We start from the raw sequence: 113138 nt of genomic DNA, 5'->3' as shown, positions 1-113138 counted from the left end.
TGAGACGGCCACCAAGATCCGGATCGGCGAAGAGGGCGGCAAGGCTGCTGCCTGACGCCGGACCATGCGACGGGATTTCATGAAACAGTTTTCGGAGCGGGTAGCCCCATGAGCGCACACGCCAACACCTATGTCCCCAAGAGCCGCCTGGCGAAGTGGTTCGAATCGCGCCTGCCGCTCGTCGGCCTCGTCCACTCGTCGTTCGTCGCCTTCCCGGTGCCGCGCAACCTGAACTACTTCTGGACCTTCGGGGCGATCCTCATCGCCATGCTGATGTCGCAGATCGTCACCGGCATCTGGCTGGCGATGCACTACGATCCGTCCGCCGCCAACGCGTTCAACTCCGTCGAGCACATCATGCGCGACGTGAACTACGGCTGGCTGCTGCGCTATATGCATGCCAACGGCGCGTCGATGTTCTTCGTCGCGGTCTACATCCACATGTTCCGAGCGCTGTATTATGGCTCATACAAGGCCCCGCGCGAGATCCTCTACATCCTCGGCGTGATCATCTACCTGCTGATGATGGCCACCGCCTTCCTCGGCTACACCCTGCCGTGGGGCCAGATGAGCTTCTGGGGCGCCACCGTCATCACCAGCATCCTGGGTGCGATTCCGATCGTCGGCGAGACGATCCAGAGCCTGCTCTGGGGCGGTTACTCCGTCGGTAGCCCGACGCTCAACCGGTTCTTTTCGCTTCACTATCTCCTGCCGTTCATGATCCTCGGCGTGGTGGTGCTTCACGTCTGGGCGCTGCACGTCACCGGCCAGAACAATCCGGCCGGCATCCCGATCAAGTCGAGCAAGGACGCTGTGCCGTTCACGCCCTACGCCACCGTGAAGGACGTGTTCGCCACCGTCGTGTTCGGCATCTTCTTCGCCTACTGGATCTTCTACCAGCCGAACTACCTCGGTCACGCCGACAACTACGTCCCGGCTAACGCCGCCGTGACCCCGGCCCACATCGTGCCGGAATGGTACTTCCTGCCGTTCTACGCGATCCTGCGCGCAGTGCCGGACAAGCTCGGCGGCGTGATCCTGATGTTCAGCGCCGTGATCATCCTCGCCTTCGCGCCCTGGCTCGACACCTCGCGCGTGCGCTCGGCCAACTACCGTCCGATCTATCGGCAGTTCTTCTGGCTGTTCGTCGTCGTCACGATTCTGCTGGGATGGCTCGGCTCGAAGCCGCCGGAGGGGGGCTACGTCATCGCGGCCCGCCTGTGCACGGCCTATTACTTCCTCCACTTCCTCGTCGTGATGCCCCTGGTCGGCCTCTTCGAGACGCCCAACCGGCTGCCGGGCTCGATCCTCGAGAGCGTCACCGGTCCGGGCAAGCAGGTCTCGGGATCCGGCATGCCGGCCGGCGCCGCGGCCGCACCGCAGACCAAGGGTTGAGGGCAGGGGACTTTTGAGCACCATGAAAACCACCCGCCTTCTCGCCGCGTCCCTCGTCGCGGCCACTCTCAGCGTCACCGTGGCCTCGGCGGAGGAGCACGGCGCTCCCCAGCCGCCGCGGGAGAAGTGGAGCTTTGCCGGCATGTTCGGCCGCTTCGACCAGGCCCAGCTACAGCGCGGCTTCCAGGTCTATCGCGAGGTCTGCTCGAGCTGCCACGGCATGAGCCTCGTGCGCTTCCGCAACCTGTCCGAGCCCGGCGGTCCCGGCTTCAGCGCCAATCAGATCAAGGCGCTGGCGGCCGAGTACAAGGTCAAGGAACTGAACGACTCCGGCGAGGAGGTCGAGCGGCCGGCACGGGCCGCCGATGCATTCCCGTCGCCGTTCCCCAACGACAAGGCGGCGGCCGCCGCCAACGGCGGCAAGGCGCCGCCGGATTTCTCGGTGCTCGCCAAGGCCCGCACCTACGAGCGCGGCTTCCCGAAGTTCCTCACCGATGCCATGCCCCTCGTCGGCTACACGGAGCACGGCGTGGACTACATCCACGCAATCCTGACCGGTTACGAGGATCCGCCGGCGGGCAAGGAGGTTCCCGCGGGCACGTACTACAACAAGTACTATCCCGGACACCTCATCGCGATGCCGAAGCCCCTCAGCGACGGGCAGCTGACCTACGCGAAGAACGACAAGGGTGAGCCGGTGGTCCCCGAGACCGTCGACCAGTACGCCAAGGATGTCGGAGCGTTCATGGCCTGGACGGCCGAACCGCACATGATGGCGCGCAAGGCCCTCGGCCTGCGGGTGATCCTGTTCCTCATCGTGCTCTCGGGCCTGCTCTACTACGTCAAGAAGCGGATCTGGGCGAAGGTGGGTGGCGAGGTCCACGGCCTCCAGCCCGAACTGCACAAGACCTACTGATCGGAGCGCGCGGGGCTCGACACGGGCGCCGTCCTCATCGAAACACCACGGCGCCGGCGCACCCGAACGGGGGCGGCCGGCGCTGATCGTATGGAGCCTTGGGTATGACGCAAGCGGTTCTCGGCGTGATGGGCGGATCGGGGGTCTACGATCTGCCGGGCCTGGAGGACGTCCGCGAAGAGGCGGTGCAGTCGCCCTGGGGCGAGCCTTCGGACGCCCTGCGCATCGGCCGGATCGGCGCCACCAAGGTGGTGTTCCTCGCGCGCCATGGACGCGGTCACCGCCTGTCGCCGTCGGGCATCAACTATCGCGCCAACATCGACGTGCTGAAGCGGGCCGGCGTCACCGACCTCGTATCGCTCTCCGCCTGCGGCTCGTTCCGCAGCGAGCTCCACCCGGGCCTGTTCGTCCTCGTCGATCAGTTCGTCGATCGGACGCACGGCCGCACGGCGTCGTTCTTCGGCAACGGTTGCGTCGCCCATGTCTCCCTCGCCCATCCGGTCGGTCCCGCCCTGCAGAACCGTATCGCCCAGGCCGCCGAGGCCGAGGAGATCGCGATCCATCGCGGCGGCACCTACGTCTGCATGGACGGCCCACAATTCTCGTCCTACGCCGAATCGACCAACTACAAGGCCCAGGGCTACGACGTCGTCGGCATGACCAACATGCCGGAAGCCAAGCTCGCCCGCGAAGCCGAAATTACCTACGCCACCATCGCCATGGTCACGGATTTCGATTGCTGGCACCCGACCCATGACGCCGTCGACGTCGCCGCCGTCGTGGCCGTCGCCCGCGCCAATGCGAGCAAGGCCGCCCGCCTCGTCGCGCGCCTCGCCCGCGACTTTCCGCAGGAGCGTGAAGCGTGCCCCGTGGGCTCCGCGAACGCCCTCGACGGCGCCATCATGACGGCCGAGAGCCACCGCGATCCGGTGCTTCTCGCCAAGCTCGACGCCGTGGCCGGGCGCGTTCTGCGGGGCTGAAACCGCTCGGCTGGCGGCCGGCATTCCTGGTGAATCGCGGCGCGGCTCACTTCACAGGCAGGCTATGTTGGTCCTAGAAGGCGCTTTGGCCTTCCGAACCCAAATGTCACGCGAGCAAAAACCAGGCATGCGCGCCGCCAGCATCGACCGCCGCACGGCGGAAACCGACGTCCACGTCTCGGTGAACCTCGACGGAACCGGTCGGGCTACCATCGCGACGGGCGTCGGCTTCCTTGACCATATGCTCGAATTGCTGGCCCGCCACGCCCTGTTCGACATCGACGTCTCGGTCACGGGCGACCTGCACGTCGATCAGCACCACACCACGGAGGATGCCGGCATCGCGCTCGGCCAGGCCTTCGCCCAGGCCCTGGCCGACAAGCGCGGCATCGCGCGCTACGCCGACATCCACCTGCCCATGGACGAAGCATTGACGCGAGTCGCCGTCGATATCTCGGGCCGGCCGTTCCTCGTGTTCCGCACGGCGTTCAAGGTCGAGAAGATCGGGCAGTTCGACACCGAACTCGTGCGCGAGTGGTTCCAGGCCTTTGCCATGAACGCCGGCATCACCCTCCATGTCGAGACCCTCTACGGCGACAATGCCCATCACATCGCCGAGAGCTGCTTTAAGGGATTGGCCCGCGCCTTGCGGCAAGCCGTCACCGTCGATCCGCGCGAGGGCGGCCGCGTTCCCTCTACGAAGGGGTCGCTCTGACCGCGCCGGTCCGGACGAAAGGATACGCCATGCGCACCTATACGTTGCATCTCGATCGGGACGCCGTCGCCGGAGAGGCGCACGGCCTCGAGCGCGCGCACCTCGTGCCGGATGGCCTGTCCTGGGCGGCGTTCGCCTTCGGGCCTCTCTGGTTTCTCTATCATCGCCTCTGGCTCGCGGCGCTGGGAGTCCTCGGGCTCCTCGTCGCGACGGCATTCGCCGGGCATATGGCTGGTCTCACGCCGTTTGCCGGATTCGTCGTGACGGTGCTGGTGCTCCTGCTCGTCGGTCTCGAAGCCTCGTCCCTTCGGCGCTGGACCTATGCCAGCCGCGGCCGCCCCGTCCGCGATGCGGTGCTGGCGGGCAGTCTGGAGGAAGCCGAGATGAAGGCCGCGACGCGCTGGCTCGACGGCGCAGCCCCGGCGCGCCCGGCGCTCGCCCCCCACACCCGCGCTCCGTCCAGGCCGAATGAGCCGGCCATCGGGATGTTTCCGCTCAGCGAGGGCGGGCGGTGACGAGCGAGACCGTCGCAATCATCGATTACGGCTCGGGCAACCTGCACTCGGCGGTCAAGGCCTTCGAGCGCGCCGCCCGCGAGGCCGGCCTCGACGGGACCCGTATCCTGCTGACCTCCGAGGCCGAGGCGGTGGCGGCGGCTGACCGGGTCGTGCTGCCGGGTGTGGGCGCCTATGCCGATTGCCGGGCTGGGCTCGACGCCGTGCCGGGCATGGTCGAGGCCATGACGCATGCGGCCAGGACCCGGGCGCGTCCGTTCCTCGGCATCTGCGTCGGCATGCAGCTGCTCGCGTCCCATGGCCTCGAATACGCGACCACACCGGGCCTCGACTGGATCCCGGGTGACGTCGCCCCGATCCGCCCGTCCGATCCGGCGCTTAAGGTGCCGCATATGGGGTGGAACACCCTGACGACCGACCGCGACCATGCCCTGCTGTCGGGGATCCCGACGGGCGACGACGGCCTGCATGCCTACTTCGTCCACAGCTTCGCGCTACGTCCACTGAACGGCGCGGACACTGTGGCGCACAGCGATTACGGCGGCCCGGTCACCGCCATGGTGGCGCGTGACAACATTGCCGGCACGCAGTTTCACCCAGAGAAGAGCCAGCGCCTCGGCCTCGCGCTCCTCGCCAACTTCCTGCTGTGGCGCCCCTGAGCGGGGCTGCCTTGATGCCACGCATAGCCCGAAAGCGAACCGACGCGTGATCCTGTTCCCGGCCATCGATCTCAAGGAAGGGCGCTGCGTTCGCCTCGTGCAGGGCGACATGGCCCAGGCCATCGTCTTCAGCGACGATCCGGCCGCCCAGGCCGCCGTCTTCGAGGAACAGGGCTTCTCCTGGCTCCACGTGGTAGATCTCGACGGAGCCTTCGCCGGCGCGCCGATGAATGCCGGCGCCGTCGATGCGATTCTCGCCCGCACCAAGCTCCCCGTGCAGCTCGGCGGCGGCATCCGCGAGATGAAGACCCTGGAGGCCTGGCTCGCCAAGGGCGTCAGCCGGGTCATCATCGGCACGGCCGCCGTGCGGGATCCGGCCTTCGTGCACGAGGCGGCACGCCTCTATCCCGGCAAGATCGCCGTCGGCATCGATGCCAAGGACGGACGCGTCGCCGTCGAGGGCTGGGCCAAGACGTCGAGCATGACCGCGGAAGAGCTCGGCCGCCGCTTCGAGGATGCCGGCGTCGCGGCCATCATCTACACGGACATCGCCCGCGACGGCATCCTCAAGGGCCTCAACATCGAGATGACCCTGGGGCTCGCCCGTGCCGTGACGATTCCCGTCATCGCCTCCGGAGGCCTCGCGTCCATCGACGACGTGCATCGCCTCCTCGAACCCGACTGCGCGCTGCTGGCCGGCGCCATCACCGGACGCGCCCTTTATGACGGCCGCATCGACCCGCGCGAGGCCCTCGCGGCCATCGCCAGAGCCAAAGGCGGCAGGACGAAGGGCGGCGCGGCCGCCTGACCGCGCCGCGGGAGAACCATCGTGCTCAAGACCCGCATCATCCCCTGCCTCGACGTCAAGGACGGCCGCGTCGTCAAGGGCGTGCAGTTCCTCGAACTGCGCGACGCCGGCGATCCCGTCGAGGCGGCCAAAGCCTACGACGCGGCCGGGGCCGACGAGCTCTGCTTCCTCGACATCACCGCGAGCCACGAGGACCGGGGTACGCTCCTTGACGTGGTCAGCCGCACGGCGGAGGCCTGCTTCATGCCGCTCACCGTCGGCGGCGGCATTCGCACGGTGGCGGACATCCGCACGCTTCTACTCGCCGGGGCCGATAAGGTCTCGATCAACACCGCCGCCGTGAACGATCCCGATTTCGTGGCGCGCGGCGCAGAGAAGTTCGGCAGCCAGTGCATCGTGGTGGCCATCGATGCCAAGCGCACCTCGGTGCCGGGCGAACCGGAGGCGTGGCAGATCTTCACCCATGGCGGGCGCAAGGCCACGGGGCTCGACGCCATCGCGTTCGCCCGCACGGTGACCGCGCGGGGCGCCGGCGAACTCCTCGTCACCTCCATGGACCGCGACGGGATGCGCTCCGGCTACGACCTCGCGCTCACCCGTGCCATCGCCGATGCCGTGAGCGTGCCAGTGATCGCATCCGGCGGCGTCGGCGGCCTCGACGACCTCGTGGCCGGGGTGCGGGACGGGCATGCCAGCGCGGTGCTCGCGGCGTCAATCTTCCATTTCGGGCAGCACAGCGTAGCCGAGGCCAAGGCGCACATGGCGGCGGCCGGTCTCGCCATGCGCCGCGACGCCTGACGCGGGGACCGGGGAGCGGCTTGCCCCATCACCGGACCTTCGCCACAACCGCCGGTGCAACTTTCTTCAGGGAGTGGCACGATAAGTCCAGCACGCCGGGACCCGGGACCGCATGACCGACTTCACCCTCGCAGACCTCGACGCCCTCGTGGCGGACCGCGCCAAGGCCCCGGCCGACCAATCCTACACCGCGAAACTGCTCGCCGGTGGACCGGCGAAGCCAGCGAAGAAGCTCGGCGAAGAGGCCGTCGAGGCGGCCATCGCCGCCGTGCAGGGGGATCGGGCCGGCCTCGTGAGCGAAGCGGCGGACGTGCTCTACCATCTCGTGGTGCTGCTGCGGGCCGGCGGCGTCGCCCTCGACGAGGTCATGGCGGAACTCGAGCGGCGCACCGCCCAGAGCGGCATCGCCGAGAAGGCCGCCCGGAGGCATACATGACGGAGGCGGCCATCGGCGTGGCTCCGCACGTGGAGCGCGATCCCGCCGTGGGGCAGGATCCCGTCACCGGTCTCGGCCCCGAACGGCTCTCACCCTACCGTCTCTTCACCCGCGAGGAATGGGCGCAGCTGCGCGCCGACACGCCCCTGACGCTGGGGGCCGAGGACGTGACACGGCTGCAATCCCTCAACGACCCGATCTCGGTGGAGGAGGTGGAGGCGATCTATCTGCCGCTTTCGCGCCTGCTCTCCCTCTACGTCGCGGCGACGCAGGGGTTGTTCAAGGCGACCCAGCGCTTCCTCATGGCCGAGCACGAGACCAAGGTTCCCTACATCATCGGGGTCGCGGGCTCCGTGGCGGTGGGCAAGTCCACCACCGCGCGAGTGCTCAAGGCCCTCCTGGCGCGCTGGCCCAACACGCCGAAGGTCGACCTCATCACCACGGACGGGTTCCTGCTGCCCAATGCCGAGCTCAAGGCCATGGATGCCATGGACCGCAAGGGCTTTCCGGAGAGCTACGACACCGCCGCCCTGCTACGTTTCCTCACCGACATCAAGGCCGGCAAGAAGCGGGTCGCCGCCCCCCTCTATTCGCACCTCGTCTACGACGTCGTGCCGGGCGAGGAGCGGGTGGTGGAATCCCCCGACATCCTCATCGTCGAGGGCCTGAACGTGCTTCAGCCCGCGCGCCTGCCCCGCGACGGCACGGCGATCCCGTTCGTGTCGGATTTCTTCGATTTCTCGATCTACCTCGACGGCCACGAGGACGATCTGCATCGCTGGTACGTCAACCGCTTCCTGCGCCTGCGCCAGACGGCTTTCCGCGATCCCCTATCCTATTTCCGGCGCTACGCCGAGGTGACGGAGGCCGAGGCCCTCGAGATCGCCGACAATCTCTGGACGACCATCAACCTGCCCAACCTGCGCGACAACATCCTGCCGACGCGCCAGCGCGCGAGCCTCATCCTCGCCAAGGGCGCGAGTCATCGCATCGAAAGCGTGGCCCTGCGCCGCCTGTGACCGGGGTCCCTCGCTGACGACGCGTCAGATTACTGCGAGCGGCGCGCCTGGGGCGATTGGCCCCGTGAAGCACAACTGTTAGATCTGCCGCCGCGACCCGAGCGGTGGAGACGACGATTTCCGATCAAGCGTGGGCAACCGGCCTTGGCCTCGTTGCCGTTCTCGTCCTCGTGCTGGCCAACGGGTTCTTCGTGGCCGCCGAGTTCGCCCTCGTCTCCGTGCGGCGCAGCAGGGTGTCCGAGCTCGTCACCGAACGGCGGACGAACGCAAAGGCCCTCCAGCGCGCCACCGACCACCTCGACGCGCATCTGGCCGCGACCCAGCTCGGCATCACCATCTCGTCCCTGGCCCTCGGCTGGGTGGGCGAACCGGCGCTCGCGCACCTCATCGAACCGGCGGTGGCTTGGCTCCCGTCCACTGCGGGCGTGGTGGCCTCCCATACCATCGCGGTGGCGATCTCGTTCGTCATCATCACCGCCCTGCACATCGTGCTCGGCGAGCTCGCACCGAAGAGCCTCGCGCTCCAGCGCAGCGAGCGCACGGCCCTCACGGTGGTGCGGCCGCTCAGCCTGTTCCTGTTCGTGTTCCGTCCGGCGATCCTGTTCCTCAACGGGCTCGGGAACGGCGTCGTGCGCCTGTGCGGCCTCAAGGCCGGCCACGGCGAGGGCTCCCTGCACTCCACGGCGGAACTGAACCTCCTCATCCAGGCGAGCCAGGAAGCCGGGCTGATTCAAGAAGCGCAGCAGGAGGCGGTGGAGCGCATCTTCTCGATCGGCGAGCGCAAGGTTCGTGACATCATCACCCCGCGTCACGAGGTCGAGTGGGTCGATGCCGATGACGACCGAGCCGCGATCTTGAAGGCCGTGCGCGAGTGCGACCATGCCCAGATCGTCGTCAGCCGCTCCCAGGTCGACGAGGTTGTCGGCGTGGTGCGCAAGCAGGACCTCCTGAACCAGGTGCTCGACGGCAACGCCATCGATGTCCTGGCCGCGACGCAGCCGCCCATCGTCGTCCACGAGAGCCTATCGATCCTGGCGGTGCTGGAGATCTTCCAGGCCCAGCCCGTGCGCATGGCCATCGTGGTGGACGAGTATGGCAGCCTGGAGGGGATCGTCACCCAGACCGATCTGCTCGAGGCCATCGCGGGCGACATCCCGGAGATCGGCGACGAGCCGGCGGTGGTCGAACGCGAGGATGGGTCGCTGCTCATCGACGGGATGATGCCGGCTGGGCAGGCCTTCGAGCGCCTCGCCTTTGCGGAGCACCCCAACACAGAGGATTTCGCCACCCTCGCCGGGTTCGTCATCTTCCAGCTCGGGCGGATCCCTGCGGCCGGCGATGCCTTCGAGACCCACGGTTGGCGCTTCGAGGTGGTGGATATGGACGGCCGCCGCGTCGACAAGATTCTGGCGACGCCCCGACCCGCGTAAAGACGGAGGGCCTCAGCCGTCCAGCGGATAGGCGGACTCGACGAGGTAGGGGCCGCCGCCGGTGGAGGCACGGGCCGAGAACAGGGCGATCCGCGTCGCGGTGAAATGCTGGGGCGGGAAGAAGCCGGCTTCCGAGAGATACCGCGCCACGTCCGGGGCACGGACCTGACGGGCGAGGCGCGCCAGGGTGACGTGGGGCGTGAACCGGCGCGTGTCGGGCGCCGCTCCGGCATCCCGTGCGAGGCGCTCGTGTTCGGCCTGTAAGTCGGTCAGCGTCGGATCGGACGCGACGGTGGCGAGGAGCGAGCGTGGCTTGTCGCCTCCGAACACCCCGAGGCCGTCGAGAACGAGATTGAGGGGCGGGCGCACCCGCGCGGCGACGAGCCCCTCGTGGAGGGCCTGCGCCACGGTCTCGTCCACGTCGCCGAGGAACCGCAGGGTGACGTGATAGTCCGTCGGCTCGATCCAGCGGGCTCCGGTGAGGGCGCCGCGCGCCCGCGCCAAGGCTTCGCCCACATCGGCCGGTACCTCGATCCCGGTGAACAGGCGCGGCATCAGCGGCTCACCGCCTGGAGACGGTCGAGGAAGGTCTCGACGCTCGGCAGAATGCCCGCGACGATCGTCTCGACGCCCTTCACATTGGGATGAAGCCGGTCGTCGAGATTGTAGGCCTTGTCGCCCGCGATCCCGTCGAGGAAGAACGGGTAGAGGATGAGCCCATGCGTCCGCGCGAGGTCGGGATAGATTGCATCGAACCGCGCGACGTAATCCGGGCCGAGATTGGACGAGGCCTTCATGCCGGCGAGCATCACCGGAATGTTGCGCGCCTTGAGCCGGGCGATGATGGTGTCGAGCGCCTTGCGGGTCACGGCCGGATCGGTACCCCGCAGCATGTCGTTGGCGCCGAGTTCGAGGATCACCCCATCCGTCCCGTCGGGCACCGACCAGTCGAGGCGGTCGAGGCCGCCCGTGCTGGTGTCACCCGAGACGCCTGCGTTGGCGACGGTGACGGCCCGGCCCTTGTCCCGCAGCACGCGTTCGAGGACCGCGGGAAACGCGGCCGTGCCGGGCAACCGGTAGCCGGCAGTGAGGCTGTCGCCGAAAGCCACGAGGGATACGGGCCGTTCGCCCGACGCCGTCCATCCGGGGGAGGCGGTGAGACCCAGTGCGGCAAAGAGCGCCATCAGGCCGACCATGCAGCCGCGACCGTGGCGCCGCGCGGCCCCACGAGCCATATCGGCGAGGCGCTGCCGCGCGGCTCGAAAGGCCGTACCGGCCGGACGTGACTCTGAGCACCGACACATTCCAGCAAACCCCCGACTCTGCTCCGCTTCATTCCTATCCCCGCACAGATCGGTTTCCCATCGATGTCCGGCAAGGCCGACCCCGCCCGCAGCCCCTCCGCCATTTCCCTCGCCGGCCTCGATCTCAGCCTCGGACGCGGTGCGGCCCGCGTCCACGTCCTGCGGGGAATCACCCTCGATGTCGCGGCGGGCGAGGCGGTGGGCCTCGTCGGTCCGTCGGGCTCCGGCAAATCGACTCTCCTTATGGTGATCGCCGGCCTGGAGCGTCCGGATTCGGGCTCCATCGTGGTGGAAGGCACCGATCTCGGCGGCCTCGACGAGGATGCCCTGGCGCGGTTTCGCGGTCGGCGCATCGGCATCGTGTTCCAGGCCTTCCACCTCGTGCCGACCATGACGGCCCTGGAGAACGTGGCGCTGCCCCTCGAACTCGCCGACAAGCCCGAAGCCCAGGCACGGGCCAAGGCGGAACTCGAGGCCGTCGGCCTCGGCCACCGCCTCCACCACTATCCCGCCCAGCTCTCGGGCGGCGAGCAGCAACGCGTCGCCATCGCCCGGGCCATTGCGCCCGATCCGGCGATCCTCGTCGCCGACGAGCCCACGGGCAATCTCGACGAGGCGACGGGCCGGCAGATCGTCGACCTGCTGTTCACCCTGAAGCGCGACCGGGGGGCCACCCTCGTTCTCGTGACCCACGATCCCGGCCTCGCCCGGCTCTGCGACCGGACCGTGAGCCTGCGCTCCGGTCGCGTCGAAGCGGCCCTGGCGGCCTGATCATGCACGGAACCGTCACCGCCGCGCCCGCCCGCGTCCGCCGACCCGGCCTGCCCCTGACGTTGCGCCTCGCCTTGCGGGAGCTGCGCGGCGGCCTGTCGGGTTTTGCCGTCTTCATCGCCTGCATCGCGTTGGGCGTCGCCGCCATCGCGGGCGTCGCGTCCATCGCCCGCTCGCTGACGGATGGCCTCGGACGCGAGGGCGCGCGCATCCTCGGTGGCGACCTCACCTACAGTCTCATCAACCGCGAGGCGACGCCGGAGGAACGCGCCGTGCTCTCGGCGCAGGGGCGGGTCACCGTGGTGACGACCCTGCGCGCCATGGCGCTTGCCGGCGGCGACAAGGGCGCGGCGCTCATCGAACTCAAGGCCGTGGCGGACGGCTACCCGGCGACCGGCGATCTCGTCACCGAACCCGCCGCCCCCCTGGCGAGCCTCCTCGCCGAGGAGGAGGGGGCCTACGGCGCCGTCGTCGATCCCGTCCTCCTCACCCGCCTCGACCTCCGGGTCGGGGACCGCATCACCGTCGCGGGCACACCGATCGTGATCCGCGCCACCCTGGTCTCGGAACCCGACCGCATCGCCAACGGCATCGGCTTCGGTCCTCGGGTCATCGTGTCCCGCGCCGCCCTCGATGCCACGGGTCTCGTCCAGCCGGGCAGCCTCAACCGGTGGAGCTACCGTCTCCAGTTGCCGGATGTGAGCGATGCCGAGCTCGCACGCCGCGCCGCCGCCATCGCGGCCGCCGCTCCCGAGGCCGGTTGGGAAATGCGTGCGCGCTCCAATGCCGATCCGCGCTTCGCCAAGAGCATCGAGCGGTTCACCCAGTTCCTCACGCTCGTCGGCCTCACGGCCCTCATCGTCGGCGGCGTCGGCGTCGGCAATGCCGTCGCGGCCTTCGTCGAGCGCAAGCGCGGCTCTATCGCGACCCTGAAAAGCGTCGGCGCCCCCGGCGGGCAGGTGGTCGCCCTCTACCTCACTCAGGTGATGCTCATCGCGGGGCTCGGCACTGCCCTCGGCCTCGGCATCGGTGCGGGCCTGCCCTTCGCCCTCGATGCCCTGTTCCACGACGCCCTGCCGCTCCCCCTGAACCCGACGGTGGCGCCGGGCGAGCTCGTCCTCGCGGCCGCCTACGGTCTGTCGACGGCCCTCGCCTTCGCGATCACGCCCCTCGGCCGCGCCCACGACATTCCCGTCTCGGGGCTGTTCCGCGACGTGGTCGATCCGGGCTCGGTGAAGACCCGCTTGCGCTACCGCGTCATCCTGGGAGCCGCCCTGGCCTTCCTCGTCGCCCTCGCCCTCGTCACCGCCTTCGACAAACGCCTGGCCCTCATCTTCATCGTCGCCGCAGCCGTCGCGTTCGGCCTACTGCGACTCGTGGCGTTCGGCATCATGGCGGTGGCGCGACGGTTGCCGCATCCGCGTTCGGCCGCGCCCCGCCTGGCGCTCGCCAACCTGCACCGGCCCGGCGCGCTCACCCCGGCCATCGTCCTGTCTCTCGGGCTCGGCGTGACGCTCCTCGTCGCCCTCAGCCTCATCGATGCCAATGTCCGCAACACCCTGAGCAACTCCCTGCCGGCCCGGGCCCCGAACCTGTTCTTCCTCGACATTCCGGCCGCCGATTCCGACAGCTTCCATGCCTTCCTCGGGGCTCAGGCGCCCGGCGCCAAAATCGAGCGCGTTCCGATGATGCGGGGGCGGATCACCGCCCTCGACGGCGTACCCGCCGCCGCGATCAAGCCCCCCGAGGATGCCGCCTGGGTTCTCGACGGCGACCGGGGCATCACCTACGCGGAGGATATCCCCGAGGGCTCGCGCCTCGTCGCCGGCACGTGGTGGAACGCCGAGGAGGCCCGCACACCCCTCGTCTCCTTCGACGCCGAACTCGCCCGCAGCCTCAACCTCGCCGTGGGAAGTACCGTGACGGTGAACGTCCTCGGGCGGACCCTGACCGCCAAGGTCGCCAACCTACGCAAGGTCGAATGGCGCTCACTTGGCATCAACTTCGTGATGGTGTTCTCGCCCGGCACCTTCCGGGGGGCGCCGCACTCGGATCTCGCGACCCTCACCCTGCCGAACGGCCCCGACGCGAAGGCGGAGGCGGTGATCCTGCGCGACGTCGCCCGGGCCTACCCCTCCGTCACCAGCATCCGGGTCAAGGAGGCCCTGGAAGCCGTCAACGACGTCGTCGGCAAGCTCGTCCTGGCAATCCGGGGAGCGAGCGGCATCGCCGTGGTGGCGAGCCTGTTCGTCCTGGCCGGTGCCCTGGCGGCGGGCCACCGCGCCCGCCTCTACGACGCCGTGGTGCTGAAGGTGCTCGGCGCGACGCGGGGCCGGCTGCTGGCCGCCTACACCCTCGAATACGGGGCTCTCGGCCTCGCCACGGCCCTGTTCGGTCTCCTCGCCGGAACCCTGGCCGGGTGGATCATCGTCACCCGGGTGATGAAGCTCGACTTTACTCTCGCTCTCTCCGGTCCCCTCGTAGTCGCTGCCGTGGCGGTGGCGTTCGCCATCGTTCTGGGCCTCGCTGGAACCTGGCGCATTCTCGGTCGCAAGCCGGCTTCCTACCTGCGTCAGTTCTGACTGAAATGAGGTCGACGAGATTTAATCCCGGATTAACTCAATAAAATCTGGCCCCAGCACTTCCAGAATCACCCGCCCGAAGCTCGGCCGGCCTCTTGTGCGATGGGTGAGGACGGAACATATTTCCGGTTGAGGCATCCCAGGATGCCAGAGGTCCTGTGCGTGAGCCTCGCTTCGTAAAATCACACGCTGAGAGAGTTTCCAAAGGAATCTCCCATGGCATTCGACAACAGCCCCTTCCGGGTCGGCGCCCAGCCGACGGGGTACACAGGCACTCAGGTCGATATCGACCAGGGCCTGCGCACCTTCATGCTCGGCGTCTACAACAACATGGTCATCGGCCTCGGGATCTCGGGTCTCGTGGCTCTCGGCCTCAACATGGCCTCCATCGCCCAGACGGCGACCGGGCGCGTGGCCCTGACGCCGTTCGGCCAACTCCTCTATACCAGCCCGCTCAAGTGGGTGATCATGCTGGCGCCGCTCGCCTTCATCTTCATCTTCTCCATGCGGATGGACCGCATGTCGGCGGCCTCCGCCCGCATGACCTTCTTCGCCTTCGCGGCGGTGATGGGTGCCTCGATGTCCTCGCTGCTCCTCGTGTTCACGGGTGCCAGCGTGGTGCGGGTGTTCTTCATCACGGCGGCGACCTTCGGCGGTCTCAGCCTCTACGGCTACACCACGAAGCGTAGCCTGTCGGGCATGGGCTCGTTCCTGATCATGGGCCTCATCGGGCTCATCATCGCCTCGGTGGTGAACATCTTCATGGCCTCCTCGGCCCTGCAGTTCGCCATCTCGGTCCTCGGCGTGCTCATCTTCGCCGGCCTCACCGCCTACGACACCCAGAAGCTGAAGGAGATGTTCCTCTACAGCGGCGCGGATGCCGAGGGCGCGGCCAAGATGTCGGTCAACGGTGCCCTGACGCTCTATCTGGACTTCATCAACATGTTCCAGATGCTGCTCTCCCTCCTGGGCGATCGTCGCTAAGACGACACGCAATCGTATGAACGAAAAGGCCCCGGCGGGTGACCGCCGGGGCCTTTCATGTTCCGCGACCGATCCAATCACACGGCCCGTAGGGGTGGCTCCAGCACGGAGATCACGCGGGCGAGGTCCTGTCCGCGCTTCATCACGAGGCCGGACGCGGCCACGACCGCGTAGGCACCCTGGCGCCGCGCGAGCTTGGGATCCTTCTCCACCCGGTAGAGCGGCATCTCCGAACTGCGCCGGTAGATCGAGAACACCGCCTTTTCGCGCCGGAAGTCGAGGGCGTAGTCGCGCCATTCGCCCGCCGCCACCATTCGCCCATAGAGGTTGAACAGCACGCGCAGTTCGGCCCGGTCGAAGGCGATCTGCGGAGTGACGGGCGCCGAGGGGAAGGGGATGATCCGGGCCGCGGGCTCGGATAGCCTGGGTTCGACGCTGGTCCTCTCGCTCATCGTCACTCCTGATCCTGCCTGTCATCAAACCGTGATGATGGTCCCGCCCCCAGGCGCCCGCAAGGGTGACATCGGACGCGCAGGGTCGCGCATGAAGACGGGCGATCCCGGTTGCGCCGGTGCGAGAGCGCACCGATCCCATTTCTGCCGCCGAAATGCCGTGCCGCCGCCGTGATGACACGGCACACCTGTTGCCGAACCTCGTCGGTTCCGTCGGCCGGTCCGGTGCCCGAACCTTACGCTCCCCAGCGCTTGGGTACGGGACCGGCCTTCACGGGAGCGACACTCCAGAGGTTTCGAGACCCAAGGACTTCAAGGCCGCCTCCCCGGAGCGCGGCCTTTTTTTCGGGCCTATCCGTGCCCGAGGGGCTATGACGGGCCGCGCGCTTCTCGTGGGACGACAGGTCTTGGTCCAGTTCGATGCCGGCTTTCGTCAAATCCTCGCGGATCTGTTCGCGTGGCGCCGTGACGTGCGCCGCTTCCGCGACGATCTCGTCGACGACGCGCTCCTGCGCCGATGCCTCGACCTCGCCGCCCTCAGCCCCTCGGTGGGCAACAGCCAGCCCTGGCGCTTCGTCCGGGTGGCCGACCAAGCCCGGCGCGCGGAGGTGACGCGGAGCTTCGAGCGCTGCAACGCCGCCGCTGCCGAGGGCTACACGGCCGACCGACGCGACGCCTATGTCCGCCTCAAGCTCGCGGGGTTGCGCGAGGCACCCGTTCATCTCGCGGTGTTTTGCGACGAAGGCGCGGAGACCGGTCACGGCCTCGGACGCGCCACCATGCCGGAAATGCTCCGCTACTCCGTGGTGGGCGCCGTGCAGACCTTCTGGCTCGCGGCTCGGGCCCACGGCCTCGGCGTCGGTTGGGTGTCCATCCTCGAACCCGAAACCGTGTGCACCGTCCTCGACGTCCCCTGCACCTGGCACCTCGTGGCCTATCTCTGCGTCGGCTTCCCCGTCGAGGAGCATGCCGACCCCGAACTCGTACGCCACGGCTGGCAGGCACGGATCGCGGCGGCGGCCGCCCTCGTCGAGCGTTAATACGCGATCAAGGTTACGTTGACCCGAACACGAATCGGATTCTTCGAAGACGCGCCGCGCGAACCCTCTTTACCGTCTTCGCAAGTCCTACGTGGTTCTCCCCCGCCCACAGCGTGGCCTAATCGGAACGGCAACCTTGGCCGTGAATTGTCCTCGTCAGTACAGTCGAGCTGACGGAGACGAGGTCCATGGTTGGTGTGAAGCAGTGTGCCGTCGCGGCGTTGGCTTGCGCCCTCGCGACCATGCCGGCCGCAGCCCGCGAGGTGGTGGCATTCCAGGAGGATGTCGGGCCCGGCACCGTGGTCGTCCATACAGCCGCGCGCCAACTCTACTTCGTGAATGGCGACGGCACGGCGATCCGCTACCCCGTGGCCGTGGGCAAGCCCGGCAAGCAATGGACGGGCGCGCGCGAGATCGACGGCAAATACGTTCAGCCCGCTTGGTCGCCGCCCCGCGAGGTCAAGCGCGACAACCCGCGCCTGCCCGACGTCATCGCTGGCGGCTCGCCCCACAATCCCATGGGCTCGGCGGCCCTGACCCTGTCGGGGGGCGAATACGCCATCCATGGGACCAACCGGCCGAGCTCCATCGGTTCCTACGCCTCGTATGGCTGCATCCGGATGTACAATCAGGACGTGGTCGATCTCTACAGTCGAGTCTCCGTCGGCACACCGGTCTACGTGGTGCGCTGATCCGGCTTCAGCCGAAAGGGTGTCGTCAGAAGTCGACGGCGATGCCCTTGATCTCCCAATCGTCGTAGCGGACCGGCTCGAGGCCGCCCCGGCCTTGGCGCTCGCGTGCGGCGGCGATCTCGGCCGCCTTCGCATCGATCGCCTGTCGGCGCGCCTCGGCTTCGGCGAGAGCCCGGCTGGCGGCGGCCGAGAGGGGCGGGCGGCCGGGGTTTTGTGGATCGGCGTTTTCCGTGTCGACGTTTTCCGTATCGTCCTGCATCGGCATGGCTTGCATCTCGGCGGCGCGGGGTGAAAGGGCTGTGGAACGCAGGCCCGGTTCGGGCGGAGCTTAACGGAGAAATGGCCCTCATGGCGACACGCCGCAACGCGGAGGGGCCGACGACGGTCATCGACCGCACCGTCGCGGGCCTCGCCGCCCGCCAGGTCGCCCATGGTGCCGTGGCCGATCTCCTCGGCGGCGCCCACGCCTTCGCGTTGGAGGATGCCCTGGCCCAGGCCGGGCGCCACGCCGGGCTCGACCCCGCCGATGCCGCCCTGGCCCGGGCCATCGCCACGGCGACGTTCCGGCGCCTCGGATACCTGAAGGCCGTCCTGGCCGCGCGGCTGTCGCAGGGCCTGCCCGAGGGCCAGCCCCGCCTCGTCGCCCTGCTCGCCACGGGCGCGGCGCAGATCCTCGACCTCAACGTGCCCGACCACGCCGCCGTCGATCTCGGCGTGCGCCTCGCCAAGGGCGACCCGCAACTCCAGCACCTGTCCGGACTCGTGAACGCGGTCCTGCGCCGGATCGTCCGCGAGCGCGCCGAAATCCTCGGCGCCCTGAGCGATCCGCTGGCCGACAACACCCCGGACTGGCTCGCCGGACGCTGGCGCGCCGCCTACGGCGAGACCACGGCCCGGGCCATCGCGGCGGCCCATCTCGACGGGGCGGCCCTCGACATCACGGTGAAAAGCTCGGCAGCCGATTGGGCCGAACGCCTCGGCGGCACCGTCCTGCCGACGGGGAGCGTGCGCCTGCACGACGTCCGCTCGGCGGTGAGCGATCTGCCCGGCTACGCGGAGGGCGCCTGGTGGGTGCAGGATGCCGCCGCGGCGATCCCGGCCCGGCTGCTCGCCGTCGGACCCGGACAGCGCGTGGCGGACCTCTGCGCCGCGCCGGGGGGCAAGACGGCGCAGCTTGCGGCGGCCGGGGCGACGGTGGTCGCCGTCGACCGCTCGGCACCGCGCCTCGAGCGCCTGCGGGACAATCTCGGCCGGCTCGGGCTGGAGGCGGAGATCCGCGTCGGCAACGCCCTCGACGTCGAGGAGCCCGGCGGTTTCGATGCCGTCCTCCTCGATGCGCCCTGCTCGGCCACCGGCACCCTGCGGCGGCACCCGGACGTGGCCTGGACTAAGCAGAGCGACGACATCCTGCGTCTGGCCGCCCTGCAGCGGCGGCTGTTCGATCGGGCAGCCCTCCTGGTCAAGCCCGGCGGCCTCATCGTCTATTGCACCTGCTCCCTCGAACCGGAGGAGGGCGAGAAGCAGGTGCGCGACTTCCTCAAACGCAACGACGGGTTCGAACGGGTACCGGTGACGGCGGACGAGGTCGGTGGTCTTTCCGAGTCCATCGACGCGCAGGGCGATCTGCGCACGCTGCCCTCGCATCTCGGCGGCACCACCTCCGAAGGCTCCGGCGGCCTCGACGGCTTCTTCGCGAGCCGCCTGCGTCGGAACGCCTGAGCCCAACGCAAAAAGGCGACCGCGAAAGCGGTCGCCGCAGCAGAACAGCGTTGCAAAAATAAAAAGGGCGAGCCGTCACGGCTCGAACCCGACCACCGATTTCTTCGGTCCAAAAGAAACCTGGTGGAGCTGAGCGGGATCGAACCGCTGACCTCCGCAGTGCGATTGCGGCGCTCTCCCATCTGAGCTACAGCCCCGTTCCGGGGTGCGGGCCTTTTAGGCTCGCATACGCCGGCCTGTCAATTCCGGAAATCCTGCCGCTGTGCGTGCGCGCGACCCGCGCCCGGAGCGCTGGACCACGAGGACCTCGATTTCCCGCATGAACGCCTTTCTCTGGCTCTTCGACACCGTCGTCCAACTCTACATTTACGTGCTCATCGCCAGCGCCGTCCTGAGCTGGCTGGTGGCGTTCAACGTCGTGAACGTCCGCAACCCCATCGTGTCGCAGATCGGCGAGGTGCTCTATCGGTTGACCGAGCCGGTGCTGCGCCCGATCCGCAACATCCTGCCCAATCTCGGCGGCGTCGACCTGTCGCCCATCGTGCTGGTGCTGCTGCTGCTGTTCGCGAGCCGCCTGCTCCACGAGTTCCTTCCGGTGCAGACCACCGTCTATATGCGCTGAGCCCCACCCCTGGCAGGCCGTTCGAGGCCTGCCGCAGCCTTCGAACGGTCGCGCGGGGCGACGCGGGACTGGAATCCGCCCTCGCGACAGTCGCCAACAGGACGATCCGCTCCCATGAAGACCAATCCCGGCCGCTTCTTCGAGGATTATCGCCTCGGCGAGACCATCCGCCATGCCACCCCGCGCACGGTGACCACGGGCGACGTGGCCCTCTACACGGCGCTTTACGGACCGCGCTTCGCGGTGCAGTCGTCGGACGCGTTCGCCAAGGCGATCGGCTACCCGCAGAGCCCGCTGGACGACCTCCTCACCTTCCACGTGGTGTTCGGCAAGACCGTTCCGGACATCTCGCTCAACGCCCTGGCCAATCTCGGCTATGCGGAGGGCGGGTTTCGCCGGCCGGTCTATCCGGGCGAGACTCTGTCTACGGTCTCCGAGGTCATTGGTCTGAAGGAGAGCTCGAACCGCCAGACCGGCGTGGTCTACGTTCGGTCCACGGGTTCGGACGCCAACGGCGAGACGGTTCTGAGCTACTGCCGCTGGGTGCTCGTGAAGAAGCGCGACCCGGAGGCGAAGATCGCCCAGGAGCACGTACCGACCTTCGCCAAGTTCGTGTCGCCGGCTGACCTCGCCAGCGCCCTGCCGCCATTGGAAACCGGCGCCTACGACTACGATCTCGCCGGGAGCCCGCACCGCTTCTCCGACTACGCCGTCGGGGAGAAAATCGACCACGTCGACGGCATGACCGTCGAGGAGGCAGAGCACCAGATTGCCACGCGGCTGTTCCAGAACACCGCCAAGGTCCACTTCGACGCCTTTGCCACGAAGGATACGCGGTTCGGCCGGCGGCTGATCTACGGCGGGCACGTGATCTCGCTCGCGCGCGCCCTCAGCTTCAACGGCCTCGCCAACGCCTTTGCGATCGCCGGCATCAATGCCGGGCGCCACGTGGCGCCGCTGTTTGCCGGCGACACCGTCTATGCCTGGAGCGAGGTGCTGGACACCGCCGAACTGCCCGGCCGGTCCGATGTCGGGCTCCTGCGCCTGCGTACCGTCGCGACGAAGAACCAGCCCTGCGGTGCCCACCCCGACAAGCAGGGGGACGTCTACGATCCGTCGGTGATCCTCGATCTCGACTACTGGGCATTCATGCCCCGCTGATCACGGGCCGACGAAGAGACCGACCACGGCGTGCCTCAGGGGGTTCGCCGGGTCGGACAGCAGCCGAAGCGCCATGACGCAGGCGATGGTCACGAGGAGCGGCCGGATCAGCCGGGCGCCGAGGCGGATGGCGAGGCGGGCGCCGATCTGGGCACCCAGGATGGCGCCGAGGGCCATGACGAGGCCGACGGCCCACACCACGTGGCCGCCGAAGGCGAACAGGGCGAGACTGCCGACATTGCTCGCGGCGTTGGCGAGCTTGGTGTGGGCGGTGGCCCGCACCACGCCGAGGCCCAGCAGGGTCACGAAGCCGATCATGTAGAAGGCGCCGGCCCCCGGCCCGAACACCCCGTCGTAGAATCCCACCATGGGCGCCCAGGTGAGGGCGAACAGGGCCGGGGTCATCCGGGCCGCGGCGTCCTCGGAACTCATGCGTCGGGCCGTGGCGAAGTAGATCGCGATCCCGATGAGCAGGATCGGTACGCCGGCGTCCAGCACCGGCCGGGGCAGCAGACTCACGCACAGGGCGCCGACGATGGAGGCCAGGGCCGCCGAGACGGCGATCTTCCAGGCCGCCGGCCAGTGGATCAGACCGCGCCGCGCGAAGGCATAGGTCGACGAGACCGCACCGGCCGAACCCTGGAGCTTGTTGGTCGCGATGGCGCTCACGGGATCGAGGCCGGCGAGCAGCAGGGTCGGCAGGGTGAGGAGACCGCCGCCGCCCGCGATGGCATCGACGCAGCCCGCCGCAACCGCCACGGCGAACAAACCGGCGAGCAGGCCGGGATCGATACCGAAGATCATGTGCCCTCTGGCGATGGTTCAGGTTGGGCCGACCAGGGGAGGGCACGGGGTCTCGACCGAGGCGCGCTGGAGCCGGGCGCCTCGATCGACGAAGAGTCAGTTGCGGACGACGACCTTGGTGCCGACCTTCACCCGGTCGTAGAGATCGACCACGTCCTTGTTGGTCATGCGGATACAGCCGGACGAGACCGCAGCGCCCATGGTCTCGGGCTCGTTCGAGCCGTGGATGCGGTAGAGCGAGGAGCCGAGATACATCGCGCGGGCGCCGAGCGGATTATCCTGGCCGCCGGCCATGAAGCGCGGCAGGTCGGGGCGGCGTGCCAGCATCTGCGCCGGGGGGCGCCAATCCGGCCATTCCTTCTTCATGGTGACGGTCTTCTGGCCCGACCAGGAAAAGCCCTGGCGGCCGACGCCGACGCCGTAGCGCACGGCCTGCCCGCCACCAAGCACGTAGTAGAGACGGCGCTGGCTCGTGGAGACCACGACGGTGCCGGGCCTTTCGGCGCCCTTCCAGGCCACGGTCTCGCGCGGGATCGCCTGCTCCCGGAAGATGTTCATGAAGTCGGCGATGGGACCGCTGTCGAACGGGTTGCCGGCCTGCGCATCCGGCGCCGCGACGAGGGTGAAGGCGACCGCCAGGGCCGATGCGGCGAGGCCGCGACGCGTCTGCATGATGTTGTCCTCCAGCCGAAGCGAATCCGTGCCGGAACGGCATCGAACCCGGCAGGCAGATGGTCGGGGCGGGCAGACTTGGCCGCCGGGGCGGGAGCGGTCAACCACGCCGGGGGCGAAGCGATCGACCTGTGTGATCTCGGCAACGCCCGGGCTTGTTCCGTGACGGCCGCAACGGCAACCCGGCAGCGCGGCGATATCAGGGCCTTGACACAATGCCGCAGGAACTTGTTGCGGGATCGCAAACATACCAGTGTTGGACCTGTGAGAGGTCCTATCCCCCATCCGACGCCGACGATCGGCGCTTTGTTCGTTCGTCCACCCCGCGGCTCTGGCCGGTGGGGAGCGCTGACCTGTCTCCTTCGGCTACTCACCCTGCTTCTGGTCATTTGCCCGGCGTTGATACAGGGGGGCTCGTTCGACGCCGCGTCGTCCCCACCCGAGGTTACCGTCGTCCTGAGCAGTAGCGCGAGTGCGTCCGACGAGACCCCACAGCTGACGCGGCTGGGCAACGAGGTCGACGATCTGCGCGAAGCCGTCGCGGGTCCTATGCCAAGACTCGCTGCCCTCACCCGGACGTCGACGGCCTTCGCGCCCCGCCGCATCGACCACGCCGGCAAGCAAGGCGATCATCCCCCCGACAGGCCGCCCCGATCCGCAGGCTGACGGAAGGCAGGCGCCTCCGCGCGCCATGCCTTAACCGATCGGCATGGTGTCGGCCCTAGGCTTCCGCCGGGGCGCAGCCTCGTCCGATTTCATCTCGCTGTCGTCGGTTCGCCTGAATCGTCGTTCAGACGGGACGCCGAACGGCCTGGCCGCCGCCCCCTCGATGCAGCCTGCATCCTTTCGTCCGGGCTCGCCCCATGTGGCCCGACGCTCGCTACGCGACCCTTCCGATCCCGGAGGCGGGACTGCGTGGACCTTTGAACGCCGTGGTGTCGTCCCGTCCGCTCGGGATGCACCACGACTGAATTTCGCAGGAGCGAAACGATCGTGACGTCCCCCTCCACACGCATGCTCCGCGCACGGACGACCGCCGTCGCCGCCGGCATCGTCCTCGTCACCCTGTCGGCCTGTAACCAGAAGCAGGCGGCGGCTCCCGTCCCGTCTCCGCCACCGGAGGTGAGCATCGTCACCGTGCGCGAACAGCCGATCCCGTATGTGCGGGACCTCCCCGGCCGCGTGGCACCGATGCGGATCGCCGAAGTGCGCTCGCGGGTCTCGGGCCTCGTGGTGAAGCGGACCTTCGAGCAGGGCAGCTTGGTCAAGGAAGGCGACGTTCTCTACAAGATCGATCCGGCGCCGTTCGAGGTCGAATTGCAGAGTGCGGAAGCCGTGCTCGCCCGCCAGGAAGCCGCCCTGGTCCTGGCCCGCCAGCAGGCCGACCGCCTGGAGCAGCTCCTGTCGCGCCAGACGGCGAGCCAGGCCCAGTATGACAGCGCCTATGCGGGCCTGAAGCAGGCCGAGGCCGAGGTCGCCGGGGCCAAGGCCGCCCGCGACCGGGCCAAGCTCAACCTGAACTACACCGACGTACGCGCCCCGATCTCAGGCCGGATCGGCCGCGCGCTGCTCACGGAAGGCACCCTGGTGGACCAGGGGGCCGCCTCGAACCTCGCCACGATCCAGCAGCTCGACCCGATCTACGTCGACATCACGCAGTCCGTGGGCGAGCTGAACAAGCTGCGGCGGGACCTCGCCAGCGGCGAACTCTCGCGGCTTTCGGCCGACACGGCTAACGTCCATCTCATCATGGACGACGGGTCGCTCTACGGCTCGGCCGGACGGCTGCTGTTCTCCGACGTCACAGCCGATCCCAGCACCGGTCAGGTGACCCTGCGGGTGCAGTTTCCGAACCCCCACGACGAGCTGTTCCCCGGCATGTACGTCCGCGCCCGGATCAAGCAGGGCATCGACACCGACGCCCTCGCGGTTCCCCAGCAGGCGATCCAACGCACCAGCGACGGCAAGCCCGAGGTCTGGGTGGTGCGCGACGACGACAAGGCGATGCTGCAGCCCGTCGAACTCGGTCCCGTGGTCGACCGTCAGTGGATCGTTCGCGACGGACTCAAGGTTGGCGACCGCGTGGTCGTCGAGGGCGTCCAGAAGATCTCCGCCGGCCAGCAGGTGAAGACCGTGGATCTGCACCCCGCCACGGAGGAGACCAAGCCGAAGCCCCGCGATACGGACGTGCCCGAGCAGAAGCCCGGGCCGCAATCGGCCGCCGAGGTGCGCTGAACCATGGCTCGCTTCTTCATCGACCGGCCGGTCTTCGCCTGGGTCGTCGCCCTCTTCATCATCCTGGGCGGCGTCCTGTCGATCCCCATGCTGCCGGTGGCGCAGTATCCGGTGATCGCTCCCCCCTCCATCGCCCTCTCGACGGCGTTCCCGGGCGCCTCGGTGGAAAGCCTCTACACGGGCACCACGCGGCTCATCGAGGACGAGCTCAATGGTGCGGCCAACATCATGAGCTTCGAGTCCACCACGGACTCGTTCGGCTCCATCAACATCACGGCGACCTTCCAGCCCGGCACTGATCCGGCCCTCGCCTCCGTCGAGGTGCAGAACCGCCTGAAGCGCGTCGAAGCGCGCCTGCCGGCGGAAGTGCGCCAGCAGGGCATCCTCGTCGAAGAAGCCTCGGCCGCGACCCTCAACATCATCACCCTCGTCTCGACGGACGGGAAGATGGACGAGATCGGGCTCGGCGACTTCCTCATTCGCAACGTCATCAACGAGATCCGCCGCGTGCCGGGCGTCGGACGCGCGACCCTCTACTCGACGGAACGCTCCCTGCGCGTCTGGGTCGATCCCGACAAGCTGCGTGGCCTGTCGCTCAGCCCCGAGGATGTCGCCGACGCCATCCGCAACCAGAACATTCAGATCGCATCGGGCGCCGTCGGCGCGCAGCCAAGTCCGATCGGAAATCCCGTCTTCGCGCCCATCATCGTGAAGGGCCAGCTCAACACCGTCGATGATTTCGGGGCCATCGTCCTGCGGGCGAATTCCGACGGCTCGAACGTGCGCCTGCGCGACGTGAGCCGAATCGAGCTCGGGGGCGACGCCTACCAGTTCTCGACCCGCCTGAACGGCGGCGAGGCGGCAGGCATCTCCGTCACCCTCGCGCCCGACGGCAACGCCCTCGAGACCGCCAAGGCGATCCGCGCGAAGATGGAGGAGCTGTCGCAGTTCTTCCCGCCGGGGCTGAAATGGGACATCCCCTACGACATCACGCCCGCCGTGAAGGCGTCCATCGAGAAGGTGCTGCACACCCTCGTGGAGGCGGTGGTGCTCGTGTTCCTCGTGATGTTCCTGTTCCTGCAGAACTTCCGCTACACGCTCATCCCCACCATCGTGGTGCCCATCGCGTTGATGGGCACCGTGACGGTGATGCTGCTCGCCGGCTTCTCCATCAACGTGCTGACCATGTTCGGCATGGTGCTCGCCATCGGCATCCTCGTCGACGACGCCATCGTGGTGGTGGAGAACGTCGAGCGCATCATGAACGAGGAGGGGCTGCCGCCGAAGGAAGCCACCGCCAAGGCCATGGAGCAGATCACCGGCGCCATCATCGGCATCACCCTGGTGCTCGTGGCGGTGTTCATCCCGATGGCGTTCTTCCCCGGCTCCGTGGGCATCATCTACCGGCAGTTCTCCATCGCCATGGTGACGTCCATCGGCTTCTCGGCGCTGCTGGCCCTGTCCCTGACACCGGCCCTCTGCGCCACGCTGCTGAAGCCCGTCGAGAAGGGCCACGCCCACGCCAAGGGCGGGTTCTTCGGCTGGTTCAACCGCATCGTCGACCGGGAGACCGCCCGCTACGGGCGCGGCGTCGCGTGGTTCATCAAAGCGTCGGGCCGGGTCATGGTGGTCTACCTCGCGCTTCTCGCCGGCGTCGCCTTCGCGTTCATGCGCCTCCCCGAGGGCTTCCTGCCCATCGAGGATCAGGGCTTCTTCACCGTCGACATCCAGACACCGCCCGGCGCCTCGTTCAACCGGACGCAGACGGCCGTCCGCAAGGTCGAGGAACACCTCCTGGCCCAGCCGGGCGTCGCCACGGTGACCATGCTCAACGGCTTCTCGTTCTCGGGGCAGGGGGCGAACTTGAGCCAGGCCTTCGTGACCCTGAAACCCTGGAGCGAGCGCGACGCGGCGAGTTCCGCCGCCGCCCTGGTGGCAGGCACGAATACGGCGCTCGCCGGCTACCGCGACGCCATCATCGACGCTCAGGAGCCTCCGCCCGTGGACAACCTCGGTAACGCGGCGGGCTTCTCGTTCCGTCTCCAGGACCGGGCGCAGCGCGGGTACTCGGCGCTGACGGCGGCGGAGACGCAGCTCCTGTCGCTGGCGAAGAAGAGCCCTGTGCTCCAGAAGATGAAGATCGAGGGGCTGCCGCCGGCCCCACAGGCGGAACTCATTATCGACCGCGAGAAGGCCGCCGCCCTCGGGGTGAAGTTCGAGGACATCAACGCGACGATCCAGGTCAACCTCGGTTCGGTCTACACCAACGACTTCCCGAACCAGGGCAAGATGCAGCGCGTCTACGTGCAGGCGGAACAGCTGCAGCGGATGCAGGCCACCGATCTGCTCAGCTATGCGGTGAAGAACGCGCAGGGCGCCATGGTGCCGCTGTCGTCGTTCGCCGACCTGAAATGGGGCATGGGGCCGAGCCAGATCGTTGGCTTCAACGGCTACCAGTCCGTCCGCTTCACCGGCGAGCCGAACCCAGGCTACACCTCGGGCGATGCCATCGCCGAGATGGAGCGCCTGATGAGCCAATTGCCCAAGGGCTTCGGCTACACCTGGACCGGGCAATCGCTGCAGGAGAAGCAGGCCGGCAGCCAGGCGAGCCTGCTCCTCGCCCTGTCGGTGCTCATCGTGTTCCTGTGTCTCGCCGCCCTCTACGAGAGCTGGGCCATCCCGCTCTCGGTGCTCCTCGTGATTCCGCTCGGCGTCATCGGGTCCGTGGCGGCGGTCTATCTCCGGGGGCTGCCCAACGACGTCTACTTCAAGATCGGCCTCATCACGATCATCGGTCTGTCGGCCAAGAACGCAATCCTCATCGTGGAATTCGCCAAGGACCTGTGGAAGCCGGGCAAGAGCCTCGTCGACGCGACCATCGAGGCCTCGGCCCTGCGCTTCCGCCCCATCGTGATGACCTCGCTCGCCTTCATCCTCGGCGTGGTACCGCTGGCCATTGCCACGGGCGCGGCCTCGAAGAGCCAGCAGGCCATCGGCACGGGCGTGATGGGCGGCATGATCTCGGCGACGCTTCTCGCCGTGCTGTTCGTGCCGGTGTTCTTCGTGGTGGTGATGCGCCTGTTCCGGCGCAAGGACGCGAGGGAGGGCATCCAGCCCGAGGCGAACGCGGCCACGGCAGCGCATCACCCGGCGGCGGCCGAGTGATCCGACCCCAATACCGGGTTTCCGAAGGGCGAGCCCTTCGGCGGGTGTCGGGCAGATCCCGACGAAGAACCCAGGGCTCCGCCCTAGACCCGCGAAGGGCTCGCCCTTCGAACCGCAAATGAAAAGGGGCACGCGGCTTCAGCCGCGTGCCCCTTTTCATTGCTGCGCCGAAAATCCTCAGACTTCGCGGGCGACCATCATCTTCTTGATCTCAGCGATGGCTTTCGCCGGGTTCAGGCTCTTCGGGCAGGCGTTGGCGCAGTTCATGATCGTGTGGCAGCGGTAGAGCCGGAACGGATCGTGGAGGGCGTCGAGGCGCTCGCCGGTGTTCTCGTCACGACTGTCGACGAGCCAGCGATAGGCCTGGAGCAGAGCGGCGGGGCCGAGGAAGCGGTCGCCGTTCCACCAGTAGCTCGGGCAGGACGTGGTGCAGCAGGCGCACAGGATGCACTCGTAGAGGCCGTCGAGCTGGGCCCGGTCCTCGGGGGTCTGCTTCCACTCGCCTTCGGGAGCCGGCGTCTCGGTCTGCAGCCAGGGCTCGATCGATGCGTGCTGGGCGAAGAAGTTCGTCAGGTCCGGCACGAGATCCTTGAGCACCGGCATGTGCGGCAGCGGGTAGATCCGCACAGCGCCGGTCTTCTTGCCCTTGGCGTGCTCCTGACACTCGTCGATGCCCATGGTGCAGGCCAGCGCGTTCTGGCCCTCGATGTTCATGGCGCAGGAGCCGCAGATGCCCTCGCGGCAGGAGCGGCGGAACACCAGGGTCGAATCGACCTTGCTCTTGATCCACAGAAGCGCGTCGAGGACCATCGGCCCACAATCGTCCCGGTCGACCTGATAGACGTCGACGCGGGGATTCTTCCCGTCGTCGGGGTTCCAGCGGTAGATCCGGAACTCCTGCAGGTTGTTGGCGCCGACTGGCCGGGGCCAGATCTTGCCCTCGGTCATCTGCGAGTTTTTGGGAAGGTTGAACTGGGCCATGGGTGGCGTGCCTAATTCCGTCTCGAGACAGTCATTAAAGGAAACAAGAAACGTGCTTCCTCAGTACACCCGCGCCTTCGGCTCGATGTACTGGATCTCGTTCGACATGGTGTAGGTGTGGACCGGGCGGTAATCGATGGACACCTGCTTTGATTTGTCGTCCATCCAGGCGAGCGTATGCTTCATCCATTCCTTGTCGTCGCGATCAGGAAAATCCTCGCGGGCATGGGCGCCACGGCTTTCCTTGCGGTTGGCGGCCGATTCCATGGTGACGACCGCCTGCCCGATGAGGTTGTCGAACTCCAGGGTCTCCAGGAGGTCGGTGTTCCAGATCAGCGAACGGTCGGTGACGTGGATGTCGGAAAGCCCCGAGGCGACCTTGTGGATGAGGGACTTGCCTTCCTCCAACACCTCGCCCGTGCGGAAGACGGCGCAATTGTTCTGCATGGTCTTCTGCATCTGGGCACGCAGTTCGGCGGTCGGTGTACCGCCGTCGGCGTAGCGGAAGCGATCGAGGCGGCTGAGCGCCTTATCGGCGGAGTCCTTGGGGAGGTCCATCTGGCGGCGGCCCGGCTCGACGATCTCGGCGCAGCGCAGACCCGCCGCGCGGCCGAACACCACGAGGTCGATGAGTGAGTTGGACCCGAGGCGGTTGGCCCCGTGTACGGAGACGCAGGCCGCCTCGCCGAGCGCCATCAGGCCCGGCACCACCGTGTCGGGGTTGCCGTTCTTCAGGGTCAGCACCTCGCCGTGATAGTTCGTCGGGATACCGCCCATGTTGTAGTGCACCGTCGGCAGCACCGGGATCGGCTCCTTGGTGACGTCGACACCGGCGAAGATCTTCGCGGATTCCGAGATGCCCGGCAGGCGCTGGTGCAGGATCGCCGGGTCGAGATGGTCGAGGTGCAGGTAAATGTGGTCGTTCGACTTGCCAACGCCGCGTCCGGCCCGGATCTCCATGGTCATGGAACGCGAGACCACGTCGCGGGACGCGAGGTCCTTGGCCGAGGGCGCGTAGCGCTCCATGAAGCGCTCACCCTCGGAATTCGTGAGGTAGCCGCCCTCGCCGCGCGCGCCCTCGGTGATGAGGCAGCCGGCGCCGTAGATGCCGGTGGGGTGGAACTGCACGAACTCCATGTCCTGCAGGGGCAGGCCGGCGCGCAACACCATGGCGTTGCCGTCGCCCGTGCAGGTATGGGCCGAGGTGGCCGAGAAGTACGAACGGCCGTAGCCGCCTGTCGCCAGGATAGTCTGCTGGGCGCGGAAGCGGTGGATCTCGCCGGTGGCCTGATCGATCGCGATGACGCCGAGGCAACGACCCTCGTCATCCATGATGAGGTCGAGGGCGAAGTACTCGATGAAGAAGTTGGTGTTGTTCTTCACCGCCTGCCCGTACAGCGTGTGCAGCATGGCGTGGCCGGTACGGTCGGCGGCGGCGCAGGTGCGCTGGGCGGTGCCCTTGCCGTAATCCGTGGTCATGCCGCCGAAGGGCCGCTGATAGATCTTACCTTCCTCGGTCCGCGAGAACGGCACGCCCCAGTGCTCGAGTTCGTAGACGGCCGCGGGAGCGTTGCGCACGAGATATTCGATGGCGTCCTGGTCGCCGAGCCAGTCCGATCCCTTCACGGTGTCGTACATGTGCCAGCGCCAATCGTCCGGCCCCATATTGCCGAGCGACGCCGAGATGCCGCCCTGTGCCGCCACCGTGTGCGAGCGGGTGGGAAACACCTTCGAGATGCAGGCGGTGCGCAGGCCCGCCTGTGAGCAGCCCACCGTGGCACGCAGGCCCGCACCGCCGGCGCCGACGATGACGACATCGAAGGTGTGGTCGGTGATGGCGTAGGCGGGAGTGCCGTTCGATCCGTTGCTGGCCATGGACAGGTCCTTCGGTTCTCGGATGCGGTCAGACGAGGCGGGCGAGGCTCACGCGGAGGATCGCGTAGAGGCAGGCCACCGCGACGGCGACGGCGTAGGTGGTGTTGGCGAAGAGGGCCGCGAATTTCAGGCCCTTGTCGTGGACGTAATCCTCGATGACGACCTGCATGCCGATGCGCATGTGCAGGGTCACCGAGATCACGCCGCCGATGAGCACGAGGGCCGCGAGGGGGTGCGAGACCAGGGCGACGGCCTCGGGGTAGGGCCGCCCGGCCATCATCGCGATGATGACGATGAAGCCGATCATCAGGGGGATGTTGAGGGCGGCGGTGACGCGCTGCTGCCACCAATGTCCGGCGCCGTGTCCGGAGGCGCCGAGCCCCTTCACGCGGGCGCGGGCAGTGCGGAGGCTGGGGGAGGGTGCGGCCATGGTGGGGCTCCTCAGCGGATCACGAGGGCGAGCGCCCAGATCAGGACGGTCAGGATCACGGACCCGATCAGGGTGCCGCGCGCCAGCCACATGCGGCGCTCGCGGTCGAATCCCTGGCCGACGTCCCAGATGAAGTGGCGCAGGCCCCCGAGCATGTGGTGCATCAGGATCCAGGTGTAGGCGAACAGCACGAGCTTGCCGAAGAGCGAGCCGAAGAACCCGGCGACCCAGCCATAGGCCGCTGGTCCGGACGCGAGGGCGACGAGCCAGATCGCCACCAGCGCGGTGCCGCCGTAGAGGGCCGTGCCGGTGATGCGATGGAACACCGACATCGCCATGGTCCAGGTCCAGCGATAGATCTGGAGATGGGGAGAGAGCGGCGCGGTGACCGTGGGACGGGCGGTGGGAGCCATCGTGTTCCGAATTCCTCGATGGTGGGTGGCGCGCCGCTGTGGCGCTGCAGTGCAAAAAGATTTTGGACCGTCTCTAATCTGACCGTGATCCCGCGCCAATCGGCAATCCACCGTGCGGCCGGGAGAGCGGCGACACTTGTCGGGAATCGTAAGTCGGGCGCGAAGCCGTCACGGCAACCTCCCGAGGACACGCCACCAGCCGTAATCCAGCGGTGCGACGATGAGCAGCGACGCCGCGCCCATCACCAGGGTGAGCTTCGTCGCCTGGGCCAAGGGCACCCGGCCGAGATCCATTGCCATGACGATGGGCGGGGCCTGATAGGGCAGGAACAGGGTCGAGTAACCCAGCACTTGGATCATCACCACGCTCGTCAGATCGAGGCCACTCGCCCGGGACATCTCGCCGGCGAGCGCCGTATAGAGGGCCGGCGCGCCGTTGGCGGTGACGAGCAGCGCGAGGATCGCCGCGAGGCCGCTCAGGATGCCGAAAGAATGGGCCGGCGCGTCCGGAGTGAGGGGCGCGAGGCCGAGGAGCACGTGGCCGAGAGCGGCCCCGAGACCGGTGGCGTTCACCGTCGCCACGAGGCCGAGGAGAGCCGCGACGTAGAAACAGGTGCGAAGGTTCACGGCGCCGAAGGCGTCCGCCGGCAGCACGCCGATGCGCGGCAGGAGACAGATCACCGCCGCCGTCAGGCCGATCCAGGCAGGCGCGATGTGGTGCAGGCTGTCGGTCACCCAGAAGCCAAGGGTGGCGGCGAGGATCACGGCGAGACGCCGCGCCTCGGGCGTCAGGGCGGCGACGGGGGCGGCGACGCCGTCACCGCGCACCAGCCTGTCGGGGAACAGCCGGACGATGGCCGCGACGAGGATCGCCCCCTTCACGAAGGCCAGCACCGGCGCGTGCAGGACGAGGTAGGGCAGGTAGGCGATGTGCAGCCCGTACTGGGCCTCCGCCGTGCCGGCCATGACGAGGTTCGGCACGTTGGCCGGCAGGATCGCGGCGGAGAGGACGGGTGTCGCCACGCCGACGGCGAGAACCGCGCCGTGGCGACCCGGCCGCCCGGGTCCGAGGCCATAGGCATCGCAGAGGGCCAGCACCACGGGGATCAGCAGGGCGATGCGTCCGAGATTCGACGGCATCACGAAGGCGATCCCGAAGGCCAGCACCACGAGACCGGCGATGAATCCGGCGTAGGAGCCGGACAGATACCCCGAGAGGCCGCGCGCGAGGCGATCCCCGAGACCGGTCCGGGTCATGGCGAGCCCCACCACCATCCCCCCGAGGACGAGCCAGAACGCCGATGAAGCGAAGCCCGAGAACACCACGTTCGGCGGCGCCAGGCGACACAGCATCGCGACGGTGAAGAACAGCAGGGCCGTGACGATCTCGGCGACGAGACCGCTCGCCCAGAGGCCCATGCAGACCACGAGCAGGCCGCCGGTCACCCAGACCGTGGCATCTCCCCCCATGATCGGCCCTACCAGCATGCTCTCGTTCCGATGCCGGCACGCAATCGAAGCCTCGCCGGGCGGCGGACAGAACCGCGAATTAGACTGGTTCGCAATTCGGCAGTTCGGCACCGATCCTTCGCGTGCGGCGAAGGCTGAGGTCGTGGCTCAGAAGCGAGCCGGGTCGAGCTCGAAGGTCGGCGGCAGGGCCTCGAACCACGGGCTGTAGAACGGATCCTCCGGAATTCGCTCCGCCCACCGCGCCCGGAAGCGGGCATGCTCGGCCGGGTCGACGGTGCGGGCGCGGTTGCGGCTCTCGTAATGGTAGAGTTCGGCCTGGGCGCAGTAGACGATACGCTGGCCGCGGTCCCAGAGGCGCAGGCACAGGTCGATGTCGTTGTAATTGACGGCGTAGGCCTCGTCGAAGCCGCCGAGCGAACGGAAATCCGCCGCCCGGACCATGAGGCACGCCCCCGTCACCGCCAGATAGTTGCGGTTCCCCACGGTTGAGAAGAAGTGCCCCGGATCGTCGCCCGGATAGCCGCGCCGGACGTGATCGGGCGTGGCGTCGACGATGGAGACGCCCGCGTGCTGGATCTCACCCGTCTCGAACAGCAGTTTGGGGCCGACGGCGCCGACCCCTTCGATCTGGAGAAGCGCCAGCATCGCCTCGATCCAGTCCGGGGTGATCACCATGATATCGTCGTTGAGGAACACAAGGATCTCGCCCGTGGCGCCGGCGGCCCCGAGGTTCATCTTGGCGGCGACGTTGAAGCCGGGCGCGGAATAGGTGATCCGGTTCGCAGCGTGGCGCTCCAGGGCCGCGAGGGTCGCCGGGCGCAGGTCGCCGTTGTCGACGACGACGATCTCGATGTTGGCGTAAGTGCTCTTCTCGCGAAGGCTGGCGAGGCAGGCGGCGAGGAGATCGACGCTTCGCCCCCCGACGAGGCTGTCGCGGCCTGCGCTCGGAATCACGATGGAGACGCGTGGCGCCCCGACGATCCGCCGGCGCAGGAAGAAGCAGCCGGCATAGGGCGACGGCCGGACGAAATCGAGGGTGCCGGTGCGGCGCGCCCGGTCTTCCAATCCCCGCACGGCGGCGGCGATGACGTAGTCCTTGTTGTCCATGGCCTGAGCCGTGGAGCCGGGGATCGCGCGCCAATGGTAGAGCACCTTCGGCACGTGCCGGACATTGCGGACGTGCTCGGTGTAGCGGAGCGCGAAGTCGTAATCCTGGGCGCCGTTGCACGCGTCGCGGAACCCGCCGATGCGGGCGACGATGTCCATGCGGTAGAGGGCGAGGTGGGCCGTGTACATGCACGCCTCCAGGGCCTCGGGCGACCAGTCCGGCTTGAAGAACGGATCGTAGCGCTGGCCCTCGACGGAGATCTTGTCCTCGTCCGAGTAGATGAAATCCACGGTCGGGTCCTCGTTGAGGACGCGGACGAACTCGTAGAGGGCGTTGTCGGGGATCGCGTCGTCGTGATCCATGAGCGTCATGTACGCGCCCGTTGCCAGCGCCATGGCATCGTTGGACGCGGCGGAGATCCGCCCGTTCGTGGTGCGTCGATGCAGCTTGATCCGGCGATCGGTGGCGGCGAAGGCCTGCAGCATGGGCCAGACGTGCGGGGCCGGCGAGTTGTCGTCGCACAGGCACAATTCCCAATTCTCGTACCCTTGAGCCCGCACCGATGCGACGGCGGCCTCCAACCACTGTTTCGGGGTGTCGTAGACCGGCATCACGATGGAGATGCGCGGGGTCAGGGCGAACCCGGCGATTGCCCTGCGCATGGCCTCGACGGAGGGGCGGGCGGGCGTCTCCACGGCGTCGATCCAGGCGGCATAGGAGGCCGGCACCGGCCGCGGCCGGGCGCTGGCGAGGAAGGCACGCCAGAGTGCGACGGGGGAGCGGGTCCGGAGCAGACGTGTCAAACGGGGCAGGGCGCGCTCGCCGGGGGGCAGCTGCGCCACCAGGCGCCGGGCGATCTCGACGTAAGCGCCCAGGGCCCCGAGATGGTCGAGGGTGATTGCCCCGAGGGTGAAGCCGCCGGCGCCGCTCAGGGGATCGAGGCGCAGACCGCGCACCCGGCGCGGCAGGCGCACGAGGTTGTCGATTCCCGCCTCGTCCCGTTCGAGGGGAATCGTCAGAGCTTCGCGAAACCCTTTGCCGTCGTCGATGTAGAGGAGCGGCACGAGCTTCGTGCGCCCCATGGGCGCGAGATCGGCGCGGATGCGGACCCAGCCGCCGCGATGCCGGCGCCGTCCCTCGGGCGGCAGGATGCTGAAATACGGGTCCGAGCCAACGGCGCGCCACACCCCCGGTGCATCGGCCACGATCTGGTGGACGGGATCGAGGCGGCAGCGCACCGGTCGCGACACGTGAAGGGAGCCTTTCCTCGGGCGGACGTTCCGCGCGGGTCTAGGCGCCGCGACCCGGAACGGCAATCGCCGTCCGGGTCCGGAGCGCGTCAGGCGTGCAGGGCCTGGGCGAGCTCGCCCTTGGTCATCTTGGAGCGGCCGGGAATGTCCTTCTTGCGCGCCTGCGCGAGAAGGTCGGCCTTGGTCGAGCTGTCCGCGTCGCGGGCGGCGGCGGATTTCTTCGCCACGTCGCCGGGCTGCTTCGAGTGCTGGCGCCCCTTGGCGGAATCGGCGCGCTTCTTCTTCGTCGACCGCTCGTACTCGGAATCCGAGAGCTTCTCACGCGCCGCCTTGGGCAGATAACGCTCGCCGGTCTCGCCGCTCTTCTTGCCCGATTTGGTGTCCCACTCCTCCTCGGTCCATTCCTTGAGGTGGTTGTCGGACGACTTCTTGCCGGCGTATCCGCCCCCGGCCTCCTTGTAAGCTTTCGTCGCGGCCTGAGCCTTGCGTGCCGACCATTGACCGGGCTTGCCGCCCTTGTCGGACTCGGTCACCTCCTTCTTCACCTTCTCCCACAGGGCCGGATCGGTCTTCTTCGCAGTGGCGGACATGGAAGCATCCTCGCGTTGTTCATCGCGACAACCGGAAGCGTGCGCCCGCGTTCCGCGCCGGCCCCGTCATCCACACCTGTCATGAAACCGTCGGATGTGGCGGCGATAGCCCAGGGTCGACAACGGCTTTCGGGTCGACAAGATCGGCGACGCGGCGCATCACGCGACGGCCGATACAGATCAGCCGCAGGAACAGGCAGTCCATGAGCGAGCACGAGGCGCAGCACCGGCCCACGGTCTTCATCGATGGAGAGGCGGGCACCACCGGCCTCGGCATTCGTGAGCGCCTGGAGCGCGAGGGCCGCGTCACCCTCAAGAGCATTCCGCACGAGCACCGCAAGGACACGGCCGTCAAGCGCGCCCTCATGGAGGCCGTCGACCTCGTGGTCCTGTGCCTGCCCGACGACGCGGCACGCGAAACCGTGGCCCTGGCTGACGCCATGCCGGGCGGCGGCCCGCGCATCCTCGACGCCAGCACCGCCCACCGGGTCGACCCGGCCTGGGTCTACGGATTCGCCGAACTGACGCCGGACCAGCCGCAGGCGATCCGCGACGCCCGGCGCGTGGCCAATCCCGGCTGCTATCCGACCGGTGCCATCGCGCTGATCCGCCCCCTGGTGGAAGCGGGCCTCGTTCCGGCGGACACCCCGCTCTCCATCAATGCGGTCAGCGGCTACAGCGGCGGCGGCAAGGGCATGATCGAGATCTACGAGGCGGGTGAGGGGGCAGCGTTCCAGCTCTACGGCCTCGGCTTCGCGCACAAGCACCTGCCCGAGACGCAGACCTACGGCGCACTCACCCGCCGGCCGATCTTCATACCGTCCGTCGGCAACTTCCGTCAGGGCATGCTGGTCAGCATTCCCCTCCACCTCGATACGATTCCGGGGCACCCGGCCGCTCCGGCCCTGGAGGCCGCCCTGCAGACCTATTACGCAGACGACAGCCTCGTCGTGGTGATTCCCGGTCCCCATCCCGAACGCATCGAGCCGGAAGATCTCAACGATACGGACCGGCTGGAATTGCGCGTCTTCCGGTCCGAGGCCCATCCGCACGCGGTTCTGGTCGCACGCCTCGACAATCTCGGCAAAGGCGCATCGGGGGCTGCGGTACAGAATATCGGCCTGATGCTCAGCCTCGACTGACCATCGCGCCCGGCGATGTCGGTCGTTTCACGCCCTTATCGTGCGTAATCGATCAGATTGACGGATCGTTCATTCTCGCGGGGCAAGGCTCCTCGGATCGAGGAGGATGCGATGCGGTGGACGGTGGGCAGCGCCTGTGTGGTCGCCGGGCTGGTGGCCTCCATGGCCGGCCTCACCATGGCTGTCCGTTCCGAACCGGCGAAAGCGGATCCGGACCTCTCGGACCCGCGCCTCGCGTTCCAGACCGCAGAGGCGGTGGTCTACCCGGATACGAACCCGTTTACCGTCGAGAAGGCTGCCCTCGGCCGACGCCTGTTCTTCGATCCGGCCCTGTCCGGAGCGGGCACCTTGTCCTGTGCCTCCTGCCACGAACCATCGCGGGGCTGGGGTGACAACCGTCCGCGCGGCATCGGCGAAATCGGTACGGCGATGAAGGTCCGCACGCCGACCCTGCTCCATGCGGCGTCGGCGCCGATCCTCGGCTGGGACGGTAAGTTCTCGTCCCTCGAGAACGTGACCTTCACGCCGATCACCTCGCCGGCGGTGATGAACCTACCCGAGAGCGTGCTGATCCAGCGCCTGCGGGGCGATGCCGATTATGTGCGGGACTTCGCCCTCGCCTTCCCGAGCGGGGCGATCACGCGCACGAGCATCGAGCAGGCACTCGCCACCTATCAACGCACGATCCGGCCCGGCCAATCGGCTTTCGATCGCTGGATAGCGGGGGATGCCCGTGCGATTTCCCTTCGCGCTCAGAATGGCTTTCGCCTGTTCACCGGCAAAGCCCGGTGCGCTGAATGCCACAGCGGGGCGGCATTCACCGATGCATCGTTTCACGACATCGGGATCGCACAGGGCGAGGATATCGGCCGGGGACGTTACTTCCCATCCTCTCGGATGCTGCGCTACGCCTTCAAGACGCCCACCCTGCGCGATGTCGCCATCCGGGCGCCCTACATGCACGACGGATCAGTGGCGACCCTCGAGGGGGTGATCGACCATTATGACCGCGGCGGCATCGACCGGCCGAGCCGCGCGGTAGAGGTCCGTGCCCTCGGCCTGACGCCGTCGGAAAAGGCGGACCTTCTCGCCTTCCTCAAGACCCTCACGGGGACGACGCCCCCGGACGCCCCCGGCGCACCGTCGCCGCGCTGATCCGTCCGCGCCGTACAACATCCGTCGTCCCTCCCGCCCGGCGCCGGACTCATCGGCGCATGAACGGCCGAGCGTTCCGACGTCAACGAGCCTGGCAAGCGGCCAGCGGCCGTCCCGGATTTCGGACGCACCGCCCGTCCAGCACGCGAGCGAAAGCACCGCCCTGTACGGTCTGCGCAATGCACCGCGTGGCTAGCCTCGTCCGATGCGCGCCGAGCAAGATCATCGGCGCAACCGCCTAACAAAAGTTATGGCAACGCACCGGCGATATGGGGTTGCTCGGCGAGCAATCTTAGAGATCGCACATCACCGTAGGGCGGACCGTCGAGCGAATTCAGCATTCGCTGTTAACTATCCGGTCATCTTCGTTAACAACATCCTTACGCCAATAGGCGAATTAGCGTAACCATAATGGCGTCTCGGAATGACGCGTCGCCGCGCTTCGTTCCGGACGGATTTCCAGTCTCGATTTCCTTCAGGGTCTTTCACCATGCGCAATGCGAGTGGATGGCTGCCGTCTCCGGCTGCCTGGACGATGGCGGCTTGTCTCGGTCTGGTGGCAATCGGACCGGCGCATGCGCACGTGAAATGGTTCTGCGCCTATGATGTGGTCGGGGCGCCCCGGGGCCTCGAGAGCGTCCTGTGCGACGATTTCGAGAAACTCGTCGCTCTCTCGATCCTGGCTTTGATCGTCGGTGGCCTCTTTGAGAATACGGTCCTCGGCGCGGCCATGGTCCGCTTCCTCGATCGGACGACGGGGTGGATCCGCACCAACACCGAACTCCTCTTCCGGGCCGTATGCGGCGGCTTCTTCGTCGCCCTGTGGTCGTTCGGCGGCATCATTCTGACGCCGGAACTCACGACGACGAATCCGGCGCTGTCTTGGCTGCAACTCGCCATCGCGGCGGGCTTTCTGTGGCGCGCGACCCTGCCGGCGTCGGCCGCCGGTATCGTCGCCCTGTTCGCCATCGCCGCGAGCCAGTACGGCGCATTCCATCTCGCCGATTACCCGATCTTCCTCGGGCTCGCCGTCTACTTCGTCCTCATCGCGTTCCAGCGTGACCTGTTCAGCCTCAGGCCCATCGACGTGGTGCGCTACGCCGCCGCCGTCACCCTGATGTGGGCCTCCGTCGAAAAATGGGCCTATCCGGATTGGACGTTCCCGCTCTTCATCGAGCATCCGACCATGACCATGGGCTTCGACGGCGAGTACTTTATGAAGGCTGCGGGCGCGGTGGAGTTCGCCTTGGCCTTCGCGTTGATCTGCTCACCCCTGATCCGCCGGATCGCCGCGATCCTCCTCAGCGCGGCCTTCGTCGCGGCCATCTTTCAATTCGGCAAGGTCGACGCCATTGGGCACGCGCCGATCATCGTCGCGATGATCGCCATCGCGGCGGACAACACCACCGCCCCCCTCCGCCACCGTGCCCTGGCCCTGATGCCGATGGGCTACGCCGCTGCGCTCGCCGCGTTCATCGGCCTGTATTACGGGGCTCACGCCATCCTGTACGGCTCGAACATCCTGTAAGGACGAGCCGGGTCGCGGCCATGATCAAGGTGCTTCGACGCGCACCGTGAGCTTCATCTTCGGATGGATGCCGCACAGGACCGCGAAGGTTCCGGCCACGGGAAAGACGATCCGCGCTTTCTCGCCCGGCGCCTGATCTCCGGAATCGAAACTGAACTCGGGTGTGTCGACATAGGCGTGATGCAGGAGGTCAGCGTCGTCGTTGACGATCTGCACGGCCTCGCCTCGCTTGATCGTCAGGGCAGCAGGCTGGAACGTGCGCCCCTTCTGTGACACGTCGTTGTTCCCGGCACCGATGGCCGCCCCGGTGACGACAACGATTCCCGTACCGAGAACGATCGCCAGAGCGGCACCGCGTAAATAGGCGTCCATGACGTCTCCAAGTTCGGGGTCCACCCGGCCGCCAAGCTGCACGGGCAACAGAATCGTTTGCCGGTCTGGTGGAAAACCAAAGCCTGACGACAACGTGCGCCGCCAGTGTCCAGGATATCGTCCTTCCCTGAAGACTCACTTAAGACCGGTGATTGATCCGTCTGAAGCAAGGTCACTTTAACCTGTCTCTGCCAAGCCTTCCGCCTTGATGCCGAGAACTCGGGTTTCGGCGGCTGGAAATCTTCTGATGAGCCTCCCCGAGAGCGCCACCTCTCACCGCCGCCTCCGGTCCCTGAACGACAGAATCGTCGGGGTTCGGCGCATGTTTGGAACCGTCCGGGGCCGCATCACCGTCGCATTCCTCGCGACGAGCACCATCATGGCGCTTCTGGGCCTGTCCGCCGCCGTCAGCATCCGCCACGCCGACGAACTCGTCAGCCGGACGTACGACAACTCGCTGATGTCGATCAATTACGCGCGTGCGGCCGCCGCCGATTTCGCCGGAATGCGGGCCGCCAACACCCGAGGCTGGATCACCAACGACAGCGCCCTGCGGGCCGACCTCAACCGGCGCATCGCCGCCCTCCGGCAATCCTACAACGAAAGCCTGGAGATCGCCGTCGAGCGGGCGCAATCGGTTCGCGCGAGCCGGGCCGCGACGGCGGTGGCCAGTGCCGTCGAGGAATGGCTCGATGCCCGCCTCAAGCTCTCGAACAGTCCGGATCAGGAAGCAGCGTGGGTCGCCCTCGATCGGCATGCCGTCGCGGCCAACGAGAATTTCGATCTCCTCATCAATTATACCGCGGGCGACGGCTTCATCTACCGACAGGAGGCCAGGGCCGTCGTCGCCCGCGAGACCAAGATCAATCTCATCGGGACCCTCGTGGCCATCCTGTTATCCGGCACGGTGGCCTACGCCCTTGGCCGCAGGATCATCCGCCCCCTTGCCGACGCCTCACAGATCGCCTCCCGCATCGCCGCGGGCGACCTCAGTGGCGAGATTCCCGCCGGCAGCGCCGACGAAGTCGGTCGACTTCTCGCGGCCATGGGGGTGATGCGCGACAACATCCGGAGCGCCATGGAGCAGGAGGTCGCTCAGCGCCTCACGGCCGAGGCCCGACTTGCCGATGCCCTCGAGACCTCCCAGGAAGGCGTCGTGGTGGTGGACGCGCAGGGCCACATCACGCTCACCAACGGCCAAGCAGAGACCGATCTCGGTCTGGAACCCGGTTCCCTGGCTCCGGGCATCACCGTGACCCAGCTCGCCGCGGCGACATCGGACCCGGCAAGCCTCGCCCGCGCCCTCCTGAACCCCGCCGACGAGCACGGCGAACATCGTTTGAGCGATGGCCGGTGGCTGCGGATCGGCCGGAGCCGGACCCTGGACGGGGGCTTCGTCGCCGTTTGCAGCGATATCACCCTTCTGAAGGATCAGGAGGCCCGGCTCGTCTCGACGAACCTGCGCCTCGACACCGCCCTCGACAACATGTCCCAAGGCCTCTGCCTCTTCACTGCGGAAGGCCGCCTCGCGGTGGTCAACCGGCGCTACTTCGAGATCTTCGACCTGCCACCCGACGCCTGTATCCTCGGCCTCCCTCGGGAGGAGCTCGCATGCAGCGGCGGGGTCACGAATTTGGGACGGGAAAGCGCCCTCCCGGGCCCTGACGGCACGATCCCGGGCCGGGATCTGAGGCACCTCGAGAATGGTCGGATCGTCGCCATCTCGCACAATTCGGTCGTCGGCGGCGGCCTCGTTACCACTTACGAGGATGTGACCGAACGCCGTCAGGCCGAGGCGCGCATCGCCTACATGGCCCGTCACGACACACTCACGGGCCTGCCCAATCGGGCCGTCTTCGGAGAACGCATCGACGAAGCCCTCGCCCAGATCGGGCGCGGCAACCGCTTTTCGGTGCTCTGCCTCGACCTCGACCGGTTCAAGGAGGTCAACGATACCCTGGGCCATCCCGTGGGTGACGCGCTCCTACGCGCCGTCGCTGAGCGTCTTGGAGCCTGCGTGCGGGACACCGATACGGTCGCGCGGCTGGGGGGCGATGAATTCGCCGTCATCCTCACGGACATCCATCGGCCGGACGACGCGGCGGTGCTGGCGCGGCACATCGTCGAGGTAATCAGCGCGCCTTACACCCTCGAAGGGCATCTGGTGAGCGTCGGGGTCAGTATCGGCATCTGCTTCGCTCCGGGGGATGGCAGCTCCTGCGAAAAGCTGATCAAGAACGCCGACGTCGCCCTCTACCGCGCCAAGGCCGACGGCCGCGGCACATGGCGGTTCTTCGAAGTCGAGATGGACATTCGCCTTCAGGCCCGCCGCGCCCTGGAGCTCGATCTACGCGAGGCTCTGGCCAACGGCGAGTTCCAGCTGCACTACCAGCCGATCTACGATTTTCGCGCTCAGCGTATCGGCGGATTCGAGGCCCTGGTACGCTGGATCCACCCGACGCGGGGCCTCGTACCGCCGGGCGATTTCATCGCGATCGCCGAGGAGATCGGTCTCATCGTCCCCCTCGGGGCCTGGTGCTTGAAGACCGCCTGCCGCGATGCCATGCGGTGGCCGGACGGCATCAAGGTCGCGGTCAACGTCTCGGCGGTCCAGTTCCGCGACGAGATCATCGTGGCCTCCGTGCGCGATGCCCTTGCGGACAGCCACCTTCCGCCCAAGCGCCTCGAACTCGAGATCACCGAATCGGTCCTGCTCAAGGACAATCTCGCCACGCTGGCGACCCTGCACGCCTTGCGGCGCGTCGGCGTCCGCATCGCCATGGACGATTTCGGCACGGGCTATTCGTCCCTGAGCTACCTGCGCAGCTTCCCCTTCGACAAGATCAAGATCGACCAATCCTTCGTGCGCGACATCACGCCCGATGCCGATTCCGGCCTCATTGTTCGAGCAGTCATCGGCCTCGGCGCGAGTCTCGGCATGCGTACGACCGGGGAGGGCATCGAAACCGAGATCCAGTTCGATCGGCTCGCCGCCGAGGGTTGCGACGAGGGCCAGGGCTACTTCATCGCCAAGCCCGGTCCGGCCGCCACCGTCCACGAAACGATCACGCGCTGGTCCGGCGCGCGCCTCACCCAATCACGCGCCGTGGCTTAAAAAGGAAATCTCGACCGCATGGCGAACTACGTTCTCGAAGGACCGAAATTCGGCTCGCCCACCCTGGGAACCGCGGGCGGAACAGTCACCTGGGCGGTGGATACCACCGTGCCGGCCAGCTTCGTCGCGACCCTGGCCCGAGCCTTCGCCGATTGGTCGACCTACGCCAACATCCAATTCACCCAGGTGGCCTCGGTGACGAGCGCAACGATCGACATCGGCTTTGCCGCCATCGACGGCCTGTCCAACGTGCTCGGGGACGCGACCTACAGCTATCGCGGAAGCCAGATGCTCTCGGCGGCGATCCGCTTCGACAGCGGCGAGGGCTGGTACGCGAGCGGCAACGGGATCGTCAGTCAGGGTAACGCAAGCTTCTTCACCGTGGCGGTCCATGAGATCGGGCACGCCATCGGCCTCGATCATTACGACGGGGCGGCGTCGATCATGAACACCTACCTCAACCGGACGGTCACGGACCTCCAGGCGTCCGACATCGAGGGCATCCGGGCCCTCTATGGCGCGGCGAACCGCGTGTTTGACGGAACCGCGCCGCTGACCCTGACGGCGGCCGATCCCGTGACCCTGACGATGAGCCCGGGGACGTTCGTCAGCGCCGCCCAGGCGAACGGCGGCGTGACCCTGACCTTCGCCGGCGTGCAGGCCCTGACCGTGACGGGCGCGACGCTGAGCACGAACGGCCTCTCCAACGTGAGTTTCGCCGACGGCGAAGTTCTGATCGGCGGCGACGGTCAATCCCTCACGGGTGTGAAGGCCAACAGCCTCATCCTCGGCGGGGCGGGGTCCTCGCGCATCACCGACGTCGTCGATCCGGCCCAGGCCCCCGGCACGCACATCATCTTCGGCGGCCTCGGCTACGCCGATGCCAATGACGGGGGCGACACGGTGACCTTCGGGGGCAAGGGCTCGTGGGGCGTTTTCGGCAATGCTGGGAGCGACAGCCTGCAGCAGGGCTCCGCCGCCTTTGACTCGCAAAGCTACGTCTCGGTCTTCGGCGGGCGCGACGACGACACCATCCGACTGGCCGACACGCGCAACCTCGACGCCAAGATGGCGATCTACGGCGGCGAGGGCAGCGATGCGATACGGGTCTTCAACACCGGGTCCGACGCCGCCACGGCGATCTTCGGCGGCCAGGGGGCGGCCGATCCCACGGACACGGCCGACACCATCGCCTTTGCGGGCGGCGGACGGGTGACGATCTACGGCAACGGCGGTGACGACGGCATCACGGTGGGCACGGGCACCGACCTCGATGCGACCACCGTGGCGGCGGTCTATGGCGGCGCGGGCACCGACACCCTCGTGTACGACGCCGGCCAGACCCGGACCGTGGCCTCCCTGTTCGGCGGCGAGGGCGGCGACGCCATCCGCGTGCACAACACGGGCACGACGGTGATCTACGGCGACACCTCGGCCAGCGATCCGGCCGGCGGCAACGACAGCATCGCCTTCTCGGGATCTGGCACCGTGACGATCTACGCCACGGGCGGCGACGACAGCGTTGCGGTCGCCGTCGAGGGGGGCGCCAGCGCCATCGCGGTCTACGGTGGCGCCGGCAACGACAGCATCAGCATCGCCGCCGCCACACCCGGCACCCTCGCCCAGGCCAGCGTCACCCTCGCGACGGGGGCGGGTTCGGACACCGTCACCCTGCGTATGGATGCCCCTGCCGTCGCCGTGACGATCACCGACTTCATCCTCGGCCAGGACCACCTCGCCCTCACGGGTACCGGCGCAAGCGGGTCCCTCGCACTGGCGACGGGCACCCCGACCACCCTCCAAGCCGCCCTCGACCTCGCGGCCACGGCCGCCTCGGCCAACGGTACCCACTCGAACGGCACGGGTGCCGTGGTCTTTGCGGGCGACGCCTACATCGTGCATAACGCGGCGGCGGATATGGGATTCACCGCTGCTGCCGACGGCGTCATCCGGATTGTCGGAGTGACGGATCTCTCGGGACTCGGTGGGGCGACGGGCTTGGAAGTTTAATTGGATCAACTTCTTATTTATTAGGATATTTTGGATAATTGAGATATGTCCAGAAATAAATATTGCAACCCGATACATCGCCAACATTACCGAAAACAAAAAGCAATCTTTATGCAAAATATTTCAAATTAAAAATGAATATCAAAAGATTTCTACAAGCTGGAGTGCGCAATATTGAATTACAATTTTTTCTATTTTTACTCGTCTATGTGTTAATACGTCTTTCTTGGAGTGTCGGATAGCCACAAAGAATGAAAGCATGTGGAGAGGCGGGCGCGATGGTGCGGCTGCTTTATTTCCAAATCGATGCCAGACCGTTAAACACGTCTGGTATCCAAATCCCGACACAAGTGGCACAGAGTGATGACGAAGCCAGAGCGTTACGGTGCAATTGCTGCGATCGAGGCAGCACACTGGAACGAACAGTCGTCTGTCAAGCAGCGCGCGGTTAAGGTTGAGCTTCGACCGCCCATACAAACGACGCCTGCAGATTTTCATCGACTGGCTGGTGGGCCCGACCGGGAAGGAATGTTTGGGGGGTTCGCAGGGATGGCCCCCACCATCGGCTCCGTCGGTATCTACGTCCTGCGCGAATGTGAGATACGAGGCCTTGCGTTCGCCTACCTGGATGGGCGTCTCGTTGATCAGCCTGATCTTATTCCGGGATACGTTCGTCACGACGTGGATCGTGGGCAGCAACCGCAACTCAATCCCAACCTGCCGGTGAGGAAGATTGAAGGTCTCTCGGTCGCATTCGTGTCCAACGCCTACCAAATTTATGGGCACTGGCTACTTGATATAATACCGCGACTTTGGATTGCAATAGAAATCTGTGGCGTCGACAAGTCGTCCAATTTTATCATACCCAACGGAACCCCAAAATTTGCTGTGGAGATTATGCGGGATTATTTTGAAATCCCGACATCGGTCAATTTTGATCTAGACCGAGAAAATCTACTACTTGAAGAAGTGATAGTCCCGTCTTTACCCCATAATGATCACTTCTTTCATTTAATCATGAATGAGTTTGTCGATTGGCTACTTACACACCCGAAGGTAGTTGATACACAGACGGCGTCAACAATTTTTCCCAACCTAATCTATGTAACCCGCAAGAAATTCCGTGGGGTGAGCACGAGCTATGCGCGGTCAATCGCCAATGAAGAACAAGTGCTAGAACTTGTCGAGTCGATGGGCTTTACCGTATTGAGCCCGGAGGATCTAGCGTGGCACGAGCAAATTTCAATCTTTTCGCAAGCTAGGGTAATCGCCGGCGAAGATGGATCAGGGCTACATAACGCAATATTCAGCTCTCCCAAAAGTGTAGTAGTCTGCTTAAATCCTGCAAATCAGGTGCAGGTTTCGATCGCCGCATTGAGAGGTCAGCAGATTACCGTTCTCTGCTCGTCCGATGCAGACAGCCCCGAAATGGGGCGTGAAATTGATCTTGATCGCCTGTACCGTGCGCTTCAAATTGCGAAGAATTCGACAGGTATACCGACCCAACCACAGCAGCTGGCGCGGGATGATGTCGTTACCAACGAGCGGGATTCAATTACTTCTAGATCTAAACTCAACAAAATTCAAACCCGATCAAATCCAATGCAACGATTATCAAATGCACGACACGCTGTCCTATTGTCGTCTTACGTACCAGAAACAGACGTCGGCTTAGCTGTTGGGGATTACTACCTTGACCTTTTAAGACGCAATTTTGCCGATTGTACGGTCTACGTTGGCGTAAATACCGGTTCATGCGAACGCTGGCGGGTGATGCTCGCACAATCTGGACTTGACATCGTTGTATGCGAAGTCCCTCAAAACCTGAGCATAAATTCAGACGTTGCAGGTTTCCAAGCAGCTTTACGAACCCTGCGAGCAACGCGTGCCAATCACGAATTTTACTGGTTTGGTCATACAAAGGGGGCATCGCATCAACGTTTTGAGAACGCAGAAGCCCTCCGCGCTGTTATCGAGCAAAACTTCTGGTCGCGCAGAACCGAGGTCGAAGCCCGGTGTGAGCCTACACGCCATGGCGCTTTTCCTGCACTCCCAATGCCAGCAGCTGGCCCAAACGAGCCTGTTATCGCCTATCTTCAAAGCATTTTTCCGAGCCGATACCAACCGATCGGATACGTTGCGACTTATACCTTCTTCGGGCTCACCGGCATCGCCCTGAGAAACTTTCTCGGGAGCGCGGACAACCGCTTTTTCGAGAACAACCTTCTCGATGGAACCGGAGTATCACGCTACTTCTTTGAAGGCGGATTTTCTTGGATCGCCGACATGGCTGGCTTCGAGCCTCTGCTTCTTCATAAAAATTTGGATGTTTCGATCGGCAACTCGTGGCTTCATGGCCCCTGCGCTCCGAATGAATTTTCAGAAAACCAGCGTCGCGTTGCTCAGATGATCGAAATTTGGCGATCAGATCGAACCAACTACGATTTCCAGGGCTGGCCTGTCTGGGTAGGGGACAAAATACAACTAGGACAAAATCTTATGACAAAAAATGAATTTTTCTCACTTCATCCAAAATACAAATTATAGATATGAAATTTTTAACGTTGCCCGGCAGAAGAAAAATTGGTACCGCAAATAAGTCAATCGATAAGCTGCGCTACCCCACTTTGTCAGCATGAGGAAAAATCAAAGATGCTATCAAATAAATCGCTTGATGAGATTGGAGTTCACTTCAAGACTGATAAATCTTCAATCGATCATAACTTTTTAAATTTTTACGAAATGTTTCTTGCTCCGCTAAGAAACAAAAAAATAAAGTTGCTTGAGATTGGCGTCCTAAATGGCAAGTCAATTAGGGTTTGGGAGGCTTATTTTCCAAATGCGGAAATTGTAGGAGCAGATATTGTTCAAGCGTCCAAACGTTTTGAGAAAGATCGAACCAAGATAGAGATTATTGATCAATCAAATTTAGAGGATTTAGTATACCTAGGTTCGAAACATGGCCCATTTGATGTGATTATAGAAGACGGTTCTCATATGTGGGAACATCAAATTACCAGCCTTCGAACGCTATTCCCGTTTGTAAAAGATGGGGGATACTACATTGCTGAAGATCTACAAACGAATTTTGGGGAGAGATATTCACATTACAAAGGAGTCGCCACAATATCATTTGTTGATTATGTAAAAAAATTAGTTGATTTTCGAGTCGGAGATGAAGAGGTCGACATTGAATCCCAAGAAGATGCCTTTTTAACAACATACGGTAGAAACATTGATTTAATTTCGTTCGCGAAAAGAGCATGCCTTATTAAAAAAAGAATGAAACCTCGAATTCAAATGGCAGTAGAGAATAAACCTATTTCTACGATTGACTCAAACGGAGCACTTCAAGCATCGATTTATGCTCACGTGAGAAATATTGGGGATATTTATTCTCCAAATGGATATATAAATCTAGGACTACAATAGCCGATTCAAGGATTTGAAATAAATTCAACAAATAACTGTCTTGAATATCGCGCCAAAACTGTTGGAGGACAGTGGACAGATTGGATGCCTGAGGGAGAATTTCTAGGTTCGCGCAGTGAAATGATAACTTTCGCCGAAGTTTCCGTCAGAATTCGCTCCGATTTTCAAAATAAATTGAAAGTCGAAGTCCAATACGTTTTCAACGAAAATGGAAATATAAGGCATGTGATTGGCAATAATTTACCCGAAAACAGCACCCATGGAGATCTCTGCGGTATCCAAATCTCGATCGTAAATGTATAAACATTTTTAATTAACTTTCGCCCCGGGGATAGCCCTCGGGGCAGCGTACCTGAGCTATCGCGAGGCCGCCAACGTCGAAACAACAATTTCTAAAGGCAATTGGTGCCGCAAGAGGGATTCGAACCCCCGACCCCCTCATTACGAATGAGGTGCTCTACCAGCTGAGCTATTGCGGCACGAGGCGATGCGGACCTTTGGGTCGGCGCGGCGTCGTTGGGAGGGTTCATATCGAGCCAGCGGCCGGTTGGCAAGACGGCGAGAGCGACGACGGTGTCGTGCGCGGCGAGCGATGCAGCGGCGCCACTACGCGGCGGCAATGGGCGGGCAGGGCAGGCCAGAGGGCTCGGCTTGCTTGACGGGGGCGGGGCCGGCTTTCAGGGTCCGGCATCGCCTCTTCGGGAATTGTCATGTCGCTCATCGCCCGCCTGCGTGCCTATGCCGCCGACGCTTTCGGGCTCGGGCAGGCCACCGATGCCGTGGAGGGGGCGGACGAGCGCCTCGCAGCCATCGCGCTCCTCGTCCACGTGGCGCGGGCCGACGGCATCCTGGCCCCGGAGGAGACCGAACGCCTCGCCCGCCTCGTTGAGGGGCGCTTCGCCGCGACGCGAGGGGAGGCCGAGGCCCTCATTGCGCGGGCCGCCGCGTACGATACGCAGACCCGCGACATGGCGGCCCTCGTCGAGGTGATCGGCCACGAGGCCGGACACGAACAGAAGGCCCGGCTCCTCGCCATGGCCTGGTCCGTGGCCGGAGCCGACGGCACGGTCCACGAATTCGAGGAAGCCCTGGTCTGGCGCCTCGGCGGCCTTCTCGGGTTCGACGAGGCCGGCATCCTCCTCGCCCGCGCCGGCGATCCCCTCGCGGCCCTGCCGTAGGGGCGGATCCACACCATGATCGTCGGCCTGACGCTGATTCTCGCGATTCAGCTTCTCGGAGAGGTTCTGGCGCGCGTCACCGGCATTCCGGTGCCGGGGCCCGTCATCGGCATGGGGCTGCTGCTGGTCTTCCTCGCGGTGCGTGATCGCTTCGCGCAGGGCGCCGCCCGCATCCTGCCGCGGCCCCTCGTCGACGGGCAGCTCGAGGGCACCGGGCGCGGGCTTCTCGCCAACCTCTCGCTCATGTTCGTGCCGGCCGGCGCCGGCATCGTCGGGCGTCTCGATGTCCTCGCCGCGAACGGAACGGCGCTCGCCGTCATCGTCGTGGTCTCGACCCTCACGACGCTGGCTGCCACGGCCTTCACCTTCGTCTGGGTGGCGCGCCGCCTGCGGCCGGGGGAGGGGGCGTGACCGGGGATTTCGCCGTCTGGGTCTATCTCTCGCGCACCCCGCTCCTGTGGCTGACGGTGACGCTCGTCGCCTACGTCGTGGCCGACCGGATCGCCACGGCGACGAACCGCAACCCCATCGCCAATCCGGTGCTCATCGCCATCGTTCTCACGGCCGCGGTGCTGGAACTGACGCACACGCCCTACGCCACGTATTTCGAGGGCGCGCAGTTCGTCCACTTCCTCCTCGGGCCCGCCACCGTCGCCCTCGCGTTCCCCCTCTACGAGTACCGCGCCACGGTCCTGCGCGCCCTGGCCCCGATGCTGGCGGCGCTCCTCGTCGGCTCCGTGGTGGCCCTGTCCTCGGCCCTCACCCTCGGCCACCTCCTCGGGGTGCCGCGCGAGGTCATCGTGTCCCTGGCACCGAAATCCGTCACCACGGGCGTCGCCATGGGCATCGCCCAGGGCCTCGGCGGCGATCCGACGCTCGCCGCCGTCATCGTCATGCTGACCGGCATGACCGGGGGAATCCTCGTGACCCCGCTGATGAACGCCTTACGCATCCGCGATATGCGCGCCCGGGGCTTCGCCGCCGGGCTCGCCGCCCATGGGGTCGGCACGGCACGGGCCTTTCAGGTCGATGTCGTGGCCGGCGCCTTCGCGGGCATCGCCCTCGGGCTCAACGCCTTTGTCACGGCGATGCTGGCCCCCATCGCCGTGAGTTTCCTCAGGTAGCTCTCGCTAACCGGTGACGGGCGTCGGCACGAACCGCCCATCCGCGCCGGCCCGCATGTCGATGCGGCGGTCGTGGAGCGCGTGCAGGGTCGAGCGGTGGCCAATGGAGACGATGGTGGTCTCCGGCAGGCGCTCGCGCAGCATCCGGTAGAGGGCCGCCTCGCTCGGCTCGTCGAGGGCGGCAGTGGATTCATCGAGAAACAGCCACTGGGGCTTGGCCAACACCGCGCGGGCGATGGCGACCCGTTGCTGTTCGCCGCCCGAGAGGCGCTGATCCCAGGCGTCGACCTCGTCGAGCCGGTCGGCGAGCTGCGGCAGCTGCGCCGCCACCAGGGCGTCGCGGATCGCCGCGTCGGAGAACTGGTCGGTTGTGGCCGGGTAGACGACGGCGCCGCGGAGCGTCCCGAGGGGCAGATACGGGCGCTGCGGCAGCACCAGGGCCGATTGGCCCGGCGGTACCGCGATCCGCCCCTGGCCGAAGGGCCAGATGCCCGCGATGGCCCGGAAGAGGGTCGACTTGCCCGAGCCCGAGGGACCGGTGACCAGGGTGGCGCCCCCGCGCGTCAGGGTGAACCGGTCGGCCGTCACGATCTCGCGGCCGTCCGGCAACGCCAGGGTGACGCCCTCGGCGGTGACGTCGTTCCCGGACGCATTGGACTGGGCGAGACCGTAGCCGGCCCCCGCCATGGCCTCGGCCTTCGTCATGGCGCGCTTGAACGACGACAGGCGGTTGGTGTTGGCCTTGTACGCGGCCAGCGTGGTGTAGGCGTTGATGAAGAACGACAGCGACGACTGAACGTTGCTGAAGGCATTGATCGTCTGCTGCAGGGCGCCGAAGGTGATCTTCTTGGCGAAGTACGATGGTGCCGCGATGACCAGGGGCACGATGGTGCTCGCCTGCGTGTAGCCGAACGAGAACGCGATGAGCTTGATGCGCCGGAAGATGATCTGCACGTAGTTCTCGATGATCCCGTCGAACAGGGACTGCAACCGCACGGATTCGGCGCGCTCCCCGCGCAGGAGGGCGATCTGCTCGCCGTAGATGCGGCTGCGGGCCAGGGAGAAGCGGAAATCCGCCTCCACGCGCTCCTGACGGAAGTCGAGGCCGATGAGCGGCTTGCCGATGAGGTGGGCGAGCCAAGTGCCGACGACGGCGTAGGCGATGACGGCCCAGACGAGGAAGCCCGGCACCACCGTATCGGTGAACGGCAGCACGAAATCCCGCGACAGGGTCCAGAGGATCACCATGAACGACACGAGCTGGGCCGCCTGCGACAGCAGGCGGATCGACAGACTCGCCGTCTGCGAGATGAAGGCGTTCACGTCCGACTGGATGCGCTGATCCGGGTTGTCGGCGTGTTCGTCGGTGAAGGGGATGCGGTAATGCGTGCCGTCCCCGAGCCAGCGCTGGTAGAAGCTGCGGGTCAGCCAGGTCCGCCAGCGGATGTGCAGGGACTGGTCGACGAACAGGTCGAACATGCCGATGCAGACGTTGAGGATTGCCAGCGGCACGAAGATCCACAGGATCTGATACCAGAACGCGTCGAGGTTGTACTCCTGGATGGCGTTGTAGAGATCGCGATACCAGAAGTTAAACCGCAGGGTCAGGGCGACATCGGCGAAGCTGACGAAGATCGAGAGCGCGACGAGGCGCTGGCCGATCTTTCCCTCGGTGCGGCCGAACCAACGGAACAGGCCGATCTCGCGGGTCGGTACGTCGCCGTTGGCGAAGTAGGGATCGGCGATGAGCGTGATCGCCCGGATCGCCTTCAGGTGCGAGATGCCCAGCACGATGCCGGCGAACACCACGGCGCCCGTGGCGGCGAAGGCGGGCGGCAGCAGGGCGGCCAAGGTTGGCGGCAGCAGCCCCAGGGCCGCCAGGAGCTTGGCGCCGGCGAACAGCAGATAGCCGATGCCGTAGACCGAGATGAAAATCTTCAGATAGGCGGAGATCCTGCCGGAACCGAGCAGGATGCCCGCCATGGCGAGGCCGCTCAGGGACACATAGAGGGGCGGCGCGGCGTCACCGGGAAACGCCAGCAGAACGAGCGCGAACAAAGCCGTCACGGCGGCCTGCAGGCCGAGGCCCGTCCTCAATACGCCCACGTGCTCGTCTCCCCGCACTCGTCGTCACGCCCGTGCGTCACCGTCGAAGGACCGATGCGCGGGCGACGACGGCAGTGACGGCGGGTCGTGGCGAGATCGTGGCCGCCGGAAAGCGTACGGAGATAAAAGTCCTCGGCCGTGATCCCCTGCGGCGCGGGCGACCTATTGCCAGTCCCAATCGCCGTAACCCGGCTCGCGGCAGCGATAGCCGATCGGGCATTCGGGATTGTCGCGGGTCGGCACGAACTGCAGATCGGCGATCTCGGTGATCTCGCAGAAGCTGCGGTCGCGCACGAAGCGGTGAGTGGCCTGGCCGGTATCGAGGACGACCGCCCCCTGGCGCTTCACCAACGCCATGGCGTCGGTGCACATCATGCGGCTCGTGATACCCGGGGTCTGGGCGCTCGCCGGCACCGCCAGGACGGCGCAAAGGGCAAGGGCGAGGCGTCGCGTCACGATGGGAGGGGGCCGTTCCGTGCATGATCGGGAGCCCAAGCATGGCAGTTTCCGGCAGGCGCGGGAAGGGCTAGCCCCCGTCTTGCCGTCCGGTCGCCGCAATCCTCGGCTCTATCCACCGACCGTTGCGCGAAAGTGGCACACATTCCGTACGTGACGGTACGGTCTCAACCAGGGTGGAGTTTAGATGTCGGGCCTTTCCATTCTCAACCTCGAGGCCGTGCGCAGCGCCCCCCTGTCGCGCGAGCCCTATACGTTCTTCCTCGGAACGGATGTCCTTGATCGGGCCGCCATCGACGAGATCCGCGAGGATTTTCCGGCCATCGCCAAGCCGGGCTATCTCACCGTCGACGAGGTCGCCCTGAAGGGGCGCTTCAAGGCGCTCATCGACGAACTCGAGAGCGACGAGTTCTCCCGCATCCTGGGCGAGAAGTTCGGCATCGATCTCGTGTCGTGCCCGCGCCTCACCACCATCATGAAGAAGAGCCAGCCGAAATACGGTTCGATCCACACGGACGGACCATCGAAGGTGATGACCCTGCTCGTCTACATGAACGATGCCTGGGACGCCCCGGCGGCCGGGCGCCTGCGAGTTCTCTACGACGGCAAGAACTACGAGCCCTTCGCCGTGGAGGTGCCGCCCACCATGGGCACGATGTTCGCCTTCCTGCGGTCGGACAATTCCTGGCACGGCCACGAGCCCTTCGAGGGTGAGCGCCGCGTGGTGCAGGTCGCCTGGGTGAAGGACGCGGCCGAGCTGGAGCGCAAGAAGAAGCGCAACCGCACCGCCCAATTTCTCAAGGGCATCTTCGGCCGCTAAGGCCGGTTGCCGTCGGAAAACCTTCATGACTCCGCCGCGTTCGCGCGGCGGTCTCGGACTTCGTGTCTTGGGAGAAGCGCCCGTGGCCGGTTCCCGCTCGCGTTCGATGCTCCGGTGCGCGATCCTCGCAGGATACGTCGCGGCGGGTCCGGCCCGCGCCGACGAAGCCAACCTGTTCCAGAACCGAGACTTTCCCGTGCTGACGGATTACCGTGCCCTGCTCGGGGGGCTGTTCCAGCGCCTCTATGATCTCGATGCCGCGAGCCTCGGCCGCATCTTCCCGGACGCCGCACCCCACGATCTCGCGCTTGTCTGAACGCGCGTCCGCGCCGTTCGAGGACATGGCGGAGGCGCCGGCCACTCAGGTTGAAGAGCCGGCGCCGTCAACCGCACAGGGGGGTTCGCTGCGCGCAGGGGGCCTCATCGCCATCGATCCGGCCCCATTTGCACAGCAATTATCGAGCCGTACGAGCCAACAGAGAAGACTCCCCCCACAATCCACCTTACGATTTAGCCTGCGGATCCCCTGAAATTCCCACCTCAACAAGAGGAAGTCGGCTCCGTCGAGACGGGCCTGGAATGGATCGCGGAGTATGGTCGGCAAACTGATTTCCGTCGCCAACATGAAAGGCGGGGTCGGCAAGACCGCCACCGTCATCATGCTGGCCGAAGCCTTGGCTGCCGGTGGAGCCCGCGTGCTCATCGTCGACCTCGATCCCCAGGCGAGCGTCTCGGTCTGCCTGGCCGGCGAAGCGCTTCTGGGAGACCTCATCGCCAAGGGACGGACCCTCGAGGCCTACCTCGCGCTTAAGTTGATCATCCGGGAGAAACCGCAGCTCCAGGCGCGCATCCGCGCCGGCGTGAGCATCACGACCCATCGGGGAAGCCCCCTCGCGCTGTCCCTTCTTCCCGCAGGACCACACCTGCGACTGGTGGAGCGGGAAATCCTCTACACGCTGAGCGCCCGGAATCTGTCGATGAAGGAGATCGACGCCAAGCTGCGTCGGCTCTTCGCGAGTGAGTTCCGGCCCCTGGCACGCGCTTACGACTACATCCTGTTCGATTGCGCGCCCGGGCTTTCGCCGATGACCGAAGTGGCCATCCGCGGTGCCGACCTCGTCCTCGTCACCTCGATCCCCGACTACCTCTCGACCTACGGCCTCGACGCCTTCGTGCAGACGCTCTGGGCATGGGACGAGGAGGAGAACCTGCAGTCCCGGCGCCCGCCGCATATCCTCGTGACCCGGTTCCAGCAGCAGGTCCGGCAGCACCGGCATATCCTCGCCCGGTTGGAAGCGGAGGCGGAAGCGGGCGATGCCGGGTTCCGCCTCCTCGCCACCCGCGTGCCCCAGGCCGCCTCCCTGGCCGAAGCCCTGATGCCGCGCGCCGTGCCGCCGACCTTCGTCGGCAAGTACGGCCCCTACATCTCCGCCGTCCTCAGTCCCCTCGTCGACGAGGTGAAAGGCATCTTCCATGCTGCTTGACGCGGACGGCCTCGCCCTCCTCAGGGCGATCGGTCAAATGCCGGGCGCCTTTCCCGACATCCGGGACGAGGCATCGAGGATCGCCCGTGCCCTCGTGATCCGGCAGTTGAAGGCGAAGTCCTTCCCGCTGTCCGGCGTCAGACAGGTCTACGACATCCTGGGACACGCGACCTTCACCCTCGTGGTGGACGGCCTCACGGAGATCGAAGCGCGGGCGCTGGTAGCGCGCTTCGATCCGCGCCATCCCGATGGAAAGACCGCTCCCGTCCACTGGCTGCGCCGCCAGATCGTCGCCCTGGCCGGGGGCGCCGCGCCCTGCTCCCAGGGCGTGCCGGCGAGAGCCCCTCGGGCGCCGTCCCGCCCCAAGGCCCCGGTGCTTCGCGCCCTCGGGTCCAGCGCCTTCGGGGCGCGCTGGGACGGACGGGACCACGACCCGCCCGCGGGCAAAGGCAAGCGCAAGGCGAAAGGCTGATCGGGCACACGAGACCCGTCGGACCCAGCGCCGCTCACGAAAACAAAAAGGGGCCACCCTGCGGTGGCCCCTCGTTTCATCGTTCGCTTGAAGTCCGGGCTTTTCTTCAGGCCCGGTTTGCCGGACCTGGAGTTTTCGGCGCGGTCCTGAGCGCGTGGACTTCTTAGAAGTCCATGCCGCCCATGCCGCCGCCCATGCCGCCGCCGCCCGGCATGCCGCCGCCGGTGGACTCCTTCTTCGGAGCATCGGCGATCATGGCTTCGGTGGTGACGAGCAGGCCGGCGATGGACGAGGCGTCCTGCAGGGCGGTGCGCACGACCTTGGCCGGGTCGACGATGCCGGCCTGGATCATGTCGACGTACTCTTCCGTCTGGGCGTTGAAGCCGTAGGTGATCGAGCCCGTGTTGTCGGTGATCTTGCCGACCACGATCGAGCCCTCGACGCCGGAATTGGCGGCGATCTGGCGGATCGGGGCTTCAAGGGCCTTCAGCACGATCTTGATACCGGCCTGAACGTCCGGGTTGTCGCTCTTGAGAGCGCGGACGGCCTCACGGGCGCGCAGCAGCGCGGTGCCGCCGCCGGGGACGATGCCCTCTTCCACCGCAGCGCGGGTGGCGTTGAGCGCGTCGTCGACGCGGTCCTTCTTCTCCTTCACCTCGACCTCGGTCGCGCCGCCGACGCGGATGACCGCGACGCCGCCGGCGAGCTTGGCCAGGCGCTCCTGGAGCTTCTCACGGTCGTAGTCCGAGGTGGTCTCCTCGATCTGCGCCTTGATCTGACCGACGCGGGCCTCGATGTCGGCCTTCTCGCCGAGACCGTCGATGATCGTGGTGGTCTCCTTCTCGATGCGGATGCGCTTGGCGCGGCCGAGCATCGGCAGGGTCACGTTCTCGAGCTTGATGCCGAGATCCTCGGCGATCATCTGGCCCTGGGTCAGGATCGCGATGTCCTCGAGCATGGCCTTACGGCGATCACCGAAGCCCGGCGCCTTGACGGCCGCGACCTTGAGGCCGCCGCGCAGCTTGTTCACCACGAGCGTGGCGAGCGCCTCGCCCTCGATGTCCTCGGCGATGATGACCAGCGGCTTGCCGGTCTGCACAACAGCCTCGAGCACCGGCAGCATCGCCTGAAGCGACGACAGCTTCTTCTCGTGGATGAGGATGTAGGGGTCCTCGAGCTCGGCGACCATCTTCTCCGCGTTGGTGATGAAGTACGGGGAGAGGTAGCCGCGGTCGAACTGCATGCCCTCGACGACGTCGAGCTCGGTCTCGGCGGTCTTGGCCTCCTCGACGGTGATGACACCCTCGTTGCCGACCTTCTGCATGGCGTGGGCGATCATCTCGCCGATTTCCTTGTCGCCATTGGCCGAGATGGTGCCGACCTGGGCGACTTCCTCGGACGAGGCGACCTTCTTGGCGCGGCTCGTGATGTCCTTCACGGCGGCGGTGGTGGCCAGATCGATGCCACGCTTGAGGTCCATTGGGTTCATACCGGCGGCGACGTACTTGGCGCCCTCACGGACGATGGCCTGGGCCAGCACGGTGGCGGTGGTGGTGCCGTCACCCGCGATGTCGTTGGTCTTCGAGGCCACTTCGCGCACCATCTGGGCGCCCATGTTCTCGAACTTGTCGGAGAGCTCGATCTCCTTGGCGACGGTGACGCCGTCCTTGGTGATGCGCGGCGCGCCGAAGGACTTCTCAATGACGACGTTGCGACCCTTGGGGCCCAGCGTCACCTTCACGGCGTCGGCCAGGATGTCGACGCCGCGCAGCATCTTCTCGCGGGCGTCGGAGCCGAAACGGACTTCTTTCGCTGCCATGGTCTATTCCTCTTACGGTGGACAGCCCCGAGGCGCGGATGGATCGCGCTCGAAGGGCTTGGATCGGGGACGAAGGAAGAGGGCCGCGCCGCTTTAGGCGACGACGCCCATGATGTCGGATTCCTTCATGATCAGGAGGTCCTGACCGTCGATCTTGACCTCGGTGCCGGACCACTTGCCGAACAGCACGCGGTCACCGGCCTTGACGTCGAGGGGATTCACGCGGCCGGCCTCGTCGCGGGCGCCGGGGCCGACGGCGACGATCTCGCCCTCTTGCGGCTTCTCCTTGGCGGTATCGGGGATGATGATGCCACCCTTGGTCTTCTCTTCGCCTTCGATACGGCGAACGACGACACGGTCGTGCAGCGGACGGAACTTCATGAGCTGCCCTCTTGCTTCAAATTCGTGAATGGCGTTGATGCGGCGCGGCAGCGCGCTCAACCCAGGCCGTTAGCACTCCCACGAGGTGAGTGCTAACGATGGCGGGGAGGTAGGCGCATGCGCTCCGTGAGTCAAGACTGTCGCAGGTCCGCGCGACGGTTGCGCGACGGCTTTGCTCTCTCGACCGGCCCCGCCACGGACCATCCTTCTCCGATGATCAGCCTCCATGGACCGCAGGGTGCGATGGCGCTTCCCGCTTCGGACGGCCCCGGCCCGGGGCACCGCGACGCCGTCTGGATCGATCTCGAGGATCCGAGCGCGGAGGAGGCGCAGCGCGTCGAGGACGCCACGGGCCTGCGCGTCCCCTCCCGCAAGGCCCTGAACGAGGTGGAGAATTCGAGTCGGCTGCGGCGCCTGAAGAACGGGTTCTCCCTCTCGACCCCGATGATCACCTTCGACAAGGTCGACTCGGTCTTGCAACCCCTCGGGTTCGTCCTGACCAAGGATCACCTCGTCACGGTGCGGTTCCACGAGCTGCGGGCCTTCGGCGCGGTCAAGAAGCGGATCGCAGAGGGCGACGGCCCGGCCACCACGAGCACGGAGATCTTCCTCCTGCTCATGGAAGAACTTGTGGACAGCCTCGCCGATGCCCTGGAAGAGATGGGCGCTGACCTCGACGCCCTGTCGACCCGGGTGTTCGACTTCGACGTGCGCGGCGGCGCGGCCACCGGCAGCGAGGGTTCGAAGTCTCAGACGCCGCGCCGTCGCGACCTTGCCCTGCGCCGGATCCTGCGCGGCATCGGCCGGCGCGGCAAGGCGCTTGGCAAGCTGCGCGCCAGCCTCCTCGGCCTCGAGCGGATCGTCCCCTTCGTCGCCAACGAGTGCGACCACCTCCTGGCCGCGGAGCAGAAACCACGCTTCGAGGCCGTGCGGCGGGACATCGCCTCCCTGGACGAGTTCGAGATCCGCCAGTCGGAGAACGTACAGTTCCTCCTCGACGCGACGCTCGGCCTCATCAACATGGAGCAGAACAACACCTTCCGGGTGCTGACCGTGGTCTCCGTCGTAGGGATTCCCCCCACCCTCGTCACCTCCCTCTACGGCATGAACTTCAAGCACATGCCGGAACTCGACTGGGCCTACGGCTACCCCTACGGCCTCGCCCTCGTGATTCTCAGCGCCCTCGTGCCCCTCGTGTTCTTCCGGATCCGGGGCTGGATCTGACGGGCGTCCCGCCATCGGGTTGACGGATTCTTCGGGGAACGGGCCACAAGCCTGAGGGACCAAGCGCGGGTGCGCCCGTCATCGAGGATCGTGCATTCCCGCCATGGCCGTGATCTGCGCCTTCATCCTCAATGCCGGCCTGAACTTCGTCCTCGGCCTGCTCATCGCCAAGCTCCTCGGCCCGGCGGAGTTCGGCCTGTTCGCCCTCGCGACCGCCGGCGCCGTCGTGGCCAACACCGTCCTGTTCGAGTGGCTGCGCCTGTCGGCGACGCGGTTCTACTCGGCTCGCGTCCGCGCGCAGGAGCCGTGGATCCGCCAGGGCCTCGACCGCGCCTACGCGGTCATGGGCGTCGCGCTGTTCGTCGCGGCCCTGGTATGTGCCGCCCTGGGCGTTGGATCGGGTCCGGGAAGCCGGGCGGCCATCCTGGCGGGCACCGCCATCGCGGCCCTCGGCATCGGCATCTTCGACTATCACGCGGCCCTCGCCCGCGCCCGCTTCGACGGCGGCCTCTATTTCCGGCTCGTGGCCGTCAAGAACGGGCTCGCCTTCGGGCTCATGGCCGGGACGGCCTGGCTCCTGCCCCAGCCCGCCTGGGTGCTGGCCGCCGCGGGCCTGAGCCAGTTCCTCGCCGCCGCGCTCCTGTGGCGCCCCATGCGCGATCCCGTGACGCCGCGCCTGCGCGTCCGACTCGCCGAGACCTGGCGCCTGTTCGTGGCCTACGGCCTGCCGCTCATCGCCGCCAACGCGGTCTACCAGCTCATGCCGTTCCTCAACCGGGGCACCATCGCGGCCCAGGCGGGGCTGGCCGAGGCCGGCTACTTCGCCCTTGCCGCCGACGTCACCACCCGCAGCATCGGCACCCTCGGCACCGCCCTCGACCTCCTGCTGTTCCAGTTCGCCGTGCGCGCCGAGGAGGAGGAGGGGCGCGCCGCGGCCGAAGCCCAGATCGGGCGCAACGTCGGAACCGTCGTGGCCCTGCTGCTGCCCTGTGCCGTCGGGTTCTGGGCGATCCTGCCGGCCCTCCAGGCCCTGGCGGTGCCGGACGCCTATCGCGGCCCGTTCGCCGCCTATGCCGGCCTGATGATTCCGGGGTTCTTCTTCCTCGCGATGACGAACTTCGCCCTCAATCCCGTCTTCCAGATCCGTCGCAAGACCCTGCCGGTCGTGGCCGCCGCCGTGATCGGCCTCGCCGTCGATGCCCTCGGCCTCTGGCTCCTGCCGCCGGTCATGGGCCCCGAGGGGATCGCCGTGGCGCAGACCCTGGGGCTCGCCGTCGCGACCCTGATCCTGGCCGTACGGACGCTCACGGGGCCGCAGCGCCTGCGCCTGCCCTGGCGGGACATCCTGATGGCCGGCCTCGCCTGCGCGGTCATGGCCCTGTGCCTCTCGCCCGTGCGTCACCTCGAACCGGTGCCGGCCCTCGCCTCAAGTCTCGCGCTCGGCATCCTCGTCTACGGCGCCTTCACCTGGACCTTCGACATCGCCGGCCTGCGCAGTCTCATCGCGGCGCGCTGGGCCGAACGGCGCGGCCCGGCACGTCAGGCGTCGGCGGCTCCCGCGATCGACGTCGCCGAGCTGGATGCAATCCCGAACGATTCTCATTAAGGTCGCGGTAGAGAAAAAAGCCGGGCGGCATCGTCCGGCCAGGGCGGGAAACAATGCGGTCATACGAGCCTCAAAGCGCCGACGAGGCGGCGGATATCGTTCGCGACGCCGCCGCACGGACGGAGCGCCTGCGCCTCGTCGGCGGTGGCACAAAAGTGGGGATCGGCCGCCCGGCCCAAGACGAGGCCACGCTCTCCACCACCGGCCTGTCGGGCATCACCCTGTACGAGCCGGCCGAGATGGTGGTCTCGGCGCTCGCCGGCACCCCGCTGGCGCAGGTTCAGGCGCTGCTGGCCGAGCGCGGCCAGATGCTGCCCTTCGAGCCCATGGATCATCGCCGCCTCATGGGCTCCACCGGCACGCCGACCTTCGGGGCCGTGGCGGCCACCAACAATTCCGGCCCGCGCCGGATCAATGCCGGGGCGGCCCGCGATAGCCTCATCGGCGTGCGCTTCGTCAACGGCCGGGGCGAGATCATCAAGTCCGGCGGCCGGGTGATGAAGAACGTCACCGGCCTCGACCTGGTGAAGCTCATGGCCGGCGCCTGGGGCACCCTCGGCCTCCTCACTGAAGTGACCTTCAAGGTGCTGCCCGTTCAGGAGCGGGTGACGACCCTGGTCTTCGCGGGCCTCGACGATGCCCGCGCCGTCGCGGCCCTCTCGGCCGCCCTCGGCTCGCCGTTCGAGCTCACGGGCGCCGCGCACCTGCCCGCCGGCTGCGGCGCGTCGCAGGCGCGCACGGCCATGCGCGTCGAGGGGTTTTCGGATTCGGTGGCCTACCGGCTCGGCGAACTCACCAAGCTCCTCAGGCGCTTCGGGGCACCGGAAGTGGTGGAGGGCGAGGCCGGCACCGACCTCTGGACCGCCATCCGCGACGTCCTTCCCCTTGCCGAGCCGGTCGACACCGCGATCTGGCGCATCTCCACCGCCCCGACCCACGCCCCCGCCCTGACGGCCGCCGTCGCGGCCAAGCGCGCGGCCCGATGGTTCTACGATTGGGGCGGTGGTCTGATCTGGCTCGCCACCGCGGCGGAGGGCGATGCCGGCGCCGCAGCCGTGCGGGCGGCGGTGGCCAAGCACGGCGGCCACGCCACCCTGGTGCGGGCACCGGATGCCGTGCGGGCGGCCGTGCCGGTGTTCGAGCCATTGTCCGAACCGCTGATGCGCATCACCACCGGCCTGAAAGCGGCTCACGATCCCGGCGGTCTCTTCAATCCAGGCCGCATGTACGCGAGCGTCTGAACCTCGCCGAATACCCTGCGGGGATGCCGCGACACTCTACCCCGCAGGCATCGCAAGCCGGTTGCGGCTATCGAAACCGGGCCGGATGCTGCTTGGAGCCGTTCCAAAGGCTCGGCTTGGTGACCGTTCCGAACTAAAGTCTTGTGAATAGACGGTGTCCGCACGCTCCGGCGTGGAGCGGCGCCGCGAAGGGTGGATCAGGAACACGCAGTGCAGACCAATTTCAGCCTGACGCAGCTCGCCGACCCCGCCATGGCGGCGTCCGAAAAGATCCTTCGGACCTGCGTCCATTGCGGCTTCTGCACCGCCACCTGCCCGACCTATCTGCTGCTCGGCGACGAGCTCGATAGTCCGCGCGGACGCATCTACCTGATCAAGGACATGCTGGAGGGCGGCAAGGCCGCCGTGCCGGAGGTGGTCAAGCACGTCGACCGCTGCCTGTCGTGCCTGTCCTGCATGACGACGTGCCCCTCGGGCGTACACTACATGCACCTCGTCGATCATGCCCGGGCGCATATCGAGGAGACCTACACCCGCCCCTTCGGCGACCGGGCCCTGCGCGCCGTCCTCGCCTTCGTCCTGCCCTATCCCGACCGCTTCCGCCTGGCGCTCCTCGGCGCAAAGTTGGGAAGTCCGTTCCGGCCCCTCGTCGCGCGGATTCCCGGACTCGGCAACCGCCTCGCCGCCATGCTCGACCTCGCGCCGGCCGAACTGCCGAACCGCAACCCCACCGACCGGCCCGGCACCTTTCCGGCCGAGACGCGGGCGCTCGAGGCCAGCGCCGCCCTTCAGGGCACCACGGCCCCGGCCCGCGCGGGCCGCGTCGCGCTCCTGCGCGGCTGCGCTCAGAGCGTCCTGCGGCCGGACTTCAACGAAGCGGCGATCCGGCTCCTCACCCGCCACGGCGTCGAGGTGGTGCAGGCCAAGGGGGAGGGGTGCTGCGGCGCGCTCACCCATCACATGGGCAAGGCCGAGTCGTCCCACGCCCAGGCCAAGCGCACCATCGACGCCTGGATCGCCGAGATGGACGGCGCCGGCCTCGACGCCATCGTGGTCACGGCGTCGGGCTGCGGCACGACGATCAAGGATTACGGCTTCATGTTCCGCGACGACCCGGCCTACGCCGAGAAGGCCGCGCGGGTCTCTTCCATCGCCAAGGACATCACCGAGTACATGGCCGGCCTCGGCCTGATGCCGACGCTCATCGCGTCCGACCTCGTGGTCGCCTACCACTCCGCCTGCTCGATGCAGCACGGCCAGGGCATCCGCACGGAGCCAAAAAATCTCCTGAAGAATGCGGGTTTCACCGTGAAGGACGTGCCCGAGGGCCACATCTGCTGCGGCTCGGCCGGCACCTACAACATCCTCCAGCCCGAGATCGCCGGCCGCCTGCGCGACCGCAAGGTCGCCAACATCGAGCGGATGCGCCCCGACGTCATCGCGACCGGCAACATCGGCTGCGCGACGCAGATCGGGAAGGGCACGGCGATCCCCATCGTCCACACGGTGGAGCTGCTGGATTGGGCGACGGGGGGGCCGAAGCCGGCGGTGCTCGAAGGGCTCGCCGCACCGGATCAGCGGTCGAACTGATAGGTGAGGGGGATCCAGCGGTAGCCGGCGCCCTGCCGCACCACATAGCCGAGCGACGGGAACGTGGTGTGGTAGGCCGCGACCAGAACCCCGTCCGTGGCCGCCATATCGTAGATCGTCCGGCGCGTGGCGGCCCCGCCTGCTTTGTCCATGTCGAAGAACGCGTGCCACTCGGGATGTGCCAGGGACGCGACCTCGTGGTGGGCGCAATCGCCCCAGACCAGCAGCCGCTGGCCCGCGCTCTCGACGTGATAGGCGAGGTGCCCCGGCGTATGGCCGAAAGCGGCAAGCGCCGTGATCCCCGGCACCACCGTGTCGCCCGGCTTCACGAAGGTCGTGCGGTCGGCGAGCGGCAGCAGATGGCTGCGGAAGACCCGGGCCGACTTGTACGCGTTGCTCTCCGGCGCGGCGGACAGGCGGGCGTCGTCCCGCCAGAACCGATCCTCGGCGGCGCCGAGAACGTAGCGGGCGTGAGGGAAAAGCGGGCGCCCGTTCTCCATCAGACCGCCGATGTGATCGGTGTGGCAATGGGTCAGCACGACGACGTCGATGGTGTCCGGTGCGACGCCGGCTTGACCAAGAAGTCCGGCCAGCCGCCCACCCGTGGGGCGGGGCACGAATCCCACCTCGCCGTTGCCGGTGTCGAACAGGATCGTCTCGCGGCCGGTCTGGACGACGGTCGGTGTGAAACCCGGCTTGAAGCGATTCGGCGGAAGCCGGTTCTCCCGCATCAGGGCCTCGACCGCGCCACGTTCACGATCCTCCCCGACGATGGGCCAGGGGCCGTCGATCATCGCGGCCGCATCGAGCAGGGTCGTGATCGCGAACGCCCCCAGTTGGAGGCGGTGAACCATGGGCGGCGTCGCCACCGGGCAACCTTGAGCCGATGCGCTCCGGGACAAACCCAGGGCGAGGGCCGATGCCGCGAGGCCGCGGCGCGTGAGATCGATCATGATGGCCATTCCTCCGCCGGGTCGCATGCGCCAGGATGATCGCGACCATCCGGCTCGAAGGCAGGGCTAGCATCGTGAAGGACGGCCGCGCTTGAATGAACCTGCTACGTCCTGCGCCCTCGGCCCGCTCTGGCACGTGGACGGGGCGCACACCTTCTTCGCCGGACCGTTGACCTACAATGCGAGCCACAGGCACGGAGCGCCGGTCTATCTGGCGGGGCTCTACGGCGGCTTCCGAATCCGGTTCGACGGTACCGCCTGGATCACCTGCCGGACCGCCTTCGTACCGGCGGGCCTGGCGCATGAACTCGATTGCGGCGGCGAGCCCCTGGCGGTGCTGTACCTCGAACCCGAGGCCTCGCCGCACGCCCTGACGACCCTGGTGCGGGGCGGCGATCCGATCGCGGGCGCCCTTGTGGCGGCGCAGGGCGAGATCATCCCACTCCGCACGCTCTACGAGGATCGCGGCGCCAGCGCCTGGACCGGCGCAGCGCTTGCCGACCTCGCGGGCTACTCGCTCCGGCGAGTTGGGACCGAGACGGACGCCCGGATTGCCCGCGTCGTGTCACGCCTGGGAGATCATCGGGAGGGCGCGATGTCGGCCGAGAGCCTCGCTCGATCGGTCGGCCTGTCGTCCTCCCGCCTGCAACACCTCTTCACCGAAAACGTCGGCGTCCCGTTCCGGCGCTACCGCGCTTGGGTCCGCATGCGCCGGGCCATCGCCGCCGTCGTGGCGGGGGCAAACTTCACGGGCGCGGCGCACGCGGCGGGCTTTGCCGATCAGGCGCATTTCGCCAACGATTTCCGGCGGACGTTCGGGGCGCCCGCCTCGCGCAGCCTTTTGGGAATCCGCCGGTGATACCATTGGGCCAGGAGCCTTATCGATCGCCGATTGCCCGCGAGGCCCCCACGATACCGTTGCCGATCACACGGGCGCAGTCCGACATTCGGGTCTCGGTGCCGCGCCCATGCTCAGGGCAGCCGATGATCTCAGGCAGCGGTCGCAAGGCTTTTCAGGTCCGTCCCGCGCGCCATGTGCTGGGCTGCGTCGAGGATTTCGATGCCGATCACCCGGCCCTCACCGTCAAGATCGAAGATGATTCCCGGTCGCACCTCCTCGCTCTCCACGATGGGTTCGTCGGAGAAGCCGAGATAGAGAGCATCGGCGTTCGAATCGTAGCGTGTCCTCATCGCGTTTGCCTCCGGGTTCGAGAGCGATCGAGAAAAGCGGTGATGACGCGCAGAACGTCGCCGTCCTGCTCGTATATCACGCGAAGGACGCGACCGTCGCGCTCGGGCACCTTGCCGAATGCGCGTGTCCGATGCGGATGGACCGGGTCCGGCTCCTCGGCCTCGGGAGCCATGAGCGTCCGCTCGATCCAGGCCGGATCGAGATCGCGTCGCAGAAGGCGCTCGTCCGCGTGGTCGATGAAGACGATCCGCTTCAACGGATGCCGTCCCGCACCGCCGCCAGCACGAAGACCCGGATGGCGGAGGAGAGGTTCTGTCCGTCGCGGCCCGCGTCGATCTCGCCGATGAGCGCCTGCACCGACAGGCCGCGCGCCTCCGCGATGCCGCGCAGGGCGTCCCAGAACGGGTCCTCCAGGGAGACGCTGGTGCGGTGGCCGGCGATCATCACCGAGCGTTTGGTGATGCCGCCGGTCACAGGGGGCAATGCCTCACCCGTCCGAAGCCGGGCCCACGAGCTTGTGGCCCTCGTGCCGCGCGAACTCGATGGCCTTCTTGGCCTCGGCCAGAGTCTTGGCCTTTTTCGGCCGGCCGAAGGCGATCCGGTTCTCGGCCGCCTTCGCCTCCTTCTCGCCCCGCGCCTTCGCCTTGCGGGCCTCGCGCAGGTTGATGATCTCCGCCATACGCTGGACCCCTCTCTCAGTCGGCGCTGGGCGCCAGCATGGTCTCGGGACGCACCACGCGCTCGAACTCGGCTTCCGTCACGTAGCCGAGCCGCAGGGCCTCTTCCTTCAGGGTGGTGCCGTTCTTGTGCGCGGTCTTGGCGATCTCGGCGGCCTTGTCGTAGCCGATGGAAGGGGCCAGCGCCGTTACCAGCATGAGCGAGCGGCTCATGAGGTCGGCGATCCGGTCCTCGTTGGCCTTGATGCCCACCACGCAATTGTCGGCGAAGCTGACCGCCGCGTCGGCGAGCAGGCGCACCGATTGCAGCACCGCGTTGGCGATGACCGGCTTGAACACGTTGAGCTCGAAATGGCCCTGGGAGCCGGCGAAGCTCACCGTGGTACCGTTGCCGATCACCTGGGCGCAGACCATGGTGAGGGCCTCGCACTGGGTCGGGTTGACCTTGCCGGGCATGATCGACGAGCCAGGCTCGTTCTCGGGCAGCGACAGTTCCCCGAGGCCCGAGCGCGGGCCGGACGCGAGGAGGCGGATGTCCTGGGCGATCTTGAACAGGCCGGCGGCCAGCGCCGAGAGCGCGCCTTGCGTGAACACCAGGGCGTCGTGGGTGGCGAGCGCCTCGAACTTGTTCGCCGCCGAGGTGAACGGCAGGCCCGTCAGCTCGGCGACCTTGGCGGCGAACTTGTCCGCGAAGTCGGGGTGCGCGTTGAGGCCGGTGCCCACCGCCGTGCCACCCTGGGCCAGCGCGAGCACGCCCGGCAGGGTCGCCTTCACGCGCTCGCTGCCCAGCGCGACCTGCGCCACGTAGCCGGAAAATTCCTGGCCCAGGGACACGGGGGTCGCGTCCTGCAGGTGGGTGCGGCCGATCTTGACGATGTCGGCGAACGCCATGGCCTTGGCGTCGAGGGCGTCGTGCAGGTGCTTGAGGGCCGGCATCAGCCGGTCGTTGATCTCGCGCGAGACCGCGATGTGCATGGCGGTGGGAAACACGTCGTTGGAGGACTGGCCCCGGTTGACGTGATCGTTGGGGTGGACCGGCGACTTGCCGCCACGCTCGCCCCCGAGGAGCTCGTTGGCGAGGCTCGCGATGACCTCGTTGGCGTTCATGTTGGATTGGGTGCCCGAGCCCGTCTGCCAGACCACGAGGGGGAATTCCTGGTCGTGCTGACCCGCCACGACTTCGGCGGCGGAGGCCGCGATGGCCTGGGCCACCTTCGGGTCAAGGCCGCCGAGATCCTGATTCACCAGAGCCGCCGCCTGCTTGACGAGGCCGAGCGCGTGGACGAGGGGCGCCGGCATCCGCTCCGTGCCGATCTTGAAGTTCTGGATCGAGCGCTGCGTCTGCGCACCCCAATAGCGATGCGCCGGAACCTCGATCGGTCCGAAGGTGTCGGATTCCGTGCGGGTGGCGGGCGTCTCGGTGGGCGACATCGTGGCCTCTTCGTGTAGCTGCGGCGCACCCTACTTAAACCGGGTGGGTCGAAACCGCGATGGCACCGAGTGACGGTGCCGGAGAAGTCTCAACGCTTTTCGGCGCCTGTCCCGGACCCTGGAGTGATGACACGCCGATGATGGATGCCGCCACCCCGTGCCCGCCCGAAGCGCCGACGCGCTTCCGTCCGTCCGTACCGCGCCCCCTGCGCCAGGCCCCCGGGCTCCTCGCCTTCCTCAAGGCGGCACGGTCCAACCCCATCACCACCTGGCTCGACGACCACTTCGAGAAACCCGTGATGGCGGGGGACGGCGCCTTGGGCCGCGTCACCGTGGTGAGCGACCCGGCCCTCATCCGCTACCTCTACGTCGAGAACGCCGCCAACTACCGCAAGGACGATCTCCAGCGCCGCGTCCTCGCGCCGGGGCTGGGCAACGGCCTGCTCACGGCGGAGGACGAGGAGTGGAAGCTGCAGCGCCGCACCCTGGCGCCGATCTTCTCGGCCCGCCACGTCCTCGGCTTCGCCGAGCCGATGAACGCCGCCGGTGCACGCATCGCCCGGCGCCTCGCGCGCCGGGACGGAGCCACCGTCGACGCCGCCCTCGAGATGACCCGCGTCACCCTCGACGTCCTGGAACGGACGATCTTCACGCAAGGGTTGGCGAGCGACCCGGATGCCCTGGGCCGCGCCATCACGCGCTTCCTGGAGGCGGTTGGCCCCGTCGATCCTCTCGACGTGTTCGGCGTGCCGGGCTTCGTGCCGCGCATCGGACGCCTGCGGGCGCGCCCCGCCGTGCGCTTCTTCGCCGAGGTGGTGGATGCCTTGATCGACAAGCGTCGCGCCCTGATCGCATCCGGCACGGCGCCGACGGACCTCCTCACCCTTCTCCTCCAAGCCCAGGACCCCGAGACCGGAAAGGGCCTGACCGACCTCGAAGTGAAGGCCAACATCGTCACCTTCATCGCCGCCGGACACGAAACCACTGCCAACGCCCTGACCTGGGCGCTCTACTGCCTGTCGCAGGATGCGGGTGCGCGGGCGCGAATCGAGGCGGAGGTCGATGCCGTGTCGGAGGGCGAAGGGTTCGATGCCGAACGTCTCCCCTTCACCAAGGCCGTGATGGAGGAAACCATGCGGCTGTTCCCGCCGGTGCCGTTCCTCAGCCGGCAGGCCATCGCGGAGGATCGGATCGGGCGGATCAAGATCCCGCGCGGCTCCCTGGTGATGGTGGCGCCCTACGTGCTCCACCGCCACCGCACCCTCTGGGACGATCCCGCCGCCTTCGTGCCGGAGCGGTTCCTCGGGGAGGCGCGCAAGGCGATCCCGCGCTTCGCCTATCTGCCGTTCGGCGCGGGACCGCGCATCTGCATCGGCCAGAGTTTCTCTGTGCAGGAAGCCGTGATCGTCCTAGCCCACATCGTGCGGGCCGTGCGCCTATCCGTGCCGGCGGGTCACCCGCCGGTCACGCCCCTGCAGCGGGTAACACTACGGCCGGAGAACGGCCTTCGCCTCGACGTCGTGCGACGCGGCTGACGCTCAGCGCATCGGCTGACGCTCAGCTCTTCTTGCGGAACGCGTCGAGGCTCACGACCTCGGCGCCGGCCTCGCTGCCCTCGCCCTCGGCCTTCTTCGCGGGGGCGGGCTTGCCGACGGGTAGCTTCGCCGCCGCGGCCTTGTCCCCCTCGTCCGACGCCTTCTCGGCGGTCGCGGCGGGGCCGATCTTCGACAGGCCGGAGCCGATGGCTGCGAGACCCGTGCCCTTCGGCTTCATCTCGCTCGGCTCGGACGCGGCGCCCCGCGGGGCGGTCTTGCCCGTGGGAAGCGGCGTGACCTCGTCGTCCATGGCCTCGACGGCCTCCTCCATGCCTTCCGTCAGGTCGAACTTGAGGCCGAACTGCACGGAGGGATCGAAGAAGCCCGAGAGGGCGTCGAACGGCACCAGCAGGCGCTCGGGCACGCCGGAGAACGAAAGGCCGACCTCGAAGGTGTGCTCGTTGACGCTGAGGTCCCAGAACTGGTGCTGGAGCACGATGGTCATGTCCTGCGGGTACTTTTCCCGCAGGCGCTGCGACATCCGCACGCCGGGCGCCTCCGTCCGGAACGACACGTAAAAGTGATGCTCGCCGGCCAGCCCGTCGCGGGCGGCGTCGGTGAGGACTTTGCGCACGACACCCCGCAGGGCGTCCTGAACCAGTAGATCGTAGCGGATCAGATCGTCTGCCATCTGCGGTCGCTTATACCCGGTGCCTGGCCGCCGTCGCGCGCCCAAGGGCGCACCGGGGTCGGATGAAAATCGAGGGGAACCGCGTCGCGGGCGGTTCCGGTAGTCTGCCCGATCGGCCGCGGGCCTGTCTCCGAACCAGGTGCCCGTTCAGACCGCATCCGATGCGTCCAAAAGCCCGTGGTTCCGATGAAAGGCGCCGCGTACCGTCTCGGGGTCGGAGCGCTCCTCCGGCATGGGGAGCGCTCGTCGCCGTCGTCGGCGCTTCGGGCAGCGTGTCCAACATAGAGAGAGTCCGGCCGCTTTTGAAGCCCGATCCGCGCCTCCCGCCCGAACGTGAACACCCGAGCGCGGCCGGACGGTGGCGCACGATCGTGCGGGCCGGCCTCGCCGTGGTCGACATGGCCTTTCGCACCGCTCTTCTCCTCGGGTTCGCGAGCATCCTGGCTCTGGTCATCGTCCGAGTCGGGGCCGATTGGCTCGACGGGCTCGATCCGTTCTCCGCCGCCGGGCGCAGTCCCCTGCGACCGCGCCAGTTCGCCGCCCGCAGCCTCGTTCTCGACGTGATCCGCCAGGCACTCCTCGCGCTACTCGTCCTGGCCGCCGCCCGCATCCTGACGGGGCCGGATGTGCGCCGCACCCTGGCCCTGACAGCCCCGGACGGCTCGGGCCTTCGGTCCAGACCCCTCGCGTGGCTCCTCGTCGCCTGGCCCGTCGCGCATATCGCCTGGGTCACGGGAACGGGCGAGGCGTTCGGTGTCCCCGTCGCCCGCAACGCCACCCTGTCGCCGACCCTGCACGAGGCCGGGACGGTCCTGTGGCTCGTCAACGTCGTCCTGCTGGCGCCGGTGGCCGAGGAGTTGCTCATGCGCGGCCTCGTCTTCGCCCGGGGGCTGCGCGGCGCCGGCCCCGGCCTCACCGTCGCGACGACGGCCCTTCTGTTCAGCGCGGCCCACGTCTCTGAGTTCGGCCTCGCCCGGCCGGTCTCGCTCCTGCCCCTCGCCCTCGTCCTCGGCTGGCTGCGCTGGCGCACGGCCCGCCTGTGGCCCTGCATCGTGCTCCACGCCTGGAGCAATCTCTGCATGGTCGCCTGGATGCTCTCCCCGGTGGGATAGGGATCGTTAGGGACAAGCCCGCGGGAGATCGCGCGCCACCTCGCCTCGCCCCCGCGAACGCGGTATCCCGGAGCATCAGCCGGAGCCGCGATGCACGCCTATCATCAGCTACTCGAACGCATCCTGCAGGACGGCGTCCATAAGGACGACCGAACGGGCACGGGTACCCTGTCGGTGTTCGGCCACCAGATGCGGTTCGACCTGTCGGCCGGCTTCCCCCTGGTGACGACGAAGCAGCTGCACCTACGCTCCATCATCCACGAATTGCTGTGGTTCCTGACCGGCGACACCAACGTACGGGCGCTGCAGGCCAACGGCGTCACCATCTGGGACGAATGGGCGGACGCAAACGGCGACCTCGGCCCCGTCTACGGCCGGCAATGGCGCTCCTGGGCCAAGCCCGACGGCGGCAGCGTCGACCAGATCGCCTGGGTGCTCGACGAGATCAGCCGCAACCCGGATTCGCGCCGCCTCGTGGTCTCGGCCTGGAACCCGGCCGACCTCGACCGGATGGCGTTGGCGCCCTGCCACTGCCTGTTCCAGTTCTACGTCGCGAACGGGCGGCTGTCGTGCCAGCTCTACCAGCGCTCCGCCGACGTGTTCCTCGGCGTGCCGTTCAACATCGCAAGCTACGCCCTGCTGACGGCGATGATCGCGCAGGTCACGGGTCTTCAGCCCGGCGACTTCATCCACACCCTGGGCGACGCCCATCTCTACGTGAACCACCTCGACCAGGCCCGGCTGCAGCTGACGCGGGACGAACGACCCCTGCCGCGCCTCGTCCTCAACCCCGCCGTCACCTCCCTGTTCGACTTCCGGTTCGAGGACATCGCCATCGAGGGCTACGCGCCGCACCCCGCCATTCGCGCCCCGGTGGCCGTCTGATGGCCGATCCCCGCATCACCCTCGTGGCGGCCGTGGCGCGGAACGGCGTCATCGGCCGCGACAACGGCCTCATCTGGCGCCTGCGCAGCGATCTTCAGCGGTTCAAGGCCCTGACCCTCGGCAAGCCCGTGCTGATGGGACGCAAGACCTTCGATTCCATCGGCCGCCCCCTGCCGGGCCGGCGCATCCTCGTGCTGACCCGCGATCCCGCCTTCGCCGTTCCCGGTGTCGAGGTCGTGCACGATTGGGCGAGCGCCGTCGCGGCGGCGGAGCCTGCCGGGGAGCTGATGGTCGCGGGCGGGGCCGAGATTTACCGGCTCGCCCTGCCGCAGGCCGACCGGATCCATCTCACCGAAGTCGCCCTGGCGCCGGAGGGCGACACGGTGTTTCCGCCCCTGGACCGCACCGCCTTCCGCGAGACCCTGCGCGAGGCCCACCCGGCGGGCGAGCACGACGCGTGCGCCTTCAGCTTCGTCGATCTCGAACGGATCCCGTGAGGCGGGGTGCCGCCCGCGACCGATGGTGCAAAGGTTCCCTGGACCGGTTGTCTTTCGCCGGGGCGATGCCCAAATCCGCACCATGTCCGGGATCGGACACTTCGGGCGCCCGCGGCCCAACCTTGACAGGATGGCGGGTGGCCTCGCAGGTAAGCCAGATCGAGCGAGACCGTAGAACGCTTCTGTCCACGGGGTGAGGGACGGCCGGTTGACCCCTCGGGTGTCCGGCCGGACGGCGCGAGTGGGCTTCGTGCCAACGAGACTTTGCGCGGCGAACACGCTGCTGGAACGGGAGATATCGGCGAGCATGCCTTGGAGCAATCAGAGCGGCGGCGGTGGCGGCAACGGGGGAGGGCCCTGGGGCCGGGGCGGCGGCGGCAATGGCGGCGGGGGTGGCCCGTGGGGCAGCGGCGGCGGTGGCGGCGGTAAGACGCCCCAGGATCTCGAAGAGCTTCTCCGGCGCGGCCAGGACCGCCTGCGCGGCGTCATGCCGGGCGGCTCCATGGGTGGCGGACGCGGCATCCTGATCGCGGGCGGATTGTTGGTCGCCGGCTGGCTACTGACCGGCATCTATTCCGTGGCGCCGCAACAGGTCGGCATCGAGACGATCTTCGGCCGCTATCACGGCACCACGGGCCAGGGCCCGCATTACAACTTCCCCTATCCGATCGGGGCGGTGACGAAGCCGAATGTCGGTCAGGTCAACAGCATCCAGATCGGCTACCGCGCCGGCCCGCAGGGTCGCACGTCCGACAAGGCCGACGAGAGCCTGATGCTCACGGGCGACGAGAACATCGTCGATCTCGATTTCGAAGTGCAGTGGCGCGTCAACCCGCTCAAGGCCTCTGATTACGTGTTCAACCTCGAGAATCCCGAGGGCACGATCAAGTCCATCGCCGAGAGCGCCATGCGCGAGGTGGTGGGCCGCCGCAACATCCAGGCAATCCTCACCAACGAGCAGTCGAGCGTCGCCCAGGAGGTTAAGGAGATCACCCAGAAGGCGCTCGACGAATACGGCGCCGGTGTCCGTGTCGAGGTGGTGCAGCTCGTGGCGGTGAATCCGCCCCCCGAGGTTCGTCCCGCCTTCATCGACGTGAACGCCGCCCAGCAGGATGCCGAGCGCGCCCAGAACGAGGCCCGCACCTATGCGAGCCGCGAGGTGCCGCAGGCCAAGGGTAAGGCCGCGCAGATCGTGCAGGCGGCCGAGGCCTACAAGACGCAGGCGACGGCCGAGGCGACCGGTCAGGCCGCGCGCTTCCAGCAGGTCTACGAATCCTACAAGGTCGCCCCGGTGATCAGCCGCGAGCGCATCTTCCTCGAAACGATGGAGCGGGTCCTGGGCTCGGTCAACAAGGTGATCATCGACCAGAACGGAACCGGCGTGAACTCCGGCGCCGCCGGCGTCGTCCCCGTCCTGCCGCTCACGGAATTCGGCGCCCGCAGCACCGGTGGAGCCGCCAAATGAATAATCCCGCCCTGCGCACCGGCGCCCTCATCGCGGCAGCGGCCGTCGTGATCCTGCTCTACGCCTCAGTCTTCACCGTGGGTCAGATGCAGCAGGCTCTGGTCCTTCAGTTCGGCCGCGTGCGCGCCGTGCTGAACCAGACCGGCACCGACAGGCCCGGCCTGTACTTCAAGGTTCCGTTCATCGACAACGTCGTGCTGTTCGACAAGCGCGTGCTCGACCTCGACCTGCCGGTGCAGACCCTGCTCACGGCCGATCGGCAGAACCTCGAAGTCGACGCCTTCGCCCGCTACCGGATCATCGATCCCCTGAAGTTCTATCAGTCGGCCAACAACATCCTGCGGGCCAACACCCTACTCGCCAGCTTCACGAACTCGTCCCTGCGCAACGTCCTGGCTCGCTCCACGCGGGACGCCATCGTGCGGACCCAGCGCTCGGACCTGATGAACCAGATCCAGGGCGACGTGAACCGGCAGGCCAAGGAACTCGGCATCGAGATCGTCGACCTGCGCATGACCCGCGTCGATCTGCCGGCGCAGAACAGCACGGCCGTCTATCGGCGCATGACGACGGAGCGCAACCGCGAGGCCGCCGACATCCGCGCCAACGGCGATCAGATCGCCGCGACGATCAAGGCCAAGGCCGACCGCGACGTGACCGTGCTGCTCTCCGAGGCGAACCAGACGGCCGAGACCCTGCGCGGCCAGGGCGACGCCGACAAGAACCGCATCCTCGCCGTCGCGTACGGCAAGGACGCCGACTTCTTCAGCTTCTACCGCTCGATGCAGGCCTACGAGACCGGGCTGAAGGGCTCCGACACCCGCCTCGTCATCTCACCCTCGTCGGACTTCTTCCGCTACTTCAGCGATCCGCAGGGCCGCACGCCCGCCACCACGGGGCGGACCGGGGCGGATGCAGGAGCGACGGGTTCGGTCGGTCGCTGAGCACGACCACCTGCCCTGCGACACCAAATCCACGGCCGGCACACCAGTGCCGGCCGTTCTCATGTGGGCCGTCTCCTCTTGATCGCCGCCGCCGGGGGACGATCTAATCACAACGTTTCAGCCAAGAGGTCGATCATGGATTCCGTCGTGCGCGCCGATTCGGCGCTCCGCCTGCGAGCGCTGCGCCGCACCCTATCCTCGGTCCTCATCGCAGCCACCGTCGCCACGTCCGTGAGCGTGACCGGCCTGTCGCAGCCGGCCTTCGCCAAGGGACCGGAATCCCTGGCGGACCTCGCCGATCAGGTGACGGATGCCGTGGTGAACATCTCGGCCTCCACCACCGTCGAGGCCCGGCCCAGCGCCCGTGGCGGTCCGCAGCTTCCGCCCGGCACCCCGTTCGAGGATCTGTTCGAGGAGTTCTTCAACAAGCGCGGCGGACGCGGTGGCGGTGGCGGCGACGGTGAATCACCGCGCCAACAGTCACGCAAATCGAACTCGCTGGGCTCCGGCTTCATCATCGACGCCTCGGGCATCGTCGTGACGAACAACCACGTCATCGGCGACGCCAACGACATTCAGGTCATTCTCCACAACGGCACCAAGCTGAAGGCCGAAATCATCGGCAAGGACCCGAAGATCGACCTCGCCGTGCTCCGGGTGAAGCCCGAAGCCGACAAGCCCCTCAAGGCCGTGCCGTTCGGCGATTCCGAAAAAATGCGGCCGGGCGACTGGGTCATCGCCATCGGCAACCCGTTCGGTCTCGGCGGCTCGGTCTCGGCCGGCATCGTCTCGGCACGCGGGCGCAACATCGAGTCGGGTCCCTACGACAACTACATCCAGACGGATGCGGCCATCAACAAGGGCAATTCCGGCGGTCCGCTGTTCAACATGAACGGCGAGGTCATCGGCATCAACACGGCGATCCTGTCGCCGACAGGCGGCTCCGTCGGCATCGGGTTCGCCGTGCCCTCGGCCACCGCCTCGCAGGTCATCGACCAGCTGCGCGAGTTCGGCGAGGTCCGGCGCGGCTGGCTCGGCGTGCGCATTCAGAACGTGGACGACGCCACGGCGGAGGCGCTCGGCCTCAAGGGTGGTGCGCGTGGCGCCCTCATCGCCGGCGTCGACGAGAAGGGTCCGGCCAAGGTGTCGGGTCTCGAGGTCGGCGACGTGATCGTGAAGTTCAACGGCACGCCGGTGAAGTCGTCGAGCGACCTGCCGCGCATCGTCGCCGCTACCCCCGTCGGCAAGGTCGTCGAGGTGCTGGTGGTGCGCAAGGGCGCCGAGACCACGAAGTCCGTGACTCTCGGGCGCCTTGAGGACAACGAGAAGCCGCAGCTCGCCAATGCCCGCCAGCCGGAGGCCGAGAGCAGCGTACGCCAGGCGTTGGGCCTCAACCTCTCGAACCTCAACGACGATCTGCGCCGCCGTTACGGCATCAAGGACGGGCTCAAGGGTGTCGTCGTCATGCGGGTCGATCCGAACTCGACGGCGGCCGACAAGCAGATCAAGCCCGGCGAACTCATCGTCGAAGTCGGTCAGGAGCCGGTCACCACCCCGGCCGAGGTGACGAAGCGCGTGGAGCAGCTGCGCAAGGAGAACCGCAAGTCGGTGCTCCTCATGGTGGCGAGCGCCTCGGGCGACGTCCGCTTCGTGGCGCTCGGCCTCGACTGACCCGCACCACGCCGAACCGTCGAACCACAGGCCGTCGCCCCTCCGGGGCGGCGGCCTTACCGTTTCAATTGACGAACTCGCTCGCGGCATATCCTTGAAGGTAGAGGAGCGCGGTAAGGTCGCCGTGGTCGATGCGGACCTGCGCGGCGGCGGCCACGGCGGGCTTTGCCCGGAAGGCGACGCCGAGACCGGCCTCACCGATCATGTCGAGGTCGTTGGCCCCGTCTCCCACCGCCAGGGTCTCGGCCCGATCGAGGCCGAAGCGGCTGCGCAGGGTCGTCAGGGTCGCGCGCTTCATCGCCTTGTCGACGATGGGCTCGCGGACGGCACCGGTGAGACGACCCGCGGCCACCTCGAGGGTCGTCGCGTGGGCCTCGTCGAACCCGATCCGCTCGGCCACCGGCCCCGTGAACAGGGTGAAGCCGCCCGACACGAGGCAGGTGTGGGCTCCGTGGGCCTTGAGCGTCTGCACGAGGGTACGGGCGCCCGGCATCAGGCTGATGCGCTCGGCGATCAGGGTGTCGACAACGCTCACGGGCATGCCGCGCAGGAGGGCGACGCGCTCGCGCAAGGCGGGCCCGAAGGCGATGTCGCCCCGCATGGCACGCTCGGTGATGGCCGAGACTTCCGCCCTGAGGCCGATGGTGTCGGCGAGCTCGTCGATGCATTCCTGCTCGATCATCGTCGAGTCCATGTCGGCGAGGAACAGGCGCTTGCGCCGGTGCGGGCCGGCCGGCAGCACGGCGACGTCGAACGGCTCCGCCGCGAAGGCCGCCCGCAGGCGCCTGGACAGGGCGGGGGCATCGGCGGGGTCGCCCGGCACGAGCAGCTCGGCGGCGACCTCCCCGTGCAGGGTCCGCGGCTGATGATCGGTGCGCAGGACCCGGCGGGTCTCGGCCAGGACCGCATCGGTGATGGCGGGGCGCGCGGGGTTTGCTATCAGGATCGCGACGAGGGACATCCGGGAGCTTCCACGCCTTGCCGCCGGTCACGGACATAGCACAGGGGGAGGGTCGGCCGGCGGCCATCCTCATCGCAGGGCCGACCGCCTCGGGCAAGTCGGGCCTCGCCGCCGCCCTGGCGCGGCAGTTTCAAGGCGTGGTGATCAACACCGATTCGATGCAGGTCTACGCCGACCTGCGTCGCCTCTCCGCCCGCCCGAGCGCGGCGGAGGAAGCTACTGCCCCGCACCGCCTCTACGGGCACGTCGACGGCGCGATCAACTATTCGGCCGGGCACTTCGCTCGGGAGGCCACGGGCCTGCTCGCCGAGGTCACGCGCGAAGGATTTCTGCCGATCTTCGTCGGCGGCACCGGCCTCTACTTCCGCGCCCTGGAGGAGGGGCTGTCGGACCTGCCACCCGTTCCCGATGCCGTGCGGGCCGCGGTCCGAACGGGCGCCGAGGGGCGTGCGACGGAGGCCCTGCATGCCGATCTCGAGGCCCGCGATCCCCAGGGCGCCGAAACCCTGCGGCCGAGCGACCGCGCCCGGATCCTGCGCGCCCTGGAGATCTTCGAGGCGACGGGCCGGCCCATCGCGGCCTTCCAGGGGCATCGGATCCCCGGCCCCCTGGCGGGCCTGCCGCTCCTGAAACTGTTCCTCGCCCCCGAGCGCGACACCCTGCGGGCCGCCATCGACGCCCGGTTCGAGGCGATGATCGCCGACGGCGCCCTCGACGAGGTCGCGGCCCTGCGCGAGCGCCGCCTCGACCCGCTGCTGCCGATCATGCGCGCCCACGGCGTGCCCGGCCTCATCGCCCACCTCGACGGGACCCTCGACCGCGCGGAAGCGATCCGGCGCGGTCAGGCCGACACGCGCCGCTACGCCAAGCGTCAGTTCACCTGGTTCCGCCACCAGATGGGCCCCGACTGGACCTGGACCGCCCCCGAGGCGGCCCTGGCGCTGGCCGAGGCCAGGCTCACTTCTCCAGGCGAGCGATGAGGCTCGACGTGTCCCAACGCCGGCCGCCCATGCCCTGCACATCGGCGTAGAACTGATCGACCAGGGCCGTTACGGGGAGCCGCGCACCGTTGCGGCGGGCCTCCGCCAGGAGGATGCCGAGGTCCTTGCGCATCCAATCGACGGCGAAACCGAAATCGAATTTTTCAGCGTTCATGGTCCGGCCGCGATTCTCCATCTGCCAGGAACCGGCGGCGCCCTTCGAGATCACGTCCAGCACCGCCTCGACGTCGAGGTCCGCGCGCTTGGCGAAGTGGATCGCTTCGGCCAAGCCCTGGACCACGCCCGCGATGGCGATCTGGTTGACCATCTTGGTGAGCTGACCCGACCCGGAAGGGCCCATGAGGCGGCTCGCCTTGGCGAAACTCAGGATCGCCGGCTCGACCCGGGCGTACGTCTTAGGCTCGCCGCCGCACATCACCGTGAGGGCCGCCTTCTCGGCGCCGGCCTGACCGCCGGAGACGGGGGCGTCGATGAAATGAATCCCGGCTGCCTGCGCCGCCTCGGCGAGTTCACGGGCGACCTCGGCCGAGGCGGTGGTGTGGTCGACGAAGACCGCGCCCTTCTCCATGCCGGCGAAGGCACCGTCCGGCCCCAGGGTCACGCCGCGCAGATCGTCGTCGTTACCGACACAGGCGAAGACGATCTCCTGTCCCCGGGCCGCCTCGCGCGGCGTCGGCGCCGAGGCCCCGCCATGCGCCGTCACCCACGCCTCGGCCTTGGCCGTCGTGCGGTTGTAGACGGTGACGGCGTGCCCCTTCTTCGCGAGGTGCCCGGCCATCGGCCCACCCATCACACCAAGGCCCAGGAACGCGACCTTCGCCATCATCCGTCTCCCACGTCCGTTTCGAGAATGGACTGGGGTCTAGGTTCGATGAACCGAGGGGTCAAACAGCCGAGAAGGGTCAGCCCCCGGTGACGCTCATGTGGCGCGGCACCGCCGCCGGGCGGGCGCGCTCAATGACGAAGTCGTGGCCCTTGGGCTTGCGGGCGATGGCGTCGATCACCGCCTGGGTCACAAGGGCGTCGTCGGGAGAAGCGCGGAGCGCCGCGCGCAGATCGGCCGCGTCCTCCTGGCCAAGGCACATGTAGAGCTGGCCCGTGCAGGTGAGGCGGACGCGGTTGCAGCTCTCGCAGAAATTATGGGTCAGGGGCGTGATGAAGCCGAGGCGCCCACCGGTTTCGGCGATGCGCACGTAGCGCGCCGGGCCGCCCGTGCGGTCGGGCAGGGGGATCATGGTGTAGCGGCTCTCCAGGCGAGCGCGCGCCACCGACAAGGGCAGGAACTGGTCCGTGCGGTCCCCCTCGATCTCGCCGAGCGGCATCACCTCGATGAGGGTCATGTCCATATCGTCGCCATGCGCCCAGGCGATCATGTCGGCGATCTCGTCCTCGTTGACGCCTTTCAGCGCCACGGCGTTGATCTTGACCTTGATCCCGGCTTTCCGCGCCGCCGCGATGCCGTCGAGCACCACCTTGAGGTCGCCGCGCCGGGTGACGGCGCGGAATTTGTCGGGGTCGAGGGTGTCGAGCGAGACGTTGACGCGCCGGACGCCGAGGTCGGCGAGTTCGGGCGCGAAGCGGCCGAGCTGCGTCCCGTTCGTCGTCATCGTCAGCTCTTCCAGCGCCCCCGTTCCGAGGTGGCGCGACAGGCGGCGGAACAGGTGCATGATGTCGCGCCGCACCAACGGCTCACCGCCGGTGATCCTCAGCTTGCGCACGCCCCGCCCGATGAACACGGCGCAGAGGCGGTCGAGTTCCTCCAGGCTGAGCAGATCGCGCTTGGGCAGGAAGTTCATGTCCTCGGACATGCAGTAGACGCACCGCAGGTCGCAGCGGTCCGTGACCGAGATCCGCAGGTAGGTGATTGCCCGCTGGAACGGATCGATCAACGGAGCGGCGGCGGGCGCGGCATCGTCGGCGGTGCGGGGACCCCACATGCGGGACTCTGTACTCGGCTGAGGGGAAAGCACTGGCGTTTGGTCGCGTGACGAACCTAGCATGAAAACGCATATGAGGTCTTGCACCCGTACGGGCAAGCGCGCACCGGGGGTGACGCGTGCGCACGCCGGGCCAAGCGACCCGTCTCAGGAGCCAGTCATGACCCAACAGGCCTCCCCATCCGCCCAGGCGCCGGAGCGTTGGCCGACGGAGATCCGGCTGTCCGGCGACAAGCGCACCCTGAACGTCGCCTTCGAGGATGGCGGGCGCTTCGCCCTCCCGGCCGAATACCTGCGGGTGTCGAGTCCGTCCGCCGAGGTGCAGGGCCATTCGCCCGCCGAGCGCAAGGTCATCGGCGGCAAGCGCGAGGTCGCGATCCTGAACGTCGAGCCCGTGGGCAACTACGCCGTCAAGCTCACCTTCGACGACATGCACGACACCGGCCTGTTCGGCTGGGGCTATCTGTACGATCTCGGCCGCGAGTACCGGAACCGCTGGGCGACCTACCTGTCGGAGCTGGAGGAGCGCGGCCTGTCGCGCGATTCCACCGTGAAGCCCGCCAAGGCCGGCGGCGGCGGAAGCTGCGGCAGCGGGTGCGGCTGCCACTAGGGCGACCGGTGAGCATCCGCGGCGCCCATCCCGCGCCGGCCACGAGCCGGCGCGTCCTCGCCCTCGCCCTGCCGATGACGGTGGCCAACGTCACGACGCCGCTGCTGGGCTTCGTCGGCGCGGCGGTGATCGGGCGTCTGGGTGACGCCGCGCTGCTGGGCGCCATTTCCCTGGGGGCGGTGATCTTCGACGCGATCTTCTGGTCGTTCGGGTCCCTGCGCATGGCCACCGCCGGGTTGACGGCCCAGGCCGTCGGCGCCCGCGACGGCGCCGAGGTCGACCGCACCCTGGCGCGGGCCCTGGCCGCCGGCCTCCTCGTCGGCGTGGCAATCGTAATCCTGCAGGTGCCTATCGGGCGGGGCGCCTTCGCGGTGAGCGGGGCGAGCCCGGCGGTGATCGCGGGACTGTCCGACTATTTCCACATCCGCATCTTCGCCGCCCCCTTCACCCTGGCGAACTACGCGATCCTGGGCTCGGTGCTGGGCCGGGGCCGCACGGATCTTGGGCTCGTGCTCCAGATCGCCATCAACTGCGTCAACATCGTCCTCACCCTCATGCTTGTGCTCGGGGCCGGGATGAGCGTGGCGGGCGCCGGCCTCGCGACCCTCCTGGCGGAAGCGGCCGGCACCGGGCTCGGCCTCGTGCTCCTCGCCCGCCTCGGTTCGCATCCCTTCGCCGTACCGCTGCGCGTCGTCGCCGATCCCCTGGCGCTCGCGCGGATGCTGAGCGTCAACGCCGACGTGATGATCCGGACGCTGTTGCTCGTCGCCTGCATCGCCGCGTTCTCGGCGCTCGGCGCCCGCTCGGGCGACGTGGTGCTCGCGGCCAACGCCGTCCTGTGGAATCTCTTCATGATCGGCGGGTTCTTCCTCGACGGCTTCGCGACGGCCGCCGAGACCCTGTGCGGCCAGGCCGTGGGCGCCCGCGACGCGGACGGCTTCCGACGTGCCGCCCGCCTCAGCCTCGTCTGGTGCCTCGCCTTCGGGGCCGCCATCGCGGGCGCCTTCCTCGTCGTGGGCCACCCCTTCATCGATGCCGTGACCACGAGCCCCGAGGTCCGCGAGATGGCGCGGATCTACCTCGTTCCGGCGGCCCTCGCCCCATTCGTCGCCGCGCTGCCCTTCGCCTTCGACGGGATCTATATCGGCGCCACCTGGACCCGGGCGATGCGCAACCTCATGGTCGCCGCCACGGCGGGCTACGCCCTCGCGCTCCTGGCCTTCCATGAACTCGGTCTCGGCAATGCCGGACTGTGGGCCGCCTTCCTGATCCTCCTGGGCGGGCGCGGCATCGGACAGGCCTTGGCCTATCCGGGTCTGGCGCGGCGGACGTTTTCCCCAACGGCGGACGCCTACCTCACGCCGGGCGTACACCAGCAGACCTGATCGGCGCCGTGCGCCTGTACTGTCGAAAAGCAAGATCAAGCTCAACTCAAAACTCACTTGGAACGGAGAATTGCTTCACAAGCGCCAGGCAACTCCGGCAATCCTGCTGATTAGAATGATTCCGATATGCTAACGCGACGAAGAAGCCTCTTTGCTTGCCTTCGCGACTGGTCTACGCGCTGAGCAATCCTGCGCGAGATCATCATGACCGCCCGATCCCTGTTTTACCGATTCCTGCCGTCCCTCGTCCTCGCGGGCGCCCTCGCCGGGCCCGTCGCCGCCGTGGCGAAGGAGATTCCCATCGGGCCGCACGTGGTCCAGAACGGCCTCGAAGTCGCCGCCGTCTATCTCCAGCCCATCGAGATGGACCCGCCGGACATGATGCGCGCCGCGGCTCAATCCGATCTCCACCTCGAAGCCGATATCCGGGCCGCCAAGGACAACCGCAATGGATTCGCCGAGGGCGACTGGGTGCCGGCGCTCGCCGTGTCGTTCGAGCTGACGAAGCTCGAGGGCGACGCCGCGACGGGACCGAAGGTGAGCGGCACCCTGATGCCCATGGTGGCCAATGACGGGCCGCATTACGGCGACAACGTCAAGCTGTCGGGCCCGGGCCGCTACCGCCTCAAGCTCACCGTGGCGCCCCCCGGTCCGAATCAGCATTTCGGCCGCCACGTCGACAAGGAGACGGGGATCGCCGAGTGGTTCAAGCCGTTCGACGTGACCCAGGACTTCACCTTCGCGGGGATCGGCAAGAAGGGGGCGTACTGATCGTGGGTCGGATCGCTTACGCCTTCGCACTCGCGGCCCTGGTTCTCGGTGGCCCGGCCCGCGCCGAGGACATGCCGGTCATCAAGGTCGAGATGCGCGACGGGACGATCATCCCCGACGTGATCGAAGTGCCGGCTAATACCCGGTTCAAGCTCGAGATCTCGAACACCGGCAAGAGCCCGGCGGAGTTCGAGAGCACCGAACTCAAGCGCGAGAAGGCGCTCGCCGCCGGGGCCACGTCGGCCATCGTGTTCCGGACCCTGGATCCCGGCCGCTACGACGTGTTCGACGATTTCCATCCGGACGCCAAAGCCACCCTGGTGGCGAAATAGACTTCAGAAGGCTTTTCATGGCGGCATCCGCCTCCATCACACCGGGCGAGGCCTGGGTCGACGCCAAGCTGGCCGACCTCGGCCAATGGCTCCAGCGCCATGGCGGCGTAATCCGCACGATCCAGTGGATCGTCGTGGCGATCTACCTCGTCCTCGTGGCGGTGCCGGCCTTCCTGCCACTGCCCGGCCGCACCGCCCACCTGTGGAACGACCTGACTGTGTTCGCCCAGTTCGCGTTCTGGGGCATCTGGTGGCCATTCGTACTCGTGAGCATGGTGGTGGTGGGACGCGCCTGGTGCGGCATCCTCTGCCCAGAGGGCGCGCTGACGGAATTCGCCAGCCGCTGGAGCCTCGGGCGCGCCGTGCCGCGCTGGCTCAGCTGGGGCGGCTGGCCGTTCGTCGCGTTCGCCGGCACCACGGTCTACGGCCAGATGGTCAGCGTCTACGGCTATCCGAAGCCCGTGCTCGCAGTGCTGGGCGGCTCGACGCTGGCGGCCATCGTCATCGGCCTGCTCTACGGCCGCAACAAGCGGGTGTGGTGCCGCTACCTCTGCCCCGTGAACGGCGTGTTCGCGGTGTTGGCAAAGCTCGCACCCATCAGTTTCCAGGTGGATCACGCCGCCTGGGCCGCCTCGCCGAAGCCGAAAGGGGAGAGCTTCAACTGCGCCCCCCTGGTGCCGGTGAAGACCATGAACGGAGCCGGCGCCTGCCACATGTGCGGACGCTGCTCCGGCTATCGCGGCGCCGTGCGCCTCGCACGCCGCTCGCCCACTCACGAAATCGTCCACGTCGCCGGCAACGAGCCGAGCCTCGACCAGACCGCCCTGATCCTGTTCGGCATGATGGGTCTCGCCGTCGGGGCATTCCAGTGGTCGTCGAGCCCGTGGTTCATCGACGCCAAGCAGTGGCTCGCCACGGCCCTCGTCGAGGGCGGAATCAGTTGGCCCCTGGAGACCACCCTGCCGTGGTTCGTCCTCACCAACTACCCCGAGCACAACGACGTCCTTACCCTCCTCGACGGGGTACTGCTGCTGGCCTACATCGCCGCCACGGCCCTCGTTCTCGGCCTGTCGCTCTCCGGGTTCGTCGCCCTCGGCACCCGCGCCCTCGGCGCCTGGTCGTGGCGGCATTTTCACCACCTTACCCAGACGCTGATCCCCGTGGCGGGCTGCGGCGTGTTCCTGGGCCTGTCGGCCCTGACCGTGACCTTCCTACGGGGGGACGGCTTCGTCGTCCCCTACGTCTCGGAGCTGCGCGGCGGCCTTCTTCTCGGCTCCGGCCTGTGGAGCACGTGGCTCGCCTGGCGCGTCACCGGGCTCTACGCGGTGGGCTCCCGCCGAATCGCCGCGACTTTCGCCATCGCGGCCGCCTGCGGCCTCTCCGTCTTCGGCTGGGTGCTGCTGTTCTGGATCTGGTAACCGGCGCTTTCGGCGCTCACACGAAGGAAACCCGCGCATGATCGGCGCTTTCGTCATCGCCTTCCGCGAGGTCATCGAGGCCGGCCTCATCATCGGCATCGTCATGGCGGCGACGCGCGGCATCGCCGGACGCGGCCGCTGGATCGGGCTCGGCATCCTCGGGGGCCTTGCCGGAGCCGCCCTCATCGCCCTGTTCGCGGAAAAGATCTCGGACGCCTTCGAGGGCGCCGGACAGGACATCCTCAACGCCGCCGTGCTCATCGTCGCGGTGCTGATGCTCATCTGGCACAACACCTGGATGAGCAAGCACGGCCGGGAACTCGCCGGTGAGCTGCGCGCAACGGGCGACAAGGTCCGCACCGGGCAGACCACGGCGGCGGCGCTCGCCCTCGTCGTGGGGGCAGCGATCCTGCGGGAGGGCGCCGAGCTCGTGCTGTTCCTCTACGGCCTCGTGGCGTCGGGCACCTCGGGCCTCGACATCCAGTTCGGGGCGCTGGCGGGTGTCGCCGTCGGAGCCGCCGTGTCGGGCGTGAGCTATTTCGGCCTCGCGGCAATCCCGACCCGCTACGTGTTCTCGGTGACGAGCGCCCTCATCATCTTCCTCGCCGCGGGCCTTGCCTCGCAGGCAGCCCAGTTTCTCCTCAATGCCGGCGTCGTCACGGTTCTCGACAGGCCCCTGTGGAACACGGCTTCGGTCCTGCGCGAGGACAGCCTCGCGGGCCGCGTGCTCCATGCCCTCGTCGGCTACACGGACCGGCCGAGTGTGCTGCAGGGCGTGGTCTATCTCGGCACCATCCTGGTCATGATCGCCCTGATGCAATGGTCGTCGGCCGACAAGCGCCGGCAGCTACGCACGGCCTGATCGGCCATGCACCTCGATCATCCCCTCGATGCTCCGGCGGCGGACACGATCGCCTTCGACACGTTCCTGCAGGTGGATATCCGGGTCGGCACCATCGTGACGGCCGAGCCGTTTCCGGAAGCACGCAAGCCGGCCTGGAAGCTCGTCATCGATTTTGGCGCCACCATCGGCCTCAAGCGGTCGAGCGCGCAGATCACCGAGCATTACCGGATCGAGGATCTGCCCGGGCGGCAGGTCGCCGCCGTGGTTAATCTGCCGCCGCGCCGGATCGGACCGTTCCTGTCCGAAGTGCTGACCCTCGGCTTTCCGGATGCGGACGGCGCGGTGGTGCTGTTCGCGCCCGACCGAGCGGTGCCCAACGGCGGCCGCCTGTTCTGATCTACCGGCGTGGGGGCGCGGCCGCGATCCACCGGTCGAGGCGCGTGGTCAGGTCCGCCGAATCGCCCGCGAGGGCCACCAGCTTCTGGCGGGCCGTCTCGCCCGAGACGATGCGGATGTCGCGCCGCCGCAGATCGAGGGCGTCGGCGAGGTAGGCAACGAGGGCCGCATTGGCAGCGCCCTCCACGGGCGGGGCTGCGACGCGGAGCTGCACGGCCGACCGCCCGTCGGCCCCAATCACGAGACCGTCGAGGCCGGTGCGGCTGGCACGCGGCGTGAGCCGGACGGCGAGTCGGACGCCGTCCGGACCGGACGTCCAGGGCAGGGGTGTCGTCACAGCTCGCCGGTGAGGAACTGCGCCCGGCCGTGACCGAAGGACCAGTCCTCGTCGCTGTTGACCATGCACGAGACCATCACGTCGGACGGCGCGATGCCACAGGCGGCCTCGAGCTTCTCCGTCAGCAGCCGGTAGAAGTCCTGCTTCGACTCCTTCGAGCGCGGCCGGGTGAAGACCTGCACCACCACCATGTCCCGCGTGCGGGGGATGCCGAGGCCCGTATCCTCGACGATCATCCGCGACGGCTTGTGCTCGGTGACGATCTGATAACGGTCGCCCGCCGGAACCTTGAAGGCCTCCAGCATGGCCTCGTGAGCGGCGTCGAGGAGGGTCTTCAGCTCGGCCTCGGTGCGGCCTTCGAGGAGGTCGAAGCGGATCAGCGGCATGGCATTCTCGGAGTTGGTCGAAGGACGGCGAAGGACGGCCGCCGGAATCCGTTCTAGCGCAACCCGCGCCGGGATCGAACGTCGCAACGGCCTGGGTGTCAGTGCGACGGGGTGCCCCGGCGGCGATGTTGCATTAAGGTGCGCGAAAATTCACGGGAACCCTCGATGTCCGACCTCCGCCTCCGCCGCAGCGTCCTGTACATGCCCGGCTCGAACCAGCGTGCCCTGGAGAAAGCCCGGACCCTCGCGGCCGATTCGCTGATCCTCGATCTCGAGGATGCGGTTGCGCCCGAGGCCAAGGAGATCGCCCGCGAGCAGGTCTGCGCGGCGGTGAAGGAAGGTGGCTACGGCAACCGCGAGATCATCATCCGGGTCAATGCCCCTCAGACCCCCTGGGGTGAATCCGACCTCAAGGCGGCCATCGAGGCCCGGCCCGACGCCATCCTGATGCCGAAGGTGTCCTCGCCGGCCGTGCTGGAGAGCATTGCCAACCACCTCGAGGCCCTCGAAGCGCCCGAGAGCATCGCCGTCTGGGCGATGATCGAGACGCCCGCCGCCATCCTCAACATCCAGGAGATCGCCAAGGCCCGGCGCGACCGGCGCACACGGCTCGCCTGCTTCGTGCTCGGCACCAACGATCTCGCCAAGGACACCTGGGCCCAGCTCGTGCCCGGCCGCGTGCCGATGCTGCCCTGGATGATGTTCACCCTCGCGGCCGCCCGTGCCGAGGGTCTGACCATCCTCGACGGCGTCTGGAACGACATCGGCGACGTCGACGGCTGCCGGGCCGAGTGCCAGCAGGCCCGCGACCTCGGCTTCGACGGCAAGACCCTGATCCACCCCAATCAGATCGAGCCGGCCAACACCTGCTTTGCCCCCTCCGAGGAGGAGGTGCGCCGCGCCCGCATCGTCATCGAGGCGTTCGACAAACCCGAGAACCTGAAGCGCGGCGCCATCAAGATCGAGGGCCGCATGTACGAGCGCCAGCACATCGGCATGGCGCGCCGCGCCGTGAACTGGTCGGAGGCCATCGCGGCCAAGGGACAATAATAAGGGCGGACCCGCCATGCGCTGAAGCGCGGAACGGGAGTGGGGAAGCCGGGCTTTCCCCGCTGACGGCGCGCCGCGTGGCGGCGCGCTCCCACAAGGACCCAGCCCCGCATGAGCCCGATCCTCGAACCCTACACCCTCGGCGACCTCGCCCTGAAGAACCGCGTTGTCATGGCGCCGCTCACCCGCAGCCGTTCGTCGCGCGAGGGCGTGCCACCGGATTTCGCCGTCGACTATTACGCCCAACGTGCCAATGCGGGCCTGATCATCTCCGAGGCGACGAACATCTCGCCTCAGGCCGTGGGCTACGCCCTGACGCCCGGAATCTGGACCGATGCTCAGGTGGAGCGCTGGAAGACGGTCACCGCCGGCGTCCACGCCAATGACGGACTCATCTTCCTGCAGCTGTGGCACACGGGCCGCATCTCGCACCCGGACGTGCAGCCGAACGGCGATCTGCCCGTCGCCCCCTCGGCCCTGAAGCCCGAGGGCATGGCCTTCACCGAGAAGGGCATGCAGCCCCACGTCACCCCGCGCGCCCTGGAGACGGACGAGATCCCCGGTATCGTCGAGGATTACCGAAGGGCCGCCGAGAACGCCAAGGCGGCCGGCTTCGACGGCGTCGAAATCCACTCGGCCAACAACTACCTCCTCGAACAGTTCGTGCGCGATTCCACCAACCACCGCACCGACCAGTACGGCGGCTCCATCGAGAACCGCCTGCGGTTTCCGCTCGCCGTGGTGAAGGCGGTGACGGACGTCTGGGGCGGCCAGCGCGTCGGCATCCGCCTGTCCCCGGCCACCACCGAGCCCGGCAAGACGGCCCTGGACAGCGATCCGAAGGCGACCTTCGGCGCCTATGTCGAGGCCCTCAACGGGTTCGGCCTGCTCTACGTCCACACCATCGAGGGCGTGACCCAGCAGACCCGCGACGTGCCGGACGAAGTCGATTTCGGGCAGATCCGCGAGCGCTTCAAGGGCGCCTATATCGGCAACAACCAGTACACACTGGACCTCGCCAAGAAGGACCTCGCGGAGGGCCGCGCCGACCTGTTCAGCTTCGGCCGCCCCTACATCGCCAATCCGGACCTCGTGGAGCGCCTGCGCACGGGAGCTCCGCTCGCGGAGGCCCCGAAGGCGTACTGGTACGGCGGCGGCGCCAACGGCTACTCGGATTGGCCGGGCATGAACGGACCGGTGGCGATCAAACGGTAGAGCGTTCGTGCCATTCGCCCTCACCCCGCGCGGGGTGGGGGGACTGTATCGGCCACGATGGTGTCGTGACGCTGTACGCGTTGCGCGCAAGACGTCATACAGTCACCGGCTGATCCGTTCGGTGATGTGGTGAAACGCGGGTCCCCACACCTTCCAGGAGAGGGAGCCCGTCTTGCCCGCGCGATCCGAAGCGATCAAGCGGCGAAAGTATCAGCCGTGGAGATGGTCCAGGACGGCACGGCCCGTCTCCGTGACCGCGTAGCGCGTGCGCTGGGTGCGGGGCACGCGCTCGATCACCGTGAGGAACGCGGCCTCTCCTACCAGGGTCTCCACCGCCCGCAGCACGAGGGCGTGCTCCACCCCGAAGATTTTGGCGAAGCTGCGGGAATCCTGCGCAAGGTCGAGGTGCAGGGCGGCCAGCACCCCGGCTTCCAGGATGGAGAGGCCAGGCTGCAGGGCGGCGACGGAGTCCGTCACCGCCAGGAAGGTTTCCGCGTCGGCGGGCGGTTCGCTCACGCGGCGGCCGGCGCGCGGAGTTGCACCATCACCGACTTCGAGGTCGGCGTGTCGCTGCCTTCGCCGAAGGTGGAGAGGGGCACGAGGACGTTGAGTTCCGGGTAGTACCCGGCGAGTGACCCGCGCGGCATGTCGAAGGGCACGAGGCGGAAGCCCTCCGCCACGCGGGTGACGCCGTCCTGATGGTTGCCGACGATGTCGACCCGGTCGCCGGTGAGGGCCCGGATCTCGGCGAGGTCGTCGGGATGGGCGAACACCACGCGGCGCTCGCCGTAGACCCCGCGATAGCGGTCGTCCATGCCGTAGATGGTGGTGTTGTACTGGTCGTGGCTCCGGAAGGTCTGGAGCACGAAGGTGCCCGGCGCCTTGCCGGCCCGCTGGTGCTCCGTGGCCTCGGGCAGGCGATCGGCCGAGAAGTTGGCAAGCCCCGTCGGCGTCTCGAAATTGCGCTCGGCGGCGAGATTGCGAAGCATGAAGCCGCGCGGACGGCGCACCCGGACGTTGTAGCCGGAGAAGCCCGGAATCGTGCGCTCGATGCAGTCGCGGATACGGTCGTAATCCTGCGCGAGCCCGGCCCAGTCGACCTTGCTCGAGCCGACGGTGGCTTCCGCCATGCCGGCGATGATGGCGATCTCGGAGAGCAGGTGCTTCGAGGCCGGCTTGTTGATGCCGCCCGAGCCGTGGACCATGCTCATGGAATCCTCGACCGTGACGATCTGGATCTTGCCCTCCGGGTTGCGGTCGATCTCCGTGCGGCCGAGGCAGGGCAGGAGATAGGCGACGCGCCCCGGCACGAGGTGCGAGTGGTTGAGCTTCGTCGCGATGTGGACGGTGAGGTCGCAGGAGGCCAGCGCTTTGGCGACGAGGGCCGTGTCCGGCGTGGCGCGAGCGAAGTTGCCGCCGAGGCCGATGAAGGCCTTCGACGAGCCGTCCAGCATGGCGCCGATGGCGGCGATGACGTTGTGGCCGTGATGGCGCGGCGCCGCAAAGCCAAATTCCGCCTCAAGGGCGTCGAGGAGGGTAGCAGGCGGCTTCTCGTTGATGCCCACCGTGCGGTCGCCCTGCACGTTGGAATGGCCGCGCACGGGGCACAGGCCCGTGCCAGGGCGCCCGACATGGCCGCGCAGGAACAGCACGTTGGCGAGTTCGCGAACCGTCGCGACGGAATGCCGGTGCTGGGTCACGCCCATGGCCCAGGTGCAGATCACCTTGTCGGCGCCGAGATAGACCTCGGCCGCCACCTCAATGTCGGCGCGGCTCAGGCCGGACTGGTCCTCGATGGCCTCCCAGGTGGTGGCGTCCACCACGGCGCGGTAGGCCGCGAGGCCATCGGTGTGGTGGGCGAGGAACGCGCGGTCGAGGACGGAAGGCTTGCCGGCGGCCAGCGCCGCGTCGTCGGCGGCAAACACCGCCTTGGCGATCCCGCGGAAGGCCGCCATGTCGCCGCCCAGACGCGGCTGGTAATAGTGGCTCGCCACCGGGGCGCTCGCCCCGCGCAGCATCTCGACGGTGTTCTGCGGGTCGGCGAAGCGTTCGAGGCCGCGCTCGCGCACGGGGTTGAACACCACCACGCGGGCGCCGCGCGTCGCGGCCTTGCGCAGGTCGCCGAGCATGCGCGGATGGTTGGTACCGGGGTTCTGCCCCACGACGAAGATCGCGTCGGCCTTCTCGAAATCCTCGAGCAGCACCGTGCCCTTGCCGATGCCGATGGCGGCCTGGAGGGCCACGCCGCTGGCTTCGTGGCACATGTTCGAGCAGTCGGGGAAGTTGTTGGTGCCGTAGTGCCGGGCGAACAGCTGATAGAGGTAGGCGGCCTCGTTGGAGGCGCGGCCGGAGGTATAGAACTCGGCCTGATCCGGGGAGGAGAGGGCGCGCAGGCTCGCGCCGATGGCGGCGAAGGCGTCCGCCCAGGTGGTGGGCACGTAGCGGTCCGATGCCGCGTCGTAGCGCATCGGGTGGGTCAGACGGCCCTCGCCCTCGAGGGCATAGTCGGTCCAGCCGCGCAGTTCGCTCACGGTGTGCTTGGCGAAGAATTTCGGCGGCGTGCGCTTGTCGGTGGCTTCCCACGATACCGCCTTGACGCCGTTCTCGCAGAACTCGAACGACGAGCCGTGGGCGGGGTCGCCCCAGGCGCAGCCCGGACAATCGAATCCGTCGGGCTGGTTGGCCTTGAGCATGGCCCGGGCGCCCGAGAGCGGCGCGCGGCTGCCGAGCAAGTGCTTGCCACAGCTTTTCAGCGCGCCCCAGCCGCCGGCGGCGGACGAACGCTTCGGGGTCGCGACCGGGTGATCCATGAATGATCCTGGCTGAAAATCGATGAGGCCGTGCCGGCCTTCGTCACCGCTGAGGTACCGCACCGCACACCGGGCCCTCAATCGCGTGAAAACGCAGGCCAGTCATGCGCTTGCTTGGGATTAATTTTCTCCTGTGGCCGGTTTCGTACGAGTTAAGAACCGCGGTGCCGCACGCAGGTGAGGTATGCACTGGCAAGGGGGGCCAAGCCTCGATGACGGAGGACCTGTGAAGATGCGGACCCCGGTACGGGTGAGTGCGGCCATCGCTGTCGGGATCGCCGTGGCCCTCGCGGTCATGGCGCACGACCGGCAGCGGGGCATCGAATGGGCGATCTCGCCCGAGCAGATCGCGGATGCGCAAGGTGCCGGCAAACCCGGCGTCGAGACCGGTCCCGGCCAGTTCGCGCGCCTGCCCGTCGCCAGCGAGGGCGCCGATCTCCTGCCGGTCAAATGGGGACTGATCGGCCTGTTCGCGGCCTGCGTCGTGCTCGTGGGAACCGGCCACCGGGGTCGGCTCCGGCTCTGACGGTTTTCATCGCAACAGTCCCCGCTCTCCGCATGGGCGGAGGGCGCGAGGCCGGTTCAATCCGCCATCGCCGCCAAGGACCTGGCCTCGCGGCCGACGAACCCGGCGAGGCTGTCCGCCCCCTCGGCCGCCATGCGGGCGACGAGACCGGTTTTGATGGCGTCAATCAAACCCGGCCCCTGATAGACGAGGGCCGAATAGAGCTGCAGCAGGCTCGCGCCGGCAAGGATCTTGGTCCAGGCCGCCTCCGTTGAGTCGATGCCGCCGACGCCCACGAGGGGGATCCGCGATCCGACCCGCAGATAGGTCTGCGCGAGGAGGCGGGTCGCGGGCCTGAACAGGGGGCGGCCCGACAGGCCGCCGGTCTCGCGGGCCAGGGCCGCCCCCGCCAGGGTGGCGGGCCGGGCGATGGTGGTGTTGGAGACGACCAGCGCCTGGACGCCGCGCCGAAGGGCCGTGGCCGTGATGGAGTCGAGGGCCTCGAGGGTGATGTCGGGGGCGATCTTGAGCAGGATCGCCGTCTCGGGATGGACGGCGTCGCGGGTCTCCACCACCCGCGCCAGGAGCTCGTCGAGGAACGCCTCGCCCTGGAGGTCGCGCAGGCCCGGCGTGTTGGGCGACGACACGTTCACGGTGACGAAGTCGACGAGCGGCGCCAGCGCGCGGGTGCAGGCGACGTAATCGGCGAGGCGGTCCGTCGCCTCCTTGTTGGCGCCGATGTTGACGCCGATCCGGCCCGGCCGCCCCCGGCGGGCGGCGAGGCGGCGGCGCACCACGTCCAGGCCCTCGCTGTTGAGGCCGAACCGATTGATGACGGCGCCATCACGCGGCAGGCGGAACACCCGGGGGCTCGGATTGCCGGGTTGGGCGAGGGGGACGACGCCGCCGACCTCGACAAAGCCGAACCCGAGCCCGAGGAGCGCGTCGGGCACCTCGGCCCCCTTGTCGTAGCCCGCCGCGAGACCGACGGGATTGGGAAAGCGCCGCCCCAGGATCTCGACGGCAAGGCGTGCATCGTCGACGGGCAAGCGGCGGGGCGGCAGCAGGCACAGGCCGCGGATCGTGAGGTTGTGCGCCGCCTCCGCGTCGAGGCGGTGCAGCAGCGGTTTGGCCAGGGGAAACAGGGCGCCGATCATGCGGCACCTCCGAACCCTTGCGGGAACGCATGGCGCCCGTCCGCCCCGATCGGCAGGTCATGGACCGCGCGCACGGCGGCGAGGGGTAGATCGCCGTAGAGGTGGGGAAACAGGTCGCCGCCCCGCGAGGGCTCGAAGCGCAGCGCCGCACCGAGGGCTTCTGCATCAACGGCGACGAGCACGAGATCCTGCACGGCCGAGAAGTGCCGCGCTGCCGTCTCGGCGGCCTGGAGCGCGGTGGAGAAGTGAATGAAGCCGTCGGCCACATCGACGGGGGCCCCGGTGAAGCGCCCCCGAGCCTCGGCGGCCGCCCAGAGATCCCGCGGGCAGATCTTGTAGACGAGGGACATCCGGTCTCCTTGGCGCAGTGTCGCTGGCCCGGCGATAGAGCGGCGGCCCGGACCAAGCAACCGCCGAAAGCAATGACCGAGGGCGACCGCCGAGCCGCGCATGAACCGGCCGATTCCCGAGAGGGAGGAAACGGTACGCAAGCGATCACACCCAGTTGCTTTCAGACTATATTAGTTCTACTTTCCTAGATGTAGGCTGAAGGTCTCACACACTTCCCTTCGTGAGCTGTTATGCTATCGCACGAGCAGATCTGGACCGCCATCGACCGATTGGCCGAGCGCCACGGCTTCTCGGCGTCCGGACTCGCGCGACGCGCCGGCCTCGATGCTACGAGCTTCAACCGATCGAAGCGGGTCGGCCCCGACGGGCGCAAGCGCTGGCCCTCCACGGAATCCATCGCCAAGGTCCTTGTCGCCACGGGCGCGAACCTCGACGATTTTCTGCGCCTCATCGAGGTGCGGACCGGACCGGCCCGCTCGATGATCCCCCTGATCGGCATGACCCAGGCCGGATCCGGACGCCTGTTCACGGACGAGGGCATGCCCACGGGTGGTCCGGGCTGGGAAGAGATCGAGTTTCCCGATCTTGCCGACGATCGCGCCTTCGCCCTCGAGGTGCAGGGGGATTCCATGGCGCCGCTCTACCGGGACGGCGACGTGCTCATCGTCTCGCCTTCGGCCAGCGTCCGCAAGGGCGACCGTGTGGTGGTGCGCCTCGAGGCGGGCGAAGTGCTGGCAAAGGAGCTCAAGCGTCGCACAGCCCGCACCATCGAGCTCGCATCCCTCAACCCCGACCATCCCGACCGGATCATCAGTGTCGGCGAGGTCGCCTGGATCGGCCGGGTGATGTGGGTGCGGCAGTAACGAACCCGGGGACGCTTTGTCCCTCCGCCGGATGGGGTTATGCCTCGGTCTCCCGAGGTTCGAAGCTCCTCGCACGCGCGGACAGGCCATGGCATCGCCCCCACCGGACGATCAGGCGCCGGCCCCTCGGCCGGATACGGGCCCGTACGCCGTCCTCGCGGCCTCCCGCGTGCCCGCCCTCCTCGTCGAGGCGACCCCCGACGGAGACCGGATCGTCTTCGCCAATCCGGCCCTGCTGGCACTGACCGGACAGGGCGCCGAGGCCATCATCGGGCGTCCCCCCCGCCTCCTCCTCGGACCCGACACGGACCGGGCGGCCCATGTCGCCCTCGCGTCGGCCCTGTCCGAGGCCCCGCCCGAGGGGATCGAACTCCTCGCGCAGACCGGGAGCGGGGCGGCGTTCTGGGCGCAGATCCTCGTGGCGCCCGTGCCCGGCACGTCCCAGCGGATCGTGCAGGTGATCGACGTGTCCCGGCGCCGCGACGCCGAGGGCGCTCTCGCCCTGTCGCGCCAGCGCGAGGCCCTGGGTCTTCTCACCAACAGCGTGGCGCACGAATTCAACAACTTCCTCCAGATCCTCATCGGCTACATCGACGGCCTGAAGCGGCGTCTGGGCGACCGCGACGAGCCGTTCATCCAGCGGGCCATCCTGCGCTCGACGGATGCGGCCGAGCGGGCGACGATCCTCACCCGACAGCTCCTCGCCTTCTCGCGTCGGATCGCGCCAGACGTGCGGCCGGTGGACCTCAACGCCCTCGTCACGGCATTCGGCGCGCGGACTGCCGCGAGCCTGCCGGCGCGGATTGCCCTCGACATCCGCACCACGCCCGGCCTCGCCTGCGGCCTGAGCAACCCGCATCAGGTCGACCTCGCCCTCAACCTCATCGTCACCAATGCGTGCGAGGCAATGCCGGGGGAGGGCCGCATCACCATCGCGACTTTCGCGGTGCCGCCGGGCGAGCGCAGCCTGCAGCGGCCGGGGGACGGCGCCGTGGGCATCACGGTCACGGATACGGGGCACGGCATGTCGCCCGAGATGGCGGCGCGGGCGCTCGCCCCCTTCGTCACCAGCCGCGAGGCCGGGCGCGGCACCGGCCTCGCCATCGTCCACGGGCTCGTCAAACGCCAGAACGGCACCGTGACCCTCGACAGCAAACCGGGCGAGGGCACGGTGGTCCGCCTCCTGTTCCCGGCCGTCGCCTGAATTCGCGCGAAAAAACCCTTCGCCGTGACGGACTAAAACCGCGGCTCGCCCGTCACCATATGGTGACTGGCGCTTCCGCCAGACCGTCACCGAACCGCATCAGGGGCGAATTCATGCTCACCATCCCCACGCGCCGCAGGCGCGCGGCCACCATCCTCACGCTCGCCGCCGCCCTGGCGCTGGCGGCGCCCATGGCGGAGGCGCGTCCGGGCGGGAGCAGCGGCGGCATGGGTTCGCGTGGCTCACGCACCTATGCGCCCCCGTCCGCCACCACGACGGCCCCCACCACGGCGGCCCCGATCCAGCGTTCTCAGACCCAGCCGAGCATGGGCAACCCGGGCATGAGCCCGGCGGCGGCCCAGCGCCCGCGCTTCGGCGGCGGCTTCATGGCCGGTCTTCTCGGTGCGGGCCTCCTCGGGGCACTGCTGGGCGGCGGTTTCTTCGGCGGCCTCGGGGGCATCGCCTCGTTCATCGGCTTGCTGCTGCAGGTCGGTCTCGTCGTCCTCCTCGTCGCCTTCGCGGTCCGCTGGTTCCGCCGGCGTCAGGGCGTGCCGGCAGCAGCCGGGCATGCCCGCTCGGAACTGGGCGCGAACGGGATCGGTGGCGATCGCATGGGCGGCAATGGGCTCGGCGCGGGCAATACCGGGATGGGGCGCGGCCCAGCGCCGGTGCAGCCGGTACAGACCCGCCCGGTCCAGATCGGCCCCGGCGATTTCCAGAGCTTCGAGATCGCCCTCAACGGCGTACAAGAGGCCTATGGCCGAGAGGATGTGCAGGCCCTGCGCAACCTCGCGACCCCGGAAATGGCCGGTTACTTCATCGAGGAGCTGCGCGCCAACGAGGCCAAGGGCGTCGTCAACCGCATCTCCGACGTGAAGCTCCTGCAGGGCGATCTCTCGGAAGCCTGGGGCGAGGGCAATGCCGAGTACGCCACCGTGGCCATGCGCTACGCCATCAAGGACGTGACCCTCGACCGCCGCACCAACCAAGTGGTCGAGACCGGTGAGCCGGAAGCCGTGGAACTCTGGACCTTCGTGCGCGAGCGCGGCGGACGCTGGATACTCTCGGCGATCCAGCAAGGTCGGTGACGGCCTGCAATCGTGAGGCAAGAGGCCGCCCGGGCAACCGGGCGGCCTTTTTCTTTGCGCTGAGTGGTCCGCCTAGGACAGGTGACGGCCATCATGTCGCAGTCTTCAATCCTCCGCATAGACCGCGATCAGAACTGCACTGAGGTAAAACCCTGGTGCGAGCGAATCCTAAGCTCATTGGAGGTAGAAGTTCATTTACCAATTTTTGTGGTGACGGGCATGTGATCGCGTACCGTCTTCAGCTTGGAAAGATTTATCGGCGCTTATCAAATGACACAACACGAGGTCTCTCGGTCCACGTCATGCTAAAGGTCTTAGACTGCATCCTGACGCAGCACGACTACAGTCTCGTTGCGCTGTCGGCCAGCATCTGCATCCTAGGTTGTTTTGCCGCAACCACGGCGATAGCGCAGGACGAAGCGTCGACACTTCGCACGGAGGCGACGGCAAATCGCCTGCTGTCAGGGTGGATGTTCGTGTCCGCCACCGTTTTCGGCTGCGGCGTCTGGTCGTTGCATTTCGTCGCCATGCTGGCGTTCCACCCGGCGCTCAACATCGCCTACGATCTCCACGCAACGTATGCGTCAATCGTCGTTTCCGTCATCGGTACGCTTTTGGCCTTCGTCCTGCGGCATCGCCTGCCCAGCACGTCCTCGGCCGCTATCCTGGCCGGGACGATCCTGGGCCTGAGCATTGCCGGGATGCATTATCTCGGCGTCGGTGCCATGCAGGCCTCCAGCCTCGTGTCTTTCGATCCGACCTATGTGGCGTTGTCGATCCTGCTGAGCATCGGCTTCTCGACGATCGCACTGATGCGCGCCCGCACCCTCGCCAGCATGGTGCGGCGCTTCGAAGTGACGACTTGGCTCGCCCTAGCGATCTGCGGACTGCATTTCACGGGAATGACCGCGGTGACTGTGACGCCGATGCAGCCCCTCGAGGGCGCCGCGCTGCTCCTCGGCTCGACCCATCTCGGCCTCGCCGTCGGATCCGTGAGTCTCCTGGTCATCTGCGCCGGTCTCGTCGCGCTGATGTTGCAGCATCATCTGTCGCAGCGCAGCCTGAACGAGATGAACCGGATGCGCCTGCTAAGCGACCTCGCCTACGAGGTGCTGCTCATCCACCGGGACGGTCGGGTTCTGGAGGTCAACAGCGCCGGGACCCGCCTGTTCGGGATGCCGGTCGAGCAGATCATCGGCCGCCCGGTCCTCGAGCTGTTCGCGAAAAGCGATGCTCCCGCCCTGACCCGGCGCGCGGCCTCGCGTCCGGAGGATCTGCACCCGGAAGAGTTCGAGGCACGCACGGCCGCCGGAGTCCTCGTCCCCGTCGAGCTGTCCTGCCGCACCATCGAGTTCGGGGGCAAGCCCGCGACGGCGGTAGCCCTGCGCGATCTCTCGGCCCTGCGGCGCGACGAGGCGCGGATCCGGCACCTCGCCCTGCACGATGCCCTGACCGATCTGCCGAACCGCTACCTGATGGAGCAACGCATCGCCCACGCCCTCGACGCGTCGGCGATGAACGGCGACGGCATCGCGGTGATCTATCTCGACCTTGACCGCTTCAAACCCATCAACGATCTCTACGGCCATGCCGCGGGCGACACTCTTCTGGTCCAGGTCGCCAAGCGCCTGCTCTCGGAGCTGCGCCCGACCGACACCCTAGCCCGGATTGGGGGCGACGAATTCGTCGTTCTCCTGACTCCCGTGGCGAAGCCGGCTTATGTCGCCGAGATCGCGACCCGGTTGGTCGAGAGTCTTGCCCGGCCATTCCGGCTCGAGCCCAACGTCGTCAAGATCGGCGTCTCGGCCGGTATCGCGCTCCACCCGGACGACGGCAGCACGGTGGAGAGCCTGCTGCGCGCGGCCGATACCGCTCTCTATCGGGTCAAGGACGAAGGGCGGGGGGGCCTGCGGTTCTTCGAGCCATCCATGAATGCCCATCTTCACGCACGTCGACAACTCGAACAGGAATTGAGCGGTGCGATCGCACGTGACGAACTGAGACTGTACTATCAGCCCCTCGTGAATGCGAACACCGGCGAGATCGAGAGCTTCGAGGCTCTGATCCGCTGGCAGCATCCCATGCGCGGCCTCGTCTCACCGGCCGAATTCATCCCCCTCGCCGAGCAGACCAACCTCATCGCGTCCATCGGCCAGTGGGTGATCGAGACCGCCTGTGCCGAGGCTGCGAGCTGGCCGAAGCCGTGGCGCGTCTCGGTGAACGTTTCGCCGAGCCAGTTCAGGCAATCGGACGTGCCGGCCATCGCCGCCGCCGCCCTTGCAAGAAACGCCCTCGCTCCCAACCGATTGGTGGTGGAGATCACCGAGAGCGTGTTCATCCAGGACGCCACGAATGCCGTCGACGTGCTCTCGCGTTTGCGCGAGCAGGGCATCCGCCTGGCCCTCGACGATTTCGGATGCGGGTATTCGAGCCTGAGTTACCTGCAGCGGTTCAAGTTCGACAAGCTCAAGATCGACCAGTCGTTCGTGCGCAGGCTCGGACAGAATACCGACGCCCTCACGATCATCGGGGCGATCGTGAATCTCGGTCATAATCTCGGCCTTCAGGTCACCGTCGAGGGCGTCGAGACGGCCGCACAGCTGGCGATCCTGCGGGAACTCGGATGCGATCAGGTGCAGGGCTACCTGTTCGCCAAACCGGCTCCCATCATCCTCGCGTCGGACCTGGAGCAGGCCCGCCTGCGGGCCATGTTCCACGACCCGGTCAAACGGGCCTATGCCTGATCACCGGTCGCTCCGGCACCGAGTGGACGCCCGGGGCTCTAGGATCCCGGCGTCCAAGCCCGCGCCATGGCAACGAAACCCGCCACCGGCACCTCTTCGGCCCGCGCGGTCTCGGGGATACCGGCGGCCTGCAGCAGGCGGCCGGGATCGGGGGTCGCTGCCTTGAGGCTCTGACGTAGCATCTTCCGGCGCTGGCCGAAGGCGGCGCGGGTGATGTGTTCGAGGGCCTCGACGGCGCAGGACAGGGGCTCGGACCGCGGCGTCAGGCGCACCACGCTCGAGGTGACCTTGGGCGGCGGCACGAAGGCCGAGGGCGCGACGTCGAACAGGATGTCGGCCTGTGTCCGCCAGCCGCACAGGACGCCGAGGCGCCCGTAATTGGCCCGGTCGGCTTCGTCCGCCACGATGCGCTCGGCGACCTCGCGCTGAAACATCAGGGTCAGCGAATCCCACCACGGCGGCCAGACCGGGGCTGTGAGCCAGCCCGTCAGTAGCGGCGTCCCGATGTTGTAGGGCAGGTTGGCGACGATCCGCACGGGGCCGGAGCCAACGAGGGGGGCGGGGTCGAACCGGAGCGCGTCGGCATCCACGACGTCGAGGCGTCCGGGATAGTGGGCGGCGATCTCGGCCAGCGCCGGCAGGGCGCGGGGATCGCGCTCGACGGCGACGACCCGCGCGGCACCGGCGCTCAGGAGCGCGCGGGTGAGACCGCCCGGTCCTGGGCCGATCTCCACGACGGTGACGCCGTCCAGGGGCCCGGCCGAACGGGCGATGCGGCCCGTGAGATTGAGATCGAACAGGAAGTTCTGACCCAGGGCCTTCTTGGGCTCCAGGCCGTGACGGCGCACGACGTCGCGCAGGGGCGGCAGGCCGTCGTCGGCGCGATGGTCGATGTCGCTCATGCGGTGGGGCTCCGGCCGGTCTTGCCGGCCGAGGTCTTGCCGGCGGACAGGCGGGCCGCGAGCCGCAGGGCCGCCATCAGGCTGTCGGGGCGCGCGATACCCTTGCCGGCGATGTCGAAGGCGGTGCCGTGGTCCGGCGAGGTCCGGACGAACGGCAGGCCCAGGGTCACGTTCACCCCGTCGTCGAACGCGATGGTCTTGATGGGGATCAGGGCTTGATCGTGGGTCGGCGTGAGGGCGACGTCGTAGGTGGCCCGCGCACGTGGGTGGAACAGGGTGTCGGCCGGCAGCGGCCCGCGAATGTCGATGCCCTCGGCCTGAAGCTGCGCCACCGCCGGCTCCAGCACATCGCGGTCCTCATGGCCCATGGTGGCGTTCTCGCCCGCATGCGGATTGAGGCCGGAGAGGACGAGGCGGGGATGGTCGACGCCGAACCGGCGGCGCAGGTCGTGCGCGACGATCCGGGCGGTGGCAACGACAAGATCCAGCGTAAGCAGTTCGGGCACCCGGCGCAGGGCCACGTGAATGGTGACCGGCACCACCGCCAGGGTCTCGCTCCACAGCATCATCACGGGCAGCGGTGGCGCCTCGCCGGGCTCGACGCTGAGGGCGGCGAGGAATTCCGTATGGCCGGGATGGGCGAAGCCGACCTGCGTCAGGACGTATTTGGCGATGGGGTTGGTCACGAGGGCGGCGGCCGTTCCGGCCCGCACCAGGGATACCCCCGTGGTGATGGATTCGAGCGTCGCCCCGGCATTGGCGGAATCAGGTCGTCCGGCCACAGCGCCGATGCGCATGCCGCTCGGAAGGGGCATCACCGGCAGGGCCCGGGGAAACACCTCCGTCGCGTAATCCGGCCCGACCTCGGCGACGGGGATCGAGAAGCCGAGTTCGCTCGCGCGCCGTTCGACGAAATCCGGATCGCCGATGAGGAAGAACGGTGGCAGGCCCGGCCCGACATCGCGTTCTCGCCACGCCATCAGGGCGATTTCGGGCCCGATCCCGGCGGGATCACCGAGGGTGAGGGCGATCGGTTTATGATCGGTCACGCGGCAGGCCGTCCTTCCTCTGTCACCCCGCCCGCGTCGCAGGTCGCGGGCAGGATGGCAAGGCGCACCGGCCCGGTGGACGGCATCACCGAACGGTGGCGATCCCGTCCGAGGTCGTCACGGTCCCGAGGTTCTGACGCAGATCGGCCTCGCCCAGGGTCTTCAGCTCGACGCGCAGGAGCACCGTGCGGTTGCGCTCCGCCGTGCCCAACGCCGTGGCGATGGGCGACACGATGTAGTTCAGCGACACGGTGGTGCACTCGTCCTGATAACCCGCCCCGAGGCTGATGCCCGAGAGATACGCCTTGCCGGGGTTCACGTAGACCGGCGCCGTGCCGACGGGATTGGCGAGATAAGCGGTGTAGGCGTCGGCGAAGTTGTCGCGCACGTCGAGATAGTGGCTGAGATCGACCAGCGCGGAACCGGTAACGAACCAGTTCGGCGTGATGTGGTAGGTGGCCGAAGCGGTAACGCCCTCGCGGCGATGAACGAAGCCCAGGGCCGGCTGCGCGTTGTAGTAGGAATAGAAGACCGACAGGTCCAAGGGCAGGAACGGAGCGAAGCGCGCCGTAACGCCAGTCTCGAACCGGTTGACGGCGAAATCACGCTGGTCGAACCGCGCCCGCGAGATGAAGCTGATGTTCTGGTTCGGCGAGAGCTGGAAACGTCCGACGAAGTCGGAGCGGCGGTTCTCGAGGCCCGAATCGAGGCCGACATTGGCGATGTCGCCGCGCCGGAACGAGTTGACGCCCGCGATCTGGATCGACTCGCCGAACAGCACGTTCGCGTACCAGCCGGCGGGGGTCACGACGGAGTACTGACCGCCGAGATTGGTCCGCACGCCGCCCTCGACCCGGTCGTAACCGGAGAACTTGTCCCATTCGAACAGGGAGGTGTCGTCGAACACCAGACTCTGGGCATCCTCATTGGGCAGGCGGCCGATGCGGGTCTCGCTCGGGCGGGCGATCACTTGGGCGATGGGCTCCAGGGTGTGGACACCGAGGGCGCCGAAATTCGCGACGAACGGATAACGGTAGTCGAGGCCGATGGCCGGCATCACCCGGCCGGACAGGTCGGAATCCTGGGTGGTGAGGTTCTGGACCAGGGCGTTCTGGTAGCCGGTTTTGCGCGGATCGACGAAGAACGCATCCGTGCGCAGGTAGGCGAACGGCGTCAGCACCTGGCCGGCATCGTCGATGAAGGTGCGGCGCCAGGAGACCTGGGCCGAGGCGCGGGTATTGGCGCCCGCGAGTCCTCGGATGAGGCAGGTGCTGCGGGTGAAGGTGAGGCAGGTCTCGTAGAGCGGGTAGCTGATGCCGTTGGCGCTCGGGCTCAGGAGGTAGGCGCCCGTGCGCGGCACGCCCTGGAAATCCGTGGCTTCGCGGGTCAGGCTGGTGATGTTGGCCTCGAACCGGACTTCGCCGCCCAGCGGCGCCGGCCCGTTGATGCGCTTGTCGTAATCGATGACCGGCAGGACGATGGGCTGTTCCTTCTGCCAGTCGAAGCTCGACAGGCCCTTGAAGTAGTAGCCCCGCGCCTCGAACCACGAGCGGTCGCCCTGTCCGATCAGGTACGCGGTCGAAACCGCCTCACGGAAATAATCCGTGGTGATGCTCTGATTGCGGATGCGGTAGTTGTCGAGGAACCACTTGTCGGTGACGCCGACGAGGTCCCAGCCCGTACGCCAGCGGTCATTGATGTGGAACTGCCCCTTCGACTCGACGGCGCCGCGGAAATCGCGGTCTCCGGCTCCGAGGGGGCCGGGCAGGAACGCGCTCGGCGTCGTCTGGAAGATGCCCGACAGGCGCAGGTTGTAGAACCCGGTGTCGAGGCGCTGGCGGAACTCGGCTTGGCCCAAGACGCCCTGGTTGCTGAGAAAAGCCGGCGACAGGGTGAGGTCGTAGTCGGGCGCGAGATTGAAGAAGTACGGCGTGGAGACGCCGGTGCCCAGCGCCGTCGAAGTGATGAAGCGCGGCGTGAGGAAGCCGGATTTCCGCTTCACGCTCGGATCGGCCGTTTCGAAATACGGCATGTAGGCGAGCGGGATACCGGCGATCTCGAGGGTCGATTCCTCGAACGCGATGGTGTGCGTCTCGTTGTTGTGGATGATCTTGGTGGCGCGGATCTGCCAGAGCGGCGGCGTCTCCGGATTGTTCTTGCACGGCTCGCAGGCCGTGTAGGTGCCGTACTCGAAGCTCGTGCGGTCGCCCTCGATGCGCTCGGCGCGGGGTGCCGAGAACCGCGTACGGACGGGCTGGCCCTTCACCTCGATGGTCTGCTGGATGCGCAGGGCGTCGATGAAGCCGTTCTTGAAGTCGTCCGTCAGCTCCATCTTGGCCCCGGTCAGGACCGCGCCGGTCTCGTCGGTGAGGCGGACATTGCCCTCGGCGAAGACCCGGCTGGTGTTGCGGTCGTAGAGGACGCGGTCGGCCTGAAGGGTGCGCGGGCCGTAATGGAGTTCGGCGTTGCCGCGCGCCGTGACGGTGTTCCGGTCGTTGTCGTAGATGAGCTCGGCCGCCTCCACGAGGAGGCGCTCGGCGGGCTTGTCCGACGCGGGTTTGCCCTTGGCGTCCGTGTTCTTGGCGTCCGCTGGCGCAGCCGGGCGCGCTTCGGCCGCCGTGGAACCGGCGGCCGGAAGCAGCGCCAGCAAGCTGGCGGCGAACGCGATGTCGGCGACCTTACGCAACGCCAGTCCCAACTCCTGCCACGGTCCCGTTCCGTTTCCCGATCCGAAGACCGACATCAGCCGTCCTCCTGATAGAGAAGCGTGAGCGTACCGAGAAGACTTCCTACCACAGCCGGGAACCACGCCGCCACCGCCGGCGTGACGATCCCCGACGCTCCCAACCCCTCGAGGAGCTGCCGCGCGACATAGAGCGCGAACCCTGCGGCCACGCCGCCGAGCACGAGCTTTCCCACGCCACCAAAGCGGAAGAACCTTAAGGAAACGCTGGCCGCGACGAGCACCATGGCGACGAAGAGAACCGGTCGCGCCATCAGCACATCATACTGGAGTCGGTAACGCGTCGCATCCAATCCAGCCCGCTCGTTGCGTGCGATCGTCTCGGGCAGTTGCCAGAAAGGCACAGATTCCGGTGGGGTGAAGCGCTGGCGTACCTGTCCGGGGTCGAGGGTCGAGGCGATGAGATATGTGGAAAACGCCTCGGGCGGCGCGTCGGGGGTGAGCAGGCGGGCCTCCTGCAGCTCCCAGTAGCCGTCGTGGAGGATCGCCCGGGCGGCGTCGATCTCCGACACGAAGAGGCCCGCCTCGTCGAACGTGTAGGCCGAGACGCCCGCGAGCGTCGTGGTGCCCTCGACGGCGGTCTCGGCGCGCAGGATCGCCTGTCCGTCGAGGCTGCGCTGGCGGATCCAGATGTCCTTGCCAGACCCCGCCTTGGTGGATTTGGCGAAGATCTTCGCCTCGATCTCCGTGGAGCGCTGCTTCAAGAGGGCCGAGACCGGATTGTAGACCCCCACCGTAAAGGCCCCGATGGCAAGCGCCACGAACAGGCCGGGCTGGAGGAACTGCCAGGCGGAGATGCCGGCGGCCCGCGCCACCACGAGTTCGAGCTTGCGCGAGAGCTGGAGCAGGGAAGCCATGGACCCGAACAGGATCGCGAAGGGCAGTACGCCCTCGGCCACGGCCGGGGTCCGGAACAGGGCGAGCTGGGCCATCAGACCCGTGGACGCGCCCTCCGCGTCGCCGGCGCGGCGCAGCAGCTCGACGAAATCGAGGGTGTAGACGAGGGTGAAGACCGTGAGGAACACGCCCAGGATCGTGCGCAGGAAGCGCGCCGCGAAGTAGCGCCCGAGGGTGAGGCCGATGAGGGCGCTCACGGGTCAGGCCCGACTCAGGCGCGGGCGGCTCAGGAGTCCGGCAAAGCTGCGCGCCGCCCGCGCGCTCCATGTCCGCACCGCCGGCCCGTAGAAAATGAGGACGCTCGACCACGCGATGGCGACGAGCGGCACGGCATAGATCGCCACAACCGCGCCCTGGCTGCGGGTGGCCGCGGAGGTGGCGGCGAAGCCCGCGATCCGCAGCACCACCACGGCCACCACGGCGCCCGCGACCGCCGCGCCCCGGCCCTGGCGGGTGGTGCGCGGATCGCCGAGCGCCGCAAAGGCGATGAAGGTCAAAGCCAGGGGATAGAGCCAAGACGACAGGCGGTCGTGGAGTTCGGACCGGAAGCGGCCCTTCTGGAGCTGGTAGTAGTTCTCCGACCGGTCGGGGAAGAACAGCTGCGTCGTCGAGCGCTCGCGCGGCTTGTAGGTCACTTCCCCGTCCGGAGGGGTGAAGGCGGCGAGATCGACGGTGTAGCGCTCGAAGGTGATGATCGAGGAATCCCGCGAATCCTTCTGCTGGCGGTGCACGCTGCCCTTTTCCAGGGCGAGGTAGCTCTGGCCGCCGTAATCCACGGCCTGGCCGCGCTCGGCGAGGTAGACCACGCTTTTGCCCGGCTCGCGCTTGTCCTGAATGAAGATCCCCAGCAGCGTGCCGCCGGGGCCGCGCTCGCGGAAATGGAAGGTGATGCCGCTGTCGAGCTGCGTGAACTGGCCCTCCTTGACCACGTTGGCGATGAAGTCGCCCCGCACGCGGGTGAGCACGTCGCGCAGTTCCTGGAACGAGGAGGGCATCACCTGGATGGTCAGGAACGCCACGGCGAAGCTCACGGCGAGGCCGAGGGTGAGGAAGGGTCGCAGGATGCGGCGCGGCTTCATCCCCGCCGCCGACATGACGATGAGTTCGGAATCGCCGTTGAGCTTGTTCAGGGCGTAGACCACCGCGATGAACAGGGCCACCGGCGCAATCACGGTGATCAGGGTGGGGAGGGACAGACCGGTGATGAGGAAGAAGATCACCAGGGTCTGGCCCTTGGCGGTGATGAGGTCGAGTTCCCGCAGGGCCTGCGTCACCCAGATCGTTCCGGTGAGGCCGACGAGGCAGGAGAGAAAGGCTCCGAACGCGATTCGGAAGATGTAGCGTTCGATCTGCGTCATCGATTCTCGCGGTCGTCGATCCGCCCGGGCACCGGCACGGCGACGGGCCGATGTAGCGCGGGGGCGCGGGGTGCGTCGAGCCTCGGCATGTTACGCAGCGCACGGGGTGGGACGGTGCCGCGCTCGCGTTGCGTTCCGCCGCTCAACGGGTACACAGGAAATCGACGCGGTGCCGCCCCTCGCGACGGGCCGTGACGCACCATGAACGACCTTGCCACGAACGACCTTGGGAAGCTGCAGGTATGGCGGACGATATCACGATCGCATTCGGCCCTCTCGCACCAGTGGGCCGGGGTGACCTCGTTGTCTTCGTCGGAGACGACCTGACCCTCGCCCCCGAAGTCGCCCAGGCGATCGGGCGCGGGGCCGCCGATCTCCTGGCGCGGGCGGCGGCGAGCGAGCGCTTCAAGGGCAAGTCCCTGTCGGCACTCTCCCTGCCGGCCCCGGCGGGTCTCGATGTCGACCGGCTCGTGGTCGTCGGCCTCGGCTCCGAGAAGGACCGGGCCAAGATCGACTGGCCGGTGCTCGGCGGCTTCACGGCCAGCAAGGTCACGGGCCGCACCGCGAGCGTCGCCCTGATCCTGCCGGGCGTCTCCGTGTCGGGCGGGAATGCCGCCGACTTCGCCCTTGGCGCGCGCCTGCGGCACTACAGCTTCGACCGTTACAAGACGAAGAAGAAGCCCGAGGGCGAGGAGGCCCGCGGCACCGCCCTGACCCTGATGGTGGCCGACCCCGCCGCCGCCGAGGCCGCGGCACCGGCGACGGAGGCCGTCGCCGAGGGCGTGATCGTCGCGCGCGAACTCGTCAACGAGCCGCCGAACGTCCTCTTCCCCGAGGAATTCGCCCGCCGGGCCGAGGCCCTGACGAAGCTCGGCGTCGAGGTCGAGGTGCTCGGTCCCGCCAAGCTCGCCGCCCTCGGCATGGGCGCGCTCCTGGCCGTGGCCCGCGGCTCCGTGAAGGAGCCCCGCGTCGTGGTCATGCGCTGGAACGGCGGCACGCCGGGCGAGGCGCCCATCGCCTTCATCGGCAAGGGCGTCTGCTTCGATTCCGGCGGCATTTCCATCAAGGGCGCGGCCGGCATGGAGGACATGAAGGGCGACATGGGGGGGGCGGCCTGCGTCGTCGGCACCCTGCATGCCCTGGCCTCCCGCAAGGCGAAGGTGAACGTCGTCGGCGCCATCGGCATCGTCGAGAACATGCCCGACGGCGACGCGTATCGCCCCGGCGACATCGTCACCTCCATGTCGGGCCAGACCATCGAGATCATCAACACCGACGCCGAGGGCCGCCTCGTCCTCGCCGACGTGATCTGGCACGTCCAGGGCGCCTACAAGCCGAAGTTCATGGTCGACCTCGCGACCCTCACGGGCGCGATCATCGTCGCTTTGGGCCAGGACGTGGCCGGCCTGTTCTCCAGCGACGACGACCTCGCCGCCAAGCTCACCGCCGCCGGCGAGGCCACGGGCGAGGCCGTGTGGCGGATGCCGTTGATCCCGGCCTACGACAAGGCCATCGACTCGAAGTTCGCCGACATGAAGAACACCGGCGGGCGCCACGGAGGTGCCGCCACCGCCGCTTCGTTCATCAAGCGCTACACCAACGACGTGCCGTGGGCCCATCTCGACATCGCGGGGGTGGCCATGTCGTCCTCCTCCTCGGAGATCAACCGGAGCTGGGGTGCCGGCTGGGGCGTGCGCCTCCTCGACCGCCTCGTGCGCGACAACTACGAAGCGTGATCCGGGTCCCTGCTGCCGTCCGGGCCCTCGGCCCGGCGGCGGTCGCGATCCTGGCCGTTGCCCTGGCCTGGCTCACGGGCTTCAGCCAGCGCACGGTCCTGCCGGGCGTGGTCGAGGCTTGGTTCTACGGGTTCTTCCTCGACCGCTACCCGCTGTTCGCCGCCGCCATCGTGTACGGCCTCGCGCGAATCCTCCTCGGATCGGCGCGGCCCGGACACGTCGGCCTCGTGCGGCGCGGTCTCGGTGGCGCTCTCGCCGTCATGCTGCTGGCGGCCGCCTGCCTGTATCCCACCTTCGGGGGACTGGTCCTGCGGGCGGGCTTCGCCACGGGCGGCATGGCGTTTCTGACCGGGCAGAGCATGCCGGTGGCCTACGCCCTCGGCTCGGCCGCCGCCGCCGTCGTCTTCGGCCTTGCCCTCGGCCTCGGCGGCCTCTTCACCCCGGGTCTCGCCCGCAGCCGCGCCGGATGGGGCCGGCGCCTCCGCGCGGGCGCGGGCCGGATGCTCGCGCGGACCCTCGCCCTCTGGTTCGCCGTCGCGGTGCTCGGCCTCGCGACGGTCGCGGGTTTCGGGGCCTGGCCCCGCCGCCCCCTCACGGGTGAGGAAGCGGGCCTCGCCGCCGGCCTCGTTCTCCTCGCCTTCCTGCCCCATGCCGGCCTCGACTGGCTCGACAGCCGGGCACGGGCTCGGACACCATGGGGTACGACGGGTTGATCCCAGAGGATGAATCCGGGAAGATGGTTCAGATGTGAACGAAAGCGGCGCCAAGTCGCTGCGTCACATCACAGGGAGGTTCCAATGGGTCAAGTCCGCGGCGCCGAGCGCCCGTGGCTGTCCGCCTATCCGCCGGGCATCCCGGCCGAGATCGATCCGGCGGCCCTCGGCACCCTCGTCGACCTGTTCGAGGATACGCTGCGGCGCCATCCGGAGCGACCGGCGCTGCAGTGTTTCGGCTCCCGCATCACCTATGCGGCGCTCGGCGACTCGGCCCGGGCCGTGGCGGCGTGGCTCGCCGCGCAGGGGTTCGGCCGGGGAGACCGCATCGCCCTCATGATGCCGAACGTGCCGGCCTATCCGGCGGCGATCCTCGGGGTGTTGCTCGCCGGCTGCACCGTCGTCAACGTCAACCCGCTCTACACCCCGCGCGAACTGACGGCGCAGCTGGTGGATTCCGGAGCGCGGGCACTGTTCGTCCTCGAGAACTTCGCCCGGACCGTCGAGGTGTCGCTGGCCGATGTCGCGTTGGAGCGCATCGTCGTCGTCGGCCCGGGCGACGGTCTGGGCCTGAAAGGCATGGCCATCGGCTGGGCCAGCCGCCGTGTGAAGAAGGCCGTGCCGGCCTACACCCTGCCGGCGGACCGGACGGTTCGCTTCGAGCAGGTCCGACGTCTCGGCCGGACCCTGCCGCGCCCCACCGTCACCATCGCGCCCAATGATCTCGCCTTCCTGCAATATACCGGCGGCACCACGGGGGTCGCCAAGGCGGCGATGCTGACCCACCGCAACATCGTGGCCAACGTCGTGCAGTGCCAGAGCTGGTTCTGCATCGACGGGGAAGACGGCCACGCGCGCGTGATGATCACCGCGCTGCCGCTCTATCATATCTTCGCCCTGACCTGCTGCTTCTTCCTGTTCGTGAGGCTCGGCGGCTGCTGCCTGCTGATCCCGAACCCGCGCGACTGTGACGGCTTCATCAAGACCCTCCGCGCCAACCGCTTCACGCATCTGTCCGGGGTCAACACCCTGTTCAATATGCTGGTGAACCATCCCGGCATCGGCGGCGTCGATTTCGGCCACGTCGATTTCATCATCGCGGGCGGCATGGCGGTTCAGGCACCCGTGGCGGCGAAGTGGAAGGCGGTGACCGGCACCACCATCGTCGAGGGCTACGGCCTGTCCGAGACGTCGCCCGTGGTCTGCGTGAATCCGCCGGGGCTCGCCGAATGGTCCGGCACCATCGGCTTTCCCCTGCCGTCGACGGAGGTGGCCATCCGCCTCGCGGACGGGCGGGAGGCGGAGCCCGGCGAGGCGGGCGAACTGTGCGTGCGCGGCCCCCAGGTGATGGCCGGCTACTGGCAGCGGCCGGCTGAGACCGCCCGGGCGACGACGGCGGACGGTTATTTCCGCACGGGCGACGTCGCCGTGTTCGAGCCCGACGGACAGGTGCGCATCGTCGACCGGATGAAGGACATGATCCTCGTCTCCGGGTTCAACGTCTACCCGAACGAGATCGAGGAGGTGCTGGCCGGTCATCCCGGCGTCCTCGAATGCGCCGTGGTGGGCGCGCGCCACGACGAGACCGGCGAGATGGTGGTGGCCCATGTGGTGCGGCGGTCGGACGAGACCACGCCCGATATCCTGCGGGCCTTCGCCAAGACCCAGCTCACCGGCTACAAGGTACCCCGCCGGGTGGTGTTCCACGAGGCCCTGCCGAAGACCAATGTCGGCAAGGTCTTGCGCCGGGCCCTGCGCGACGATCCGCCCGCGTCGTGATCTCCACCGGACTGTAACCAAGCGGTGCTTCACTCCGTATGTACGGCACGGGCCGGACCCGAATGCGCCCCCGCGCGCACCGGACGGCCTTGGCGGAGGAACCCGACATGCACATCAAGCGCCCGCGCGGCTGGGAAATCCCGGAGCACCTCGCAACCCCCGAAAGCGTCTTCCTGAACCGGCGTGCCCTGCTCGGCGCCGGGGCCGGCCTTACGGCCGCCTCGCTCCTCGGGCCGAGAGCCGCCCGCGCGGCCGCCGGAACGGGCCTCTACCCCGCCCCGCGCAACGAGGCCTATACCCTCGACCGCGCCGTGACGCCGGAGAAGTACAGCGGCGACTACAACAACTTCTACGAATTCGGCATGTCCAAGACCGTCCTGCCGGCGGCCAATGCCCTGAAGACCGACCCCTGGACCATCGCTATCGACGGCCTCGTCGAGAAGCCGTTCCAGATCGGTTTCGAGGATCTCGTGCGCAAGGTCAGTCTCGAGGAGCGCCTCTACCGGCACCGTTGCGTCGAGGCCTGGTCCATGGCCGTGCCGTGGACGGGCTTTCCCCTGTCGAAGCTCGTGGCCCTGGCCAAGCCCGCCTCGGGGGCGAAGTACATCCGGATGGAGACGTTCAACGATCCCGCGATGGCACCGGGCCAGCGCTCGTTCCTGTATCCGTGGCCCTACGTCGAGGGCCTCACCATGGCGGAGGCGGCCAACGACCTCGCCTTCGTGGTCACGGGTATCTACGGCAAGCCCCTGCCGAAGCAGTTCGGCGCGCCGATCCGCCTCGCCGTGCCGTGGAAGTACGGCTTCAAGTCCGTCAAATCCATCGTGAAGATCTCGTTCGTAGCCGAGCGTCCCAAGACCTTCTGGGAGGGCCTGCAATCGGCCGAATACGGCTTCTGGGCCAACGTGAACCCCGCCGTGTCGCATCCCCGCTGGAGCCAGGCGACGGAGCGGGTGCTCGGCACCGACCAGCGCGTGCCGACGCTGATCTACAACGGCTACGGCGAGCAGGTGGCCGGGCTCTACAAGGGCTTGGAGAAGGAGCGGCTGTTCGTCTGATCCGGCCCGCCGGGCGCGGCGCTCGTGCGAGCGCCGCCTGATTCCTTCGGAATGGCGGAGTTCGGCTTCGCTCAAGCGCCGCGCGGACTTGGTTTGACCCCCAATACAGTCGCCGCTTGATCACTTCGGATCGAGCGGGCGCGACGGGTCCCCTCTCCTTCCAGGAGAGGGGACCCGTGAGTCACCACATCACCAAACTGATGAGGCATAAACCGTATCAGTAGGTCCAGCGCTGCGCC

General features: G+C 67.6%; 106 protein-coding genes and 2 tRNA genes (1 of these 108 running past the window's edge). 67 read left to right on the top strand and 41 right to left on the bottom strand.

The genetic code is table 11. The features are described 5' to 3' along the window. The 12 genes from petA to MFF01_RS16870 form a co-directional block, all read left to right on the top strand. Positions 1–55 carry the 3' end of a ubiquinol-cytochrome c reductase iron-sulfur subunit gene (gene petA / locus MFF01_RS16925; protein WP_283207203.1) on the top strand. Its footprint begins 488 nt before the window's first position, so only the last 55 of its 543 coding nucleotides appear in the window; its start codon lies beyond the left edge, outside the window; the stop codon is at positions 53–55. A gap of 53 nt (positions 56–108) precedes the next feature. Beyond that, a complete protein-coding gene (locus tag MFF01_RS16920; protein ID WP_238227209.1) occupies positions 109–1395 on the top strand; it encodes a cytochrome b in 1287 nt (428 codons plus the stop codon). A 22-nt stretch (positions 1396–1417) separates the two neighbouring features. After that, entirely contained in the window at positions 1418–2311 is an 894-nt protein-coding gene (locus MFF01_RS16915) for a cytochrome c1 (protein WP_238227206.1), read from the top strand. A 104-nt stretch (positions 2312–2415) separates the two neighbouring features. Continuing rightward, complete coding sequence (locus MFF01_RS16910; protein WP_238227205.1) at positions 2416–3291, top strand: S-methyl-5'-thioadenosine phosphorylase; 876 nt, start codon at positions 2416–2418, stop codon at positions 3289–3291. Between the two features lie 127 nt (positions 3292–3418). Further along, the gene (gene hisB / locus MFF01_RS16905) at positions 3419–4006 is read left to right on the top strand and encodes an imidazoleglycerol-phosphate dehydratase HisB (protein ID WP_238227204.1); all 588 of its coding nucleotides are present in this window, start codon (positions 3419–3421) and stop codon (positions 4004–4006) included. A gap of 29 nt (positions 4007–4035) precedes the next feature. Then, the gene (locus MFF01_RS16900) at positions 4036–4521 is read left to right on the top strand and encodes a DUF2628 domain-containing protein (protein WP_238227203.1); all 486 of its coding nucleotides are present in this window, start codon (positions 4036–4038) and stop codon (positions 4519–4521) included. Next, positions 4518–5180 (top strand): imidazole glycerol phosphate synthase subunit HisH, encoded by a 663-nt coding sequence (gene hisH / locus MFF01_RS16895; protein WP_238227202.1) that lies wholly within the window; start codon positions 4518–4520, stop codon positions 5178–5180. The genes MFF01_RS16900 and hisH overlap by 4 nt, the downstream gene beginning before the upstream one ends. Before the next feature lie 46 nt (positions 5181–5226). Next, the gene (hisA, locus tag MFF01_RS16890; protein ID WP_238227201.1) at positions 5227–5988 is read left to right on the top strand and encodes a 1-(5-phosphoribosyl)-5-[(5-phosphoribosylamino)methylideneamino]imidazole-4-carboxamide isomerase; all 762 of its coding nucleotides are present in this window, start codon (positions 5227–5229) and stop codon (positions 5986–5988) included. 21 nt (positions 5989–6009) lie between these two features. Continuing rightward, a complete protein-coding gene (gene hisF, locus MFF01_RS16885; protein ID WP_238227200.1) occupies positions 6010–6786 on the top strand; it encodes an imidazole glycerol phosphate synthase subunit HisF in 777 nt (258 codons plus the stop codon). 112 nt (positions 6787–6898) lie between these two features. Beyond that, positions 6899–7222 carry a phosphoribosyl-ATP diphosphatase gene (locus MFF01_RS16880; protein WP_238227199.1) on the top strand — a complete coding sequence of 108 codons (324 nt, stop codon included), beginning with the start codon at positions 6899–6901 and terminating at the stop codon, positions 7220–7222. Beyond that, positions 7219–8241, top strand: a complete 1023-nt coding sequence (gene coaA / locus MFF01_RS16875) for a type I pantothenate kinase (RefSeq protein WP_238227197.1) — start codon at positions 7219–7221, stop codon at positions 8239–8241. Before MFF01_RS16880 ends, coaA begins: the two co-directional genes overlap by 4 nt. Before the next feature lie 170 nt (positions 8242–8411). After that, positions 8412–9671 (top strand): hemolysin family protein, encoded by a 1260-nt coding sequence (locus MFF01_RS16870; RefSeq protein WP_238227283.1) that lies wholly within the window; start codon positions 8412–8414, stop codon positions 9669–9671. Positions 9672–9683: 12 nt separating this feature from the next. Here the strand turns inward: MFF01_RS16870 and thpR are convergent, their stop codons facing one another. Next, positions 9684–10226, bottom strand: a complete 543-nt coding sequence (thpR, locus tag MFF01_RS16865) for an RNA 2',3'-cyclic phosphodiesterase (RefSeq protein ID WP_238227196.1) — start codon at positions 10224–10226, stop codon at positions 9684–9686. Further along, on the bottom strand, positions 10226–10855 hold the full coding sequence (locus MFF01_RS16860) for an arylesterase (RefSeq protein ID WP_238227195.1): 630 nt from the start codon (positions 10853–10855) through the stop codon (positions 10226–10228). The genes thpR and MFF01_RS16860 overlap by 1 nt, the downstream gene beginning before the upstream one ends. A gap of 183 nt (positions 10856–11038) precedes the next feature. Here MFF01_RS16860 and MFF01_RS16855 point away from each other — a divergent pair, with 183 nt between their 5' ends. The 3 genes from MFF01_RS16855 (at position 11039) to MFF01_RS16845 (ending at position 15312) form a co-directional block, all read left to right on the top strand. Further along, complete coding sequence (locus MFF01_RS16855; RefSeq protein ID WP_238227194.1) at positions 11039–11746, top strand: ABC transporter ATP-binding protein; 708 nt, start codon at positions 11039–11041, stop codon at positions 11744–11746. A gap of 2 nt (positions 11747–11748) precedes the next feature. After that, positions 11749–14328, top strand: a complete 2580-nt coding sequence (locus MFF01_RS16850; protein WP_238227193.1) for an ABC transporter permease — start codon at positions 11749–11751, stop codon at positions 14326–14328. A 216-nt stretch (positions 14329–14544) separates the two neighbouring features. After that, a complete protein-coding gene (locus MFF01_RS16845; protein WP_238227192.1) occupies positions 14545–15312 on the top strand; it encodes a Bax inhibitor-1/YccA family protein in 768 nt (255 codons plus the stop codon). 77 nt (positions 15313–15389) lie between these two features. Here MFF01_RS16845 and MFF01_RS16840 read toward each other — a convergent pair whose 3' ends face one another. After that, entirely contained in the window at positions 15390–15764 is a 375-nt protein-coding gene (locus tag MFF01_RS16840) for a DUF2794 domain-containing protein (RefSeq protein WP_238227191.1), read from the bottom strand. Between the two features lie 371 nt (positions 15765–16135). On the opposite strand from MFF01_RS16840, the gene bluB reads away from it, so the two are divergent. Both bluB and MFF01_RS16830 read left to right on the top strand, forming a co-directional pair. Beyond that, the gene (bluB, locus tag MFF01_RS16835; protein WP_238227190.1) at positions 16136–16804 is read left to right on the top strand and encodes a 5,6-dimethylbenzimidazole synthase; all 669 of its coding nucleotides are present in this window, start codon (positions 16136–16138) and stop codon (positions 16802–16804) included. A 188-nt stretch (positions 16805–16992) separates the two neighbouring features. Further along, a complete protein-coding gene (locus MFF01_RS16830; RefSeq protein WP_238227188.1) occupies positions 16993–17496 on the top strand; it encodes a L,D-transpeptidase in 504 nt (167 codons plus the stop codon). Positions 17497–17521: 25 nt separating this feature from the next. On the opposite strand, the gene MFF01_RS16825 is transcribed toward MFF01_RS16830, so the two are convergent. Continuing rightward, a complete protein-coding gene (locus MFF01_RS16825; protein WP_238227281.1) occupies positions 17522–17755 on the bottom strand; it encodes a DUF1674 domain-containing protein in 234 nt (77 codons plus the stop codon). An 89-nt stretch (positions 17756–17844) separates the two neighbouring features. Between MFF01_RS16825 and MFF01_RS16820 the strand changes: the two genes are divergently transcribed. Continuing rightward, complete coding sequence (locus MFF01_RS16820; RefSeq protein ID WP_238227186.1) at positions 17845–19215, top strand: RsmB/NOP family class I SAM-dependent RNA methyltransferase; 1371 nt, start codon at positions 17845–17847, stop codon at positions 19213–19215. Between the two features lie 121 nt (positions 19216–19336). Here MFF01_RS16820 and MFF01_RS16815 read toward each other — a convergent pair. Continuing rightward, positions 19337–19412, bottom strand: a tRNA-Ala gene (locus MFF01_RS16815). Positions 19413–19534: 122 nt separating this feature from the next. Between MFF01_RS16815 and MFF01_RS16810 the strand changes: the two genes are divergently transcribed. Both MFF01_RS16810 and MFF01_RS16805 read left to right on the top strand, forming a co-directional pair. Beyond that, positions 19535–19837 carry a YggT family protein gene (locus MFF01_RS16810; RefSeq protein WP_238227185.1) on the top strand — a complete coding sequence of 101 codons (303 nt, stop codon included), beginning with the start codon at positions 19535–19537 and terminating at the stop codon, positions 19835–19837. Positions 19838–19951: 114 nt separating this feature from the next. Next, a complete protein-coding gene (locus MFF01_RS16805; protein WP_238227183.1) occupies positions 19952–20998 on the top strand; it encodes a MaoC family dehydratase in 1047 nt (348 codons plus the stop codon). Here the strand turns inward: MFF01_RS16805 and MFF01_RS16800 are convergent, their stop codons facing one another. Beyond that, the gene (locus MFF01_RS16800) at positions 20999–21802 is read right to left on the bottom strand and encodes a TSUP family transporter (protein WP_238227181.1); all 804 of its coding nucleotides are present in this window, start codon (positions 21800–21802) and stop codon (positions 20999–21001) included. 96 nt (positions 21803–21898) lie between these two features. Beyond that, entirely contained in the window at positions 21899–22474 is a 576-nt protein-coding gene (locus MFF01_RS16795; protein ID WP_238227179.1) for a L,D-transpeptidase, read from the bottom strand. A 1014-nt stretch (positions 22475–23488) separates the two neighbouring features. Here MFF01_RS16795 and MFF01_RS16790 point away from each other — a divergent pair. Both MFF01_RS16790 and MFF01_RS16785 read left to right on the top strand, forming a co-directional pair. Next, a complete protein-coding gene (locus tag MFF01_RS16790) occupies positions 23489–24709 on the top strand; it encodes an efflux RND transporter periplasmic adaptor subunit (protein ID WP_238227280.1) in 1221 nt (406 codons plus the stop codon). Between the two features lie 3 nt (positions 24710–24712). After that, entirely contained in the window at positions 24713–27874 is a 3162-nt protein-coding gene (locus tag MFF01_RS16785; RefSeq protein ID WP_238227178.1) for a multidrug efflux RND transporter permease subunit, read from the top strand. A 177-nt stretch (positions 27875–28051) separates the two neighbouring features. Here the strand turns inward: MFF01_RS16785 and MFF01_RS16780 are convergent, their stop codons facing one another. The 7 genes from MFF01_RS16780 to MFF01_RS16750 form a co-directional block, all read right to left on the bottom strand. Beyond that, complete coding sequence (locus MFF01_RS16780; protein ID WP_238227177.1) at positions 28052–28855, bottom strand: succinate dehydrogenase iron-sulfur subunit; 804 nt, start codon at positions 28853–28855, stop codon at positions 28052–28054. Positions 28856–28915: 60 nt separating this feature from the next. Next, positions 28916–30730: a succinate dehydrogenase flavoprotein subunit gene (gene sdhA / locus MFF01_RS16775; RefSeq protein ID WP_238227176.1), complete on the bottom strand. Its 1815-nt coding sequence runs from the start codon at positions 30728–30730 to the stop codon at positions 28916–28918. A gap of 28 nt (positions 30731–30758) precedes the next feature. Beyond that, complete coding sequence (gene sdhD, locus MFF01_RS16770) at positions 30759–31160, bottom strand: succinate dehydrogenase, hydrophobic membrane anchor protein (protein ID WP_238227175.1); 402 nt, start codon at positions 31158–31160, stop codon at positions 30759–30761. An 11-nt stretch (positions 31161–31171) separates the two neighbouring features. Then, on the bottom strand, positions 31172–31573 hold the full coding sequence (sdhC, locus tag MFF01_RS16765; protein WP_238227174.1) for a succinate dehydrogenase, cytochrome b556 subunit: 402 nt from the start codon (positions 31571–31573) through the stop codon (positions 31172–31174). A gap of 168 nt (positions 31574–31741) precedes the next feature. After that, positions 31742–33043 (bottom strand): SLC13 family permease, encoded by a 1302-nt coding sequence (locus MFF01_RS16760; RefSeq protein ID WP_238227279.1) that lies wholly within the window; start codon positions 33041–33043, stop codon positions 31742–31744. Positions 33044–33190: 147 nt separating this feature from the next. After that, complete coding sequence (locus MFF01_RS16755) at positions 33191–35401, bottom strand: glycosyltransferase family 2 protein (RefSeq protein WP_238227173.1); 2211 nt, start codon at positions 35399–35401, stop codon at positions 33191–33193. An 89-nt stretch (positions 35402–35490) separates the two neighbouring features. Beyond that, positions 35491–35991: a hypothetical protein gene (locus MFF01_RS16750; RefSeq protein WP_238227172.1), complete on the bottom strand. Its 501-nt coding sequence runs from the start codon at positions 35989–35991 to the stop codon at positions 35491–35493. A 203-nt stretch (positions 35992–36194) separates the two neighbouring features. On the opposite strand from MFF01_RS16750, the gene argC reads away from it, so the two are divergent. From argC to MFF01_RS16735, 3 genes are all read left to right on the top strand, one after another. Further along, the gene (argC, locus tag MFF01_RS16745) at positions 36195–37133 is read left to right on the top strand and encodes an N-acetyl-gamma-glutamyl-phosphate reductase (protein WP_238227170.1); all 939 of its coding nucleotides are present in this window, start codon (positions 36195–36197) and stop codon (positions 37131–37133) included. A 111-nt stretch (positions 37134–37244) separates the two neighbouring features. Beyond that, positions 37245–38288: a cytochrome-c peroxidase gene (locus tag MFF01_RS16740; RefSeq protein WP_238227169.1), complete on the top strand. Its 1044-nt coding sequence runs from the start codon at positions 37245–37247 to the stop codon at positions 38286–38288. Between the two features lie 535 nt (positions 38289–38823). Then, the gene (locus MFF01_RS16735; RefSeq protein ID WP_238227278.1) at positions 38824–39816 is read left to right on the top strand and encodes a hypothetical protein; all 993 of its coding nucleotides are present in this window, start codon (positions 38824–38826) and stop codon (positions 39814–39816) included. Between the two features lie 24 nt (positions 39817–39840). Here MFF01_RS16735 and MFF01_RS16730 read toward each other — a convergent pair whose 3' ends face one another. Beyond that, positions 39841–40188: a cupredoxin domain-containing protein gene (locus MFF01_RS16730; protein WP_238227168.1), complete on the bottom strand. Its 348-nt coding sequence runs from the start codon at positions 40186–40188 to the stop codon at positions 39841–39843. A gap of 247 nt (positions 40189–40435) precedes the next feature. Between MFF01_RS16730 and MFF01_RS16725 the strand changes: the two genes are divergently transcribed. The 4 genes from MFF01_RS16725 to MFF01_RS16710 all read left to right on the top strand — a co-directional run bounded on the left by MFF01_RS16725 (position 40436) and on the right by MFF01_RS16710 (position 48745). Next, positions 40436–43303 (top strand): EAL domain-containing protein, encoded by a 2868-nt coding sequence (locus tag MFF01_RS16725; RefSeq protein ID WP_435404635.1) that lies wholly within the window; start codon positions 40436–40438, stop codon positions 43301–43303. A gap of 18 nt (positions 43304–43321) precedes the next feature. Next, positions 43322–45313, top strand: a complete 1992-nt coding sequence (locus tag MFF01_RS16720; RefSeq protein ID WP_238227166.1) for a matrixin family metalloprotease — start codon at positions 43322–43324, stop codon at positions 45311–45313. Positions 45314–45676: 363 nt separating this feature from the next. Continuing rightward, positions 45677–47860 (top strand): glycosyltransferase family 61 protein, encoded by a 2184-nt coding sequence (locus tag MFF01_RS16715; protein ID WP_238227165.1) that lies wholly within the window; start codon positions 45677–45679, stop codon positions 47858–47860. A gap of 105 nt (positions 47861–47965) precedes the next feature. Beyond that, complete coding sequence (locus MFF01_RS16710; RefSeq protein WP_238227164.1) at positions 47966–48745, top strand: class I SAM-dependent methyltransferase; 780 nt, start codon at positions 47966–47968, stop codon at positions 48743–48745. A 403-nt stretch (positions 48746–49148) separates the two neighbouring features. On the opposite strand, the gene MFF01_RS16705 is transcribed toward MFF01_RS16710, so the two are convergent. Further along, positions 49149–49224 (bottom strand) — tRNA-Thr (locus MFF01_RS16705). A 231-nt stretch (positions 49225–49455) separates the two neighbouring features. On the opposite strand from MFF01_RS16705, the gene MFF01_RS16700 reads away from it, so the two are divergent. Genes MFF01_RS16700 through MFF01_RS16690 form a run of 3 tightly spaced genes read left to right on the top strand, consistent with a single transcriptional unit; the run spans position 49456 to position 51047 of the window. Then, on the top strand, positions 49456–49923 hold the full coding sequence (locus tag MFF01_RS16700) for a tellurite resistance TerB family protein (RefSeq protein ID WP_238227163.1): 468 nt from the start codon (positions 49456–49458) through the stop codon (positions 49921–49923). A 15-nt stretch (positions 49924–49938) separates the two neighbouring features. Beyond that, complete coding sequence (locus tag MFF01_RS16695; protein ID WP_238227162.1) at positions 49939–50334, top strand: CidA/LrgA family protein; 396 nt, start codon at positions 49939–49941, stop codon at positions 50332–50334. Beyond that, positions 50331–51047: an LrgB family protein gene (locus MFF01_RS16690; RefSeq protein ID WP_238227161.1), complete on the top strand. Its 717-nt coding sequence runs from the start codon at positions 50331–50333 to the stop codon at positions 51045–51047. The genes MFF01_RS16695 and MFF01_RS16690 overlap by 4 nt, the downstream gene beginning before the upstream one ends. A 6-nt stretch (positions 51048–51053) precedes the next feature. On the opposite strand, the gene MFF01_RS16685 is transcribed toward MFF01_RS16690, so the two are convergent. Both MFF01_RS16685 and MFF01_RS16680 read right to left on the bottom strand, forming a co-directional pair. After that, positions 51054–53153 (bottom strand): ABC transporter ATP-binding protein/permease, encoded by a 2100-nt coding sequence (locus tag MFF01_RS16685; RefSeq protein WP_238227160.1) that lies wholly within the window; start codon positions 53151–53153, stop codon positions 51054–51056. Positions 53154–53315: 162 nt separating this feature from the next. After that, on the bottom strand, positions 53316–53612 hold the full coding sequence (locus MFF01_RS16680) for a hypothetical protein (RefSeq protein WP_373319794.1): 297 nt from the start codon (positions 53610–53612) through the stop codon (positions 53316–53318). 184 nt (positions 53613–53796) lie between these two features. Here MFF01_RS16680 and MFF01_RS16675 point away from each other — a divergent pair, with 184 nt between their 5' ends. From MFF01_RS16675 to MFF01_RS16660, 4 genes are all read left to right on the top strand, one after another. Beyond that, on the top strand, positions 53797–54429 hold the full coding sequence (locus tag MFF01_RS16675; RefSeq protein ID WP_238227159.1) for a 2OG-Fe(II) oxygenase: 633 nt from the start codon (positions 53797–53799) through the stop codon (positions 54427–54429). 82 nt (positions 54430–54511) lie between these two features. Continuing rightward, complete coding sequence (locus MFF01_RS16670; RefSeq protein ID WP_238227158.1) at positions 54512–54745, top strand: hypothetical protein; 234 nt, start codon at positions 54512–54514, stop codon at positions 54743–54745. Positions 54746–55022: 277 nt separating this feature from the next. Continuing rightward, complete coding sequence (locus MFF01_RS16665) at positions 55023–55913, top strand: ParA family protein (RefSeq protein ID WP_238227157.1); 891 nt, start codon at positions 55023–55025, stop codon at positions 55911–55913. Beyond that, the gene (locus MFF01_RS16660) at positions 55903–56385 is read left to right on the top strand and encodes a hypothetical protein (protein WP_238227156.1); all 483 of its coding nucleotides are present in this window, start codon (positions 55903–55905) and stop codon (positions 56383–56385) included. Before MFF01_RS16665 ends, MFF01_RS16660 begins: the two co-directional genes overlap by 11 nt. 163 nt (positions 56386–56548) lie before the next feature. Here the strand turns inward: MFF01_RS16660 and groL are convergent, their stop codons facing one another. Together groL and groES are read right to left on the bottom strand one after the other, a co-directional pair. After that, positions 56549–58204, bottom strand: coding sequence for a chaperonin GroEL (gene groL, locus MFF01_RS16655; RefSeq protein WP_238227153.1), 1656 nt, complete (start codon positions 58202–58204; stop codon positions 56549–56551). A gap of 93 nt (positions 58205–58297) precedes the next feature. Continuing rightward, positions 58298–58585 (bottom strand): co-chaperone GroES, encoded by a 288-nt coding sequence (gene groES, locus MFF01_RS16650; RefSeq protein ID WP_018042554.1) that lies wholly within the window; start codon positions 58583–58585, stop codon positions 58298–58300. 213 nt (positions 58586–58798) lie between these two features. Here groES and MFF01_RS16645 point away from each other — a divergent pair, with 213 nt between their 5' ends. From MFF01_RS16645 to MFF01_RS16630, 4 genes are all read left to right on the top strand, one after another. Then, positions 58799–59809 carry a magnesium transporter CorA family protein gene (locus tag MFF01_RS16645; RefSeq protein WP_238227151.1) on the top strand — a complete coding sequence of 337 codons (1011 nt, stop codon included), beginning with the start codon at positions 58799–58801 and terminating at the stop codon, positions 59807–59809. Between the two features lie 103 nt (positions 59810–59912). Further along, positions 59913–61415: a lipopolysaccharide biosynthesis protein gene (locus MFF01_RS16640; RefSeq protein WP_238227149.1), complete on the top strand. Its 1503-nt coding sequence runs from the start codon at positions 59913–59915 to the stop codon at positions 61413–61415. A gap of 53 nt (positions 61416–61468) precedes the next feature. Beyond that, the gene (locus MFF01_RS16635; protein ID WP_238227147.1) at positions 61469–62656 is read left to right on the top strand and encodes an FAD-binding protein; all 1188 of its coding nucleotides are present in this window, start codon (positions 61469–61471) and stop codon (positions 62654–62656) included. 210 nt (positions 62657–62866) lie between these two features. Further along, positions 62867–64246 carry a heterodisulfide reductase-related iron-sulfur binding cluster gene (locus MFF01_RS16630; protein WP_238227145.1) on the top strand — a complete coding sequence of 460 codons (1380 nt, stop codon included), beginning with the start codon at positions 62867–62869 and terminating at the stop codon, positions 64244–64246. Here MFF01_RS16630 and MFF01_RS16625 read toward each other — a convergent pair. Further along, the gene (locus MFF01_RS16625; protein WP_238227143.1) at positions 64231–65208 is read right to left on the bottom strand and encodes an MBL fold metallo-hydrolase; all 978 of its coding nucleotides are present in this window, start codon (positions 65206–65208) and stop codon (positions 64231–64233) included. The genes MFF01_RS16630 and MFF01_RS16625 overlap by 16 nt on opposite strands. Positions 65209–65290: 82 nt before the next feature. Here MFF01_RS16625 and MFF01_RS16620 point away from each other — a divergent pair, with 82 nt between their 5' ends. Next, the gene (locus MFF01_RS16620; protein ID WP_238227142.1) at positions 65291–66058 is read left to right on the top strand and encodes an AraC family transcriptional regulator; all 768 of its coding nucleotides are present in this window, start codon (positions 65291–65293) and stop codon (positions 66056–66058) included. A 131-nt stretch (positions 66059–66189) separates the two neighbouring features. Here MFF01_RS16620 and MFF01_RS16615 read toward each other — a convergent pair whose 3' ends face one another. From MFF01_RS16615 to fumC, 5 genes are read right to left on the bottom strand one after another with little or no spacing between them, the layout of a single operon-like run. Continuing rightward, positions 66190–66390 carry a DUF2283 domain-containing protein gene (locus MFF01_RS16615; protein ID WP_238227141.1) on the bottom strand — a complete coding sequence of 67 codons (201 nt, stop codon included), beginning with the start codon at positions 66388–66390 and terminating at the stop codon, positions 66190–66192. Then, positions 66387–66647: a DUF4258 domain-containing protein gene (locus MFF01_RS16610; protein ID WP_238227140.1), complete on the bottom strand. Its 261-nt coding sequence runs from the start codon at positions 66645–66647 to the stop codon at positions 66387–66389. Before MFF01_RS16610 ends, MFF01_RS16615 begins: the two co-directional genes overlap by 4 nt. Continuing rightward, the gene (locus MFF01_RS16605; protein WP_238227276.1) at positions 66644–66865 is read right to left on the bottom strand and encodes a ribbon-helix-helix domain-containing protein; all 222 of its coding nucleotides are present in this window, start codon (positions 66863–66865) and stop codon (positions 66644–66646) included. The genes MFF01_RS16610 and MFF01_RS16605 overlap by 4 nt, the downstream gene beginning before the upstream one ends. A gap of 13 nt (positions 66866–66878) precedes the next feature. Beyond that, positions 66879–67070, bottom strand: a complete 192-nt coding sequence (locus tag MFF01_RS16600; RefSeq protein ID WP_238227139.1) for a DUF4169 family protein — start codon at positions 67068–67070, stop codon at positions 66879–66881. A 16-nt stretch (positions 67071–67086) separates the two neighbouring features. After that, positions 67087–68499: a class II fumarate hydratase gene (gene fumC, locus MFF01_RS16595; RefSeq protein WP_238227138.1), complete on the bottom strand. Its 1413-nt coding sequence runs from the start codon at positions 68497–68499 to the stop codon at positions 67087–67089. Positions 68500–68636: 137 nt separating this feature from the next. Between fumC and MFF01_RS16590 the strand changes: the two genes are divergently transcribed. Continuing rightward, positions 68637–70034 carry a cytochrome P450 gene (locus MFF01_RS16590; protein WP_238227137.1) on the top strand — a complete coding sequence of 466 codons (1398 nt, stop codon included), beginning with the start codon at positions 68637–68639 and terminating at the stop codon, positions 70032–70034. Positions 70035–70056: 22 nt separating this feature from the next. On the opposite strand, the gene MFF01_RS16585 is transcribed toward MFF01_RS16590, so the two are convergent. Continuing rightward, entirely contained in the window at positions 70057–70725 is a 669-nt protein-coding gene (locus MFF01_RS16585; RefSeq protein ID WP_238227136.1) for an SspB family protein, read from the bottom strand. Between the two features lie 371 nt (positions 70726–71096). Between MFF01_RS16585 and MFF01_RS16580 the strand changes: the two genes are divergently transcribed. From MFF01_RS16580 to MFF01_RS16555, 6 genes are all read left to right on the top strand, one after another. Beyond that, on the top strand, positions 71097–71837 hold the full coding sequence (locus MFF01_RS16580) for a CPBP family intramembrane glutamic endopeptidase (RefSeq protein ID WP_238227135.1): 741 nt from the start codon (positions 71097–71099) through the stop codon (positions 71835–71837). Positions 71838–71927: 90 nt separating this feature from the next. Next, positions 71928–72722 (top strand): thymidylate synthase, encoded by a 795-nt coding sequence (locus MFF01_RS16575; protein WP_238227134.1) that lies wholly within the window; start codon positions 71928–71930, stop codon positions 72720–72722. Continuing rightward, positions 72722–73219, top strand: a complete 498-nt coding sequence (locus tag MFF01_RS16570) for a dihydrofolate reductase (protein ID WP_238227132.1) — start codon at positions 72722–72724, stop codon at positions 73217–73219. Before MFF01_RS16575 ends, MFF01_RS16570 begins: the two co-directional genes overlap by 1 nt. A gap of 307 nt (positions 73220–73526) precedes the next feature. Next, the gene (hflK, locus tag MFF01_RS16565) at positions 73527–74684 is read left to right on the top strand and encodes an FtsH protease activity modulator HflK (protein WP_238227130.1); all 1158 of its coding nucleotides are present in this window, start codon (positions 73527–73529) and stop codon (positions 74682–74684) included. Then, positions 74681–75628, top strand: coding sequence for a protease modulator HflC (gene hflC / locus MFF01_RS16560; protein ID WP_238227128.1), 948 nt, complete (start codon positions 74681–74683; stop codon positions 75626–75628). Before hflK ends, hflC begins: the two co-directional genes overlap by 4 nt. A 135-nt stretch (positions 75629–75763) precedes the next feature. Beyond that, positions 75764–77299, top strand: coding sequence for a Do family serine endopeptidase (locus MFF01_RS16555; protein ID WP_238227127.1), 1536 nt, complete (start codon positions 75764–75766; stop codon positions 77297–77299). A gap of 64 nt (positions 77300–77363) precedes the next feature. Here the strand turns inward: MFF01_RS16555 and serB are convergent, their stop codons facing one another. Further along, positions 77364–78260 (bottom strand): phosphoserine phosphatase SerB, encoded by an 897-nt coding sequence (gene serB, locus MFF01_RS16550; protein ID WP_238227126.1) that lies wholly within the window; start codon positions 78258–78260, stop codon positions 77364–77366. Positions 78261–78277: 17 nt separating this feature from the next. On the opposite strand from serB, the gene miaA reads away from it, so the two are divergent. Beyond that, the gene (miaA, locus tag MFF01_RS16545; RefSeq protein ID WP_238227125.1) at positions 78278–79240 is read left to right on the top strand and encodes a tRNA (adenosine(37)-N6)-dimethylallyltransferase MiaA; all 963 of its coding nucleotides are present in this window, start codon (positions 78278–78280) and stop codon (positions 79238–79240) included. On the opposite strand, the gene MFF01_RS16540 is transcribed toward miaA, so the two are convergent. Together MFF01_RS16540 and moaA are read right to left on the bottom strand one after the other, a co-directional pair. Then, entirely contained in the window at positions 79218–80084 is an 867-nt protein-coding gene (locus tag MFF01_RS16540) for an NAD(P)-dependent oxidoreductase (protein WP_238227275.1), read from the bottom strand. The two genes, miaA and MFF01_RS16540, sit on opposite strands and share 23 nt — an antisense overlap. Before the next feature lie 79 nt (positions 80085–80163). Further along, complete coding sequence (gene moaA, locus MFF01_RS16535) at positions 80164–81198, bottom strand: GTP 3',8-cyclase MoaA (protein ID WP_238227124.1); 1035 nt, start codon at positions 81196–81198, stop codon at positions 80164–80166. 160 nt (positions 81199–81358) lie between these two features. Here moaA and MFF01_RS16530 point away from each other — a divergent pair, with 160 nt between their 5' ends. The 7 genes from MFF01_RS16530 to MFF01_RS16500 all read left to right on the top strand — a co-directional run bounded on the left by MFF01_RS16530 (position 81359) and on the right by MFF01_RS16500 (position 86954). After that, positions 81359–81808, top strand: a complete 450-nt coding sequence (locus MFF01_RS16530; RefSeq protein ID WP_238227123.1) for a gamma-butyrobetaine hydroxylase family protein — start codon at positions 81359–81361, stop codon at positions 81806–81808. Between the two features lie 74 nt (positions 81809–81882). Further along, on the top strand, positions 81883–83193 hold the full coding sequence (locus MFF01_RS16525) for an MATE family efflux transporter (RefSeq protein WP_238227274.1): 1311 nt from the start codon (positions 81883–81885) through the stop codon (positions 83191–83193). A gap of 204 nt (positions 83194–83397) precedes the next feature. Continuing rightward, positions 83398–83964, top strand: coding sequence for an iron transporter (locus tag MFF01_RS16520; RefSeq protein ID WP_238227122.1), 567 nt, complete (start codon positions 83398–83400; stop codon positions 83962–83964). A gap of 2 nt (positions 83965–83966) precedes the next feature. Next, complete coding sequence (locus tag MFF01_RS16515; protein WP_238227120.1) at positions 83967–84296, top strand: cupredoxin domain-containing protein; 330 nt, start codon at positions 83967–83969, stop codon at positions 84294–84296. Positions 84297–84313: 17 nt separating this feature from the next. Further along, complete coding sequence (locus MFF01_RS16510; protein WP_238227119.1) at positions 84314–85714, top strand: 4Fe-4S binding protein; 1401 nt, start codon at positions 84314–84316, stop codon at positions 85712–85714. 37 nt (positions 85715–85751) lie between these two features. Continuing rightward, positions 85752–86576, top strand: coding sequence for an FTR1 family iron permease (locus MFF01_RS16505; protein WP_238227117.1), 825 nt, complete (start codon positions 85752–85754; stop codon positions 86574–86576). Positions 86577–86582: 6 nt separating this feature from the next. Then, positions 86583–86954, top strand: coding sequence for a tRNA-binding protein (locus MFF01_RS16500; protein WP_238227115.1), 372 nt, complete (start codon positions 86583–86585; stop codon positions 86952–86954). Between the two features lies 1 nt (position 86955). Here the strand turns inward: MFF01_RS16500 and MFF01_RS16495 are convergent, their stop codons facing one another. After that, positions 86956–87291: a DUF167 domain-containing protein gene (locus tag MFF01_RS16495; RefSeq protein ID WP_238227114.1), complete on the bottom strand. Its 336-nt coding sequence runs from the start codon at positions 87289–87291 to the stop codon at positions 86956–86958. After that, the gene (locus tag MFF01_RS16490) at positions 87288–87677 is read right to left on the bottom strand and encodes a tautomerase family protein (RefSeq protein WP_238227113.1); all 390 of its coding nucleotides are present in this window, start codon (positions 87675–87677) and stop codon (positions 87288–87290) included. Before MFF01_RS16490 ends, MFF01_RS16495 begins: the two co-directional genes overlap by 4 nt. A gap of 165 nt (positions 87678–87842) precedes the next feature. Between MFF01_RS16490 and MFF01_RS16485 the strand changes: the two genes are divergently transcribed. Continuing rightward, a complete protein-coding gene (locus tag MFF01_RS16485) occupies positions 87843–88727 on the top strand; it encodes an HpcH/HpaI aldolase/citrate lyase family protein (protein ID WP_238227112.1) in 885 nt (294 codons plus the stop codon). Between the two features lie 111 nt (positions 88728–88838). Next, a complete protein-coding gene (locus tag MFF01_RS16480; protein WP_238227111.1) occupies positions 88839–89942 on the top strand; it encodes an alkene reductase in 1104 nt (367 codons plus the stop codon). Positions 89943–90152: 210 nt separating this feature from the next. Here the strand turns inward: MFF01_RS16480 and MFF01_RS16475 are convergent, their stop codons facing one another. After that, positions 90153–90458 carry a hypothetical protein gene (locus tag MFF01_RS16475; RefSeq protein WP_238227110.1) on the bottom strand — a complete coding sequence of 102 codons (306 nt, stop codon included), beginning with the start codon at positions 90456–90458 and terminating at the stop codon, positions 90153–90155. Next, on the bottom strand, positions 90455–92752 hold the full coding sequence (locus tag MFF01_RS16470; RefSeq protein WP_238227109.1) for an FdhF/YdeP family oxidoreductase: 2298 nt from the start codon (positions 92750–92752) through the stop codon (positions 90455–90457). Before MFF01_RS16470 ends, MFF01_RS16475 begins: the two co-directional genes overlap by 4 nt. A gap of 232 nt (positions 92753–92984) precedes the next feature. On the opposite strand from MFF01_RS16470, the gene MFF01_RS16465 reads away from it, so the two are divergent. Continuing rightward, complete coding sequence (locus tag MFF01_RS16465) at positions 92985–93278, top strand: hypothetical protein (RefSeq protein WP_238227108.1); 294 nt, start codon at positions 92985–92987, stop codon at positions 93276–93278. A gap of 56 nt (positions 93279–93334) precedes the next feature. Here the strand turns inward: MFF01_RS16465 and MFF01_RS16460 are convergent, their stop codons facing one another. Further along, on the bottom strand, positions 93335–94414 hold the full coding sequence (locus MFF01_RS16460; RefSeq protein ID WP_238227107.1) for a quinone-dependent dihydroorotate dehydrogenase: 1080 nt from the start codon (positions 94412–94414) through the stop codon (positions 93335–93337). Next, entirely contained in the window at positions 94411–94764 is a 354-nt protein-coding gene (locus tag MFF01_RS16455) for a DUF952 domain-containing protein (protein WP_238227104.1), read from the bottom strand. The genes MFF01_RS16460 and MFF01_RS16455 overlap by 4 nt, the downstream gene beginning before the upstream one ends. Positions 94765–94995: 231 nt before the next feature. Between MFF01_RS16455 and MFF01_RS16450 the strand changes: the two genes are divergently transcribed. The 4 genes from MFF01_RS16450 (at position 94996) to MFF01_RS16435 (ending at position 100664) form a co-directional block, all read left to right on the top strand. Then, complete coding sequence (locus MFF01_RS16450) at positions 94996–95628, top strand: S24 family peptidase (RefSeq protein WP_238227102.1); 633 nt, start codon at positions 94996–94998, stop codon at positions 95626–95628. 88 nt (positions 95629–95716) lie between these two features. Then, positions 95717–96832, top strand: coding sequence for an ATP-binding protein (locus MFF01_RS16445; RefSeq protein ID WP_238227100.1), 1116 nt, complete (start codon positions 95717–95719; stop codon positions 96830–96832). Between the two features lie 113 nt (positions 96833–96945). Beyond that, a complete protein-coding gene (locus tag MFF01_RS16440) occupies positions 96946–97920 on the top strand; it encodes a TIM44-like domain-containing protein (RefSeq protein ID WP_238227099.1) in 975 nt (324 codons plus the stop codon). Between the two features lie 302 nt (positions 97921–98222). Beyond that, entirely contained in the window at positions 98223–100664 is a 2442-nt protein-coding gene (locus MFF01_RS16435) for an EAL domain-containing protein (protein ID WP_373319789.1), read from the top strand. Between the two features lie 38 nt (positions 100665–100702). Here MFF01_RS16435 and rsmA read toward each other — a convergent pair whose 3' ends face one another. The 5 genes from rsmA to lptF all read right to left on the bottom strand — a co-directional run bounded on the left by rsmA (position 100703) and on the right by lptF (position 107613). Beyond that, the gene (gene rsmA / locus MFF01_RS16430) at positions 100703–101566 is read right to left on the bottom strand and encodes a 16S rRNA (adenine(1518)-N(6)/adenine(1519)-N(6))-dimethyltransferase RsmA (RefSeq protein ID WP_238227097.1); all 864 of its coding nucleotides are present in this window, start codon (positions 101564–101566) and stop codon (positions 100703–100705) included. Continuing rightward, positions 101563–102615 (bottom strand): 4-hydroxythreonine-4-phosphate dehydrogenase PdxA, encoded by a 1053-nt coding sequence (gene pdxA, locus MFF01_RS16425; RefSeq protein ID WP_238227096.1) that lies wholly within the window; start codon positions 102613–102615, stop codon positions 101563–101565. Before pdxA ends, rsmA begins: the two co-directional genes overlap by 4 nt. An 85-nt stretch (positions 102616–102700) precedes the next feature. Beyond that, positions 102701–105358: an LPS-assembly protein LptD gene (locus MFF01_RS16420; RefSeq protein ID WP_238227095.1), complete on the bottom strand. Its 2658-nt coding sequence runs from the start codon at positions 105356–105358 to the stop codon at positions 102701–102703. Continuing rightward, on the bottom strand, positions 105358–106452 hold the full coding sequence (gene lptG / locus MFF01_RS16415; RefSeq protein ID WP_238227094.1) for an LPS export ABC transporter permease LptG: 1095 nt from the start codon (positions 106450–106452) through the stop codon (positions 105358–105360). The genes MFF01_RS16420 and lptG overlap by 1 nt, the downstream gene beginning before the upstream one ends. 3 nt (positions 106453–106455) lie before the next feature. Next, positions 106456–107613 (bottom strand): LPS export ABC transporter permease LptF, encoded by a 1158-nt coding sequence (gene lptF / locus MFF01_RS16410; protein WP_238227092.1) that lies wholly within the window; start codon positions 107611–107613, stop codon positions 106456–106458. Between the two features lie 242 nt (positions 107614–107855). Between lptF and MFF01_RS16405 the strand changes: the two genes are divergently transcribed. The 4 genes from MFF01_RS16405 (at position 107856) to msrP (ending at position 112899) form a co-directional block, all read left to right on the top strand. Continuing rightward, positions 107856–109349 (top strand): leucyl aminopeptidase, encoded by a 1494-nt coding sequence (locus MFF01_RS16405; RefSeq protein WP_238227090.1) that lies wholly within the window; start codon positions 107856–107858, stop codon positions 109347–109349. Further along, the gene (locus MFF01_RS16400; RefSeq protein WP_238227088.1) at positions 109346–110062 is read left to right on the top strand and encodes a hypothetical protein; all 717 of its coding nucleotides are present in this window, start codon (positions 109346–109348) and stop codon (positions 110060–110062) included. The genes MFF01_RS16405 and MFF01_RS16400 overlap by 4 nt, the downstream gene beginning before the upstream one ends. Before the next feature lie 84 nt (positions 110063–110146). Then, the gene (locus MFF01_RS16395; RefSeq protein WP_238227085.1) at positions 110147–111841 is read left to right on the top strand and encodes an AMP-binding protein; all 1695 of its coding nucleotides are present in this window, start codon (positions 110147–110149) and stop codon (positions 111839–111841) included. 107 nt (positions 111842–111948) lie between these two features. Further along, complete coding sequence (gene msrP, locus MFF01_RS16390) at positions 111949–112899, top strand: protein-methionine-sulfoxide reductase catalytic subunit MsrP (RefSeq protein ID WP_238227083.1); 951 nt, start codon at positions 111949–111951, stop codon at positions 112897–112899. Positions 112900–113138 lie beyond the last annotated feature (239 nt).

It is taken from the genome of Methylobacterium adhaesivum, from assembly GCF_022179065.1.
GTDB lineage: Bacteria > Pseudomonadota > Alphaproteobacteria > Rhizobiales > Beijerinckiaceae > Methylobacterium > Methylobacterium adhaesivum.
The sequence above is the reverse complement of the archived record's forward strand: the minus strand, read 5'-3'. Positions and strand labels throughout refer to the sequence as shown.

Excerpts from the sequence above, each read along its gene's own strand:
- MFF01_RS16920 (WP_238227209.1), top strand. The coding sequence starts at position 109 with ATGAGCGCACACGCCAACACCTATGTCCCCAAGAGCCGCCTGGCGAAG.
- MFF01_RS16915 (WP_238227206.1), top strand. The coding sequence starts at position 1,418 with ATGAAAACCACCCGCCTTCTCGCCGCGTCCCTCGTCGCGGCCACTCTC.
- MFF01_RS16910 (WP_238227205.1), top strand. The coding sequence starts at position 2,416 with ATGACGCAAGCGGTTCTCGGCGTGATGGGCGGATCGGGGGTCTACGAT.
- hisB (WP_238227204.1), top strand. The coding sequence starts at position 3,419 with ATGCGCGCCGCCAGCATCGACCGCCGCACGGCGGAAACCGACGTCCAC.
- MFF01_RS16900 (WP_238227203.1), top strand. The coding sequence starts at position 4,036 with ATGCGCACCTATACGTTGCATCTCGATCGGGACGCCGTCGCCGGAGAG.
- MFF01_RS16880 (WP_238227199.1), top strand. The coding sequence starts at position 6,899 with ATGACCGACTTCACCCTCGCAGACCTCGACGCCCTCGTGGCGGACCGC.
- coaA (WP_238227197.1), top strand. The coding sequence starts at position 7,219 with ATGACGGAGGCGGCCATCGGCGTGGCTCCGCACGTGGAGCGCGATCCC.
- thpR (WP_238227196.1), bottom strand. The coding sequence starts at position 10,226 with ATGCCGCGCCTGTTCACCGGGATCGAGGTACCGGCCGATGTGGGCGAA.
- MFF01_RS16860 (WP_238227195.1), bottom strand. The coding sequence starts at position 10,855 with ATGGCGCTCTTTGCCGCACTGGGTCTCACCGCCTCCCCCGGATGGACG.
- MFF01_RS16855 (WP_238227194.1), top strand. The coding sequence starts at position 11,039 with ATGTCCGGCAAGGCCGACCCCGCCCGCAGCCCCTCCGCCATTTCCCTC.
- MFF01_RS16850 (WP_238227193.1), top strand. The coding sequence starts at position 11,749 with ATGCACGGAACCGTCACCGCCGCGCCCGCCCGCGTCCGCCGACCCGGC.
- MFF01_RS16845 (WP_238227192.1), top strand. The coding sequence starts at position 14,545 with ATGGCATTCGACAACAGCCCCTTCCGGGTCGGCGCCCAGCCGACGGGG.
- MFF01_RS16840 (WP_238227191.1), bottom strand. The coding sequence starts at position 15,764 with ATGAGCGAGAGGACCAGCGTCGAACCCAGGCTATCCGAGCCCGCGGCC.
- bluB (WP_238227190.1), top strand. The coding sequence starts at position 16,136 with ATGACGGGCCGCGCGCTTCTCGTGGGACGACAGGTCTTGGTCCAGTTC.
- MFF01_RS16830 (WP_238227188.1), top strand. The coding sequence starts at position 16,993 with ATGGTTGGTGTGAAGCAGTGTGCCGTCGCGGCGTTGGCTTGCGCCCTC.
- MFF01_RS16825 (WP_238227281.1), bottom strand. The coding sequence starts at position 17,755 with ATGCAGGACGATACGGAAAACGTCGACACGGAAAACGCCGATCCACAA.
- MFF01_RS16820 (WP_238227186.1), top strand. The coding sequence starts at position 17,845 with ATGGCGACACGCCGCAACGCGGAGGGGCCGACGACGGTCATCGACCGC.
- MFF01_RS16810 (WP_238227185.1), top strand. The coding sequence starts at position 19,535 with ATGAACGCCTTTCTCTGGCTCTTCGACACCGTCGTCCAACTCTACATT.
- MFF01_RS16805 (WP_238227183.1), top strand. The coding sequence starts at position 19,952 with ATGAAGACCAATCCCGGCCGCTTCTTCGAGGATTATCGCCTCGGCGAG.
- MFF01_RS16800 (WP_238227181.1), bottom strand. The coding sequence starts at position 21,802 with ATGATCTTCGGTATCGATCCCGGCCTGCTCGCCGGTTTGTTCGCCGTG.
- MFF01_RS16795 (WP_238227179.1), bottom strand. The coding sequence starts at position 22,474 with ATGCAGACGCGTCGCGGCCTCGCCGCATCGGCCCTGGCGGTCGCCTTC.
- MFF01_RS16790 (WP_238227280.1), top strand. The coding sequence starts at position 23,489 with ATGCTCCGCGCACGGACGACCGCCGTCGCCGCCGGCATCGTCCTCGTC.
- MFF01_RS16785 (WP_238227178.1), top strand. The coding sequence starts at position 24,713 with ATGGCTCGCTTCTTCATCGACCGGCCGGTCTTCGCCTGGGTCGTCGCC.
- MFF01_RS16780 (WP_238227177.1), bottom strand. The coding sequence starts at position 28,855 with ATGGCCCAGTTCAACCTTCCCAAAAACTCGCAGATGACCGAGGGCAAG.
- sdhA (WP_238227176.1), bottom strand. The coding sequence starts at position 30,730 with ATGGCCAGCAACGGATCGAACGGCACTCCCGCCTACGCCATCACCGAC.
- sdhD (WP_238227175.1), bottom strand. The coding sequence starts at position 31,160 with ATGGCCGCACCCTCCCCCAGCCTCCGCACTGCCCGCGCCCGCGTGAAG.
- sdhC (WP_238227174.1), bottom strand. The coding sequence starts at position 31,573 with ATGGCTCCCACCGCCCGTCCCACGGTCACCGCGCCGCTCTCTCCCCAT.
- MFF01_RS16760 (WP_238227279.1), bottom strand. The coding sequence starts at position 33,043 with ATGGGGGGAGATGCCACGGTCTGGGTGACCGGCGGCCTGCTCGTGGTC.
- MFF01_RS16750 (WP_238227172.1), bottom strand. The coding sequence starts at position 35,991 with ATGTCCGCCACTGCGAAGAAGACCGATCCGGCCCTGTGGGAGAAGGTG.
- argC (WP_238227170.1), top strand. The coding sequence starts at position 36,195 with ATGAGCGAGCACGAGGCGCAGCACCGGCCCACGGTCTTCATCGATGGA.
- MFF01_RS16740 (WP_238227169.1), top strand. The coding sequence starts at position 37,245 with ATGCGGTGGACGGTGGGCAGCGCCTGTGTGGTCGCCGGGCTGGTGGCC.
- MFF01_RS16735 (WP_238227278.1), top strand. The coding sequence starts at position 38,824 with ATGGCGGCTTGTCTCGGTCTGGTGGCAATCGGACCGGCGCATGCGCAC.
- MFF01_RS16730 (WP_238227168.1), bottom strand. The coding sequence starts at position 40,188 with ATGGACGCCTATTTACGCGGTGCCGCTCTGGCGATCGTTCTCGGTACG.
- MFF01_RS16725 (WP_435404635.1), top strand. The coding sequence starts at position 40,436 with ATGAGCCTCCCCGAGAGCGCCACCTCTCACCGCCGCCTCCGGTCCCTG.
- MFF01_RS16720 (WP_238227166.1), top strand. The coding sequence starts at position 43,322 with ATGGCGAACTACGTTCTCGAAGGACCGAAATTCGGCTCGCCCACCCTG.
- MFF01_RS16715 (WP_238227165.1), top strand. The coding sequence starts at position 45,677 with ATGACGAAGCCAGAGCGTTACGGTGCAATTGCTGCGATCGAGGCAGCA.
- MFF01_RS16710 (WP_238227164.1), top strand. The coding sequence starts at position 47,966 with ATGCTATCAAATAAATCGCTTGATGAGATTGGAGTTCACTTCAAGACT.
- MFF01_RS16700 (WP_238227163.1), top strand. The coding sequence starts at position 49,456 with ATGTCGCTCATCGCCCGCCTGCGTGCCTATGCCGCCGACGCTTTCGGG.
- MFF01_RS16695 (WP_238227162.1), top strand. The coding sequence starts at position 49,939 with ATGATCGTCGGCCTGACGCTGATTCTCGCGATTCAGCTTCTCGGAGAG.
- MFF01_RS16675 (WP_238227159.1), top strand. The coding sequence starts at position 53,797 with ATGTCGGGCCTTTCCATTCTCAACCTCGAGGCCGTGCGCAGCGCCCCC.
- MFF01_RS16665 (WP_238227157.1), top strand. The coding sequence starts at position 55,023 with ATGGTCGGCAAACTGATTTCCGTCGCCAACATGAAAGGCGGGGTCGGC.
- MFF01_RS16660 (WP_238227156.1), top strand. The coding sequence starts at position 55,903 with ATGCTGCTTGACGCGGACGGCCTCGCCCTCCTCAGGGCGATCGGTCAA.
- groL (WP_238227153.1), bottom strand. The coding sequence starts at position 58,204 with ATGGCAGCGAAAGAAGTCCGTTTCGGCTCCGACGCCCGCGAGAAGATG.
- groES (WP_018042554.1), bottom strand. The coding sequence starts at position 58,585 with ATGAAGTTCCGTCCGCTGCACGACCGTGTCGTCGTTCGCCGTATCGAA.
- MFF01_RS16645 (WP_238227151.1), top strand. The coding sequence starts at position 58,799 with ATGATCAGCCTCCATGGACCGCAGGGTGCGATGGCGCTTCCCGCTTCG.
- MFF01_RS16640 (WP_238227149.1), top strand. The coding sequence starts at position 59,913 with ATGGCCGTGATCTGCGCCTTCATCCTCAATGCCGGCCTGAACTTCGTC.
- MFF01_RS16635 (WP_238227147.1), top strand. The coding sequence starts at position 61,469 with ATGCGGTCATACGAGCCTCAAAGCGCCGACGAGGCGGCGGATATCGTT.
- MFF01_RS16625 (WP_238227143.1), bottom strand. The coding sequence starts at position 65,208 with ATGGCCATCATGATCGATCTCACGCGCCGCGGCCTCGCGGCATCGGCC.
- MFF01_RS16615 (WP_238227141.1), bottom strand. The coding sequence starts at position 66,390 with ATGAGGACACGCTACGATTCGAACGCCGATGCTCTCTATCTCGGCTTC.
- MFF01_RS16600 (WP_238227139.1), bottom strand. The coding sequence starts at position 67,070 with ATGGCGGAGATCATCAACCTGCGCGAGGCCCGCAAGGCGAAGGCGCGG.
- fumC (WP_238227138.1), bottom strand. The coding sequence starts at position 68,499 with ATGTCGCCCACCGAGACGCCCGCCACCCGCACGGAATCCGACACCTTC.
- MFF01_RS16590 (WP_238227137.1), top strand. The coding sequence starts at position 68,637 with ATGATGGATGCCGCCACCCCGTGCCCGCCCGAAGCGCCGACGCGCTTC.
- MFF01_RS16585 (WP_238227136.1), bottom strand. The coding sequence starts at position 70,725 with ATGGCAGACGATCTGATCCGCTACGATCTACTGGTTCAGGACGCCCTG.
- MFF01_RS16575 (WP_238227134.1), top strand. The coding sequence starts at position 71,928 with ATGCACGCCTATCATCAGCTACTCGAACGCATCCTGCAGGACGGCGTC.
- MFF01_RS16570 (WP_238227132.1), top strand. The coding sequence starts at position 72,722 with ATGGCCGATCCCCGCATCACCCTCGTGGCGGCCGTGGCGCGGAACGGC.
- hflK (WP_238227130.1), top strand. The coding sequence starts at position 73,527 with ATGCCTTGGAGCAATCAGAGCGGCGGCGGTGGCGGCAACGGGGGAGGG.
- hflC (WP_238227128.1), top strand. The coding sequence starts at position 74,681 with ATGAATAATCCCGCCCTGCGCACCGGCGCCCTCATCGCGGCAGCGGCC.
- MFF01_RS16555 (WP_238227127.1), top strand. The coding sequence starts at position 75,764 with ATGGATTCCGTCGTGCGCGCCGATTCGGCGCTCCGCCTGCGAGCGCTG.
- serB (WP_238227126.1), bottom strand. The coding sequence starts at position 78,260 with ATGTCCCTCGTCGCGATCCTGATAGCAAACCCCGCGCGCCCCGCCATC.
- MFF01_RS16540 (WP_238227275.1), bottom strand. The coding sequence starts at position 80,084 with ATGGCGAAGGTCGCGTTCCTGGGCCTTGGTGTGATGGGTGGGCCGATG.
- moaA (WP_238227124.1), bottom strand. The coding sequence starts at position 81,198 with ATGTGGGGTCCCCGCACCGCCGACGATGCCGCGCCCGCCGCCGCTCCG.
- MFF01_RS16530 (WP_238227123.1), top strand. The coding sequence starts at position 81,359 with ATGACCCAACAGGCCTCCCCATCCGCCCAGGCGCCGGAGCGTTGGCCG.
- MFF01_RS16525 (WP_238227274.1), top strand. The coding sequence starts at position 81,883 with ATGACGGTGGCCAACGTCACGACGCCGCTGCTGGGCTTCGTCGGCGCG.
- MFF01_RS16520 (WP_238227122.1), top strand. The coding sequence starts at position 83,398 with ATGACCGCCCGATCCCTGTTTTACCGATTCCTGCCGTCCCTCGTCCTC.
- MFF01_RS16510 (WP_238227119.1), top strand. The coding sequence starts at position 84,314 with ATGGCGGCATCCGCCTCCATCACACCGGGCGAGGCCTGGGTCGACGCC.
- MFF01_RS16505 (WP_238227117.1), top strand. The coding sequence starts at position 85,752 with ATGATCGGCGCTTTCGTCATCGCCTTCCGCGAGGTCATCGAGGCCGGC.
- MFF01_RS16500 (WP_238227115.1), top strand. The coding sequence starts at position 86,583 with ATGCACCTCGATCATCCCCTCGATGCTCCGGCGGCGGACACGATCGCC.
- MFF01_RS16490 (WP_238227113.1), bottom strand. The coding sequence starts at position 87,677 with ATGCCGCTGATCCGCTTCGACCTCCTCGAAGGCCGCACCGAGGCCGAG.
- MFF01_RS16485 (WP_238227112.1), top strand. The coding sequence starts at position 87,843 with ATGTCCGACCTCCGCCTCCGCCGCAGCGTCCTGTACATGCCCGGCTCG.
- MFF01_RS16480 (WP_238227111.1), top strand. The coding sequence starts at position 88,839 with ATGAGCCCGATCCTCGAACCCTACACCCTCGGCGACCTCGCCCTGAAG.
- MFF01_RS16470 (WP_238227109.1), bottom strand. The coding sequence starts at position 92,752 with ATGGATCACCCGGTCGCGACCCCGAAGCGTTCGTCCGCCGCCGGCGGC.
- MFF01_RS16465 (WP_238227108.1), top strand. The coding sequence starts at position 92,985 with ATGCGGACCCCGGTACGGGTGAGTGCGGCCATCGCTGTCGGGATCGCC.
- MFF01_RS16460 (WP_238227107.1), bottom strand. The coding sequence starts at position 94,414 with ATGATCGGCGCCCTGTTTCCCCTGGCCAAACCGCTGCTGCACCGCCTC.
- MFF01_RS16455 (WP_238227104.1), bottom strand. The coding sequence starts at position 94,764 with ATGTCCCTCGTCTACAAGATCTGCCCGCGGGATCTCTGGGCGGCCGCC.
- MFF01_RS16450 (WP_238227102.1), top strand. The coding sequence starts at position 94,996 with ATGCTATCGCACGAGCAGATCTGGACCGCCATCGACCGATTGGCCGAG.
- MFF01_RS16445 (WP_238227100.1), top strand. The coding sequence starts at position 95,717 with ATGGCATCGCCCCCACCGGACGATCAGGCGCCGGCCCCTCGGCCGGAT.
- MFF01_RS16440 (WP_238227099.1), top strand. The coding sequence starts at position 96,946 with ATGCTCACCATCCCCACGCGCCGCAGGCGCGCGGCCACCATCCTCACG.
- MFF01_RS16435 (WP_373319789.1), top strand. The coding sequence starts at position 98,223 with ATGCTAAAGGTCTTAGACTGCATCCTGACGCAGCACGACTACAGTCTC.
- rsmA (WP_238227097.1), bottom strand. The coding sequence starts at position 101,566 with ATGAGCGACATCGACCATCGCGCCGACGACGGCCTGCCGCCCCTGCGC.
- MFF01_RS16420 (WP_238227095.1), bottom strand. The coding sequence starts at position 105,358 with ATGTCGGTCTTCGGATCGGGAAACGGAACGGGACCGTGGCAGGAGTTG.
- lptF (WP_238227092.1), bottom strand. The coding sequence starts at position 107,613 with ATGACGCAGATCGAACGCTACATCTTCCGAATCGCGTTCGGAGCCTTT.
- MFF01_RS16405 (WP_238227090.1), top strand. The coding sequence starts at position 107,856 with ATGGCGGACGATATCACGATCGCATTCGGCCCTCTCGCACCAGTGGGC.
- MFF01_RS16395 (WP_238227085.1), top strand. The coding sequence starts at position 110,147 with ATGGGTCAAGTCCGCGGCGCCGAGCGCCCGTGGCTGTCCGCCTATCCG.
- msrP (WP_238227083.1), top strand. The coding sequence starts at position 111,949 with ATGCACATCAAGCGCCCGCGCGGCTGGGAAATCCCGGAGCACCTCGCA.